This is a genomic window from Streptomyces sp. NPDC029526, from assembly GCF_040637405.1.
Taxonomy (GTDB): Bacteria; Actinomycetota; Actinomycetes; order Streptomycetales; family Streptomycetaceae; genus Streptomyces.
This window is the reverse complement of record NZ_JBEZWE010000001.1, coordinates 977,889-1,093,231: the sequence shown is the minus strand read 5'-3', so window position 1 is coordinate 1,093,231 and position 115,343 is coordinate 977,889. Positions and strand designations below refer to the sequence as shown.

General features: G+C 74.4%; 90 protein-coding genes, 1 tRNA gene and 2 pseudogenes (1 of these 93 only partly in view). 43 read left to right on the top strand and 50 right to left on the bottom strand.

From position 1 onward, the window contains the following. Positions 1-402 precede the first annotated feature (402 nt). Positions 403-1,692 (top strand): citrate synthase, encoded by a 1,290-nt coding sequence (locus AB0F01_RS04915; RefSeq protein WP_362089951.1) that lies wholly within the window; start codon positions 403-405, stop codon positions 1,690-1,692. 1,018 nt (positions 1,693-2,710) lie between these two features. Here AB0F01_RS04915 and AB0F01_RS04910 read toward each other — a convergent pair. After that, positions 2,711-2,950: a heavy-metal-associated domain-containing protein gene (locus AB0F01_RS04910; RefSeq protein WP_362089949.1), complete on the bottom strand. Its 240-nt coding sequence runs from the start codon at positions 2,948-2,950 to the stop codon at positions 2,711-2,713. Between the two features lie 81 nt (positions 2,951-3,031). After that, on the bottom strand, positions 3,032-3,595 hold the full coding sequence (locus AB0F01_RS04905; RefSeq protein WP_362090239.1) for a TetR family transcriptional regulator: 564 nt from the start codon (positions 3,593-3,595) through the stop codon (positions 3,032-3,034). 454 nt (positions 3,596-4,049) lie between these two features. Here AB0F01_RS04905 and AB0F01_RS04900 point away from each other — a divergent pair, with 454 nt between their 5' ends. Both AB0F01_RS04900 and AB0F01_RS04895 read left to right on the top strand, forming a co-directional pair. Further along, positions 4,050-6,605 carry an MMPL family transporter gene (locus tag AB0F01_RS04900; RefSeq protein ID WP_362089947.1) on the top strand — a complete coding sequence of 852 codons (2,556 nt, stop codon included), beginning with the start codon at positions 4,050-4,052 and terminating at the stop codon, positions 6,603-6,605. Between the two features lie 100 nt (positions 6,606-6,705). Next, positions 6,706-7,752, top strand: coding sequence for a zinc-dependent alcohol dehydrogenase family protein (locus AB0F01_RS04895; protein WP_362089945.1), 1,047 nt, complete (start codon positions 6,706-6,708; stop codon positions 7,750-7,752). On the opposite strand, the gene AB0F01_RS04890 is transcribed toward AB0F01_RS04895, so the two are convergent. Together AB0F01_RS04890 and AB0F01_RS04885 are read right to left on the bottom strand one after the other, a co-directional pair. Then, a complete protein-coding gene (locus AB0F01_RS04890) occupies positions 7,730-8,296 on the bottom strand; it encodes a GNAT family protein (protein ID WP_362089944.1) in 567 nt (188 codons plus the stop codon). The genes AB0F01_RS04895 and AB0F01_RS04890 overlap by 23 nt on opposite strands. Before the next feature lie 100 nt (positions 8,297-8,396). After that, complete coding sequence (locus AB0F01_RS04885; protein ID WP_362089942.1) at positions 8,397-8,594, bottom strand: MerR family transcriptional regulator; 198 nt, start codon at positions 8,592-8,594, stop codon at positions 8,397-8,399. A 1,165-nt stretch (positions 8,595-9,759) separates the two neighbouring features. Between AB0F01_RS04885 and mmsA the strand changes: the two genes are divergently transcribed. From mmsA to AB0F01_RS04855, 6 genes are all read left to right on the top strand, one after another. Continuing rightward, a complete protein-coding gene (mmsA, locus tag AB0F01_RS04880) occupies positions 9,760-11,262 on the top strand; it encodes a CoA-acylating methylmalonate-semialdehyde dehydrogenase (RefSeq protein ID WP_362089940.1) in 1,503 nt (500 codons plus the stop codon). Positions 11,263-11,745: 483 nt separating this feature from the next. Further along, positions 11,746-12,558 carry a hypothetical protein gene (locus AB0F01_RS04875; protein ID WP_362089938.1) on the top strand — a complete coding sequence of 271 codons (813 nt, stop codon included), beginning with the start codon at positions 11,746-11,748 and terminating at the stop codon, positions 12,556-12,558. A 322-nt stretch (positions 12,559-12,880) separates the two neighbouring features. Then, positions 12,881-15,547: a CocE/NonD family hydrolase gene (locus tag AB0F01_RS04870; protein WP_362089936.1), complete on the top strand. Its 2,667-nt coding sequence runs from the start codon at positions 12,881-12,883 to the stop codon at positions 15,545-15,547. Continuing rightward, positions 15,544-16,443 carry an ABC transporter permease gene (locus AB0F01_RS04865; protein ID WP_362089934.1) on the top strand — a complete coding sequence of 300 codons (900 nt, stop codon included), beginning with the start codon at positions 15,544-15,546 and terminating at the stop codon, positions 16,441-16,443. The genes AB0F01_RS04870 and AB0F01_RS04865 overlap by 4 nt, the downstream gene beginning before the upstream one ends. Positions 16,444-16,623: 180 nt before the next feature. Continuing rightward, complete coding sequence (locus tag AB0F01_RS04860; protein WP_362089932.1) at positions 16,624-18,219, top strand: von Willebrand factor type A domain-containing protein; 1,596 nt, start codon at positions 16,624-16,626, stop codon at positions 18,217-18,219. 398 nt (positions 18,220-18,617) lie between these two features. Then, positions 18,618-20,534: an AMP-dependent synthetase/ligase gene (locus AB0F01_RS04855; RefSeq protein WP_362089930.1), complete on the top strand. Its 1,917-nt coding sequence runs from the start codon at positions 18,618-18,620 to the stop codon at positions 20,532-20,534. Positions 20,535-20,664: 130 nt separating this feature from the next. On the opposite strand, the gene AB0F01_RS04850 is transcribed toward AB0F01_RS04855, so the two are convergent. Further along, on the bottom strand, positions 20,665-21,057 hold the full coding sequence (locus tag AB0F01_RS04850; RefSeq protein WP_362089928.1) for a rodlin: 393 nt from the start codon (positions 21,055-21,057) through the stop codon (positions 20,665-20,667). 286 nt (positions 21,058-21,343) lie between these two features. On the opposite strand from AB0F01_RS04850, the gene AB0F01_RS04845 reads away from it, so the two are divergent. From AB0F01_RS04845 to AB0F01_RS04835, 3 genes are all read left to right on the top strand, one after another. Continuing rightward, complete coding sequence (locus AB0F01_RS04845) at positions 21,344-21,724, top strand: rodlin (protein ID WP_362089926.1); 381 nt, start codon at positions 21,344-21,346, stop codon at positions 21,722-21,724. Between the two features lie 288 nt (positions 21,725-22,012). Next, positions 22,013-22,240, top strand: a complete 228-nt coding sequence (gene chpD / locus AB0F01_RS04840; RefSeq protein ID WP_362090237.1) for a chaplin ChpD — start codon at positions 22,013-22,015, stop codon at positions 22,238-22,240. Between the two features lie 115 nt (positions 22,241-22,355). After that, positions 22,356-23,273: a chaplin gene (locus tag AB0F01_RS04835; protein WP_362089925.1), complete on the top strand. Its 918-nt coding sequence runs from the start codon at positions 22,356-22,358 to the stop codon at positions 23,271-23,273. Between the two features lie 316 nt (positions 23,274-23,589). Here the strand turns inward: AB0F01_RS04835 and dmpG are convergent, their stop codons facing one another. The 7 genes from dmpG to AB0F01_RS04800 all read right to left on the bottom strand — a co-directional run bounded on the left by dmpG (position 23,590) and on the right by AB0F01_RS04800 (position 31,817). After that, complete coding sequence (gene dmpG, locus AB0F01_RS04830) at positions 23,590-24,624, bottom strand: 4-hydroxy-2-oxovalerate aldolase (protein WP_362089923.1); 1,035 nt, start codon at positions 24,622-24,624, stop codon at positions 23,590-23,592. After that, entirely contained in the window at positions 24,621-25,568 is a 948-nt protein-coding gene (locus AB0F01_RS04825; RefSeq protein WP_362089922.1) for an acetaldehyde dehydrogenase (acetylating), read from the bottom strand. The genes dmpG and AB0F01_RS04825 overlap by 4 nt, the downstream gene beginning before the upstream one ends. Further along, entirely contained in the window at positions 25,565-26,386 is an 822-nt protein-coding gene (gene mhpD / locus AB0F01_RS04820) for a 2-keto-4-pentenoate hydratase (protein WP_362089921.1), read from the bottom strand. Before mhpD ends, AB0F01_RS04825 begins: the two co-directional genes overlap by 4 nt. Positions 26,387-26,621: 235 nt before the next feature. Continuing rightward, complete coding sequence (locus AB0F01_RS04815) at positions 26,622-27,794, bottom strand: hydroxylase (RefSeq protein WP_362089919.1); 1,173 nt, start codon at positions 27,792-27,794, stop codon at positions 26,622-26,624. A 19-nt stretch (positions 27,795-27,813) separates the two neighbouring features. Then, on the bottom strand, positions 27,814-28,653 hold the full coding sequence (locus AB0F01_RS04810) for an alpha/beta hydrolase (protein ID WP_362089917.1): 840 nt from the start codon (positions 28,651-28,653) through the stop codon (positions 27,814-27,816). A 67-nt stretch (positions 28,654-28,720) separates the two neighbouring features. Then, positions 28,721-30,148: an MmgE/PrpD family protein gene (locus AB0F01_RS04805; protein WP_362089915.1), complete on the bottom strand. Its 1,428-nt coding sequence runs from the start codon at positions 30,146-30,148 to the stop codon at positions 28,721-28,723. Positions 30,149-31,046: 898 nt separating this feature from the next. After that, positions 31,047-31,817 (bottom strand): helix-turn-helix domain-containing protein, encoded by a 771-nt coding sequence (locus AB0F01_RS04800; RefSeq protein ID WP_362089913.1) that lies wholly within the window; start codon positions 31,815-31,817, stop codon positions 31,047-31,049. Positions 31,818-32,068: 251 nt separating this feature from the next. Here AB0F01_RS04800 and AB0F01_RS04795 point away from each other — a divergent pair, with 251 nt between their 5' ends. The 11 genes from AB0F01_RS04795 to AB0F01_RS04745 all read left to right on the top strand — a co-directional run bounded on the left by AB0F01_RS04795 (position 32,069) and on the right by AB0F01_RS04745 (position 43,559). After that, entirely contained in the window at positions 32,069-33,046 is a 978-nt protein-coding gene (locus AB0F01_RS04795; protein WP_362089911.1) for an ABC transporter substrate-binding protein, read from the top strand. Next, complete coding sequence (locus AB0F01_RS04790) at positions 33,043-33,843, top strand: ABC transporter permease (protein ID WP_362089909.1); 801 nt, start codon at positions 33,043-33,045, stop codon at positions 33,841-33,843. Before AB0F01_RS04795 ends, AB0F01_RS04790 begins: the two co-directional genes overlap by 4 nt. Continuing rightward, the gene (locus AB0F01_RS04785) at positions 33,840-34,628 is read left to right on the top strand and encodes an ABC transporter permease (RefSeq protein WP_362089907.1); all 789 of its coding nucleotides are present in this window, start codon (positions 33,840-33,842) and stop codon (positions 34,626-34,628) included. Before AB0F01_RS04790 ends, AB0F01_RS04785 begins: the two co-directional genes overlap by 4 nt. Next, the gene (locus AB0F01_RS04780) at positions 34,625-35,428 is read left to right on the top strand and encodes an ABC transporter ATP-binding protein (RefSeq protein ID WP_362089906.1); all 804 of its coding nucleotides are present in this window, start codon (positions 34,625-34,627) and stop codon (positions 35,426-35,428) included. The genes AB0F01_RS04785 and AB0F01_RS04780 overlap by 4 nt, the downstream gene beginning before the upstream one ends. Continuing rightward, on the top strand, positions 35,421-36,620 hold the full coding sequence (locus AB0F01_RS04775; protein ID WP_362089904.1) for a flavin reductase family protein: 1,200 nt from the start codon (positions 35,421-35,423) through the stop codon (positions 36,618-36,620). Before AB0F01_RS04780 ends, AB0F01_RS04775 begins: the two co-directional genes overlap by 8 nt. Before the next feature lie 53 nt (positions 36,621-36,673). Next, complete coding sequence (locus tag AB0F01_RS04770) at positions 36,674-37,552, top strand: VOC family protein (RefSeq protein WP_362089902.1); 879 nt, start codon at positions 36,674-36,676, stop codon at positions 37,550-37,552. Between the two features lie 52 nt (positions 37,553-37,604). Continuing rightward, positions 37,605-38,771 (top strand): hydroxylase, encoded by a 1,167-nt coding sequence (locus AB0F01_RS04765; protein WP_362089900.1) that lies wholly within the window; start codon positions 37,605-37,607, stop codon positions 38,769-38,771. Continuing rightward, positions 38,771-39,637 carry an alpha/beta hydrolase gene (locus tag AB0F01_RS04760; protein ID WP_362089898.1) on the top strand — a complete coding sequence of 289 codons (867 nt, stop codon included), beginning with the start codon at positions 38,771-38,773 and terminating at the stop codon, positions 39,635-39,637. Before AB0F01_RS04765 ends, AB0F01_RS04760 begins: the two co-directional genes overlap by 1 nt. Before the next feature lie 63 nt (positions 39,638-39,700). Then, positions 39,701-40,561 (top strand): alpha/beta hydrolase, encoded by an 861-nt coding sequence (locus AB0F01_RS04755; protein WP_362089896.1) that lies wholly within the window; start codon positions 39,701-39,703, stop codon positions 40,559-40,561. A gap of 106 nt (positions 40,562-40,667) precedes the next feature. Continuing rightward, positions 40,668-42,131, top strand: a complete 1,464-nt coding sequence (locus AB0F01_RS04750; protein ID WP_362089894.1) for a 4-hydroxyphenylacetate 3-hydroxylase N-terminal domain-containing protein — start codon at positions 40,668-40,670, stop codon at positions 42,129-42,131. Between the two features lie 192 nt (positions 42,132-42,323). Beyond that, the gene (locus AB0F01_RS04745; protein ID WP_362089892.1) at positions 42,324-43,559 is read left to right on the top strand and encodes a glycosyl hydrolase; all 1,236 of its coding nucleotides are present in this window, start codon (positions 42,324-42,326) and stop codon (positions 43,557-43,559) included. A gap of 73 nt (positions 43,560-43,632) precedes the next feature. On the opposite strand, the gene AB0F01_RS04740 is transcribed toward AB0F01_RS04745, so the two are convergent. The 8 genes from AB0F01_RS04740 to AB0F01_RS04705 are packed head-to-tail and all read right to left on the bottom strand — an operon-like array spanning position 43,633 to position 53,362. Next, the gene (locus AB0F01_RS04740) at positions 43,633-44,730 is read right to left on the bottom strand and encodes a GNAT family N-acetyltransferase (protein ID WP_362089891.1); all 1,098 of its coding nucleotides are present in this window, start codon (positions 44,728-44,730) and stop codon (positions 43,633-43,635) included. Continuing rightward, on the bottom strand, positions 44,727-45,392 hold the full coding sequence (locus tag AB0F01_RS04735; RefSeq protein WP_362089889.1) for a lipopolysaccharide biosynthesis protein: 666 nt from the start codon (positions 45,390-45,392) through the stop codon (positions 44,727-44,729). The genes AB0F01_RS04740 and AB0F01_RS04735 overlap by 4 nt, the downstream gene beginning before the upstream one ends. Further along, positions 45,389-46,603 carry a glycosyltransferase gene (locus AB0F01_RS04730; protein WP_362089887.1) on the bottom strand — a complete coding sequence of 405 codons (1,215 nt, stop codon included), beginning with the start codon at positions 46,601-46,603 and terminating at the stop codon, positions 45,389-45,391. The genes AB0F01_RS04735 and AB0F01_RS04730 overlap by 4 nt, the downstream gene beginning before the upstream one ends. Then, positions 46,600-47,370 carry a polysaccharide deacetylase family protein gene (locus AB0F01_RS04725; RefSeq protein WP_362089885.1) on the bottom strand — a complete coding sequence of 257 codons (771 nt, stop codon included), beginning with the start codon at positions 47,368-47,370 and terminating at the stop codon, positions 46,600-46,602. Before AB0F01_RS04725 ends, AB0F01_RS04730 begins: the two co-directional genes overlap by 4 nt. 4 nt (positions 47,371-47,374) lie before the next feature. Next, complete coding sequence (locus AB0F01_RS04720) at positions 47,375-49,240, bottom strand: lipid II flippase MurJ (protein WP_362089883.1); 1,866 nt, start codon at positions 49,238-49,240, stop codon at positions 47,375-47,377. Beyond that, complete coding sequence (locus AB0F01_RS04715; RefSeq protein WP_362089881.1) at positions 49,237-50,595, bottom strand: O-antigen ligase family protein; 1,359 nt, start codon at positions 50,593-50,595, stop codon at positions 49,237-49,239. Before AB0F01_RS04715 ends, AB0F01_RS04720 begins: the two co-directional genes overlap by 4 nt. Positions 50,596-50,600: 5 nt before the next feature. Next, complete coding sequence (locus AB0F01_RS04710) at positions 50,601-52,049, bottom strand: exopolysaccharide biosynthesis polyprenyl glycosylphosphotransferase (RefSeq protein ID WP_362089879.1); 1,449 nt, start codon at positions 52,047-52,049, stop codon at positions 50,601-50,603. After that, on the bottom strand, positions 52,046-53,362 hold the full coding sequence (locus AB0F01_RS04705) for a glycosyltransferase (RefSeq protein ID WP_362089877.1): 1,317 nt from the start codon (positions 53,360-53,362) through the stop codon (positions 52,046-52,048). The genes AB0F01_RS04710 and AB0F01_RS04705 overlap by 4 nt, the downstream gene beginning before the upstream one ends. A gap of 1,000 nt (positions 53,363-54,362) precedes the next feature. On the opposite strand from AB0F01_RS04705, the gene chpG reads away from it, so the two are divergent. From chpG to AB0F01_RS04675, 6 genes are all read left to right on the top strand, one after another. After that, positions 54,363-54,602: a chaplin ChpG gene (gene chpG / locus AB0F01_RS04700; protein ID WP_362089875.1), complete on the top strand. Its 240-nt coding sequence runs from the start codon at positions 54,363-54,365 to the stop codon at positions 54,600-54,602. Between the two features lie 249 nt (positions 54,603-54,851). After that, the gene (locus tag AB0F01_RS04695; RefSeq protein WP_362089873.1) at positions 54,852-55,766 is read left to right on the top strand and encodes a hypothetical protein; all 915 of its coding nucleotides are present in this window, start codon (positions 54,852-54,854) and stop codon (positions 55,764-55,766) included. A gap of 263 nt (positions 55,767-56,029) precedes the next feature. Further along, positions 56,030-56,314, top strand: a complete 285-nt coding sequence (locus AB0F01_RS04690; RefSeq protein ID WP_362089871.1) for a hypothetical protein — start codon at positions 56,030-56,032, stop codon at positions 56,312-56,314. 191 nt (positions 56,315-56,505) lie between these two features. Beyond that, positions 56,506-57,024, top strand: coding sequence for a hypothetical protein (locus tag AB0F01_RS04685; RefSeq protein ID WP_362089870.1), 519 nt, complete (start codon positions 56,506-56,508; stop codon positions 57,022-57,024). 442 nt (positions 57,025-57,466) lie between these two features. Next, positions 57,467-58,012: a tyrosinase family oxidase copper chaperone gene (locus AB0F01_RS04680; protein WP_362089868.1), complete on the top strand. Its 546-nt coding sequence runs from the start codon at positions 57,467-57,469 to the stop codon at positions 58,010-58,012. Then, a complete protein-coding gene (locus tag AB0F01_RS04675) occupies positions 57,996-58,862 on the top strand; it encodes a tyrosinase family protein (RefSeq protein WP_362089866.1) in 867 nt (288 codons plus the stop codon). The genes AB0F01_RS04680 and AB0F01_RS04675 overlap by 17 nt, the downstream gene beginning before the upstream one ends. A gap of 159 nt (positions 58,863-59,021) precedes the next feature. On the opposite strand, the gene AB0F01_RS04670 is transcribed toward AB0F01_RS04675, so the two are convergent. Continuing rightward, positions 59,022-59,327 carry a chaplin gene (locus tag AB0F01_RS04670; RefSeq protein WP_362089864.1) on the bottom strand — a complete coding sequence of 102 codons (306 nt, stop codon included), beginning with the start codon at positions 59,325-59,327 and terminating at the stop codon, positions 59,022-59,024. Between the two features lie 381 nt (positions 59,328-59,708). Here AB0F01_RS04670 and AB0F01_RS04665 point away from each other — a divergent pair, with 381 nt between their 5' ends. After that, complete coding sequence (locus tag AB0F01_RS04665; protein ID WP_362089863.1) at positions 59,709-60,458, top strand: ferritin-like domain-containing protein; 750 nt, start codon at positions 59,709-59,711, stop codon at positions 60,456-60,458. A 229-nt stretch (positions 60,459-60,687) separates the two neighbouring features. Here the strand turns inward: AB0F01_RS04665 and AB0F01_RS04660 are convergent. Next, positions 60,688-60,760 (bottom strand) — tRNA-Arg (locus AB0F01_RS04660). Between the two features lie 323 nt (positions 60,761-61,083). Here AB0F01_RS04660 and AB0F01_RS04655 point away from each other — a divergent pair. From AB0F01_RS04655 to AB0F01_RS04640, 4 genes are all read left to right on the top strand, one after another. Next, positions 61,084-62,709: a dynamin family protein gene (locus tag AB0F01_RS04655; protein WP_362089862.1), complete on the top strand. Its 1,626-nt coding sequence runs from the start codon at positions 61,084-61,086 to the stop codon at positions 62,707-62,709. 3 nt (positions 62,710-62,712) lie between these two features. Beyond that, on the top strand, positions 62,713-65,112 hold the full coding sequence (locus tag AB0F01_RS04650; protein WP_362089860.1) for a GTPase: 2,400 nt from the start codon (positions 62,713-62,715) through the stop codon (positions 65,110-65,112). A 210-nt stretch (positions 65,113-65,322) separates the two neighbouring features. Further along, a complete protein-coding gene (locus tag AB0F01_RS04645; RefSeq protein WP_362089858.1) occupies positions 65,323-65,973 on the top strand; it encodes a single-stranded DNA-binding protein in 651 nt (216 codons plus the stop codon). A 420-nt stretch (positions 65,974-66,393) separates the two neighbouring features. Beyond that, a complete protein-coding gene (locus AB0F01_RS04640) occupies positions 66,394-67,809 on the top strand; it encodes a Cys-Gln thioester bond-forming surface protein (RefSeq protein ID WP_362089856.1) in 1,416 nt (471 codons plus the stop codon). A gap of 72 nt (positions 67,810-67,881) precedes the next feature. Here the strand turns inward: AB0F01_RS04640 and AB0F01_RS04635 are convergent, their stop codons facing one another. The 3 genes from AB0F01_RS04635 to AB0F01_RS04625 form a co-directional block, all read right to left on the bottom strand. Beyond that, positions 67,882-68,172, bottom strand: a complete 291-nt coding sequence (locus AB0F01_RS04635) for a hypothetical protein (RefSeq protein WP_362089855.1) — start codon at positions 68,170-68,172, stop codon at positions 67,882-67,884. Between the two features lie 120 nt (positions 68,173-68,292). Continuing rightward, entirely contained in the window at positions 68,293-68,511 is a 219-nt protein-coding gene (locus tag AB0F01_RS04630; RefSeq protein WP_362089853.1) for a hypothetical protein, read from the bottom strand. Positions 68,512-68,568: 57 nt separating this feature from the next. Further along, a complete protein-coding gene (locus AB0F01_RS04625; protein WP_362089852.1) occupies positions 68,569-69,084 on the bottom strand; it encodes a hypothetical protein in 516 nt (171 codons plus the stop codon). 326 nt (positions 69,085-69,410) lie between these two features. Between AB0F01_RS04625 and ettA the strand changes: the two genes are divergently transcribed. The 4 genes and pseudogenes from ettA to AB0F01_RS04605 form a co-directional block, all read left to right on the top strand. Next, positions 69,411-71,075 carry an energy-dependent translational throttle protein EttA gene (gene ettA / locus AB0F01_RS04620; protein ID WP_362089850.1) on the top strand — a complete coding sequence of 555 codons (1,665 nt, stop codon included), beginning with the start codon at positions 69,411-69,413 and terminating at the stop codon, positions 71,073-71,075. Positions 71,076-71,081: 6 nt separating this feature from the next. After that, the gene (locus tag AB0F01_RS04615; protein ID WP_164350470.1) at positions 71,082-71,495 is read left to right on the top strand and encodes a thioesterase family protein; all 414 of its coding nucleotides are present in this window, start codon (positions 71,082-71,084) and stop codon (positions 71,493-71,495) included. Continuing rightward, on the top strand, positions 71,492-72,166 hold the full coding sequence (locus AB0F01_RS04610; RefSeq protein WP_362089848.1) for a hypothetical protein: 675 nt from the start codon (positions 71,492-71,494) through the stop codon (positions 72,164-72,166). Before AB0F01_RS04615 ends, AB0F01_RS04610 begins: the two co-directional genes overlap by 4 nt. Before the next feature lie 411 nt (positions 72,167-72,577). After that, positions 72,578-72,718, top strand: a pseudogene (locus AB0F01_RS04605) (antibiotic biosynthesis monooxygenase); the annotation flags it as partial. 155 nt (positions 72,719-72,873) lie between these two features. On the opposite strand, the gene AB0F01_RS04600 reads toward AB0F01_RS04605, so the two are convergent. The 4 genes from AB0F01_RS04600 to AB0F01_RS04585 form a co-directional block, all read right to left on the bottom strand. After that, complete coding sequence (locus AB0F01_RS04600; RefSeq protein WP_362089847.1) at positions 72,874-73,836, bottom strand: ABC transporter ATP-binding protein; 963 nt, start codon at positions 73,834-73,836, stop codon at positions 72,874-72,876. Positions 73,837-74,026: 190 nt separating this feature from the next. Further along, positions 74,027-76,960 carry an ABC transporter permease gene (locus AB0F01_RS04595; protein ID WP_362089845.1) on the bottom strand — a complete coding sequence of 978 codons (2,934 nt, stop codon included), beginning with the start codon at positions 76,958-76,960 and terminating at the stop codon, positions 74,027-74,029. 1 nt (position 76,961) lies between these two features. Continuing rightward, on the bottom strand, positions 76,962-80,321 hold the full coding sequence (locus AB0F01_RS04590; RefSeq protein WP_362089844.1) for an ABC transporter permease: 3,360 nt from the start codon (positions 80,319-80,321) through the stop codon (positions 76,962-76,964). A 566-nt stretch (positions 80,322-80,887) separates the two neighbouring features. Further along, the gene (locus tag AB0F01_RS04585) at positions 80,888-81,301 is read right to left on the bottom strand and encodes a globin (RefSeq protein WP_362089842.1); all 414 of its coding nucleotides are present in this window, start codon (positions 81,299-81,301) and stop codon (positions 80,888-80,890) included. Positions 81,302-81,431: 130 nt separating this feature from the next. Between AB0F01_RS04585 and AB0F01_RS04580 the strand changes: the two genes are divergently transcribed. Beyond that, positions 81,432-82,454, top strand: a complete 1,023-nt coding sequence (locus AB0F01_RS04580; RefSeq protein ID WP_362089840.1) for a methyltransferase domain-containing protein — start codon at positions 81,432-81,434, stop codon at positions 82,452-82,454. Between the two features lie 211 nt (positions 82,455-82,665). On the opposite strand, the gene AB0F01_RS04575 is transcribed toward AB0F01_RS04580, so the two are convergent. The 12 genes and pseudogenes from AB0F01_RS04575 to AB0F01_RS04520 form a co-directional block, all read right to left on the bottom strand. After that, positions 82,666-84,003: an FHA domain-containing protein gene (locus AB0F01_RS04575; protein ID WP_362089838.1), complete on the bottom strand. Its 1,338-nt coding sequence runs from the start codon at positions 84,001-84,003 to the stop codon at positions 82,666-82,668. Positions 84,004-84,084: 81 nt separating this feature from the next. Beyond that, the gene (locus AB0F01_RS04570) at positions 84,085-85,452 is read right to left on the bottom strand and encodes a VWA domain-containing protein (protein ID WP_362089837.1); all 1,368 of its coding nucleotides are present in this window, start codon (positions 85,450-85,452) and stop codon (positions 84,085-84,087) included. Positions 85,453-85,674: 222 nt separating this feature from the next. Beyond that, a complete protein-coding gene (locus AB0F01_RS04565) occupies positions 85,675-87,006 on the bottom strand; it encodes a PP2C family protein-serine/threonine phosphatase (RefSeq protein ID WP_362090235.1) in 1,332 nt (443 codons plus the stop codon). 510 nt (positions 87,007-87,516) lie between these two features. After that, positions 87,517-87,579, bottom strand: a pseudogene (locus AB0F01_RS04560) (hypothetical protein); the annotation flags it as partial. Between the two features lie 12 nt (positions 87,580-87,591). Next, positions 87,592-90,288, bottom strand: coding sequence for a tetratricopeptide repeat protein (locus AB0F01_RS04555; protein ID WP_362090233.1), 2,697 nt, complete (start codon positions 90,286-90,288; stop codon positions 87,592-87,594). Positions 90,289-90,343: 55 nt separating this feature from the next. Then, positions 90,344-91,705: a hypothetical protein gene (locus AB0F01_RS04550; protein ID WP_362089835.1), complete on the bottom strand. Its 1,362-nt coding sequence runs from the start codon at positions 91,703-91,705 to the stop codon at positions 90,344-90,346. A gap of 476 nt (positions 91,706-92,181) precedes the next feature. Continuing rightward, positions 92,182-93,243, bottom strand: a complete 1,062-nt coding sequence (locus AB0F01_RS04545) for a glutamate ABC transporter substrate-binding protein (RefSeq protein ID WP_362089833.1) — start codon at positions 93,241-93,243, stop codon at positions 92,182-92,184. A gap of 11 nt (positions 93,244-93,254) precedes the next feature. Then, positions 93,255-94,736 carry a hypothetical protein gene (locus AB0F01_RS04540; RefSeq protein WP_362089831.1) on the bottom strand — a complete coding sequence of 494 codons (1,482 nt, stop codon included), beginning with the start codon at positions 94,734-94,736 and terminating at the stop codon, positions 93,255-93,257. 381 nt (positions 94,737-95,117) lie between these two features. Then, on the bottom strand, positions 95,118-96,176 hold the full coding sequence (locus AB0F01_RS04535; RefSeq protein WP_362089830.1) for a BadF/BadG/BcrA/BcrD ATPase family protein: 1,059 nt from the start codon (positions 96,174-96,176) through the stop codon (positions 95,118-95,120). Then, positions 96,167-97,432 carry a 6-phospho-beta-glucosidase gene (locus AB0F01_RS04530; RefSeq protein WP_362089828.1) on the bottom strand — a complete coding sequence of 422 codons (1,266 nt, stop codon included), beginning with the start codon at positions 97,430-97,432 and terminating at the stop codon, positions 96,167-96,169. The genes AB0F01_RS04535 and AB0F01_RS04530 overlap by 10 nt, the downstream gene beginning before the upstream one ends. A 249-nt stretch (positions 97,433-97,681) precedes the next feature. Then, entirely contained in the window at positions 97,682-98,896 is a 1,215-nt protein-coding gene (locus AB0F01_RS04525; RefSeq protein ID WP_362089826.1) for an ROK family transcriptional regulator, read from the bottom strand. Between the two features lie 297 nt (positions 98,897-99,193). Continuing rightward, positions 99,194-100,285 carry a mechanosensitive ion channel family protein gene (locus tag AB0F01_RS04520; RefSeq protein ID WP_362090231.1) on the bottom strand — a complete coding sequence of 364 codons (1,092 nt, stop codon included), beginning with the start codon at positions 100,283-100,285 and terminating at the stop codon, positions 99,194-99,196. 304 nt (positions 100,286-100,589) lie between these two features. On the opposite strand from AB0F01_RS04520, the gene AB0F01_RS04515 reads away from it, so the two are divergent. Then, positions 100,590-101,126, top strand: a complete 537-nt coding sequence (locus AB0F01_RS04515) for an HNH endonuclease (protein WP_362089824.1) — start codon at positions 100,590-100,592, stop codon at positions 101,124-101,126. Positions 101,127-101,782: 656 nt separating this feature from the next. Here the strand turns inward: AB0F01_RS04515 and AB0F01_RS04510 are convergent. From AB0F01_RS04510 to AB0F01_RS04495, 4 genes are all read right to left on the bottom strand, one after another. Further along, positions 101,783-103,108 (bottom strand): ABC transporter permease, encoded by a 1,326-nt coding sequence (locus tag AB0F01_RS04510; RefSeq protein ID WP_362090229.1) that lies wholly within the window; start codon positions 103,106-103,108, stop codon positions 101,783-101,785. A 116-nt stretch (positions 103,109-103,224) separates the two neighbouring features. After that, entirely contained in the window at positions 103,225-103,968 is a 744-nt protein-coding gene (locus AB0F01_RS04505; protein ID WP_362089822.1) for an ABC transporter ATP-binding protein, read from the bottom strand. Next, positions 103,965-104,498, bottom strand: a complete 534-nt coding sequence (locus AB0F01_RS04500; RefSeq protein WP_362089820.1) for a PadR family transcriptional regulator — start codon at positions 104,496-104,498, stop codon at positions 103,965-103,967. Before AB0F01_RS04500 ends, AB0F01_RS04505 begins: the two co-directional genes overlap by 4 nt. A 508-nt stretch (positions 104,499-105,006) precedes the next feature. Further along, positions 105,007-108,057: a beta-N-acetylglucosaminidase domain-containing protein gene (locus AB0F01_RS04495; RefSeq protein ID WP_362089818.1), complete on the bottom strand. Its 3,051-nt coding sequence runs from the start codon at positions 108,055-108,057 to the stop codon at positions 105,007-105,009. A 488-nt stretch (positions 108,058-108,545) separates the two neighbouring features. Here AB0F01_RS04495 and AB0F01_RS04490 point away from each other — a divergent pair, with 488 nt between their 5' ends. The 3 genes from AB0F01_RS04490 (at position 108,546) to AB0F01_RS04480 (ending at position 111,499) form a co-directional block, all read left to right on the top strand. Further along, positions 108,546-108,911, top strand: a complete 366-nt coding sequence (locus AB0F01_RS04490) for a hypothetical protein (RefSeq protein WP_362089817.1) — start codon at positions 108,546-108,548, stop codon at positions 108,909-108,911. After that, the gene (malQ, locus tag AB0F01_RS04485) at positions 108,912-111,110 is read left to right on the top strand and encodes a 4-alpha-glucanotransferase (RefSeq protein ID WP_362089815.1); all 2,199 of its coding nucleotides are present in this window, start codon (positions 108,912-108,914) and stop codon (positions 111,108-111,110) included. 107 nt (positions 111,111-111,217) lie between these two features. Beyond that, positions 111,218-111,499: a hypothetical protein gene (locus AB0F01_RS04480; protein WP_362089814.1), complete on the top strand. Its 282-nt coding sequence runs from the start codon at positions 111,218-111,220 to the stop codon at positions 111,497-111,499. 614 nt (positions 111,500-112,113) lie between these two features. On the opposite strand, the gene AB0F01_RS04475 is transcribed toward AB0F01_RS04480, so the two are convergent. The 5 genes from AB0F01_RS04475 to AB0F01_RS04455 all read right to left on the bottom strand — a co-directional run. After that, entirely contained in the window at positions 112,114-112,701 is a 588-nt protein-coding gene (locus AB0F01_RS04475; RefSeq protein ID WP_362089813.1) for a class IV adenylate cyclase, read from the bottom strand. A gap of 11 nt (positions 112,702-112,712) precedes the next feature. Then, positions 112,713-113,375, bottom strand: coding sequence for a class I SAM-dependent methyltransferase (locus AB0F01_RS04470; protein ID WP_362089811.1), 663 nt, complete (start codon positions 113,373-113,375; stop codon positions 112,713-112,715). Next, positions 113,293-113,934, bottom strand: a complete 642-nt coding sequence (locus tag AB0F01_RS04465; RefSeq protein WP_362089809.1) for an AAA family ATPase — start codon at positions 113,932-113,934, stop codon at positions 113,293-113,295. Before AB0F01_RS04465 ends, AB0F01_RS04470 begins: the two co-directional genes overlap by 83 nt. Then, complete coding sequence (locus tag AB0F01_RS04460) at positions 113,927-114,829, bottom strand: radical SAM protein (protein WP_362089807.1); 903 nt, start codon at positions 114,827-114,829, stop codon at positions 113,927-113,929. The genes AB0F01_RS04465 and AB0F01_RS04460 overlap by 8 nt, the downstream gene beginning before the upstream one ends. 63 nt (positions 114,830-114,892) lie before the next feature. Further along, positions 114,893-115,343, bottom strand: the 3' portion of a protein-coding gene (locus AB0F01_RS04455; RefSeq protein ID WP_362089805.1) for a haloacid dehalogenase-like hydrolase. It continues 284 nt past the right edge of the window; only the last 451 of its 735 coding nucleotides appear in the window; the start codon falls outside the window, past its right edge; it ends in the stop codon at positions 114,893-114,895.

The window sequence follows — 115,343 nt, the reverse complement described above, 5'->3', positions numbered from 1 at the left end:
ACCGGGGCCGAGGGGACCGAGGAGACCGACGAGGCGGAGGGGGATCGCCGAGGCGGAGGGGGCCGAGGGGGTCGAGAAGAAAGGGGCCGGAGTGACCCGCCGGCGGTCCATCGGCGGCCTGCCGACGGCCCGCCGTTGAGGTGGCCGCCCGGGTCCTCGTGGACGGCGGCAAAAGCCGCGGAAACGGGCTCTGCGAGAAAAATGATCGATCAAATGAGTCGTGAAGGTCACAGAGCACTTCCGGATGGGGTACTCAGGGGGCAGGATGGGCAAGTTGGCGGCACTGAGTGCCGTCAATAGGCCCGATGGTCGACCCCGAGTGCACTCTCCTGGGCCAAGTGGGGGATGGTAGAGACAGTCAGGGCACCTCGAAGATGAGGCACAACGTCGGTGAGGGAAGACGTGAGCGACAACTCTGTAGTACTGCGGTACGACGGCAGCGAGTACACCTACCCGGTGATCGACAGCACGGTCGGTGACAAGGGCTTCGACATCGGGAAGCTCCGCGCCCAGTCGGGTCTGGTGACACTGGACAGCGGCTACGGCAACACCGCCGCCTACAAATCCGGGATCACCTACCTGGACGGCGAGGCCGGCATCCTCCGGTACCGCGGCTACCCCATCGAGCAGCTGGCGGAGCGCTCCACCTTCCTGGAGGTCGCCTACCTGCTGATCAATGGTGAGCTGCCGACCGCCGACCAGCTCGGAACGTTCCAGCACAACATCACGCAGCACACCCTGCTGCACGAGGACGTCAAGAACTTCTACAAGGGCTTCCCGCGCGACGCCCACCCGATGGCCATGCTGTCGTCGGTGGTCTCCGCGCTGTCCACGTTCTACCAAGACAGCCACAACCCCTTCGACGAGGAACAGCGCAACCTCTCCACCATCCGGTTGCTCGCCAAGCTGCCGACGATCGCCGCGTACGCGTACAAGAAGTCGGTCGGTCACCCGTTCGTCTTCCCGCGCAACGACCTCAACTACGTCGAGAACTTCCTGCGCATGACCTTCTCGGTCCCCGCCCAGGAGTACGAGCTCGACCCGGTCGTGGTGGCCGCTTTGGACAAGCTGCTCATCCTGCACGCGGACCACGAGCAGAACTGCTCGACCTCCACCGTGCGCCTGGTGGGCTCCTCGCAGGCGAACATGTTCGCCTCGATCTCCGCCGGCATCTCCGCCCTCTGGGGTCCGCTGCACGGCGGTGCCAACCAGTCGGTGCTGGAGATGCTGGAGGGCATCCGCGACTCCGGCGGTGACGTCGACTCCTTCATCCGCAAGGTGAAGAACAAGGAGGACGGCGTCCGGCTGATGGGCTTCGGCCACCGGGTCTACAAGAACTTCGACCCGCGCGCCAAGATCATCAAGGCCGCCGCGCACGACGTGCTGTCCGCTCTCGGCAAGTCCGACGAGCTGCTGGACATCGCGCTCAAGCTGGAGGAGCACGCGCTCTCCGACGACTACTTCGTCTCGCGCAGCCTCTACCCGAACGTCGACTTCTACACCGGTCTGATCTACCGGGCCATGGGCTTCCCGACCGAGATGTTCACGGTGCTGTTCGCCCTCGGCCGCCTGCCGGGCTGGATCGCCCAGTGGCACGAGATGATCAAGGAGCCGGGTTCCCGCATCGGCCGTCCGCGCCAGATCTACACCGGCGTGGTCGAGCGGGACTTCGTGCCGGTCGAGGAGCGCTGACCGGCCGCAGCGAGCCTCACCGCACAGCCGTACAGCCGGACCGCCCTACGAGCCGCGCCCCCGCACCGCTCGTACCGCACCGTCCGCGCCGGGCCCCGTCCACGTCGTTCGTGGACGGGGCCCGGTCGTTTCCGCACGGCTCCTGATGGTCCGGACGGCATCGATCGTTTCCGCGTGGTGGTGGCGGCGGCCGTGGCGGTGGCGGTCGCGTGACCGGACACGCCGACGGTCGCGTGCCTGGCGGCCCAGCGGCCCCGGCGTCTGCACTCTCGCGGTGAGGTCGTCTGTCCTCTCGCGGTGAGGCGGCGAGGAGGCCTGGGGTCGCCGGGGCGAGGAGGGCGCACGGGGCTTCGGGAAGGGGCGGGGACAAGTTCGAAAAGGGGTGGGGACACGTCCGAAGGAGCGGAGGCGAGTCCGCCGCATCAGGAACAAGGCCGCATGGCCGCGGACATGGGAGAAGGCGCCCTGGCGCCAGTCCCCCCACGGGCCGACGAACCAGGGCGCCTTCCCATGTCCCGGTACGGATTCCCCCCACGGGATCCGGCCGGGCGCCTGTGAGGACAGCGCCTGAATCGCTGTGCGAGTGCGGCGAGCGGACCCGCCGCACTCGTGCGGTGTGCGGTCTGCCGGGACAACGCACGGTCGGGAGGGCCGCTCAAAGCTCCCCGTGTACGTGCCCCGGCAACGCTCTCCAAGCTCTCCACTACGTGTGAGCAGGGAGGTATCCCTACTACTGGAGACGTCCCCCAAGACATCCCCAGATGTCAGGACGCGCCCCCCAAGACGCTCCCTGACATCGCCAACTTAGACCTTCGAACCCCTTCGATGGTTACGTTCACATCACTGTGATCTGCGTCTCTTGCTTATGTCCGTTAGGTACGCAAGAGACCGTTTGGTGCTGGCGCGACTCGCGCGTAAGGATGATGCGCGAGCCTTGTGTAGAGCTTATGTGAAAGGTCGTACCGGACTCCAGGGGTACTGCCGAGTATCCCCGCTTGAGATCTCAATGGAATCCGTTTCAGGCGGAATCGATCAGCTCGAAACCCGCCTCGTCGACCGCCGCGCGCACCGCTTCCTCGTCGAGCGGGGCGGCGGAGGTGACCGTGACCTCACCGCTGGAGGCGGTCGCCCGCACCGATCCGACGCCCTCGATCTTGGAGATCTCGCCGGAGACGGCGCCCTCGCAGTGACCGCAGCTCATGCCGCTCACCTTGTAGGTGGTGGTGACGGAACCCTGGGTGTCGGCCTGCGTGCTCATGTCGTTGCTCCTCGGGGTGTGTGGGGTCGTCGTGGGCTCGGGGAGCCCCGCGTCTCCTCCACTCTATACCCCCCAGGGGTACTAAACGCCGACCAGCGGGGCGAGGTAGCGGTACAGGACGTTCTTCAGTTCCCGGACATAGGCGTCGCGCTCGGCACCCTCGTGGGCGAGCACCAGCTCCAGGCCGGACTTGTAGATGCCCACGGTCATCTGCGCGGTGCGCCTCACCTCGTCCGCGGGCATGTCCGGGAGGTACGGCACGAGCATCGACTCGACCCGGGTGACCAGTGTGGCGTGCAGGGCGTCGTGCTCCTCGGCGATGCGGCCGGGGGCGTCCGGGCCGTGCATCAGGGCGAAGAAGGCCGGGTGGCGGCAGTTGAAGTCGGTGAAGCGGTCCACGGCCGCGGCGACCACCTGCTCCAGCGGGGTGGCCGGATCGACCGGGGTCAGGGCCTCGCCGTAGGTCTGCCGCATCTCGTGCATCAGACGGCTGCCCAGCTCGATCGCGATCGCTTCCTTGTTCGGGAAGAACTGGTACAGCGTCCCGGGGGAGACGCCCGCCTCGCGGGCGATGGAGTTGGCGCTGGCGGCGGTGTAGCCGTGCGTGCTGAAGACGGAGGCGGCCGCTTCCAGCAGCTGGGCGATGCGCCGCTCGCCGCGGGCCTGCCGGCGGCGGGGCCGCTCCGCCCCCGCAGCCCCGGGCTCACCTGCGCCCTTGCCCGCGGCGCCCTTGCCTGCGGTGCCCGTGCCCGCGGCGTCCTGGCCCGCGGCGCCCTTCCCTGAGGTGTCCGCAGTGCCAGCAGTGCCCGCAGTGCCCGTGCGGGTGGTGCTCGCGCCCGCAGGGCCCGTGCGGTCGGGCGTGAACTCCCTGTCGGGCTTTCCGGTCTGGTCCGGCACGCGTCATCCCCAGCTTTCGGCACGCGATTGACAAACGCGAGTGGTCGCTCGCATTCTTGTGAAACGCGAGCGATCTCTCGTGTTTGCCAGTCTATGGCAACGGCACAACCATGCCGCCTGCCCGTTTGCACCGCGTGGACCGCCAGGGCCCGAGGCGCGCGGGGGCGCGGGGCACGGTTCACGGTGAAGGGGACACCGCAGCATGACCGAAGTCAACGATCCACCGCGCGTCGGAGGCTGGACCCGCTTCGTCACGGCCCGCCCGAGACTGGCCCTGCTGGCGGGGCTCGTCCTCACCGTGCTCGCGGTGCTGGCCGGCAGCGGGGTCGCCGACCGCATGGGCAGCGGTGGCTGGGAGGACCCGGACGCCGAGTCCACCTACGCCACCCGTGCCCTGGAGGACGCCTTCCCCGCCTCGCAGCCCAACCTCCTGCTGCTCGTCGACGCCGGGGACGCCTCGGTCGACGACCCCGCCGTCGTCGCCGAGGCCACCCGGCTCACCGAGCGCCTGGCCGCCGAGTCCGGCATCACCGGCGTCGGTTCCTACTGGCAGACCCGCTCGCCCGCCCTGCGCGCCGAGGACGGACACGAGGCGTTGATCGCCGCCCGCATCACGGGCGACGAGACCACCGCGAACGAGACGCTGGAGCGCATAGCGCCGGTCTTCCGGGGCGAGCACGGCGCCGTGCAGGTCGGCATCGGCGGCCCGGTCGCCGTGCGGCACGAGATGCAGACGATCATCCAGGAGGACCTGCTCCGGGCCGAGCTCATCGCGCTGCCGGTCACGCTCCTGCTGCTGGTGATGGTCTTCGGCAGCGCCGTCGCCGCCCTCCTCCCGCTGGGCATCGGCATCGTCGCCATCCTCGGCACCAACGCGGTCCTGCGCGGCCTCACCGAGATTACCGACGTGTCCGTCTTCGCGATGAACCTCACCACCGCGCTCGGCCTCGGCCTGGCGATCGACTACGCCCTGTTCATCGTCCGCCGCTTCCGCGAGGAACTGTCCGCGGGCGCCGACCCGCGCACGGCCGTGGGCACCACCCTGCGCACCGCCGGACGCACGGTGCTCTTCTCCGCTCTCACGGTCGCGGTGTCGCTGGCTGCCATGCTGCTCTTCCCGCAGTACTTCCTGCGGTCCTTCGCCTATGCCGGGATCGCGGTGGTGCTGCTGGCCGCGGCGGCGGCCCTGATCCTCCTGCCGGCCGCCCTGGTCCTCCTCGGCCACCGTGTCGACGCGCTCGACCTGCGCCGCCTCTTCCGCCGCCGGCGCCGAGCCCCGGAACAGTCGGACGCCACGGAGCGGACGGGCGAGACGGAGCAGCCGGACGCCACGGAGCGGACGGGCGCCACGAAGCAGCCCGTCGCCACGGAGCAGACGGGCCGTGCGCGGCCGGTCCGCCCGGCGAAGCTCGGCCGTGCGGCGGGCGCGGGCCGGGAGGAGGGGGCGGCGTGGGGCCGCGCGGCGACCGTGGTGATGCGCCGCGCCCCGTTCTTCGCCCTGGGCACCACGGCCGTGCTGGTCCTGCTCGGACTGCCCTTCCTCGGCGTGAAGTTCGGCACCGCCGACGACCGTCAACTGCCCGCCGACGCCGAGTCCCACGTCGTGCAGCAGCACATCCGCGACGGTTTCCCGGGCAGCCCCGGCGGCGGGCTGGAGGTCCTCGCCGAGGGCCCCGCCACCGAGGCCGAGTACGCCGCCTACAAGAAGCGTGTGGCCGCGCTGCCCGAGGTGGTCCGCGTCGACGGGCCGCTGGTCGAGGGCGACGCCGCCTACTTCACGGTGCTCCCGAAGGGCGAGGCCGTCGACGATCCGGCACAGGCCCTGGTGGGCGATCTGCGGGCCCTGGACGCCCCCTTCGACACCAAGGTCACCGGCGCGGCGGCGGTCCTGGTCGACTCCAAGGACGCCATCGCGGAACAACTGCCCGCGGCGGCCGTCTTCATCGTCGTCGTGACGCTCTTCCTGGTGTTCCTGCTCACCGGCAGCGTGCTCATACCCGTCCAGGCGGTGGTGCTCAACGCGCTCAGTCTGACCGCCATGTTCGGCGCCGTGGTCTGGGTCTTCCAGGACGGCCATCTCTCCGGCCTGCTCGCCTTCACCACCCCGGGCAACATCGAGACGACGCTGCCCGTTCTGATGTTCTGCGTCGCCTTCGGGCTCTCCATGGACTACGGGGTCTTCCTGCTCTCCCGCATCAAGGAGGAGTACGACCGGACCGGCGACCACGAGGGCGCCGTCCGCCACGGCCTGCAGCGCACGGGCGGGCTGATCACCGCGGCGGCGGTCATCCTCGCCGTGGTCATGGTCGCGATCGGCACCTCGCGCGTCACCAACACCAAGATGCTGGGCCTGGGCATCGCCCTGGCGGTGCTGATGGACGCGATGATCGTCCGCAGCCTTCTCGTCCCGTCGGTCATGCGTCTCACCGGCCGCGCCACCTGGTGGGCGCCGGGACCGTTGCGCCGGTTCCACACCCGGTTCGGCCTGAGCGAGGGCGAGTCCGCACCGCCGCCCACGCCCGGCGGAGCCGCCCCCGCTGCCGACGCACCTGCCGGAGCCGCCACCGACGGGGCTGCCCCTCCCGGCGCCGGCGCCGCGTCCGCACCGGGCGGCGCGGGACCCGCCCCCACAGCCCCGGAACCGCCCGACGGCAGCGGCGCGGAGGGCCGGACCGGCACCGAGGACGGCGGCGGCGCCGAGCACGGCACCGGTGCCGCGACCGGGGCCGGGCGCGGCACGGTGAAGGCGCGCGGATAGCGTTCCGCCGACAACGCGGTGTTCGCCGGAGAGGCGGGGCACCGGGCGCGCCCGCCGCGACCCGGACCCGCCGCCGGCGCGGACGGGAAGGCGGGCGGCCATGCGGGCGGTGGTGTTCGAGCGGTACGGGGGACCGGCCGAGGTGCGACAGGTGCCCGACCCGGAGCCGGCCGCACAGGGGGTCGTGGTGCGCGTCGAGGCGACCGGGCTGTGCCGAAGCGACTGGCACGCCTGGCAGGGCCACGATCCGGACGTCACCCTGCCGCACGTCCCGGGCCACGAGCTCGCGGGCGTCGTCGAGGCGGTCGGCGACCGGGTCACCCGGTGGCGGCCGGGGGACCGCGTCACGGTGCCGTTCGTCTGCGCCTGCGGCACGTGCGGGGCCTGCGCGGCGGGCGACCAGCAGGTGTGCGAGCGGCAGACCCAGCCCGGCTTCACCCACTGGGGCTCCTTCGCGCAGTACGTGGCCCTGGACCACGCCGACGTCAACCTGGTCGCCGTCCCCGAGGACCTGTCCTTCGCGACGGCCGCCTCCCTCGGCTGCCGGTTCGCCACCGCCTACCGCGCGGTCGTGCAGCAGGGCCGGCTCGCGGCGGGGGAGTGGGTGGCCGTGCACGGCTGCGGAGGGGTGGGGCTGTCGGCCGTGATGATCGCGGCGGCCTCCGGTGCGCGGGTCGTCGCCGTCGACGTGGCACCGGGCGCCCTGGAACTGGCCCGGCGGTTCGGCGCCGCGGAATGCCTCGACGCCTCGTCCGTCGACGACCCGGCGGAAGCGGTCCGCGACCTCACCGGCGGGGGCGCCCACCTCTCGCTGGACGCCCTCGGCTCGCCCGCCACCTGCGCCGCCTCGGTGAACGGCCTGCGCCGACGCGGCCGGCACGTGCAGGTCGGCCTGCTGCCCTCGGCCACCGGCACCACCCCGGTGCCCATGGCCCGTGCCGTCGCCCTCGAACTGGAACTCCTCGGCAGCCACGGCATGGCCGCCCACGCCTACCCGCCGATGCTGGACCTGGTCCGCACCGGGCGGCTGCGTCCCGACCTGCTGGTCACCCGGACCATCGGCCTGGACGCCGCACCGGCCGCCCTGGCGGCCATGGACACGGCACCGGGCGCGGGCGTCACGGTCATCGCACCGTGGGCGGCCTGAGCGCCGCCCATTCCCGGTCGAGCAGCGCCATGAGCACGTCGTCCACCCACACGCCGTCCCGCCACCGCGCCTCCCGCCGCACTCCCTCCACCACGAAGCCGGCCTTCTCATAGGCGCGCAGCGCACGCGGGTTGTCGCCGTGGGCCTCCAGCTCGATCCGGTGCAGCCCCAGGTGCTCGAAGCCGTACCCGACGATCAGCCGCGTGGCCTCGGTGCCGAGTCCCCGGCCCCGGCCGCGCGGCCCGATCAGCGTGCGGAAGACGCAGCTGCGGGCATGCGGGTCATGGGCGTTCAGGACGACCTCGCCGACGAGTTCACCGGTGGCGCGGTCGGTGACGGCCAGATCCAGCCGGTCGTCCTGCGCGGACCGGGAGGCGTACCAGGAGCGCACCCGTTCCCGGGACAGCTCGGTGGACGCGTCGAAGGTGAAGCGGACCACCTCGGGGTCCTGGAGGATCTCCCACATGCCGTCGGCGTCGTCGGCGGTGAAGGGACGCAGCACGGTGTGTTCCCCGGTCAGCGTGGGTGTGACGGCGAAGCTCATGGCAGCACTGTGCCCCACCACCAGGGTGGGGCACAGCGGATTTCACGGGCGCCGGGAGCCCGGTCGGGTCAGCTCAGGTCACCCGTGGTCGCCGGTGGGTTCACCTGCGGCCACCCCGGTTGCCGGGGCGGGACGCCACCCATGAACGGACGGTGTCCGCGTACCAGTAGGGCTTGCCCGCCTCGACGTGGTCCGGCGGGGGCAGCAGGCCGTGCTTGCGGTAGGAGCGCACGGTGTCCGGCTGCACCTTGATGTGGGCCGCGATGTCCTTGTACGACCACAGCCGTCGGTCGGTCATGAGTTGCACCTCCCCGCGCGCACCGCGGCGGCGGCCGAGGGGCGGCCGTCAGGGGGAGCCGGGTGCTGCGCTGGCGATCACCAAGCGTTGTGCCCGGCCAACGACGCGGACCGGGGCCGGGACGGGGGCTGTGCTGCGGATGTGACGGAAGACCCGCGTAGGCGTGACAGGCGTGACACAACCGGGGCGTTTGTGACGAGCGTGACGCAATGGCGTACGCCGGTCGCCACGGCGGGGCGCATTGACACGGGCCGGACGGCCGCGTGTCCCCGGACGGCCGCGTGTCCCGATGTCCCGTGCTCCTGGACGTCCCGTGCTCCTGGGTGTCCCGTGCTCCGGGCATCGCGCGCCCCTGGACGTCCCGTGCTTCGGACGCCACGTACCCCCGGTGCCGCTCCTGCGCCCCCGGGTGTGGCACCCCATGACCCCCGCCCGTGCGGCCGGCCGACTCGAAATCGTCAGGATGTCCGGACAAAACATTGACAGGGTGTTGCGCCACGGATAGAAAGCCCGGAGAGCCGCGAGGGCCGGGACGGTGCCCGCCCGGAGGGCCTCGCGGCCGGGGTGCGGTGCAGCACCCGCATCCCGGGCACCGATCGCCTCCGGCGCGAACGGCCCCTTCGCTTTGGCAGGAGTGAAGAGGCGTGCGAAGACTCCCCGCCCGCCAGGGCCGCGCGCCGGAGGTCCCCGGCTGCCGCCCTCGGCCACGCCCACGCCCCGGCCCACGCCCGGGGCATCCCCACCCCCGCGCGCCGCCGTCCCGCGCCCCGCACACCCCGTGCAGCCCCAACCCGCGCGCCCGCCGTCCAGCGGGCCCGCCGTCCCACCCCCGGGCGCCCCCGCGCCACAGTCCCGCGCTCCAGCCGTCCAGCGCCCCCCACACGCCCCCCGTATGCCTCCCTCCCGCGCGGTCCCGCACGGTCCCGGCAGGGTCCCCGCACCGGTCGGTGCGCGCCGTCGGGCGTGTCGCCGCAGATGTGTCTACAAGGGGACCGCAACGGCCGACACTGTGTCGGGAGCGCCGCCCGTCCGCACCTGTTGGGATGGAACCGTGCCCGGGACCGCGGCGCTGCCGGAGATCCGGCCTCACCGGTCAGGGGCACGCGAGCCGTACACCCGGCACGTCCCACCCGACGCCGCCCCCTTGCGTAAGGAGTTCTCGGTCATGACGAAGATCGTCAACCACTGGATCGGCGGGAAGACCGCCGAAGGCGCCTCGGGTACGCACGGGCCGGTGACGAATCCGGCGACCGGCGCGGTCACCACGAAGGTCGCCTTCGCCTCGGTCGAGGAGGTCGACGCGGCGGTCGCCGCCGCCAAGGACGCCTACCGGTCATGGAGCCGGTCGTCCCTGGCCACCCGCACCTCCATCCTGTTCCGGTTCCGCGCGCTGGTCGACGCCCACCGCGACGAGATCGCCGAGCTGATCACCGCCGAGCACGGCAAGGTGCACTCCGACGCCCTCGGCGAGGTGGCCCGCGGCCTGGAGATCGTCGACCTGGCCTGCGGCATCAACGTCCAGCTCAAGGGCGAGCTGTCCGCCGAGGTCGCCAGCCGCGTCGACGTCGCCTCCATCCGCCAGCCGCTCGGCGTGGTGGCCGGCATCACCCCGTTCAACTTCCCGGCCATGGTGCCGATGTGGATGTTCCCGCTGGCCATCGCCTGCGGCAACACCTTCGTCCTCAAGCCGTCGGAGAAGGACCCGTCGGCCGCGGTCCGGCTCGCCGAGCTGATGACCGAGGCCGGGCTCCCCGACGGCGTCTTCAACGTCGTCCACGGCGACAAGCTGGCCGTCGACCGCCTCCTCACGCACCCCGACGTCAAGGCCGTGTCGTTCGTCGGCTCCACGCCGATCGCCCGCTACATCCACACCACCGCCTCGGCGAACGGCAAGCGCGTCCAGGCCCTCGGCGGCGCCAAGAACCACATGCTGGTGCTCCCCGATGCCGACCTCGACGCGGCGGCCGACGCGGTCGTCTCGGCGGCCTACGGCTCCGCGGGCGAGCGGTGCATGGCGATCTCTGCGGTCGTCGCCGTCGGCGCGATCGGCGACACCCTGGTCGAGAAGATCCGCGAGCGCGCCGAGAAGATCAAGATCGGCCCCGGCGACGACCCCACGTCCGAGATGGGCCCGCTCATCACCAAGGCCCACCGCGACAAGGTCGCCTCGTACGTGGAGAACGCCGCGGCCGAGGGTGCCGAGGTCGTCCTGGACGGCACCGGGCACACCGTCGACGGGTACGAGGACGGCCACTGGATCGGCATCTCGCTCCTCGACAAGGTGCCGACCTCCGCCAAGGCGTACCAGGACGAGATCTTCGGCCCGGTCCTGTGCGTCCTGCGCACCGAGACCTACGAGGAGGCCGTCGACCTCATCAACGCCTCCCCGTACGGCAACGGCACCGCGATCTTCACCCGGGACGGCGGCGCCGCCCGCCGCTTCCAGCTGGAGGTGGAGGCGGGCATGGTCGGCGTCAACGTCCCGATCCCGGTGCCCGTCGGCTACCACAGCTTCGGCGGCTGGAAGGACTCCCTCTTCGGCGACCACCACATCTACGGCAACGACGGCACGCACTTCTACACCCGGGGCAAGGTCGTCACCACCCGCTGGCCCGACCCGGCCGACGCGCCGACGGGAGTCGACCTCGGCTTCCCGCGCAACCACTGACCATCCGTCGCCCGGCCGGAGTCCCGCACCTCCCGTCGCAGTCCTGGTCCTCCCGCACCTGACGCGGGACAACTGGACCCCGGCCCGACTCCGGACCCACCCGCACCCCGATACGCCCGCCGGCAACTCACCGGCACCCGATCCGCCGGACCGGCCCCACCGGCCCCCGGCCCACCCACACCTACCCCACCCACACCCGCCCCACCGACGCGCCCCGGGGGCCGGGGCCGTGCTCACCGGCACGGCCCCGGCCCCCGAGGCGTCTCCCGGAGCGATCCGCGGAGCACTCCGGCGGCGACCCTCCGTCCATCCGATGTGTTGATCGGAGCAATTGGGCGAAACGCAAGCATGTCGCCGCATCTTCACCCTTCCTTCACCTGGACGCTGTGGCGGGCGCGCGTTCGACCGGACGTCGGCGCGTGACCGATCCGTCGGCCGGGCGGTCGCCCGGCCCTCGACCCCAGGCAAGGAGTGAGTGTGAACATGCGCTTTGGCATGAGACGCGGCAGGACGGCGGTGGCCGCGGCGGTGGCCGCGGTCGCCGCGGCGACCCTGCTGGGGGCGGCCTCCGCCTCCGCGGACGGCGACCCGAACGGGAACCAGAACGGCAACGGGAACAACGGGAACGCCACCCGCGCGGACCACTGGGGCGTGATCACCCGCAACACGATCGGTTCTCCCGTCGCCGCGCTCCGGGACGGCCCGTTCGGCTCGTTCGGCGTGACGGGCCCGTCCGCCCGTCCGCCCTACGGCCAGGGCAGCCTGGGCATCGAGGTGGCCGACAACTCCACCACGCTGAGTCCGCCCAGCGAGAAGGTGGACTTCGGCAACGAGGTCGACTTCTTCGGCGACCGGGTTCGCGACCTGAACAAGCTCGGCTTCCACGTCTTCCAGACCGGTGAGAACGTCACCTACGGCGGTCCGGAGAACATGCCGAACATCAGGTTCGAGATCGACCCGAACCTGAGCGCCCACCCGATGGACAACTACTCCACGATGGTGTGGGTGCCGGACGCGTCCCCGGTAACGAACCGCTGGAGCCCGTTCCTCGACGCCACGACCACCGGCTACTGGTACCTGACGGGCAACGAGACCGTCTGCAACCAGGCCGAGCAGTGCACCTTCGACGAACTGAAGGCGTCGCTCGACGACGGCGGCGACGAGGCCACCATCCTCACGGCCGCGGTCGGCAAGGGACGTGACCACATGTGGATCGGCGCCGTCGACGGTCTGCGCATCAACAACCGCGTCTACGACTTCGAGGCCGACGGCGTCAGGGCGCGTCGCGTGGGCTGACGCACACGGCTCGCTTCCGAACGCAGGAGCCCCGGCCCGGCCACCACCACCGGCCCGGGGCTCCGGGCTTCCGCCGGCCCCCTCGCACCACCCGCCGCCGACCCCCGGTCCCTCTGAGTCCAACGCCCCGCCGGCCCCCTCGCCCTACCCCGCTCCCCGACTCCCCCTACCCCAGGAGCCCCGCCGAGGGCCCTCTCCCCTCCCCACCCCCCGCCATACCGCGTCCGGTGTACTCCCGCGGGCCGGTGTACGCCCTGGGGTGGGGGCCGGTATCCCCCTGGGGGCAACCGGCGGGCCCGGTGGTCTCCCTTAGGGTTCCAGGATGGACTTCCGAACGTTCCGTCAGCGGGCCCGTGCACGAGGCGGCGGGAGCCGCCGGCGGTGGGGCGCCGCCGCGGCCGCCGTCGTCGTGCTCGCCGGGGCCGGGACGTGGACCGCCGTCGCCTCCGAGGAGGGTGCCGCCCCCGTCGAGCGCGTGGACCGGGCCCTGACCACGGACGACGGAGTGCGCATCGACACCTCCTACTTCACCTCCGGACCGGAGGGCCGCCGGCCCGCCGTCCTGCTCGGGCACGGCTTCGGCGGGAGCAAGAAGGACGTGCGGCAGGAGGCCGAGGACCTCGCCCGGGACGGGTACGCGGTCCTCACCTGGTCCGCCCGCGGCTTCGGGAAGTCCACCGGGAAGATCGGCCTGAACGATCCCGAGGGCGAGGTCGCCGACGTGTCCCGGCTGCTGGACTGGCTGGCCGAGCAGCCCGAGGTCCGGCTCGACGCGGACGGCGACCCGCGCGTCGGCATGGCCGGCCGGTCCTACGGCGGGGCCATCGCCCTGCTCGCCGCCGGTCACGACGACCGGGTCGACGCGATCGCCCCGTCCATCACCTACTTCGACCTCGCCGACGCACTGTTCCCGGGCGGCGTGTTCAAGAAGCTGTGGGCCGGCATGTTCATCACCTCCGGTGGCGGCTGCGACCGGTTCGAGCCCGAACTGTGCGCGATGTACGAGCGGGTCGCCGAGTCCGGGGTGCCCGACGCCGAGGCCCGTGACCTGCTGAAGGAACGCTCGCCGTCCGCGGTCGCCGACCGCATCGACGTGCCGGCGCTCCTCGTGCAGGGCCAGTCCGACTCGCTGTTCCCGCTCGGCCACGCCGACACCGCCGCGCGGGCGATCCGCGCCAACGGCGCCCCCGTGAGCGTCGACTGGATCGCGGGCGGCCACGACGGCGGCGCCCCGGAGACCGACCGCGTCCAGCGGCGCGTCCGCGCGTGGTTCGACCGTCACCTCAAGGGCGACGAGAACGCCGACACCGGCCCCGCCTTCCGCGTCAGCCGCACCGGCGGCGTCGACTCCACCGACGGGGAGGCCCGGTTGCGCGGCGCGAGCGCCGACCGGTACCCCGGGCTGAGCAGCGGACCGGAGATCGTCAGCCTCAACGCTTTCGAGCAGCGCTTCACCAACCCGGCGGGGGCCAACCCGCCCGCCGTGTCCGCCCTCCCGGGCCTCTCCGGTGCCGGGGGCGGCCTGTCCCAGCTGTCCTCGCTCGGCGTCGGCGTCTCGCTGGACTTCCCCGGCCAGCACGCCCGCTTCGAGTCGGAGCCGCTCCGTCGCGATCTGCGCATCACCGGCTCCCCGCAGGTCACCGTGCGCGTACGGTCCACCTCCGAGGACGCCGTGCTGTTCGGCAAGCTCTACGACGTCGGCCCCGACGGCCGACAGCAGGTGCTGCCCTCCCAGCTGGTCACCCCGCTGCGCGTCGAGGACGCCAAGGCCGGCCAGGACGTCACGATCACGCTGCCCGCCGTCGACCACGAGGTGCGCAAGGGCCACCGCCTCCGGCTGGTGGTCGCCTCGACCGACCTCGGCTACGCCTCCCCGGCCGCGCCCGCCACCTACACCGTCTCCGTGGACGGGTACCTGACGGTGCCCACCGCGCCCGCCGTGACCACCGCGGCGGCCCCGCTGCCCGCCTGGGTGTGGTGGCTGCCGATCGCCGGAGCCGTCGCCGCCCTGGTCCTGGTCCTCACCGGCCGCCGCCGCACCACCGCCCCGGCCCCCGACCCCGAACGGGCCGGCCTGCCGCTGGAGATCACCGGCCTGAGCAAGCGTTACGCCCGCTCCGCCGACCGGTACGCCGTGCGGGACCTCTCCTTCCGCGTCGAGCGGGGCCAGGTCCTGGGGCTCCTCGGCCCGAACGGCGCGGGCAAGACCACCACCCTGCGGATGCTGATGGGCCTGATCACGCCTGACGCCGGCGAGATCCGGGTCTTCGGCCACGCCGTGCGGCCCGGCGCGCCGGTGCTGTCCCGGGTCGGGGCCTTCGTCGAGGGCGCGGGCTTCCTGCCGCACCTGTCCGGCCGGGAGAACCTGGAACTGTACTGGCGGGCCACCGGCCGTCCGCCCGAGGACGCCCACCTCGACGAGGCCCTGCGCATCGCGGGCCTCGGCGACGCCCTCTCCCGCGCGGTGCGCACCTACTCCCAGGGCATGCGCCAGCGCCTCGCCATCGCGCAGGCCATGCTCGGCCTGCCCGACCTGCTCATCCTGGACGAGCCCACCAACGGCCTGGACCCGCCCCAGATCCGCGAGATGCGGGAGGTGATGATCCGTTACGCGGCCGACGGGCGCACGGTCATCGTCTCCAGCCACCTCCTCGCGGAGGTCGAGCAGTCCTGCACCCACCTCGTCGTCATGGACCGCGGACGGCTCGTCCAGGCGGGCCCCGTGCACGAGATCGTCGGCACCGGCGACACCCTGCTGGTCGGCACCGCGGCCCCGGTGGACGAGCCGCTCGCCGAGAAGGTGGCCGCGCTGCCCGGCGTCGCCTCGGCCGTGCGCGCCGAGGACGGGCTGCTGGTCCGGCTGGACGGGGACGGCACCGCCGCCCGCCTGGTCGCCGACCTCGTCCGGCTGGACGTGCCGGTGGAGTCGGTGGGCCCGCACCGCCGCCTGGAGGACGCCTTCCTCACCCTGATCGGAGGTTCCGCATGAGCACGCTCACCGAGCGGGACGGGCGCGACGGGGAGGCGGCCCCCGGAACCGCCACCGCCACCGCCGACGGCTACCGCGCCGGCCGCACCCTGCCGCTGCGCGTCGAACTGGTCCGCCAGGTCAAGCGCCGCCGCACGCTGGTCATGGGCGGGATCCTCGCCGCCCTGCCGTTCGTGCTGGTCGTCGCGTTCGCCATCGGCGGCGAACCGGAGGGCCGGGACGGCCGCGTGACCCTGATGGACACGGCCACGGCATCCGGCGCCAACTTCGTCGCCGTGAACCTGTTCGTGTCGGCCGGGTTCCTCCTCGTCATCCCCGTCGCCCTGTTCTGCGGGGACACGGTCGCCTCCGAGGCGGGATGGTCGTCGCTGCGCTACCTGCTCGCCGCGCCGGTGCCCCGGATGCGGCTGCTGTGGTCGAAGCTGGCCGTCGGTCTGGGGCTGAGCCTCGCCGCGATGGTGCTGCTGCCGGTGGTCGCGTTCGCCGTCGGCACCGCCGCCTACGGATGGGGGCCGCTGCAGATCCCCACCGGCGGCTCGCTCGACCCCGGCACGGCGGCCCAGCGGCTCGTGCTGGTCGTGGCGTACCTGTTCGTCTCCAACCTGGTGACCGCGGGGCTCGCGTTCTGGCTGTCGACCCGCACCGACGCACCCCTGGGCGCGGTCGGCGGCGCGGTCGGCCTGACCATCGTCGGCAACGTCCTCGACGCGGTGACCGCGCTCGGCGACTGGCGCGACTTCCTGCCCGCGCACTGGCAGTTCGCCTGGGCGGACGCGGTCCAGCCGACACCCGAGTGGTCCGGCATGATCCAGGGCTCGGCCGTCTCGGTCACGTACGCCCTGGTGCTGTTCGCGCTGGCCTTCCGGCACTTCACCAGGAAGGACGTGGTGTCCTAGGCCGTCCGGCCGCCCGCCGCCCGCCCTTCCCCGGTCAACGGAGGGTCACCTACCGGTCTCGGCGGGCGGCCTCCGTGCCCGCTTCGCAACGCACCCGCAACATCCCGTACCGCACGTTCCGGCCCGCCCGGCCGTCACAGTCGCAGAAGTCGACGTCAACCGGCGGAGGAGACACGGACGATGGAGCAGCACGGGGCACCCACGGACCGGAGGCACGGCAGGCGGAGGAGCCGGGGCGGGCGGAGGTGGGGCGGCGCGCTCCTCGCCCTCACGGCGGCGGGCGGCCTGCTGCTCGCCGGCTGCTCCGAGGGGGACGCCGGAGGGAAGGCGACGGACTCCTCCTACGACCGGGGCGGCGACCGCCGGGCCCCGCACCCCGCACCCGACGGCCCCCGGGACACCGACCGGCAGCGCGAGGGCGAGCAGGACTCCCGGGACGTCGCCCCCGAACCCGCCTCCGACCTCCTGTCCACCTTCGCCCTCGACGTCGACACCGCCTCCTACGGCTACGCCCGCCGCACCCTGGCCGACGGCCGGCTGCCCGACCCGTCGACGGTGCGTCCCGAGGAGTTCGTCAACAGCTTCCGGCAGGACTACGAACGCCCCGACGGCGACGGCTTCACGGTCACCGTCGACGGCGCCCGCACCCCGGAGAGGGACTGGTCCCTGGTCCGGGTCGGTCTGGCCACCCGTGCCGCCGAGGACTCCGGCGGACGCCCGCCCGCCTCCCTCACCTTCGTCGTCGACATCTCCGGCTCCATGGCCGAACCCGGCCGCCTGGACCTCGCCCGGAGTTCCCTGGCCACCATGACCGACCGGCTGCGCGACGACGACGCGGTGGCCCTCGTCACCTTCAGCGACGAGGCCGAGACGGTCCTGCCCATGACCCGCCTCGGCGGCAACCGCGGCCGGGTCCACGACGCCGTGGACAGCCTGCGGCCCGCGCAGTCCACCAACCTGGGCGCGGGCGTCGAGACCGGCTACGAGACCGCCGTCGAGGGCCTGCGGAAGGGCGCCACCAACCGGGTCGTGCTGGTCTCCGACGCGCTCGCCAACACCGGTGAGACGGACGCCGACACGATCCTGGAACGCGTCTCCGGCTCCCGCCGCGAACACGGCATCACGCTCTTCGGCGTCGGTGTGGGCAGCGACTACGGCGACGCCCTGATGGAACGCCTCGCCGACCGGGGGGACGGCCACACCGTGTACGTCTCCGACGAGGAGGAGGCCCGCGAGGTGTTCTGCGAGGACCTGCCCCGCAACATCGACCTGACCGCGCGGGACGCCAAGGCCCAGGTCGCCTTCGAGCCGGAGACGGTCGCCGAGTTCCGGCTCGTCGGCTACGACAACCGCCGGGTCGCCGACGAGGACTTCCGCGACGACCGGGTCGACGGCGGCGAGGTCGGCCCCGGCCACACCGTCACCGCCCTGTACGCGGTGCGCACCCGGCCCGGCGCCGAGGGGCACCTCGCCACCGCCACGGTCCGCTGGCTCGATCCCGACAGCCGGGCCCCGCACGAGGAGACCGGCGACCTGGAGACGGACGCCCTCGACGCCTCCGTGTGGCGCTCCGGCGACGGCCTCGCGGTCACCGCGACCGCGGCCTACTTCGCCGACGCCCTGCGCTCCCGCCACCACGACCGTGCCGGTGCCCTGCCGGGCGCGCCCGCCCTGGGCCGGCTCGCCGAACGCGCCGAGGACCTGGCCGCCCGGACCGAGGACGACGCCGTCCGCGACCTGGCCGAGGCGATCCGCACGGCGGACCGGCTGACCTGAGCGGCCCCGAGGTGACCTGACCCCACCGGGTCGGATCCGATCGACCTGACGGGACCTGGCCTGACGTGACCTGACCTGACCTGACCTGACCTGACGTGACCGGTCGGGTCACGTCCGGATCCCGCTGCGGGCCCGCCCGGCCCGGCGTACGGCCGCGGGTGCGGAACACGGCCCGCCGCGTCCGACGGTCGGGCGGGTCACCGGGGCCGCCCTACGCCACGCCACCCCCGTGCCTCCGCCGCCCCGGCCCGCCCGGCCCGCCGCCCGCCGTGCCCTGCGCGCGGGGCCGCCCATTGACTGACGACTACGCACCGGTAAGTTTACTCCCGAGTAAGTACGAGACTCGCAGAGCACGGCAGCACCAGCACGAGAGCCTCCAGCCGCGACCGGGAGCCGCCATGGGCGTACGCAGGGACCTGAGACGAGCCACACGACGCACCGGCCTCACGGTGCCCGCCGGCATCGAGACCACCGTGGGCGACGACGGCGTCGTCCGTGAGGTCCGCGCGGCCCCCCTGGCGCCGCGCCCGGCGGCCGGCAGCACCGCCGACATCCCGTACACCAACGCCGCCGAGGCACCCGACGACGTCGTGCTGCGCCGCCAACGCGCCGGCACCTGGCACCCCGTCACGGCGGCGGAGTTCGCCCGGGAGGTCACCGCCGTCGCCAAGGGCCTGATCGCGGACGGTGTGGAGCCCGGCGACCGGGTCGCGGTGATGTCCCGCACCCGCTACGAATGGGCGGTCCTGGACTTCGCCGTCTGGTCGGCGGGCGGCGTCACCGTCCCCGTGTACGCCACGTCCTCCGCCGACCAGGTGGAGTGGATCGTCCGCGACTCCGGGGCCCGCCACGTCGTCACCGAGACGGCGGAGAACACCGCCACGGTCACCGCCGCCACCGCGGACCACGCCGAACGGCCACGCGTCCGGGGCATCGACGCCGGAGCCCTGGACGACCTGACCGCCCTCGGCCGGGACGTCCCCGACGAGGAGGTCACCGGCCGCCGCACCGCCCTCACCCCGGACTCCGTCGCGACCCTGTGCTACACCTCCGGCACCACCGGCCGCCCCAAGGGCTGCGTCCTCACCCACGCCAACCTGCACGCCGAGGCCGCCAACACGGTCGAACTGCTGCACCCCGTCTTCAAGGAGGTCACCGACCAGACGGCCTCCACCCTGCTGTTCCTCCCGCTCGCCCACATCCTCGGCCGGACGATCCAGATCGCCTGCCTGTCGGCCCGCATCGAGGTCGGCCACTTCCCGAGCATCAAACCGGACGAACTGCGCCCGGCCCTCAAGGCGTTCCGCCCGACCTTCCTCGTCGGCGTGCCCTACCTCTTCGAGAAGATCCACGACACCGGCCGCGCCACCGCCGAGAAGATCGGCCGCGGCGCCTCCTTCGAACGCGCCCACCGCATCGCCGTCCGCTTCGGCGCGGCCCACCTCGACAAGGTCCTGGGCCGCGGCAAGGGCCCCGGCCCCGGCCTGCACGCGGCGCGGGCCCTCTACGACCTGCTGGTCTACCGGCGGGTCCGCAAGGAGCTCGGCGGCCGACTGCGGTACGCCATCAGCGGCGGCTCCCCGCTGGAACGCGACCTCAACCTCTTCTTCTACACCGCCGGCATCCTCATCTACGAGGGCTACGGCCTCACCGAGACGACCGCCGCCGCCACCGTCGTCCCGCCGCTCGGCCCGCGCCCCGGCACCGTCGGCCTCCCCGTGCCGGGCACCGCCGTGCGCATCGCCGACGACGGGGAGGTGCACATCAGGGGCGGCATCGTCTTCGGCTCCTACTGGAACGCTCCCGAGGCCACCCGGCAGGTGCTCGACGACGGCTGGTTCGCCACCGGCGACCTCGGCTCCCTCGACGAGGACGGCTACCTCACCATCACCGGGCGCAAGAAGGACATCCTCGTCACCAACGGCGGCAAGAACGTCTCGCCGGCCGTCCTGGAGGACCGGCTGCGCAGCCGCCCGCCCGTCGGCCAGTGCCTCGTCGTCGGCGACCAGCGGCCCTTCGTCGGCGCGCTGATCACCCTGGACCCGGAGACGGTCGCCCACTGGCTGTCCGTGCGGGGGCTGCCCGCCGACACCCCGATGTCCGAGGTGATCGACGACCCGCGGATGCGCGCCGACGTGCAGAAGGCCGTCGACTACGCCAACGAGGCGGTCTCCCGGGCCGAGTCGATCCGCGCCTTCAGGCTGGTGGAGGGCGAGTTCACCGAGGAGAACGGACTGCTGACCCCGTCCCTGAAGGTCAAGCGGCAGGCCGCGCAGCAGGCGTTCGCGGCGGACATCGACAAGCTGTACTCCTGAGCGGTCCCGGGCGCCGCCGCCGGGGCAGCGGCGGGGTCCGGCCGCCCGGACGCATGACGAGGGCGGGGCCACCGGTCGTACCGGTGACCCCGCCCTCGCGCGCGCCTTCTCCCGGCGCGTCGTGAACCGCTCAGCTCTCGCCGTTGGCCGACAGGATCGACACGTCCTCCAGCAGGTGCGACAGGGCACCGTCGCGCTTGGCCTGCGTGGAGTTCTCGGTGCACTGCTGGTTCGACTCGTCCGACAGCAGGCTCAGGCCCTGGATCGGCACGAGGTTCAGCACCGAGACCGGGATGTCGTCGACCGCGATGCAGGGCTTGTTGAAGGAGCCCTGGATCAGCGCCATCTGCGGGCTCATGTTGCCGTACGTGGCGGAGTTGCCGAAGTTCTGCATCGCTCCGTTGCCGTTGGCGACGCTCGGACCGGAGTCGTCCCCGATCGCCATCGCCTGCGGCGCCATGGCGACGCCGGTGCCCATGGCGGAAGCGGCGATCGCCGCAACGGCAATAGCCTTCTTGATCATTGGCCAAGTCCTTTCTGACGAAACCCCGTCCACCGAGGCGACCTGGTCAACTGCCGGTGCCCGCAAGGGTTTCTCCCCTTCACCCCGTCGGCGGACACCGGAGTGTGTTGTCGGCCCATATGAGAAATGGACCGGTGGGCGGCGGAGGCCCCTATTTCCCAGGCCCGGGGAAAGTCATGCGGGCCAACCGGGTGAACGCCCGCAACCAAAATCCGTGAGGCCGGTTGATGAGGCCGTAGGACTTGCGTCGCTACGACATGCGTCGCTACGAGGAAAGGAACGCGAAGTGCTCAAGAAGGCTATGGTCGCCGCGGCGGTCATCGGTATGTCGGTGGCGGCCGCTCCCACGGCGCTGGCCATCGGTGACGACTCCGGCCCCAACGTCGCCAACGGCAACGGCGCCTCCTCGGCGTTCGGCAACTCGTCGACCGAGGGCGACATGAGCCCGCAGCTCTCGCTGGTCGACGGCACGCTGAACAAGCCGTGCCTGGGTGTCGACGACGTGAACGTCGCCGTCCTCAACCTGGTTCCGATCCAGGACGTGCCGATCCTGTCGGACCAGCAGAACCAGCAGTGCGCCGACAACTCCACCCAGGCGAAGGGCGACGCCGCCCTCTCGCACATCCTGGAGGACCTGTCGGTCCTGTCGGCCAACGTCGAGGACTGAGTCGCACCGCACGCGGCCCGGGCGGCCCGCTCCCGTCGACGGAGGACGGGCCGCCCGGCCGCGCGCGTGCTCGTGCGGGGCCGGCCGGGCGGCGGACACCGCCCGCTCGGAGGTATGTCACCGACGTGGCGTGGAGCATCCGGGTGAATTACCGGGTCATGCCCGTTCCGTCGTTTCTTCGACCGTCAATTCCTCGTTTGCAGGCTGCAGGTCATGGTGCGAGCCGTCCAGCTGCGCTCGCTCGGTTTAGGCCGTCATACGGGCATGACCGCAGAGAAGGGAAACTTCATGAAGAAGAGCGCTGCTGTCGTCGCGGGCGCACTCATGGCTCTGGGCATGGCCGCCCCGGCCTTCGCCGACTCGGGCGCCCAGGGTGCCGCGATCGGTTCCCCCGGTGTCCTCTCCGGCAACGTGATCCAGGTCCCGGTCCACATCCCGGTCAACGTCTGCGGCAACACCGTCAACGTGCTCGGTGCGCTGAACCCGGCCTTCGGCAACGCGTGCGTGAACGACTGACGATGTCCCGCTCGGCCGTCACGGCCGCGCGTCACGGCCGGCCCGGCGAACAGTGATCGTTCCCGGGTCGGCCGTACCGCTTCTCCACCATTCTTCAAGCAGGAAGACAACGACAATGCGACAGACCCTGAGCAAGGGAATGGTCGCGGCGGCCGCCGCGACGGGCATTCTGTCCCTGTGCGGCGGCACCGCCCTCGCCGACTCGCAGGCGGAAGGCGCCGCGCACGGCTCGCCGGGCGTCGTGTCCGGCAACGACATCCAGGCCCCGGTGCACGTCCCGGTCAACATCTGCGGCAACACGGTCGACGTGGCCGCCGCGCTGAACCCGGCCTTCGGCAACGAGTGCGCCAACGTGTCGGAGCACCACCAGGACAGCGGCACGCCGGGTCACGGCACCCCCGGTGCCCCCGGCAGCCACCACGACTCCGGCCACCACGGACCCGGCGGCGACTCCGGCCACGGTCCGGGCGGCGACTCCGCACACGACTCCGGTCACCACGGGAACGGCGGCTCGGGTCACCACGGGCACGGCGGCGGTTCCGGTCACCACGGGAACGGGCACGGCCCCGGCGGCGACGAGGGGTACGGCCCCGGCGGCGGCAGCTCCGCCGACGGGTACACCGAGGGCTCGCCCGGCGTCGGCTCCGGCAACAACGCCCAGCTCCCGGTCGACGTGCCCGTCAACGCCTGCGGCAACTCGGTGAACGTGATCGGCCTGCTCAACCCGGTCTTCGGCAACTCCTGCGCCAACGAGGAGCCTCCCGGCTACGGCGAGACCCCGCCGCCCACCACCCCGCCGACGACGCCCCCGACCACGCCCCCCACCACTCCGCCGACGACGCCTCCCACGACGCCGCCGACCACGCCCCCCACCACTCCGCCGACGACGCCGCCCACCACGCCGCCGTCCACTCCGCCCAGCCTGCCGGAGACCGGCAGCGAGAACATGGCCGGCGCCGCGGCCGCGAGCCTCGCGCTCATCGCGGGCGGTGCCGTCCTCTACCGTCGGTCCCGCACGGCCTCCCGCCACTGATTCCGACGTCCCCCGCAGCCCCCGTTCCCGGGCACCCGCCGCCGCGCGTGCCCGGGAACGGGGGCCCGCGCGTGCCGGGGGCGTGCCGCCCGCTCGCCGTCGCGTCCCGCGCCCTGGGGTGACGCCCCGGCTCCGGCAGCGGTCCGGGACTTCGTCCGCCTCGGACGCCGGGCATCCCGACGCACGGGCGACCGGCGTGGGGCCCGCGGAGTCGCGGTGGCCGCGGACCGCGTGCCACGGGACCGGAGCACCGGCGGTGCGACCGGTGCCGCCGGTCCCGCCGGTGCCGACGGGGCCCGGCACCGGTCGCTCCCGGTCAGCCGGCGGAGCGGGACCCCGCGAGGTCGAGGGCGATGTCGGTGATCATGTCCTCCTGGCCGCCGACCATTCCCCGGCGTCCGACCTCGACGAGGATGGTGCGGGTGTCGAGGCCGTAGCGGTGGGCGGCGGCCTCGGCGTGACGCAGGAAACTGGAGTAGACGCCGGCGTAGCCGAGGGTGAGGGTCTCCCGGTCCACGCGGACCTCGCGGTCCTGGAGGGGGCGCACCAGGTCGTCGGCGGCGTCCATCAGCGGGAACAGGTCGCAGCCGTGGTCCCAGCCCATCAGGTCGGCGACGGCGACGAACGCCTCCAGCGGGCAGTTGCCCGCCCCGGCGCCCTGGCCGGCCAGGGAGGCGTCGACGCGGGTGACGCCGTTCTCGACGGCGACGACCGAATTGGCCACGCCCAGGCCGAGGTTGTGGTGGGCGTGGATGCCGATGCCGGTCGCGGGGTCGAGCACGTCGCGGTAGGCGCGGACCCGGTCGCGGACGCCGTCCATGGTGAGCCGGCCCCCGGAGTCGGTGACGTACACCGCGTGGGCGCCGTAGGACTCCATCAGCCGGGCCTGGCGGGCCAGTTCGGCGGGCTCGGTCATGTGGGACATCATCAGGAACCCGGCGACGTCCATGCCCAGCTCGCGGGCGGCGGCGATGTGCTGCGCGGAGATGTCGGCCTCGGTGCAGTGGGTGGCCACGCGCACCGAGCGGATGCCGAGGGAGTGGGCCTGCCGCAGGTCGTGCAGCGTGCCGATGCCGGGCAGCAGGAGGGTGGTGGGCACCGCCTGGCTCACGGCGTCGCAGACGGCCTCGATCCACTCCCAGTCGGTGTGGGCGCCGACGCCGTAGGTGATGCTGGAGCCGGACAGGCCGTCGCCGTGGGCGATCTCGACGGCGGCGACGCCCGAGGCGTCCAGGGCGGCGGCGATGGTGCGGGCCTGGTCGACGGTGTAGCGGTGGCGGACGGCGTGCATGCCGTCCCGCAGGGTGACGTCCTGCACGTACAAGGAGGGCTTCTTCGCGGGCTGGGTCATCGGGAGGCCACCTCCGGGGTGCGGTGTGCGGCCATGCGTTCGGCGGTACGCAGCGCGGCCGAGGTCATGATGTCGAGGTTCCCGGCGTAGGCGGGCAGGTAGTGGGCGGCGCCCTCCACCTCGAGGAAGACGGACACCTTCACGGCCCTGCCCGACCGGGAGCCGGCCGGCAGCAGGGAGCGCAGCGGGTCGTCGCCGGCGACGTGGTCGAACTGGACCTTCTGCTTGAGGCGGTAGCCGGGGACGTAGGTCTGGACGCGGGCCACCATCTCCTCCACGGAGGCGGCCACCGCGGCGTCGTCGCAGTCGCCGACCAGGCAGTGCACGGTGTCCCGCATGATCAGCGGGGGCTCGGCCGGGTTGAGGACGATGATGGCCTTGCCGCGGGTGGCGCCGCCGACCTTCTCGATGGCGGCCGAGGTGGTCTCGGTGAACTCGTCGATGTTGGCCCGGGTGCCGGGGCCGGCCGAGCGGGAGGAGATCGAGGCGACGATCTCCCCGTAGTGCACCGGTGTCACGGCGGCCACGGCGGCGACCACGGGGATGGTGGCCTGGCCGCCGCAGGTGACCATGTTGACGTTGGACGCGTCCAGGTGGGCGTCGCCGTTGACCGGCGGCACCACGTACGGACCCAGCGCGGCCGGGGTGAGGTCGACGACCGTGCGGCCCAGCGAGCGCAGCACCTCGTCGTGGCGGCGGTGCGCGCCGGCGGAGGTGGCGTCGAAGACGAGCGACACGTCCGCGAACTCGTCCATGGCCACCAGGCCGTCCACCCCCTCGTGGGTGGTGGCGACCTTCAGGCGGCGGGCACGGGCCAGACCGTCCGAGTCCGGGTCGATACCGACCATGGCGGCGATCTCCAACGACTCGGAGAGCCGCAGGATCTTGATCATCAGATCGGTGCCGATGTTGCCCGACCCGATGACGGCGACCTTCGTGGTCATGTTCCCGCTCCTTCCGCGGTGGCGGACGCGAACACGGCCTCGACCGTGCCGAGTCCTTCGATGTGCGCCGAGAACGCGTCGCCCTCGGCGGCGACGGCCATGGGACCGAGGGCGCCGGTCAGGACGACGTCGCCGGCGCGCAACGGGTCGCCCAGGCGGGCGAGGGTGGAGGCGAGCCAGAGCGCCGCGGTGAGCGGGCTGCCCAGGCAGTCGGCGCCGGTGCCCCGCGAGACCGTCTCGCCGTTCTGCGTCAGCGTCATCCGCACGCCGCGCAGGTCGACGCGGTCGAGCGGGACGGGGGTGCCGCCGAGCACGAACAGGCCGCAGGAGGCGTTGTCCGCGACGGTGTCGACGATGGTGATGTCCCAGCCGGCGATGCGGCTGTCGACGATCTCCAGCGCGGGCAGCGCGAACGCGGTGGCCCGCAGCAGGTCGGCGACGGTCGGGTCCCGGTGCGGCAGGTCCGCGCCCAGCACCAGGGCCACCTCGGCCTCGACCTTCGGCTGCAGCAGCCGCCCGGCCGCGATCGGCTCGCCCTCCGGGACCGCCATGTCGGCGAACAGCGCGCCGAAGTCGGGCCGGTCGACGCCGAGCTGACGCTGGACGGCGGGTGACGTCAGACCGATCTTGCGGCCCACCGGACGGCGGCCCTCGGCGACGGCGCGGTCGACGTACAGACGCTGCACGGCGTACGCGGCCTCCACGTCCGCCTCGGGCAGCAGCGAGCGGACCGGGGGGCAGGGCACGCCCGTGCGGGCGGCCTCGGCCAGGACGGCCGCCGCCTCGGTCACGGCACCGGCAAGCGTGGGGGCGCTCATGCGTGCCTCCTGTCCCGGTGGATGAGAGAGCGGTGCGGAGCGGGCATGCGAGCTACCTCCGAGAAGGGACGGACGGGGTGGTGAAGGGGGGCGCCGGACGGGCCGCGGGGGTCGCGGACGCGCACCGCGTGAGCCGTGACCGGGCCACGTGCGCCGCCGGCTGGGCGGACTCCCCGCGGCGGTGCCGCGGGCGGCTGCGTCACCCCGGCCGGCGGGGGCGGGTCCCGCGGGTCACTCAGAAGAGCACCGACGCGGGCAGCGGGTGCCCGAAGAGGTTCAGACCGTAGGCCTGGTAGATCGGGTCGGCGTTGTTGCTGGCGTGGTTCATCGCGGCGTGCAGGTCGCGCCAGCACCGCTGCAGGGCGGAGTCGCTGCGCAGCGCGGAGCCTCCGGCGTGCAGGAACAGCTCGTCGACGGCGTCCACCGCGCGGCGCGCGATGCGGACCTGGTTGCGGCGGACCCGCAGCCGCTCCTCGGCCGGGAAGCGCTCGTCTCGCTTCGCGCGCTCCCACATCTGCTCGATGTCCCCGAACAGCTGGACCTCGCCGGCCTCCAGGTCGGAGATCGCCCGGCCGAGTACGGCGAGCTGGTGCGGGTCGTTGGCGGTGCGCACACCGCGTGCCGTGACCCGGCCCCGCATCGAGGCGACGAACGCGGCCAGGGCGCCCTGGGCCATCGCGACCGTCGCGGTGGTGATGCCCGCGGTGAACATCGGGTGGAACGGCATCCGGTACAGCGGTGAGTCGCCCCGGCCGACCTGGTGGGCCAGGCCGCCGTCCTCCATCGGGGCCGGGTCGAAGACGCGGTGCGCGGGGATGAATTTGTCCTCGATGAGGATGTCCTTGCTGCCGGTGCCGCGCAGCCCCACCACGTCCCACGAGTCGTGGAGGATCTCGTAGTCCGCCCGCGGGAGGACGAAGTGGCGCAGTCCGCCCGGGACCGGCGTGCCGTCCTCGTCCACGATCAGGCCGCCGAGGACGATCCACCGGCAGTGGTCGGTGCCCGAGGAGAACGGCCAGCGGCCGGAGAACCGGAAGCCGCCGTCGACCGGGGTCGCCCGTCCGAGGGGGGCGTAGGGCGAGGCGATCCAGGTGTCCGGGTCCTCGGACCAGATCTCCTTCTGCACCCTGATGTCCATCTGCGCCACCTCGAACGCGTGGACGCCGACCACGCCGGCCACCCAGCCCGCGGAGGAGGACCGGACGCCGATGTCCCGCTGGAGGCGGAAGAAGTCGACCGGACCGGCCTCGTGGCCGCCGAACTCGGCCGGCTGCAGCATCCGCATGACACCGCTGGTGCGCAGTATCCCGGCCGCCTTGTCGGTGAGCCGTCCCAGCTCGTCGCTGGGCTCGGCCTCGGCTGCGATCTCCTCGGCGCGGGCCAGGATCCGCTCGTGTACCTCGTGCATGGCAGAAGCGCTCTCTTCCTCAGTTGTGGAGCAGGAAGTCGGTGACGGTGCGGTTGAACTCGTCGGCGTGCTCGAGCTGGGCCCAGTGGCCGCAGCCGGCCAGCAGCACCATCCGGGAGCGGGGCACCAGGGAGACCAGCTTCAGCGAGCTCTCGTAGTGCACGACCCGGTCGTCACGGCCGTGGAAGAACAGGGACGGGGCGGTGATGCCGGCGATCTCGGCGTGGGTGGCCATGTGCGGGCGGGGCCTGCCGATGCCGGCGGCGAAGTTGGCGAGGTGGTCGGGGCGCTCGACGGCGGCGCGGTGGCGCAGGCGGACCAGTTCCTCGGAGGCGTGCGCCGGGTCGAAGGTCATCACGTCGACCAGGTCGCGGAAGTTCTCCTCGGTGGGCTCGCGGTAGGTGCGCTGCAGCACCTTCACGCCCTCGCTGGGGCCGCCGCCGGGGACGAACAGGTGGGCGCCGCCGACGCCCGCGCCCATGGTGATCAGATGGCTGATCCGGTCCTTGTGGAGCGTGGCGAACATGATCGAGGTGGCGCCGCCCATCGAGTTGCCGATGAAGGCCGCCTTCTCGATGCCGAGCGCGTCGAGGAACTCCAGCGCGGTCCGCGCGTGGTCGCGGTCGTCGTAGCTCACCGGGTCGGACTTGCCCCAGCCGGGCATGTCGACGGCCAGGCAGCGGAAGTTCTCGCCGAGCGCGCGCAGGTTCGGCGCGAAGTTGCTCCAGCCGGTCGCGCCCGGGCCGGAGCCGTGCAGCAGCACGAGCGGATGGCCCTGCCCGTACTCGTGGTAGTGGACGCGCCCGCTGGGCAGGTCCACGAACCGGCTGGTCGCTTCCTCGGTGAAGGTGTCGGTCATGGTCGGAACTCTCCTGGTGTCGGGTCGGGCGCGATGAGGGCCGCGTCCGGTGGGGGGAGGGGCCGGGTCAGCCGCGAGGGGGCGGGCCGGTGAGAAGTGTCTGGAGGTCCTGGGGCTCGTCGGCGTCCGGGACGGCGTACAGGGCGTCGAACCAGGACCGGGAGGCCGGCCCCTGCCCCGCGCACTGCTGGAACTTCGCGGCCAGCTCGGCGGGTGAGAGCGGGCGGTGCGAGTCGCCGCGGGAGTGGTGGACCTCCCGGACCAGGATCCGGCCGTCGTCGGTGTGCAGCCGGACGACGGTGTGGCCGGGGCCGGCGGCCGGCGGACGTTCGGTCAGTTCCACACGGGCCATCAGTTCGGCCACGCCGGGACGGTGCAGCGCCTCGTCGGTGAAGTCGGCGAGCCGGACGTCCCCCGTGAGCAGGGCGACGGCGAGGGTGTACTCCAGGGAGAACTTGGCTTCCAGCCCGTTGCCGGGCGCGGTGTCCCGCAGCGGGCGGGTGCCGCCGTGCTCCAGGGTCACCTCCACCCGCACGATCCGGCCGGTGCCGGCCGCCGCTCCGTGGCAGAGGTCCTCACCCAGTTCCGCGCGCAGCGAGATGCCTGCGTCGATGGCGCGCTGGGTGGCGAAGCAGGACGGGTATGCCTTGATCGCGTAGTCGTCCACCCACGCCGTCGCCCAGTGCTCCAGGCGCTCGTGCAGGACGCGGGTGCGTTGCGGGTCGGGCTCGCCGAACAGGTCCAGGAAGCCGCCGCGCGCCTCGAGCTGGGCGGGGTGGGCGGTGAAGCCGCGCGCGGCGAGGCCGACGGCCATCACGGCGTCCCGGGAGGCGAGGCCGGCGTGCATCGGCTTGGTCATCGTGCCGAAGTTCGCCAGGCTGCCGGCCGCCTGGGAGGCGGCGATGCCCAGGGCGTGGGCGGTCGCCTCGCGGTCCAGGCCGAGCAGCCGGCCGGCGGCGGCCGTCGCGGCCAGCCGGCCGGTGGTCGACGTGTTGTGCCAGCCGCGGCCGTAGTGGACGGCGTGCGGCAGCGTCTCGCTGACCGCGCGGAAGACGGCGGAGCCGACGCTGTACGCGGTGACGAGCTCGCCGCCGGTCACCGGCCGGCGGGCGGCCAGCGCGAACAGGGTCGGCAGGAGGACGGCGGCGGGGTGCATCGCCATCGAGGGGGCGGCGTCGTCCCAGTCCAGGGCGTGGGCCGCGGTGCCGTTGACCAGGGCGGCGTCGGCGGGGCCGAACCGGTCCCCGGTGCCCCACACGGCGGCCGTGCCGGACGCGGGGAGGGCACCGGGCGGCGCCTGGTCCCCGACCCAGTCGCGCACCAGCAGGGCGGCCGGGGTGGCGAGCCCGGCGACCGCGACGCCGACGGTGTCGGCCACCAGACCGCGCAGAGCCGCCCGGGCCGCGGGCTCGGCACGGCGGTCCGGCCGGCAGACGAAGCCGACCAGCTGCGCGGTGGCGCCGGTCTGCTGCGACGTGGGGGAGGCGACGCTCACAGCTGTCCTCTCGACGGTGGATCCGCGGGCGCCTCGGCGACCCGCGGTGACCAGTGTCGGAGCCACGGGCGCCGCGTGGCCGCCGCCTCGCATCCAGCGGAATTGGCTTTCCCCGGGGGGTGCGGGGCGCCGCGTCCCCCCGGGTCACGCCGGCCGGGGCCCGGACACCTCGCGTGAGGGGCGGGCCGCGGGAGGGATGCCGAGGGCAGGACGGTGCCGCACACGGGGCCGGCCGCGGGTGGTGGGGTGCTTCGGGCGGGGGCGGTGGCGAGTGGGGAGGGTGCCTCGGTTGGGGGTGGTTGCGGGTGGTGGGGTGCTTCGGGCGGGGGCGGTGGCGAGCGGTGGGGGTGTCTCGGTCGGAGACGGTCGCGAGCGGAGAGGGTGCCCCGGTTGGGGGCGGTCGCGAGCAGCGGGACGCCCCCGGGCGGGCGGCGCGCCCCTCGGTGCGGCACGCTCCGGGGCGATGTGTGACGTCTCACCGCCGTCCGACGGCGGGCGCGGTACAGCAGCGGGGAGAGCGGGCGGCGGCTGGTGCGGTACGGCGCGGAGAGCGCGGCGGCGCTCCCGTCACGGGCCGGTGGGGAGAGCGGGGCGGCGCTCCCGTCACGGGTCGGCGGAGGTGTCCGAGGCGTCGAGCCGCTCCGCACGGTCCGGCCGGAAACCGCCGTACCGGTGGCAGCCGCCGGCCGGAGGGCGGAGCCCGGCCGACGGCGCCTGCCGGCGGGGAGGCACACGGGGTCCGTCGCCCACGGGCAGGAACCAGCCACCACCGGACCGTCACCCGCGGCACGCTCCGTGACCGGACGGCGCGGGCGCCGCCCGCGGGAGCCGGGGCGACGGACCGCGCCGACCGGACGGCGCGGGCGCCGCCCACGGGAGCGGGGGCGACGGACCGCGCTCAGGCGTGGGTGCGCATCGTCGGCGGGTCGTCGTCCGCCGCCGCGCGCAGGCCCGCGGAGATGTCGCGGGCCGTCGTACGGGCCAGGCGGCCCAGCGACACCGGCGGGTGCTGGCCCCGGCGTCCGCCGATCATCACGCAGGTGCCGACCGTCTGGTCCTCGGCGAAGACCGGGGCGGCGGCCCACACCAGCGGCGAGGTGTGCCCCGCGCCGATGGGGGAGTGGGCGAAGCCGAGCCGGCGGACCTGGGCGATCTGCTGCCGCCAGGCGAACTGTTCCTCGCTGCGCAGCGGGCGCGACGCCGGACGGCGGTCCGGGTCGTTCCCCCAGGCCAGGAGGACGAGTCCGGCGGGGTGCTCGTCCAGTGACGGCGTGCCGAGCTGTTCCCAGACCCGGACCGTGCCGCGGCCCGCGATCTTGTCCATGATGTGCAGCCGGTCACTCCGGCGGGTGGCGAGCGCGACCGGCAGACGGGTGCTGGCGTGCAGGTCGACCAGGGCGGGGCGGGCGCAGTCGCGCAGCAGCCGGATGTCCGGGACGCCGTGGCCGAGCTGCCACAGGCGGGGCCCGAGCCGGTACCGGCCGCGGCCGGTGCGCTCGATCGCGCCGTGTTCGGAGAGGGTGGCGAGCATCCGGTGCACGGTCGCGGGCGGCAGGTCGGTCGCCGCGCAGATGTCCGCGACGGACCGCTCGGGCACGCCCCCGGTGAAGCAGCCGAGGATGTCGAAGGCCCGCGCCAGCACTCCGCGCTTGCCGTTGATCTCGCTCATTCCGCCCCCGTCTCCTCACCCTGCGTTCCCTCGGGGAGAACAGTTTCAGCCATGTGAAAGATGTGTGACAGGGAACGTACGTGATGGCGTTGCGTTACGTCGAGGTTTCCTGATCGGGCGAGATGAAATTCCGATTGGTGAGCGATCGGGCCACCCGGGACCCTCTCTTTGTCACTGTCGGTCGTGCCCGTCACGGACGCATCCTCTGCACGAGCCGAGCTCTCGGGCATGACCGAAGGACTGGACCTCCCATGGCTTCCACTCGATTTCGCGCACTCGCCACGACCGCCGTCGCGGCGCTCGCCCTGTGTACCGCCTGTTCCTCCGACAGCTCCGGCTCGGCGGACGCGTCGTCCGCCGACAAGCCGCTGAAGCTGGCCGTCTTCGCCTCCCTCAACGGTGTGCCGGCGTTCGCCGCCGACGAGGAGGGCGTCTTCGACAAGCACGGCCTGGACGTCGAGATCGGCACGGCGAAGACGTCCACCGAGATGGTTCCGCAGCTGCTCGGCGGCAAGGTGAACCTGGCCCTGCTCGACACCGCGACCTCGCTCGTCGCCGCGGGGCAGGGCGTCGACCTGGTCTACGTGGCCGCGGCCACCGACGGGGGCATCCCGGAGGGCCAGGAGGACTTCAGCTTCGCCAACGTGTGGGTCAAGAAGAACTCCCCGATCAAGTCGCTGGCCGACCTGTCCGGCAAGACCGTCGGTGTGCCGCAGATCAAGAGCGCGCCCTGGGTCGACCTGCGCGGATCGGTCGACGAGGCCGGCGGCGACAGCTCCACCATCAAGTTCGTCGAGTCCCCGGACCCGCTGGCCGCCCTGAAGTCCGGCCAGGTCGACGCGACCACCACCCCCGAGCCGGTGGGCACCGTGGAGCGCGCCAAGGGCGAGCTGCACCCGCTCGGCCCGGTCAACTCCGGTGGCGGCGGATCGGCGTACGTCTGGGTCACCACCCGGGCCTTCGCCGACGCGAACAAGGACACCGTGAAGGCGTTCGCCGAGGCGGTGCGCGAGGGCAACAAGGCCGTCAACGACGACCGCGACCTGCTGGTGAAGACCGCCGCCGAGGTCCTCGGCGCGGACGCCGGGCTGCTGAAGAAGGCCGCCTTCCCGGTCTACGCGGAGAAGCCGCTGACCAAGGCCGACATCGAGTTCTCGGTCGAGTACATGAACAAGTACGACATGTTCGAGAAGGCCGCACCGGACGCAGAGAAGCTGATCCTCCCGTGACCCGTACCACCCTCCGGGCGGCGCCCCCCGGCGCCCGGCGCCTGGTGAACAGGCTCCTGGCGATCCTGGTCGCGCTCGTCGTCTGGCACCTGTTCGCCCGCGGGCCCGGATCCGCCAGCGGGTTTCCCACACCGCTGGAGAGCGCCGAGTCCGCCGCCGACCTGGCCGGCACCTCCGCCTACTGGTCGAACATCGCCACCTCGGTCGAGACCGCCCTGATGGGGCTGGGCCTGGCCCTGCTGATCGGCCTGCCCGTCGGCCTGCTGACCGGGGCGAACGAGCACGTCCGGCGCAGCACCCAGCTGATCCTGGACTTCGGCCGGACGGTGCCCGCGATCGCGCTGCTGCCGCTGTTCCTGCTGATGTTCGGCGCCACCCGCAGCCTCGGCCTGATCCTCATCGTGGTGTCCGCGGTCTGGCCGGTCATCATCCAGACCTCGTACGCCGTCGGCGAGATCTCGCCGCAGCTGCGCCGGGTCGGGCGGGCCTACCACCTCACCCGGTGGCACCGGCTGCGCTACCTGATCGCCCCGTCGATGCTGCCCTTCGTCTTCGTCGGGCTGCGGATCGCCGCGACGCTCTCGCTGCTGATGGCGATCAGCTCGGAGTTCCTCGGCGGCTCCGACGGGCTGGGGTACCTGCTGCTGCAGTCGATGCAGATCAACGACACCCACCGGGCGTTCGTCTACTCGTTCACCGCCGCGGCCCTCGGCCTGGTGCTCAACCTGATCTTCGTGCTGCTCCAGCGCCGCGTGCTGTGGTGGCACCCCTCGGTCCGCAAGGGAGGTGCGGCATGAGCAGGACGCTGCGCGTCGTCACCGCCGTCGCTCGGGAACTGTGGCTCCCCGTCCTCCTGATCGCCGCCTGGTGGTGGTTCAGTGCCGGCAGCACCTCGCTCTACTGGCCGCCGCTCGCCGACATCACCGACCGCTTCGTCGACCTGTGGTTCTTCGACCACCTCGTCGAGGACGCGCTGCCCAGCGTGATCCGGCTGGTCTCCGGGTTCGGCATCGGGTTCGCCGTCGCCGTGCTGCTCGGCCTGCTGCTCGGGTCCGTCCCGGCACTGGAGGACGCGACGCGGCCGCTGGTGGAGTTCATGCGGGCGCTGCCCAGTGTGGCGCTGCTGCCGATCATGATGCTGCTGCTCGGCACCGGCGACGACATGAAGGTGGTCACCATCGCCTTTGTCTCCACCTGGCCGATCCTGCTGAACACGGTCGAGGGCGTCCGCTCGGTCGATCCGGTGCTGCACCGGGTCGCCGCCGGCTACCGGCTCAGCACCTGGCACCGGATCCGCTACGTGATCGTCCCCGCCGCCATGCCCCAGGTCTTCGCCGGCGCCCGGGTGGCGCTGTCGATGTCGGTGGTGGCGATGGTGCTCACCGAGATGCTCGGCAGCCCGGGCGGACTGGGCTACTTCGTCCTCGATTCGCAGCGCACGTTCGACATCGTCGCGATGTGGACCGGCCTGCTCGTGCTCGGCCTGATCGGCTACGCCGCGAACAAGGCGTTCGGCCTGGTCGAGGCCTGGGTGCTGGCCTGGCACCGCGGCTACACCAAGCAGAAGGAGGACCAGCGATGAAGACGCAGACCACCCTGAGCAAGGGCGAGCCGGAGGGCGGTGCCTCCGATCCGGTCATGCGGATCAGCGGGCTGGGCCACAGCTACGGCGAGCGCCAGGTCCTGAAGGGACTGGACTTCGAGGTCGGCCGCGGCGAGATGATGTGCATCGTCGGCCCCTCGGGCGTCGGCAAGACCACGCTCCTGGAGTGCCTGACCGGACTGCGCCGCCCCAGCGAGGGCGAGGTGACCTTCGCCGGCCAGCGGATCGAGGCACCGCCGCGCGGGCTCGCCATCGTCTTCCAGGACTACAGCCGCTCGCTGATGCCCTGGCTCAGCGTCCTCGACAACGTGGTGCTGCCCCTGCGCTCGGCGGGTCTGGACAAGGCCGAGCGGGAGACGACGGCCCGGGAGGCACTGGCCGAGGTCGGTCTGTCCGACTTCACCGGCCACTACCCCTGGCAGCTGTCCGGCGGCATGCAGCAGCGGGTCGCGATCGCGCGGGCGCTGGCCTACCGGCCGTCCGTGGTGGTGATGGACGAGCCGTTCGCCTCGGTCGACGCCCAGACCCGGGCGGACCTGGAGGACCTGCTGCTGAGGGTGCGTGAGCACCTCGGCATCACGGTGCTGCTGGTCACCCACGACATCGACGAGGCCGTCTACCTCTCCGACCGGGTCCTCGCCCTCGGCGGCAAGCCCGCCGGCATCCGCTCCCTCCTCCCCGTCGACCTGCCCGCCCCGCGCGAGCAGGTCTCCACCAAGGCGCTGCCGCGGTTCGCCGAACTGCGCAGCCAGGTCTACAGGCTGATACGCGATGTCTGAACCCACCACCGGCGCGGCCCTGACCGCGATCGACCCGCGCACGTTCCGCGAGGCCCTCGGGCACCACCCCACCGGGGTCGCCCTGGTCACCGCGACCCTCGACAGCGGCGAGCACATCGGGATGGTGGTGGGCACCTTCAACTCCGTCTCGATCGACCCGCCCCTGGTGTCCTTCATGCCGGACCGCAGCTCGCGCACCTTCGCCCGGCTGCGGGAGGCGGACACGTTCTGCGTCAACGTGCTCGCCGCCGACCAGGCCGACCTCGTCACCAGCTGGCGCGGCCCGCAGTCGTTCGACGGCGTGGAGTGGCGGCCCTCGCCGTCGGGCGCGCCGATCCTCGGCGACTCGGTCGCCTGGATCGACTGCTCCTACCACGAACTGGTCGACGCCGGTGACCACTACATCGTGCTCGGCGAGGTCCACACGCTGGAGGTGCAGCGTCCGACCAGCCCGCTGCTCTTCTTCCAGGGCGGCTTCGGCGGCTTCGCGCCGTCGTCCTTCCTGGTGCCGGGCGAGCACGAGCTGATCAGGGCCGCCCGCCTCAGCGAGGCGGCGATGGAGCCGCTGGCCGCGCTGGCCGCCGAGGAGTCGGCCGACGTGTCGCTGCTCGCGTCGATCGGCGACCACGACGTGGTGATCGGCACCGAGCGGGGCTCGGCGACGCCCACCTACTTCGAGATCGGGCTGCGGCTCCCGCACCTGCCGCCGGTCGGCGCCGTCCACCTCGACCCCGGCGACGACGCGGGCCTGACCCGCTGGCTCGACCGGCTGCCGCGCAAGGACGAGGCGGCGCGCGAGCGCTGCCGTGAGCTGGCGGAGCGGGTCGCCGCCCAGGGCTACTCGCTCTGCCTGGTCGGACACGCACCGGACCGCGACACCTGGCAGGACGTCACCCGCTACATCCACGGCGAGCCGACCCCCCGCCGTCACCGCCAGGTGCTCAGCATGCACCTGGACCGCCTCGACTACTACGAGCCCGACCTCGATCCCGACGGCTCCTACGACGTCCGCTCCATCACCGTCGCCGTGCCCATGACCGGCACCCCGCGGCTGGCGGTCCGGATGTCCTTCCCGCCGGCCGGCGCCGACGGCAGGACCGTCGCCCGGTGGGGCGCGCAGGTACGCGACCGGGCCGCCGAGGTCGCCGACCTGATCCAGATCCGGTTCGGCCAGGACCGCGTGCTCGGCTGAGGCCCGGCCCGCACGCCCGAGATGCTCGACATGCTCGACAGCGAAGGAGAGACATGACCGCCCGCGTCACCGCCCTCGGTTACCTGCAGTTCACCGCCACCGACCTCGACCACTGGCAGGACTTCGGCCGGCGTGTGCTGGGACTCATGGCCGACCGCCGCAGCGACGACCGCCTGCTGTTCCGCATCGACGAGAAGACGTACCGGCTCGAGGTGCGCCCCGGTGAGCGCGGCGGCGTGAGCGCGGTGGGCTGGGAGACCAGGGGCCCCGCCGAACTCGCCGAGCTGGAGGAGCGCCTGACCGCCGCCGGGTACGAGGTGACCCGCCCGGGCCCGGAGGTCGCCAAGGAGCGCATGGTCTCCGACCTGATCCGCTTCCGCGACCCCGACGACGCCTACGACCACGAGATCTTCTGGGGGCTGGCCACCTCCTCGGTGCGGTTCGCCTCCCCGATCGGCGCCGAGTTCGTCGCCGGCACCGAGGGCGTCGGCCACGTCCTGCAGGTGGTGTCGGACCGCGAGCGCTACGAGTCGCTGTTCATGGACGTGCTGGGCTTCCGGCTCTCCGACCACATCGACCTCGCCCCGGACCTGGCCGCGACGTTCCTGCACTGCAACCCCCGCCACCACTCCTTCGCCTTCACCCCGCAGGTGCCGGGCCGCCCACTGGGCGTGGGCCACTTCATGCTCGAGGTGACCGACCTCGACGTGATCGGCCGGGCCCTGGAGCACATCGAGGACGAGCCGCACCGGCTGCTGAAGACGTTCGGCCGGCACAGCAACGACCGGATGATCAGCTTCTACCTGCTCACCCCGTCCGACGTGGGGCTGGAGTTCGGCACCGGCGGCATCAAGATCGACGACGCGACCTGGACCCCCACGCGGTACGACACCGCGCACTTCTGGGGTCACCACGCCGTCGACCACCACTGACACCGTCCCGCCTGCCACACCCCCCACCGCCACACCCGAGAGGAAGGGCGCCATGAACGCCGTGCTTGACCGCGTGCTGCAGCACGCCGAGCTGCTGGAGAGCGACGCACCCCTGTCCGAGGAACTCGGACGGGTCAGCGACGAGGCCGCCGCCGCGCTGCGCGGTTCCGGCGTGATCCGGATGCTGCAGCCCCGCGACTTCGGAGGCCACGAGTCCCACCCGTCCGACTTCATGCGCACCGTCTTCGAGATCGGCCGGCGCAACGGCGCAGCCGGCTGGGTCGCCGGCGTGGTGGGCGTGCACCCGCACGAACTCGCCCAGGGCGACCGGCGGATGCAGGAGGAGATCTGGGGCGAGGACCCCGACACCTGGGTCGCCTCGCCCTACGCGCCGATGGGGCGGGCCCGGCCGGTGGAGGGCGGCTACCGGTTCAGCGGGCGCTGGCCGTTCTCCTCGGGCACCGACCACTGCCGATGGGTGATGATCGGCGGTCTGATCACCGACCAGGAGGGCAACGTCACCGACCGGGAGACGATCCACTTCGTCCTGCCCCGCCCGGACTACGAGATCGTCCACGACTCCTGGGACGTGATGGGGCTGCGCGGCACCGGCAGCAAGGACATCGTCGTCAAGGACGTCTTCGTGCCGGAGCACCGGCTGATCCGCACCGACCCGGTGACCGACGGCAGCGCCGGGCTGGTCGCCGGCCGGGACGTGCCGCTGTACTCGATGCCGCGCAACGTGGTGTTCTCCGGCGCCATCACCACCGCCACCATCGCGCTGGCCCAGGGCACGCTGGACGCCTACCTGGCCTGGACCCGGGAGCGCGGCAGCCGCTTCGGCTCGGCCAGCCGCGACCCGTTCCAGCTGTCGGCCCTCGGACCGGCCGCCGCCGACATCGACGCCAGCCTCCGGCACGTCCTGCACGACGTGGACCGGGCGTTCGACATCGTCTCCTCGGGCCGGCTGCTGACGCTGTCCGAGCGGGCCGAGATCCGCCGCAACCAGGTCTCCGCCTCGCACCGGGCGGCGGCCGCCGCCGACGAGGTCTTCAAGGTCAGCGGCGGCTCCCAGCTGCACGCGCGCAACCCGATGCAGCGGATGTGGCGGGACTGCCAGAGCGCCCTGCACCACGTGCAGAACTACGCCGGCCCGCTGTACCAGGCGTACGGCATGGACTTCTTCGGCGGCGAGATGCCGGCGGCGGTGAAGGTCTGATGCCCACCGCGCCCCTGACCCCCGAGTCCACCTCCCGCTTCGTCACGGTCGGCGGCACCCGCCTGCACTACCACGAGGCCGGCACCGGACCGGAGGTGCTGCTCTGCATCCACGGCGGGGCCCCCGGCGCCTCCGGCTGGGGCAACTTCGGCGGCAACCTCGCCGGACTGTCCCGCAGCGCCCGGGTCCTGGTCGTCGACCTGCCCGGCTACGGCCGGTCCGACACGATCAACCTGTCCGGCGGCAAGTACCGGCCGTACGCCGACGTGTTCGCCGCGATGCTCACCGAACTGGGCATCGAGCGGGCGAGCGTGGTCGGCCTCGCCACCGGGGGCGCGGTCGCCCTCGCGATGGCGCTGCACCACGCCGAGCGCGTGGACCGGCTGGTGCTGGTCTCCAGCGCCGGCGGGGTCCCGCTGTTCAGCACGATGCCGTCCGAGGGACAGAAGGCGATCCGCTCCTACTACGCGGGCGAGGGCCCGACGCGGGAGAAGATGCGCGCCTACCTGCGGATGATGATGTTCGACCCGGCGCTGGTCACCGACGAACTCGTCGAGGAGCGCTACCGGGAGTCGGTCGCGGGCGGCGAGGAGCGCCGGGCCGCCGCCGAGTCCGCGGGCGGGCCGGCCGAGCCGCTGTGGCAGGAACTGGACCGGATCACGGTGCCCACGCTGATCGTGTGGGGCACCGAGAACCGGGTGCAGGGCTTCGACAACGCGCTCTTCCTGCTCAAGCGGATCCCGGACGCCCAGCTGCACCTGTTCAAGCGCACCGGGCTGTGGGTGCCGCACGAGCGCGCCCCGGAGTTCGACCGGCTGGTCCTCGGCTTCCTCGCCGACCGTCCCACGGGCGCGCGCGCCGCCTGAGGCCGCCCGACCGACCGCCCGGCCGTCCGGCCGCCCGACCGCCCGAGAGGCAAGGAGAGAAAAATGGCGTACACGAGCGTGTGGTCCGACCTGGCGCAGGTCGAGTTCCGGCAGGGATTCCTGCGGACCCCGTCGTACCGGACCCGCTACCTGCAGGCGGGCAGCCCCGACAAGCCGCTGCTGCTGATGCTGCACGGCATCACCGGTCACGCCGAGGCGTACGTGCGCAACCTGGCCGCGCACGCGGAGCACTTCAACTGCTACGCGATCGACTTCATCGGCCACGGCTACTCCACCAAGCCGGAGCACCCGCTGGAGATCCCGCACTACATCGACCAGGTCCACGAGGTCCTGGACGCACTCGGCCAGGACAGCGCGTACTTCAGCGGGGAGTCGCTCGGCGGCTGGGTGACCGCCCGGTTCGCACAGCTCCACCCGGAGCGCACCGAGCGGATCGTGCTGAACACCATGGGCGGCACGATGGCCAACCCGAAGGTGATGGAGCGGCTGCTGACGCTGTCCACGGAGGCCGCCGAGGACCCGTCGTGGGAGCGGGTCAAGGCGCGCCTGGAGTGGCTGATGGCCGACCCGTCGATGGTCACCGACGACCTGATCCGCACCCGGCAGGCGATCTTCGAGCAGCCGGACTGGAAGACGGCCTGCCGGATGAACATGGCGCTCCAGGACCTCGAGATCCGGCGGCGCAACATGCTCGGTGACGACGACCTGCGGGCCATCCGGGCGGAGGCGCTGGTCGTGTGGACCACCAAGGACCCGTCGGGTCCGGTCGACGAGGGGCGCCGCATCGCGGACCTGATCCCCCGCGGCCGCCTCGCGGTGATCGAGAACGCGGGCCACTGGCCCCAGTACGAGCAGACCGAGACCTTCAACCGGATCCAGCTGGACTTCCTGCTCGGCCGCTGACCCCGCTCCCCCCGCCCGGCCGTCCCCGCGGTGCACCGGAGCCGGGCCGCCCCTCACGCGTCCGCCGTGGACGCACCGACCAAGCCTCATCGCAAGGAGTGACGACATGGGAGTTCGTTCGGGTGCCGACTATCTGAAGGGCCTGCGGGACGGCCGCCGACTGTACGTCGACGGTGCCCGGGTCGACGACGTCACCGCCCACCCCGCCTTCCAGGGGGTGCTCGCGACGCTCGCCGGACTCTACGACGCCCAGTCCGACCCCGAGTTCGCCGACGTCCTGACGGTGCGGGACCCCGTGACGGGGGAGCGGCACAGCACCACCCTGCTCGAGGCGCGGGACCACGAGGACGTGCTGGCCCGGCAGCGCTGCGACCGGCTCAGGACCGAGCTCACCTACGGCATGATGGGCCGGCTCCCGGACTTCATGAACGCCTACCTGCTCGACGTGAAGAGCAGCCTGACCCACGTCGGCAAGCACGAGGAGGCGGCCCGGATGGACGCCTACCTCGACCGGCTGCGGCGGGAGGACCTCGCGGTCACCCACACCCTGGTGGACCCGCAGAGCGACCGCTCCACGCAGGACGCCCCGCCGGAGGCGGTGCGCATCGTGGAGCGCCGCGAGGACGGCATCGTGATCCGCGGCGCCCGCCTGCTGTCGACCCTCGCCCCGGTGGCCGACGAGGTGTTCGTCGGCCCGTACGTCCCGCGCCGGCCCGGTCAGGAGGACTACGCCCTGGTCTGCACGCTCCCGCTGGACACCCCCGGCCTGAAGATCCTCTGCCGGCAGGCGTACGACCGCGGGGACGGCCTGTTCGACACCCCGCTGAGCGGCCGGTTCGACGAGGGCGACGCGATCCTCGTCTTCGACGACGTGTTCGTCCCGCAGGACCGGGTGGTCGTCGCCGGTGACCTGGACGCCTACAACAACGTGGTGCGCAACGCGGTCGGCTACGGGCCGCTGCAGGGCGCGGCGCGCAGCACGGCCAAGCTGAAGTTCCTCACCGGGCTGGCCACCGTGGCCGCGCGGACCACGGGCCGGGCCGAGTCCCGCCGGCACCAGGAGGAGATCGGCGAGGTCGTCGGCCTGCTGAACGTCGCCGAGGGCCTGCTCGACGGGGCCGCGCTCGACCTGAGCCGGCGGATCGGCGAGCGCCGCGACCCCGCGTCGGTGCGGCGCGGGCACGGCCTGCCGGGGGAGGAGTCGCGGGTCGGCATCGCGGCGCTGACGTTCTTCTTCCCGTCCGCGATCGCCCGGGCGGTGGAGGTGCTGCGGATGATCGCGGGCAGTGGCGCCATCGTGATGACGGAGGGCGACCTGCGGCACGAGGACATCGCGCACCTCGTCGACACGTACGTCCACGGGCCGGGCGTGAGCGCCGAACGGCGCCTGCGGGTGATGCGGATGGTCTGGGACATGACGTGCAGCCCGTTCGCCGCCCGGCAGGCCCTCTACGAGCGCTACTACACCGGCGACCCGATCATCGGCAGGGTGCAGTTCTTCAACGCCCCGAAGACCCGCGAGGCGGAGGCCCTCGCCGAACGCCTGCTGGGAGCCGGGACCACGAACTGACCCGGCAGGGGGTTCCTTTCCTTCGGCCCGGTCACCGGTGCGGGCGAGGGGTGCACTCGAAAGCCGTATCGGCGGTGGCGTGATGGCCCTTCATGTGACTGGGTGTCAGTACGACAGGACGACGAGGAGACGTGGGGAAAGCGGCGCACACCCGGCGCGGCGGCACCGCGGCGACGAACCCGAGGAGCAGACATGGCCCCACCCCCGCGACGGTCCCGGCTGCGGCGGCTGGCGTGTGTCGCCGCGACGGTCACCGCGGCCGCCACCCTGGCCGCCGGACCCGGCTTCGCCGCCGGCGGGACGACGGACCCGTCCCCCGGCCCGGCGGCGCCCTCCCCCTCGGCACCGGCGTCGCCCGCCCCGCAGGAGCCCCCGGCGCCCGCACCGCCCGAGCCCGCCTTCGGCGCCTACCTCGACTACGGCCCCCGCGGGGTGACCCGCATGGCCGAGCTGAGCCAGTGGCTGGGCGGCGCCCGCCTGCGGGTGGGCCACACGTACCTGCCGGGTGACCGCTGGAGCAACATCGAGGGCCGCCCCGGCTTCCTCGACGTCTGGGCGAACTGGCGGCGCGGCGCCGACGACCGGATGCTCGTCCTCAACGTGCCCATGCTGGAACGCAACGAGGAGGGCCTGGGCGACGACGAGGTGCGCCGCCTGCTGAGGCAGGGCGCCGCCGGCCGCTACGACCACCACTTCCGCGCGCTCGCCGAGCGGCTGGTCGAGCTGAGGGTGCCGGACACGGTCCTGGTGCTCGGCTGGGAGATGAACGGCATCACCTACACCCACCGCTGCGGCCCCGACCCCCAGGCCTGGAAGGCGTACTGGAACCGGATCGTCACCACCATGCGCGCGGTGCCGGGCCAGGAGTTCCGCTTCGACTTCACCCCCAGCCGGGGGCGGGACGCCATCCCCTGGACCGAGTGCTATCCGGGCGACGACACGGTCGACATCATCGGCATGGACTCCTACGACCAGCCGCGCGGCATGCCCTTCGACGAACAGGTGACGGAGCCCTACGGCCTGCGGCACCACGTCGAGTTCGCGAAGGCCCGCGGAAAGCCCATCTCCTATCCCGAATGGGGACTCTTCCGCAACGGCGACAACGCCGAGTACATGAAGGGCATGCTCGCCTGGATGGACGAGCACAAGCCCCTCTACAACACGCTCACCGACTACTGCCCGCACGGCGTGTGGCAGTGCGGCCACAACCCCGAGTCCTCCGCCGTCTACCGCTCCGTGCTGTCCGGCCGCGGCTCCGGCCCCGCCCCGTCGGCCACCCCGCAGCCGGCGCCGTCCGTCCCGGCCGTCCCGCCGGCGGCCGCCGTACCGGCCGACTGCACGCCGCTCGACCTGGGGCAGTGGGTCGAGTACTGGATGGGCGGCCGGCTCTGCCTGCGCCTCGACTGGTGGTCGCGGGCCACCCGGTGACCCGGCCCGGGGCACCCGGGACACGGCCGGGCGGCCCCGACCGGCACGGGCGGCGGTGCGGCGGCGGCTCCGGTCAGGGCCCGCCGCCCGCGTCGGGTCCGCGCCGCCGCAGCTCCCGGCCGCGCCGCCGGGCCGCCGCGTCCCCGACCGCCGCCGCGAGCAGCGGTGCGGTGCGCCGCCGGGCGAGCAGCAGCCGGCCGTTGCGCACCGGTTCGGGCCGCCAGTGGTGCTTGTACGGCTCGTCCCCGCGCAGCAGGCTCAGCGTCGCGTGCGCACCGTCCTTGGTGTGCGTGGTGCACGCGTCCAGCAGCATCACCGCCACGTCCGCCCGCAGTTCCCGCAGCCGCGGATGCGCCCCGTACAGGTAACCGCCCGCGACCCGCGGCGACATCAGCGTCACGTCCACGGCGACCACCTCCCCGTCGAGCCGGAACTCGGTGACCACCGCGTCCCCGGCCCGCACCATCGGGCCGACGGCGCCCACCAGGTGCGCGCGGAACCGCGGCCGCAGGTGCTCGGGGGTGACGCGTCGGCCCGCCCACTGCAGCCGGTGCAGCTCCAGCAGCCGGGCCAGCGCCGCGTCCACCCCGTCGGGCGGGACCATGTGCCGCTGCACGCCCAGCCGGTCCAGCCTGCGCAGTTTGGCCCGCACCCGCTGCTGCGCCTTCGCCGACGGCAGCCGGGCGACCAGCTCACCCATCGGCACGGCGGGCAGCTCCAGGCACAGCGAGTCGTCCAGCCGCTGCCGGGGCCCCGGCCAGCGGGCGAGGAGCCGTTCGGCGGCGGCGCCCGGCCGCACCTCCCGCAGATCGACCAGCGCGGTGCGGGCGGCCCCCGCCAACGCGGCCGTGAGCGCGTCCACCGCCCCCTGCCCGCAGGTGTCGTCCAGCAGCACGTCGCCGTAGTCGGAGATCGCCCCGCCCAGTGTCACCAGCGCCGGCCACGGCCGCCGCACCCGCATCAGCGGGGCGGCGGCGACGAGTCGCCCGCCCTCGCGCACCAGCAGCAGCCGCAGGTCCCCCGGCCGGCCGTAGGTGTGCCACCAGGACGACAGCCAGGCGTGGCTCTGGAACGGGGTGGCCTGCCGGCACCGGCGGTACAGCCGGGTCCAGTCGTCGCCGAGCGAGGCGAAGGCGTCGTCGTCGGTGACCCGTTCGACGCGGTACGTCACAGCTGCCCGTGCACGTCGGCGGCGGGCGCCGGACCCGGCACCGACGGCGCGGGCGCCGGTTCCGGCACCGCACGCCGGGGGCGCGCGAGCAGGGCCAGGCCGCCCAGCAGGCCACCGGCGCTCGCCCCGACCGCCCCGGTCACCGTCCACGGCGCCGACGACGGCTCGGTGGGCTCGGTGGCCCGGGCGAACTGGCGCAGCTCCACGCGGGTGGCGTCCTCGGCGCCCGCCGCGTGCCGGGTCAGCGCGCGCGAGACGGCGTTGGCCATGTCGGCGGCCACGTCCGGCCGGGGCGAGGTCGCGGTGACCGACACCATCGGCGCGTCCGGCGAGGTCGCCGTGCGCACGCCGTCCCGCAGCGTGCTCACCGGCACGCCCGCCCACACCTGGGCGTCCCCGAGCACCGCGACCTGGCCCGCCACCCGGCCGTACGCCTGGGCGAAGCCGAGCGCGGTGCCCGGGTCGGAGTTCTCCTTCGGCACCGCCACCACGTAACTGGTGGCCGTGTACGTGGGGGTGGCGGCCAGCCCGTAGGCGGTGCCGAGCAGCGCTCCGGCGACGACACCGGCCGCGGGCAGCGACCAGGGCGGCAGGGCCCGCAGCCGGACCAGGGCGGCGGCCGGGCGGCGCCGCCGGGCGTGGTTCGCAGGGTTCTCGGTCATGTCGAACTGACTCCCTCGGGTGACGGGGACGACGGCGACGGCACCGGGGGTGCCGGTGAGGGCGACGGCGGCGGGGCCGCACCGGTCAGGGCGGCCGTGTAGACGTCCATGAGCAGGCCGGCGGTGCGGGTGACGGAGTAGTGCCGGACGGCCTCGGGCACCTCCCGGAACGGGGCGGCCGGCCCCCGGGGGCGCGCGAGGGCGCGCACCTCCGCCAGGGCGCGCGCGAACGCCTCCGGCCCGCCCTCGATCCGGCGGGCCCGGGGAGCCGCGGACGCGGGCAGGTCCTCCAGCGCCGGGCAGGAGGCGTACAGCACCGGCAGACCGGACGCCAGGGCCTCCACGACCGCCAGCCCGAACGCCTCCTGCGGGGACGGCGAGGCGAACACGTCCATCGCGGCGGTCAGCGAGGGCAGGCCGGGCCCCGGGGACCCGGCGGGCGGATCGGCCCGCTCGCCGGCGAACAGCACCCGGCCGGCCACCCCCGCCTCCCGCGCGGTCCGCCGCAGTACGCTCTCCTGCTCCCCGCCGCCCACCAGCAGCAGCCAGGTGTCGGCGGGCAGCAGGGCCAGGGCGCGGATCAGGACGTCGAAGCGCTTGCCCGGCACCAGCCGGCCGACGCCGCCGACGACGAACGCCCCGTCGGGCAGCCCGAGGCGGCGCCGGGTGCGCTCCCGTGCGGCCGGGTCGAAGCGGAAGCGGTCCGCGTCCACGCCGTTGGGGACGACCGCGATCCGCGACGCGGGCACCCCCCACTCCGCCAGCCGGGCGGCGACGGTGGCGGACACGGCGACGGTCGTCCGGCCCAGCCGCTCCCCGGCCAGGTACAGGGCGCGCACCCCCGGGGTGAGCGGGCGCCCCTCCATCTGCGTCGTGCCGAGGGAGTGCTCCGTGGCGACGACCGCGCGGACGCCCGCGAGCCGCGCGGCGATCCTGCCGTACAGGCAGGCCCGGTAGAGGTGGGTGTGCACCAGGTCGTAGCCGCCCGCGCGGATCAGCCGCGCCAGCCGGGGCAGCGCGCCCACGTCCCGGTTGCCGGCCATCCCGAGGTGGGTGACCCGCACCCCGTCGGCCTTCAGTCCGTCGGCGACCGCGCCCGGGTTGGTCAGGGTCACCACGTCGCAGTCGGCGGGCAGGTGCCGCAGCAGCAGCCGCAGTTGCTGCTCGGCGCCGCCCACGCCCAGACCGGTGATGACGTGCAGCGCCCTCACCGCGCGCCCTCCACCGGGCGGCGGCGCAGCCGGTGCAGCCGGTGTTTCAGGTACAGCCGCACGGAGGTGTCCCGCTGCCCGACGTGCACGCGGGGCAGGGCGTGCAGGCCGGTGAGCGGGCCGGGGTCGATGGCGCAGGCGTAGGCGTACCCGGCGTCGCGCACCGCGTCGACGGCGCGGCGGTCCAGGGTGCCGTACGGGTAGCAGAAGCCCTCGACCGGAGCACCCGTCAGCTTCGAGAGCAGTGCTCTGCTGTCGACGACCTCTGCGGTGAGCGTGGCGTCGTCGGCCCGGGTCAGATCGGTGTGCATCAGCCCGTGCGAGCCGATCTCCACGCCCGCGGCGGCGGCGCGGCGCACGCCGTCGGCGCTGAGCAGCGGCTTGCGCGGGCCGAGCGGGTCCCAGGCGTTGTCGCCGCCGAGCCGGCCCGGCAGCACGAACAGGGTCGCGGTGCACCCGTGGTCCGTGAGCACCGGCAGGGCACCGGTGAGGAAGTCGGCGTACCCGTCGTCGAAGGTGAGCCCGACCAGGTCGCGGCCCCCGCCCCGGGCGCGGGCGGCGAGCAGTTCGGCCATGGACACGCCCCGCAGCCCGCGCCGCCGCAGCCACCCCAGCTGGCGGTCCAGCCGTTCGGGCGTGACGGTGACGCGGTACGGGTCGTCGGCGCAGTCGCCGACGGAGTGGTACATCGCCACCCACGGCACGGGCCCGGCCGGGCGGGCGGCGGGTGCGGGGCGGTCTGCGGACACGGGTGCGGGTGCGGGCATGGCGTCACCTTCGCGTGAGGGTGCGGGAAAGGGGCCGGGCCGCCCGGCGCGCGGTGGCGCGGGCGGCGGAGCAGGCGGTGACACAGCCCTGGTCGCCCAGGGCCCGGCCACACAGCAGGAACACGGCGGCCACGGTGAGGATCCCGGCGAGCAGGGCGGGGACGCCGGAGCCGAACCGCTGGGCGACCGGCAGGCCGGCCGCCGTGGCGGCCGTCGCGGCGGCCACCGGCCGCAGCAGCCCGGCCACCACCCGGCGGGTGTGCACCGCGATGCCACGCGGCCCCGGACCACGCAGCAGCAGTACGGCGGTCACGGTGATCCCGGCGGCGTTGGCGGCGGCGATCCCCGCCACCCCCCACCGGCCCACCGCCCAGGCACCGGCCCCGGCGGTGACCGCCAGCCCCACGGCCATCGCGGCGAGCGGGTACCAGGTGGCGCGGCCGGCCGAGAAGTACGAGCGGATCAGCACGCCGACCAGCGTCTGGGCGAGCAGCCCGAGCGCGTACACCCGCAGCACACCGGCCGTGGCCGCCGTGTCGGCGGCCGTGAACGCGCCGCGCTGGAACAGGAGTCCGACGGTCTGCGGCGCGCAGGCGACGACGGTGGCCGTCCCCAGCAGGACGACGGAGGAGGCCAGCGCCAGGTCGCGCTCCACCCGCGCCCGCGCCCGCCGGGTGTCCCCGTCGGCCAGCGCGCGGGCCACCACCGGGAAGGTGACGGTGACCAGCATCAGCGACCAGGTCATCGGGACCTGGGCCACCTTCTGCGCGTAGTTGAGGTGGGAGATGGAACCGGCGGGCAGCGACGAGCCGAGGAAGCGCTCCACCAGCACCTGCGACTGGCGGCACAGCGCGAACAGCAGGACGGCGAGCAACAGCCCCAGGCCCATGGAAGGCCCAGGGCCACCGGCCACCGCGGTCGTCGCCCGCGCGGCGCCCTTCCGCAACTGGCGCAGCAGGTCGGGCAGTTGTACCGCCACCATCAGGCAGCCGCCCACGGCCACCCCGACGGCCGCCGACCGCACGCCCCAGCGTTCCCCCAGGGCGAGCATCACCGCGACGATGCCGGTGTTGTAGACGACGTAGACGGCCGCCGGGGCGAGATAGCGGTGGTGCGCGCGCAGGGCCGCGCTGCAGTACCCGGCGAGCCCGAAACTGAGCACGCAGGTCGCGGTGAGCCTGGTGCAGTCCACCGCGAGACCGGGGTCGGACAGGCCGGGCGCGAGCACCGCGACGACCAGCGGGGCGGCGGCCACGAGCAGCGCGCCGACCGCCACGAACGCCAGCGACAGCCGGGGCAGCGTGGTGGCCACCAGCGCGCGGACCGGGTCGCCCGAGGCCCCCCGCGCCTGCCGGGCGAGCGCCAGGCTGAACGCCGGGATCAGCGCGATGGCCAGCCCGTCCTCGATCAGCAGCGTCGCCCCGAACTCCGGGACGGTCCACGCCACCAGGAACGCGTCGGTCTCGCTCCCGGCCCCGAACAGCCGGGCCAGCGCCTGGTCCCGCACCAGCCCGAGCAACGCCCCGGCCACCGACAGCACGGCGGTGACCAGCGCGGCCCGGCCGAGGAACCCCCGGGGGAGGTGCCCGCCGGCGCCCCGCGGGCGGCGCACGGGGGGTGACGGTGCCGCGCCCGCCGAGCCCGCTGCCCCCGCCGAGCCCAACCCGCCGGCCGGGCCCGTCGGGCCCGCCGGGCCCGCCGATCCCGTCGGGCCCGCCACCCCTGCCGGTCCCGCCGTCTCCGCCCGGGCGCCGCCGGGGGACGCCCCGCGGGTGGTCGCGTGCCAGCGGGCGGTGCCCGAGGCCGAACGGGTGGTGCCCCAGGGCGAGGGCGGGGTGGCCGCCAGGGAGCGCGGCTCAGTAGCCGTCATCGCGCCCCCGCCCCCTCGGCCGTGCCGCGAGCGGCCGGGACGGGACCCGGTCCGGCCGGGCGTGGCCCGGCGCTCCCGGTCAGCGCCCACCAGGCCGCCAGGCCCAGGCACACCGCCGTCAGCACGGTGGACGGGCCCCCGATGTCCGCGTAGGAGAAGTCCGTCAGCAGCCGGACCAGCAGGCCGCAGGCGATCAGCCCGCAGTCCAGGCCCGGCCCGCCGCTCCGGCGGACCCGCCACACCTTCCGCACCGCGCAGCCCAGCAGGGCCAGCCAGCCGCCCGCGAGGGCGAGCAGCCCGAGCAGCCCCTGTTCGGCGAGCACCAGCAGGTACATGTTGTGCGGGGAGAGCAGGGGCTGCCGGCGGAACGCCGCGCCCGCGCCCTCCGTGTCGCTGCCCGAGGACAGCGCGAGTGACGCATGCGTGTCCCGGTGCTCCGGGAAGCCCTTCAACCCGACGCCCGTCAGCGGCTGTTCACGCCACATCCCGGTCGCCGCCGCCCACATCGTGTACCGGTCGGTGACCGACTGGTCCGGCGCGTCGGTGACCCTCGTGATGCTGTCGACGCGCTCCTGGAGCATCGACGAACCCACCCCGAAGCCGCCGACCAGGACGACCGCCGCCGCCACGGCCACCGCCCCCGCCGTCACCGCCCGCCGCAGCCCGGCGAGGGCCAGCTGCGCCGTGCACGCCACCGCCGTCGCGATCCACGCGCCCCGGCTGAACGACAGGGCCAGCGGGGGCAGCAGCACCAGTACGAACCCGGCGGCCACCAGCCGCTCCCGCAGCGGCGACCGGCCCAGCGCGAGACCGAGGGCGCACACCAGGCCCAGCGACACCACCGTCGCCATGCCCATCACGTCCTGCGCGCCGAACGTGCCGACCGCCCGCACCGGCTGCCCCTGGTAGGAGGCGCCGGTTCGGGTCACGTACTGGTGCACGCCGACCGCCCCCTGCCACAGGGCGAGCCCCACCATCGCCCAGGCGGGCAGCCGGAAGTCGCGCCGGTCGCGGATCAGCAGCAGCACGGCCGTCGGCACCAGCACGAACACCTGGAGGTAGCGGCCCAGCCCGGACAGCCCGGCCGCCGGTGACACCGCGGTGACCGCGGCCACCGCCAGGCCCAGCACCGGCAGCCCGAACACCACGGCCGCCGTGCGCGGCAGGGGCCGGCGCCGCTCCCGCAGCAGCCGGACCGCGCAGACGAGCACCACCAGCGCGGACACCGCGTCGGCCGGCCCCGGACCGTCCCCGCCGCCCGGGCCGAACGGCAGGGCGAGGACGACCACCACCGCCACCACGGGCAGCACCGGCGTCACGCCCCGCCCGCTGGGCACGGGCACCGGGTGGGTCATGGTGGTCAGCTCCCCGTCGGCCGGACGAGCGTGGCGGCGGTGCGCAGCAGGATGCAGACGTCCTGCCACAGCGACCAGTTGTCGATGTAGGCGTTGTCGAACCGGGCCCGGTCCTCGATCGAGGTGTCCCCGCGCAGCCCGTGCACCTGCGCGAGCCCGGTGATGCCGGTCCGCATCCGGTGCCGGGCCGCGTAACCGGGGTAGGTCTGGCTGAACTTGGCGACGAAATACGGCCGTTCGGGGCGGGGGCCGACCAGGCTCATGTCGCCGCGCAGCACGTTCCACAGCTGGAGCAGTTCGTCGAGGGAGGTGCGGCGCAGGAAGCGGCAGAACCACGGCATCCGGCGCTCGTCCGCCACGCTCCACCGGGTGGCCGCCTCGTGCGCGTCGACCGGCCGGTGGGTGCGGAACTTCAGCAGCGTGAACGGCCGCCCGTCCCGCCCGATCCGTTCCTGCCGGAACACCACCCCGGGGCCGCCGGTTGCGCGCAGCACCGCCGCGCACACCAGCAGCAGCGGGCTGACGAGCAGCAGCAGCACCGCCGACACCGTCACGTCCAGCATCCGCTTGCCCGCACCGCCGGGGTGGCCGGAGCCCGGGAACAGGAGGCGGCAGGAGAACCCGGCGAGCCGCTCCGGGGAGCCGGGCGAGGGACTGTCCACGTCGACCTCACGGACCGCGCACCCCGACTCGTCGAGCGCCCGCAGCAGCGGCCCCTGCCGCAGCCGGACCGAGGGGTGCACGACGACGACCTCCCGCACCCCGTTCTGGATGAGGGCGCGCTCGACCTCCTCGCCCGTGGTCAGCACCGGCAGCCCGTCGACGCCGTCCGGCTCCTCCGTGACGATCCCCACCGGCCGCACCCCGCACGCCGGATGGCGCAGCAGGGCCGCGGCCACCCGGCGCGCGAGCGGCGCCGGGCCCACGACGAGTGCGGCGCGCGGCCGGCGCAGCAGCCGGACCCGGCGCCGGCGGTGGACCAGCCCCCGGCCCGCGCAGCCCGCCGCGCACTGCACGGCGAACCCGAGCAGCAGGGCCCGCATGGTCAGCGCCTGCTGCGGGGCGTACGCGGCGACCAGCGCGCCCAGCGCCAGCCACACCACGGCGATCCGCCCGCAGACGGAGGGCAGTTCGTCCAGTACCCCGGCCACCGGGCGGGGCCGGTGCGGGACGAGCAGCAGCGAGGCGGTGACCAGCCCGGCCAGCAGCCCCGCCACGACCAGCGGTCCGCGCCGGTCGCCGGTCAGGACCAGCGCCCCCAGCAGCGCGGCCGAACCGTCCGCGGCCATCAGTGGCAGCGGCGACTCCGGCCGGACCGGTGGCCGCCGGGCGGGGAAGCGGAAGCCGGCGGCCGTGCCGCGCGGCGGCATCACCGAGACGGCGGGGTGCCCCCCGGCGTCCCGGGGCCGGCCGGCCGGGGTGGCGGGGGTGGGGACGGTGCTTTCCGCGGTCACGAGGGGATCGGCTCCCTGCACTCGGTGGGCGCGACGGACGTCACCGGCACCGTGCCGAGCAGGTCGCGGTACAGGGCCGCGACCGCCCGCGTGGTGTGCCGTACGTCGTGCGTGGACAGGACGTGCCGGCGCCCCCGCTCGCCCAGCGAGGCGCGCAGCGGCGGGTCGAGCAGCAGGGCGGTCACGGCGGCGGCCAGCGCGGCCGGGTCCCGCGGCGGCACCAGGCAGTGCGGCGCGAGGGACGGCGGCAGGCTCTCCCGGGCGCCGTCCACGTCGCTCAGCACGACCGGCCGCCCGCACGCCATCGCCTCCAGCGGCGCGAGCGCCATCCCCTCCCAGCGCGAGGGCAGGACGACCAGGTCGGCCGCCCGGTACCAGGGCACGGGGTCGGCGACGGCCCCCGCGAACGACACGGACTCCGGTGCCAGGACACGCAGCCGGTCGCGGTCCGGTCCGTCGCCGACCAGCACCAGCCGGGCACCGGGCACCCGCCGCAGCACCGTGTCCCAGGCCCGCACGAGGAGGTCCTGGCCCTTCTGCGGGCACAGCCGGCCCACGCACACCACCAACGGGGCCGCCGGGTCGGCCCCGGGCACGCCGGCCAGGACGCGGGGCTGAGAGGACGGGACGGGCGAGACGGACGAGGCGAGCGAGGCGGGCGAGACGGACCAGGCGGAGGGGGTTGAGAGGTCGGACGGGGTGGCATGGGCGGAAGCCGGGGGAGGGGTGGTGGCCGTGTCCGGGGCGGGGGGCACGGCTGCCTTCGGGTGGAAGCGGGCGGTGTCGACGCCGTTGGGGACGACGGTGGACGGGCCGCGGAGCCCGGCCCGCGCCCCGCGCCGCCGTTCGGCCTCGCTGACACAGACGGTGTGCGCCGTCCAGCGCGCCGCCCACCGTTCCCAGCGCACGGCCAGCGCTCCGGTGACCCCGCCGACCGCCTCGAACGACCAGGCGTGCGGCTGGAACACGGTCGGGATCCGGCCCCGGACCGCGAGCCGTCCGGCGAGCCCGGCCTTCGCGCTGTGCGCGTGCACCAGGTCCGGTGCCACGTCCGCCACCAGCCGGGCCAGCCGTCGCACCTCACCGGCCAGGGACGGCCCCGGCGAGCGGGTGGCGTCCCACGGGCGCACGTCGGAACCGAGCGCCGTCAGGGCGTCGGCCAGGGGGGTCCCGCCCGGGCAGGCGACCGCGACCCGCCACCCGGCGGCCAGCTGAGCCCGGGTCAGGTCCGTCACGACCCGGGCGACGCCGCCGTCCACGGGCTGTGTCAGGTGCAGGACCCGCGGCCGGGGGTCGGTCGGTGACTGGTGCATGCGCGGTTTCCTCGCTCACGGACGGTGCTCGGGACGGGCGGGAACGCGCCTCACTCGGGGGTGTCGGCGGCGGCACGGAGCGTGCCGTGCCCTGCCGCGTCCGGCTGGGCAACGAGCCGGACGGCCACCTGGTCACCCGTGACCCCCGGCAGCCGGGAGCGACCGAACCCGTTCGACTCGTGGCCGGGGTTGTCCGCATCCGACGGGACGGGCCCGGCGAGCGCCCCCTCCGGTCCGGTGAGAACCGCATCCCGACCGCCCGAACGGAGGTGGCCGCGGTCGGTCGTTCGAGGGACGGGACGGCGGCCGGCGGCTTCGGCGGCCGGGTGCGGGCGGGGCGGTCGACAGCGGAGGCGGAGCGCGCCGCCCGTCCCGGCGCGGTCGCGGCGGGGCAGCGGAACCGGGGGAATGCACACGACCGGCGTCACCCTTTCGGAGAGCGCCCCCCGGCCGTCCGGCCGACCGGCCGATGTCCCGAGCGGCGTCCGGCGGTGTGTCAGGGGGCCGTCATGAGTGCGTTGCGCCCGTGTCGGCAGGGCGTCGGGAGCGCCGCAACTGTAGCCCTTATGCGTGTGAACCATCCGATATCGGGCGGAGTGTGTCGTACGCCGGATGTGAGTGCGGATTCCGGATCGACGGCCGGGTGGCTGCGGGCGACCGAGCGGGCCCCGGGCCGATGGCCCGTCACCGACCCCAGCCAATCCCCGCCGATCCCCGCCGATCCACCGCCGGCCCCCGCCGCTCCCCGCCGGTCCACCACGTGCCGCATGGGCGGACGGCGACGGCCGGGGTGGACGGGCGGCGACGGCCGGGTGCGGGTCGGGCGTACATCGGAGCAACGGGCGGCGGGAGGGCGCTCGAAGGGGGCGTGCGTCCGGTGAGGGCGCCGCGCGGCGCGGGATCACTCCTTTGGCGGCACAACCCGAGCGGGTCCCGCGCGTTGACACAACGCCGGGTATCCGCCCGGATGTTTGTGTCAACTCCCAAGGAGCACCTCTCCATGTCGCGTATTGCGAAGGGCCTGGCCCTGACCTCCGTTGCCGCCGCCGCCGTCGCCGGCACTGCCGGTGTCGCCGCCGCTGACAGTGGCGCGCAGGCCGCCGCCGCCCACTCCCCGGGCGTGCTGTCGGGCAACGTCATCCAGGTGCCGGTCCACGTTCCGGTCAACCTCTGCGGCAACACCATCGACGTCATCGGTCTGCTGAACCCGGCGTTCGGCAACACGTGCGTGAACGACTGACGTCGTTCCGGCTCATCCGCACCGGCCGTCCGTCCGTGGTCTCCCCACGGGCGGGCGGCCGGTTCGTGCTGCCCCCGATGGGGGTGGGGCGGACGACGCGTCCGGACGGGTGAGGCGTGCGGCCCCACCAGCGGTGACGGGGTGCCGTCGAGCGGGTGGGAGAAGCGTGGAGTATTCGAACGGTTGCGGAGAGTGGTCGGTGCTCCCACGGTGGGCAGAAGACCCGACGCACCATCGAAAGGACCTCCCATGCGTCTGCCCGCCCGCCGTCTCGCGACCACCGCTCTCGGTGCCGCACTCGTCCTGGGTGTCACCGGACCGGCCGCCGTCGCTGCCCACGGCGACGCGCCCCGGGAACGCGCCCAGGTGTCCTCCCAGGCGCCCGTACCGGAGGCCGACGCGCTGCTCGGACAGGTCGGCAGTGTGGCCGGCCTCGGCGGCGTCCTCACGCCCGTCACCCAACTCCTCGACACCGTGCTGAAGTCGGACAACGGCCAGCTCCCCGACGCGCAGGCGGCCGAACTGAGCGCAGCGGTCGAGGAGGCCATCGCCCAGGCGGCGGCCGACGCCCCGGCCGCCCAGCCGTCCACGACGACCCCCTCCACGACGACGCCAGGCATCACGGCCCCCGGCACAACGACCCCCGGCACAACGACCCCGGGCACCACGACGCCGGACTCCACCACCCCGAGCCCCGCTGCACCGGGCACCACGACGCCCGGTGCGGCCACGCCCGGTGTGACCGTGCCGGAGGCGTCGACGCTGCCCGCCCCGGCGGTGCCCGCCGCCCCGGTGACACCGGCCGGCGCGACGGCCAGTGATGCCAAGGCCCCGGCCGCGGCCAGGGCGCAGGCGCCGGCCGACTTCACGGCCGAGGCACTCGCCGCCCTGCAGAAGGCCGTCGACGCCGTGGTCGCCGCCGCGACGGGCGACGACGCCGCCCAGGTCGCCCCCGCGGTCACCGAAGCGGTGAACGGCCTCGTCAACGTCATCGCCGCCACCCTCGTCGGCAGCGGTCTGCCCGCCCCCACCCTGGAGGGCCTGCAGGCGCAGCCCGCCACCCCGGAGACCTCCACCACGGCCCCCTCGGCCACCGCTCCGACCACGGCTCCTTCGGCTGCCGTGCCTGCCGCACCCGAGACGGTGGCGCAGCCGCCCGCCTGAACCGGCGGCTGCCGAACAGGCCCCGCCCGCCGAGCCGTTGCCCGTCCGTCCGTCGTCGCCCCGGTCACCGTGACCGGGGCGACGGCCTTGGTGCCACCACCCTGTGCTCTCCCCCGGAAGCCTCCTTCCGGCGGTGTTTTCGCCGTTCGGGGTTTCCCCCGCGGCCGGGTGTCGTTGGGCAGGGCGTCAGACTGCTTCCCTGGTGACGGCGCCCCGAGGATCGAAGGATCAGCGGCACCGCGGTCACCGCAGAAAGGACCGTGATGAAGTCCCTGAAGGCCGCCGCTGTCGTTGCCGGTTCCCTCGTCGTCGCCGGAGCGGCGGCGCCCGCGTTCGCCTACGACAGCACCTCCGACCTCACCCCCACCAGCCTCAACGGTGCCGTCAACACCCTGACCCAGGGCCCGATCGACGTGATGCCGCTCAAGCACCAGTCCGACGCGCTCAACACCGAGAACGAGGACTCCCCGCTGAGCACCGTGAACGACGCGACCGACGCCCTCAACTCCACCGGCGGCCTCCTCGGCGGCCTGCCGCTGCCGAGCTGAGCCGTCCCGCCGCCCCGTCCGGCCTCGCGGCGCGCCCCGGCGGGTTCACCCGGCGCACGTCGTGCCGACCGCACCGGTCGTACTGCTCGTACTACTGCGGCACCCGGGGGAATTGTGCGTCGCGGGGTTTCCCGGCTCGTTACTCGGTACGCATGCCGAGCCCCGAACCATGGAAAGGGACCGTGTCGGAGATGAAGTCGACCACCCGAGGAACCCTCGCTGCCGTGCTCACCACGATGGCGGCGGCGGCCGGCGCGCTCGCGGCGACCCCCGCCGCCGCGGTCGGCACGGTTCCCGTGCCCGTGCCGCTGGGCGGGGCCGAGCAGGCGCTGGGCGTCGAACTGCCCGAGGTCGGCGGGGCGATCCCGGTGCCCACGGCGGGCACGCCCGAGGGGCCGCGGTTCACCGAGGGCCGCATCATGCCGGAGGAGACGCTTCCGCAGCTTCCGCTCGACGGCGGCCTCCCCGGCCTGGACGTGCGGTCCCCGCTGCCGCACCTCCTCGGTGACGGCTCCGACCGGATCGGCGTCGACGCCCCCGCCGCCGACCTGCGCACCCTCACTCCCGGGCTGGCCGTAGACGCGCCGCTCACCCGGCCGGCAGCCGAGAGCCCCGGACTGCCGCAGGTGAAGCTGCCGGAGGCCGGCGTCCTGACCCCGACGGTGCGGACCGTGCCGGCGCTCGGCCTGGTGCTCGGGACCGAGCGGTAGCGCGGGCGGGGCGCACGGGTGCGGAGCCCAGGGGGCGCGGCACAGGGCGGCGGGGCGTACGGGTTCCGGCGGCGCACGGCTGCGCGGCGCGTGCGACGGACGGGTTCCCGACGACAGGCGGATCCCCCACGACTGACGATCACCCGCGCGCCCCGCCCCGCCCGGGGCGCGCGGATCAGCCGGTGGCACTCGCCTTCCGCGCGGTCCGCAGCCGGACGACCCCCGCGGCCGTCACGCCTGTCCCCACCGGCAGCAGCGCCCCGCCGGCAGCAGCGCCGCGCCGGTGCCGACGACGCCCGGCGCATGGGCGATCCAAGGCCACGACCCGTACCGAGGGCGCCACGTCCGGGTCCCCGCGACCCGTACGGCCCCGCGGCGGTGACCACGGGGGCCTCCGCGCGGTTACCGCTGTGGACGCACCCACTCGCGGGAGGAGCAGAACATGGTTGTCACGGGCAGCGGTCGTGGCCGGGTCAGCGGTGACACGCCGACGAGAATCGGGGAGCCCGGTGCCGGCGGGACCAGACGGCAAGTGGCGCGCGGGCTGCTGGGCGCCGGGCTCGCGGTGGTGCTCGCCCCGGCCGTCGCGGCGTGCGGCTCCGGAGCCACTGCCGACCGCGCCGGCCGCCACCACGGTGAGGACGGGCGGCCCGGCGGCCCCCCGCCCGGTGACGCCTCCGACCAGGTCGTCTTCGACGAGGTCTACCGGGGACGCCGGCTGCGCGGCATCCGGTCGACGACCGACCGCGCGGCCGACGGGGCCGGGGGAGAGGGGACCTGGCGGGTCACCGTGGACGACCGCCCCCTGCACCTGATGCGCCGCGCCGACGGCACCTGGCTCACCATGGTCGACCACTACGCCTCCTACCCCACCCCGCTGGCCGCGGCCCGCGCCGCCGTCGACGAACTGGGCCCCGGGCGACGGCTGCTCGACCCCGGCGCCGGGCACGCGTCCGGGGGAGGGAGCGACCGTGGCGTACACGCGTAAGAACGTCACCGCGCTGACCCGCACCGAGAAGCGGCGGTTCGTCGACGCGCTGCTCGCGGTCAAACGGCGCGGCGAGTACGACGAGTTCGTGCGGATGCACATCGACTACTACACGGCGGACGGCGAACGCGGCCTGCGCGCCGCGCACATGACGCCGTCCTTCCTGCCCTGGCACCGCCGCTTCCTGCTGGACCTGGAGAACGCGCTGCGCCGGGTCGACGACTCGGTGACCGTGCCCTACTGGGACTGGACCCGTGACCGCGGCCCCGACGGTCCGCCGTGGACCGACGACCTGCTCGGCGGCAACGGCCGCCGCTCGGACCGCATGGTGACGACGGGGCCGTTCGCGTTCGCGGGGGGCAACTGGACGCTGCGGGAGAACGTCACCGACGAGAACTACCTCACCCGGGACCTGGGCCGGGCCCGTGACCCGATCGACCTGCCCACCCGGAAGGATCTGGAAGCGGCCCTGAAGGACCCGGTCTACGACGCCCCGCCCTGGGACTCGACGGCCACGAAAGGCTTCCGCAACAAGCTGGAGGGCTGGGGGAGCGGGCGCGGCAGCGTCTCCTGGCGCAACCACAACCGCGTGCACCGCTGGGTCGGCGGCGCCATGGTCGGCGGAGCCTCCGTCAACGACCCCGTCTTCTGGCTGCACCACGCCTTCATCGACCTGCAGTGGTCCCGCTGGCAGGAGCGCCACCGCAGCCACCGCTACCTGCCGGCCGAGCCGCCGGGGCGGAAGGACCCGCAGTACCGCCGGATCGTGGCCCGCCACGAGCGGATGCCGCCGTGGAACGTGACCCCGGACTCCCTGGACGGCCACGACCGGATCTACCGGTACGTCTGACGGCCGCGTGAACCAGGCGGCCACGCGGATCGGACGCTCGCGTGAACCAGGCGGCCGTGCGGACAGGCGGCCGTGTGAACCAGGCGGCCGTATGGCCAAAAGGGCGGAGCCCCGGCGCTCGAGGTGCCGGGGCTCCGCTCGTGGTGTGCGGTGCGGGTGTCAGTTCCCGTAGCCGTAACCGCCGTCGTGGCTGCCGGGGCCGGGGTTGCCCTTGTGGTTGTCGCCGTCGACGTTGGCGCAGGTGTTGCCGAAGGCCGGGTTCAGCAGACCGACCACGTTGATGGTGTTCCCGCACAGGTTGATCGGCACGTGGACCGGAACCTGGATGGCGTTGCCCGACAGGACGCCGGGCGAGCCGACCGCCTTGCCCTGGGCGCCCGCGTCCGCCATGGCTCCACCGGCACCGGCCAGCACCACGGCACCCGTGCCGAGAGCGACACCGGCCACCTTCGCGATGCGCGACATCACGTTCTCCTTCTGACTCGTTGAGCGCGGCGGCACAGGACGCTGCCGCACGCCCCGTTCAACGCGGGGGGACCCGGTGGGTCACGGGGGTTCCGGCATGGATCACCCGTTTTGAACGGGTTGAGGCAGCCGTGCCCCGTCCGGTCGGTCCTGACGCGGGGCGAGTCTCCGCCGCGAGGTGGCGGTCGCCCCCACGGTCCGGCCCCGGCCCCGGCCCCCCGAGCGCAGGCGCACAGAACGGGACGGACCGGACCGACCCGACCCGCGCCGGGCAGGGGCGTCGGGAACGGTCCCGCGTCCCCCGGCGTCCCCATCTGTATGGGGGCTGTATTCGGGCTGTATTCGGGACCCGTCGGTCGGGTCCCCGGGGAGGGGGGTCTGGTGCCTGCGGCGGACAACGCCCGGTGGGTCATACGTTTCGAGGACGAACGCGCACGCCGGGACGCCCTGGGCGACCCCGACTGGAGCCGCGGGGCGACGCTGCATCCCGCCGTCCGGGCAGGCGTCCAGCGGTTCCAGGTGGGTGAGGACGGTGACGGCACCAACCTCATCGCCAAGGCGGACCGGGCGGGTGACCCCGACTACGCGCGGGCGGTGCGTCTCTTCGTCGCCGAGGAGCAGAACCACGCCCGCCTCCTGGCCCGGCTGCTGGCCGCCGCCGGCGCGCCGACGCTGAGCGGTCACTGGAGCGACGCGGTCTTCGTCCGGCTGCGGCGCCTGCTGGGCCTGCGCACCGAACTGCTCGTCCTGATGGTCGCGGAAGTCGTCGCCCTGCGGTACTACCGCGCCCTGCGCGACGGCACCACCGACCCCCTCACCACCGAGGTGGCGGCCCGCATCCTCGCTGACGAGGAACGCCATGTGCCCTTCCACTGCGACCGGCTGCGCACCTCCCTGGCCGGCCTGCCCCGGCCGCTGCGCCGCCCGGTGATGGCCCTGTGGCGTCTGCTGCTGCTGGCCGCCGCGGTCGTGGTCGCCGCGGGACACGGCCGGGCCCTGCGCCGGCTGGGCCCCGGCCGGCGCCGTTTCGTGGCCGACGTCCTGGCCTCGTCGGCCGACGTCGTCACCGCCGTGCTGACGCCCCGCCCTGCCCCGGACGCTGCCCGAGGGGCCGGCCGTACGCCGTGCTGAACGTCTCGACGAGGGCGGTCGGGCTCGCGCGGCCCTCCACCCGGTGGGCGACGACGACCATGCCGTGGGACTCCTCCGGCAGCACCCGCGCGGCGGCTGGTGCCGCACCGTCCCCTGGTGCCGCACCGTCCCCGGCGACGGCGGAGAGGCGAAGGCGCTGGCTCCGGAGCGAGGTGCGTCCGGACACGAAAAAGCCCCTCACGCGCTTCCGCGGGTGAGAGGCCGGCGGCGCCCCCGGCAGGACTCGAACCTGCGGCCAAGCGCTTAGAAGGCGCCTGCTCTATCCACTGAGCTACGGGGGCCGGTGTGGGTGGCCTGGCGCCGCGGTGCCCTGGTGGGGGGCGGTCCACGACGGTGCCGGGGACAAGGATAGGGCTCCCGCATCCTCGCCCCTGTCGCCTCGCCTCCGTGGCTCGATGTGGAGGTTGGGTGAAGCGGTCACGATAATCGCAGGCAGGTGCGAATCGTGCATCGCTTTTTGGTGCCGTGTGCATCGGGTGTTGTGCACTCGTTATGCCTCCAGCGCGACCGTGTCCCAGTCGTCCCTTGCGTCCGATCTGTTCGATCGGCGCGCAGGCATGCTCATATGCTTCAGAATTCCCCTGAAATTGGGCATTCTTCCCATGTGGTGACCTTGGACGTACGGCCTCAGCTGCTCGACGCACTCTCCGCCCTGCGCGAGCGTGTCGCCGCCGCACGCTTCCCGCTGCCCCTGACGGGCGCGCCACGCGCGCGTGCCAACCGCGACGAACTGCTCGCGCAGCTCGACGACTACCTGGTGCCCCGGCTGAGGGAGCCGCAGGCCCCGCTGCTCGCCGTCGTCGGCGGCTCCACCGGTGCCGGGAAGTCCACGCTGGTGAACTCGCTCGTGGGACGCCGGGTCAGCGAGGCCGGGGTGCTGCGGCCCACGACACGCACCCCGGTCCTCGTCTGCCATCCGGAGGATCAGCACTGGTTCAGCGGCATGCGGGTGCTGCCCGACCTCACACGGGTGTGGGTGCCCCAGCAGGAACCGACGGACGACCTGCTCCTCCCGGGCGAGAACCCCACCCGCGTGCTGCGCATCGAGACCGCGGAGAGCCTCCCGCCCGGCCTCGCCCTGCTGGACGCCCCCGACATCGACTCCCTCGTCACCGACAACCGGGTCCTCGCCGCCGAGCTGATCTGCGCGGCCGACATCTGGATCATGGTGACCACCGCCGCCCGCTACGCCGACGCCGTGCCCTGGCACATGCTGCGCACCGCCAAGGAGTACGACGTCACCCTCGTCACCGTGCTGGACCGCGTACCCCACCAGGTCGTGGCCGAGGTCTCCCGGCAGTACGGCGCCCTGCTCACCAAGGCCGGACTCGGCCACGTGCCCCGCTTCACGGTGCCCGAGCTGCCCGAGTCGGCCTGGGGCGGCGGCCTGCTCCCCGCCAGCGCGGTGGCGTCCCTGCGCACCTGGCTCGTCCACCAGACGCAGGACCCGGCCGCCCGGGGCCAGGTCCTGGCCCGCACCGCCTACGGGGTCCTGAACTCCCTCAACTCCAGGATGCCCGAGCTGGCCGGCGCCGCCGCCGCGCAGTACGCCGCCGCGCTCCGGCTCACCGCCGCCGTCGAGAGCGCGTACGACAGCGAGTACACACGGGTGCGCGGACGGCTCCAGGCCGGCGCCGTCCTCGCTGGGGACGCCCTCAAACGGTGGCGCGCCTTCCCCCTCGACTGCACGGCCGGCGAACTCCTCGACACCCTCGTGGAGAGCCTCGGCGCCCTGCTGCTCTGTGCGGTCACCGCGGCCGACGAACGGGTGGACGAGGCGTGGCGGCGCGAACCGGCGGCCGAGGCTCCCGAACTGGGCGCCCACCGCAACGGCCCCGGCGAGGACGAACCCACGGAGAGTGCCGAGCACCGCATCGGCCTCGCCGTCCGGCGCTGGCGGCGGGAGCTGGAGGAGTACGCGGAGGAGGAGGTGCGCGAGCTCGACCGCAACCTCGCCCCCGACCCCGAGACGGTCGCCGCCCTGGTGGCCACGGTGCTGCTGGGCGGCCGGCGCACCCGCACCGCGGGGGAGCGGCTCGCCGAGTGGATCGGCGCGCACGGTGCGCTGCGGCTCCGCGACAAGGGCGGGCGGCTGCTCCTGGAGCACATGGACCGGATCATGCACGCCGAGCGCGAGCGCCGCCTCGCCCCGCTCGACGGACTCGACGTGCACGCGGAACCCCAGGCCGAGCTGATCGCCGCGTTGTCCGTACTGCAGAAGGAGAGGTGACCGGTGACCGCCGTCACTGACCAGGACCACACCGAGCACCCCGAGCACCCTGAGCACCCCGAGCAGCCCGAGCAGCCCGAGCAACCTCAGGACCGCGGGCACTCCCGGCCCTCCGGACATTCCCTGGCCCCCGAGAACGCCGAGAGCCGCGAGGGGGCCGGGCGTCCCGAACAGGCTGAGCCTTCCCGGCCTGCGGAGCGTGCCGACGACGAGGGCCGGCCCCGGGCCGCCGGCCGGTCGGAGGACTCCGGCGGCTCCTACGGCTCCGACGGCTCCCGGGGGGCCGAGGACCTCGATGGTTCCGGTGGGTCCAATGGTTCCGGTGGTGCCGACGAGCCGGGGGGTGCCGCGGGCACCGGCGACGCCGACGGTTCCCGGCCCGTCGGACGGGCCGGACGGCTGGCCCGGTTCGGTCGGTTCGGCCGGTCCGCACCGGACGGGCGGCGTGACCGCCAGGACGGCCGCGGCAGCCGTGACGCGGGGCCACACGCCGACCGTGACGACGGCCGTGACGAGGGCCGTGAAGCAGGACGTGAGGACGGGGGCCATGACGACCGTGGCGCCCAGGGAGGCCGGGGCGGCGATGACGGCGGCGGGCGCAGGGGAGCGCGGAAGACCCCGGCCGCGCCGGCTGCCGAGGGCGACAACCCCACGCGTGCCGACGACGCCGGGGAGCGCAACTCCGCCCAGGGGCCGTGGGACGACGGGCTCATCGCGCGGCGGGTGAACGGGGCGACCCTCGTGGCCGGGCATGCGCCCGCACCGTCGGCGGAGACGCGGGCACCCGCGCCGCAGACCGTCACGCCCCTGACGTACGACCCGTCCCTGAGGTCACGGCTGGAGGCGCTGCGGGAACTGGTGGGGCTGTCCCGCACACGGCTCGACAGCGGAACCCTGGCCGAGGCGGGCCGGGTGCTGGAGGAGGCCACCGCCCGCCACCGTCTCTCGGGGCAGCACACCGTCGTCGCGATCGCCGGAGCGACCGGCAGCGGCAAGTCGCAACTGTTCAACGCCCTGGCCGGAGTGCCCATCTCGGAGACCGGCGTACGACGCCCGACCACGTCCGCGCCCATCGCGTGCAGCTGGAGCGACGGCGCGGCCGGGCTCATCGAACGCCTCGGCATCCCGCCCCGGCTGCGTCGCCGTCCGTCCCAGGCCATGGCCGACGGGAACGACCAGCTGCGCGGGCTGGTCCTGGTGGACCTTCCCGACCACGACTCCGCAGCCGTCCGGCACCGTGAACAGGTGGACCGCGTCCTGACGTTGGTCGACGCCGTCATCTGGGTCGTCGACCCCGAGAAGTACGCCGACGCCATGCTGCACGAGCGGTACCTGCGGCCGATGGCGGCCCACGCGGAGGTCATGTTCGTCGTCCTCAACCAGATCGACCGGCTGCCCGGCGACGCCGCCGAGCAGGTCCTGGACGATCTGCGACGACTGCTCGACGAGGACGGCGTCGCCCTGGGGGAGTACGACGAACCCGGCACGACGGTCCTGGCCCTTTCCGCACTCACCGGGGACGGTGTGGGCGAACTGCGTGAGGCACTGGGGCAGTTCGTGTCCGAACGCGGGGCGGCCGGCCGCCGGATCGGCGCCGACGTGGACATCGCGGCGGCCCGGCTGTGGCCCGTGTACGCCACGCGTCGGCGCTGCGGGCTGAGCGAGGAGGCGCGGGACGAGTTCTCCGCCCGGCTCGCGGACGCCGTGGGCGCCACCGCTGCGGGCGAGGCGGCCGAACGCGCGTGGCTGCGCAACGCCAACCGTGCGTGCGGCACGCCCTGGCTGCGGCTCTGGCGCTGGTACAACGACCGGGGCGAGCCGCCCACGGGACGCCATGCGCTGCGCACGCAGCAGCCCGACGAGGAGGCCACGGCCCGCCAGCGCGTGGAGCAGGCGGTCCGGACGGTGGCCGAGCGTGCCTCCGCCGGACTGCCGACGCCGTGGGCCCAAGCGGTGCGCGAGGCCGCGGTGCGGGGTGCCCAGGGGCTGCCGGAGGCGCTGGACGAACTGACGGCGCGTGCGGGCCTCCCCCCGGGGAAGCCGCCGCGGCCCGGGTGGTGGCCCGCGGCCGTCCTGGCGCAGGCGTCCATGACGATTCTGCAGTTTCTGGGCGGGCTGTGGCTGCTGGGCCAGATCATCGGGTTCATGTCACCCAACCTGGGCGTGCCGGTGCTGCTGATGCTGATCGGCATCATCGGCGGCCCGCTCATCGAGTGGAGCTGCCGCATGGCGGCCCGCGGCCCGGCCCGGCGCTACGGGCAGGACGCGGAGAGACGGCTGCGGGAGGCGGCGGCCGGGTGCGGCCGGGCGAGGGTGCTCGATCCGGTCGCGGCGGAACTGCTGCGGTACCTGGAGGTGCGGGAGCAGTACGTACGGGTGGTGGGGACGGCCTCGACTCGCTGAGGCCCCGATTCACTCGCACGGGTGGCCGGGTTTTCCACAGTTCCGGAGGTGTCCACAGCGTTCAGCGGGCTCTTCCCGTTCACGGCAGTCTGGCTCTCGCGGTGGCCGCGGCACGACGCGCGGCCGGCGCACCGGACAGAGCCGTACGGGAGGGGCCCGTACGCGTATCCGCCCGAGCCGCGAACGGCTCCGGGCCGGGGAGGAGACGCGATGAACGAGACGATGATCTGCGCGGTGGGCAACGTGGCGACGTCACCGGTGTACCGGGACCTGGCGTCGGGGCCGTCGGCGCGGTTCCGGCTCGCGGTGACCTCGCGGTACTGGGACCGCGAGAAGGGCATGTGGACGGACGGGCACACCAACTTCTTCACGGTGTGGGCCAGGCGCCAGCTCGCCGCCAATGCCGCCGCGTCCCTCTCGGTGGGTGACCCGGTGGTCGTCCAGGGCCGGTTGAAGGTGCGCACGGAGCAACGGGACGGACAGCAGAGCCGTGTCTCCGCCGATCTCGACGCCGTGACGATCGGGCACGACCTCGCGCGGGGGACCTCCGCGTTCCGGCGCTCGGGCCGCCCGGAACAGCCGGCGGCCACCACCACGGCCGACGAGCGCCCCGAGCCCACCTGGGAGACACCGCCGACGGACACAGCGGGACCGCCCGTGACGTCCGCCGGAGCACCCGTGTCGCCGTCAGGGCTCGGGGCGACTCCTCCGTCGACGGCCGTGGCCGGTCCGGACCCGGCTGTCGGCGCGGCGCCTGCGACCGCCCCCGCAGCACCTTCCGTACCCTCCGCACCTCCTTCCGCACCAGCGGCGTCAGCACCGCCCGGACCGATGCCGGCCGCCGTGATGGTGAGCAACTGACGGGCCGAAACGGCTCCGTGCCCCACCGTCGACTGTGTTCCGGGGGCCGACCGGCGAGCGACCCCCGCCCCCGCCACCCGGAAACCCGAAGACCCTGCTGCCGATCCTCCCGCCAGCCCGCCAGCCCGCCAGCCCGCCAGCCCGCCAGCCGTACGCTCAGCTGCCGGCATCGACCGAAGCGCCGCTTGTCGGAGGCTGCACACCGAAGGCTGCCGCAGGGATTTGTCGACAATCCCTCCCTTCGGGAGCCCTGGCGATAACGATTGCGGATCGGATCAGTCGTCCGAAGCGATCACCGGCAGGCGCGGTGCGCGGCCTCCTTAGGATGCCGGGCATGGCCACCGGGGCTCTCGGGGCCGGTGATTCTGCTGGTGGGACCGTGCCCCCCACGTCAACGGGTCCTGCTCGGAAGGGAATTCGGTGTTTGCTTCGTCTTCTGCGTGGTCCGTGCGCGGGCGTGGACGGGTGCGTCTCGCCGCCGGGACGCTGGTGTGCGGGCTCGCCGCCACGGGCGTGATGGCGGCCGGCGCGAGCTCGGCTGCCGCCGGTGAGGCGGCGCCGCAACAGGGCGGGGCGACGGCGACCATAGGCGGGTTGAAGACCTTCGGCGCGGCCGTCATACGCATGGAGGACGGCAGCGACCAGCAGGTGTCGGCGGGCCTGTTCGAGATGTCCGTCGACGGCGGGGGCATGCTCCAGACCTACTGCGTCGATGTCCACACCCCCACGCAGAAGGACGCCAAGTACCACGAGGCCGCCTGGAGCAGCACGTCCCTCGGCGTCAACGACGACGCGGGACGCATCCGTTGGATCCTGCAGAACTCCTACCCTCAGGTGAACGACCTGGCGGCACTGGCGAAGAAGGCGGGTGTGCGCGGCCCGCTCACCGAGGAGGACGCGGCGGCCGGAACGCAGGTCGCCATCTGGCGGTACGCCGACGACGTGACGGTGGAAGCCGTCGACCCGCAGGCCGAGCAACTCGCCGACTACCTGGAGAAGAACGCGCGGAAACTGAAGGAGCCCCGGGCCTCGCTGACCCTCGACCCGCCGGTCGTCTCCGGGCGCCCGGGGGAGCTGGTGGGCCCGGTGACGGTCCGCACGGACGCCCGCAGCGTCACGGTCGCGCCGCAGGCGAACGCCGCCCGGGACGAGGTGCGCCTCGTCGACAAGAACGGCGAGCCCGTCACCGACGCCGTCGACGGCAGCCAGATCTTCTTCGAGATTCCCGAGGACGCGACGGCCGGCACGGCGCGTCTCACCGCGCAGGCCTCCACCACCGTTCCGGTCGGCCGGGCCTTCTCCTCCGTGAGCCGCAGCCAGACCCAGATCCTGGCCGGTTCCAGCGAGTCGACGGTGTCCGCCACCGCGAGCGTCACGTGGGCGGAGGAGGGCGCCGTCCCGGCCGTGTCCGCGCGGGAGAACTGCGCCAAGGGCGGAGTGGACGTCACCGCGTCCAACCAGGGGGACGAACCCTTCACCTTCGAACTGGTGGGCCAGAAGCACACGGTCGCGCCGGGGACGTCCCGCACGGTGACCGTCGCGCTCAGCGAGGACGCTCCCTACGACTTCACCGTCCAGGGGCCCGACGGCTTCCAGCAGCGGTTCACCGGCATGCTCGATTGCCTGACCCGGTCCGCCGAGACCGGCACCGCCGCCCGCACCTACAGCGCCCCGAGCCCCACCCCGCTGGGCGGCGCCCCCGCCGACACCAACCTCGCCGCGACGGGCTCCTCCGACGCCACCCCGTGGATCGCCGGCACCGCCATCGGCCTGGTCGTCCTCGGCGGCGCCGGACTCCTCATCGCCCGCCGCCGGGAGAACCCCTCCGACGACTGACCGGGGAAGGTTCCGCCCCTCTCTCTGATCTCCGACGGTGCGGGCTCGCCACCGGCCGGGCGGGCCCGCCCCTCAGAACCCGGCCATGGATGCGTCGAGCACGCCGCCCAGCGCCCCGTAGGCGCTGCAGCGAAGCGTGTGCCGTGCCCTGCGGCGCCGTCCGAACGACACGGCGAACGACAGAACGAAGAGCCCACCGAGGACCACGGGCACGACGGGGCTGTAGACGAAGAAGGTGAAGCACGCGATGCCGGTCCAGACGAGGATCGGCAGAAGCGAGCAGCGCAGGACCGTCCAGAGCCCGATCCGGGCCCCTGCCGGGAGCGAGCCGCCGTGCCATGCCTCGATGTGGTTACTGGTCACACATGCCCCGGGTCGCATGCGGCCATCACACCACCGGTGGGGCGGCAAGCGTGCGGTCACCCCCAGGATTCAAGCGGTTCATGTGGTTCCAGCGGTTCCGGAGACACGCGAGCAGGACGGCTACTGAGGTGTCGTGTCCGTCGTCGCGCGGCTGCGCGCAGGGACGGACAGGCGAACGCCGAAGCTCAGGAGTCCGAGGGAGCCGAGGGCGAGCCCGTGCCGGATCCATCTCGTGCCGCCCTCCCAGTCCCGTGACGGACCGAGCGCCAGCCAGAAGGCGAGGGCGAAGGCGAGAAGGACGGCAGTGATGCCGGTGGCGCGGCGTAATGCGGGATTCATATGACCATGATCCCGAGGCCCCCATCCTTCCTCAAGGCGATTGCGGCGGGAGGGGCGTCATACGGCCAGGGCACCGAGCCAGGCGGTGAGGGCGCAGAAGTCGGCGTCGGTGAGGCCCCGGGACGGGTCGACGCGGTGGAGCAGGGCGGGCCCGGGATGCCCGGCCTCGACCCAGAGGCGGTCCGTCGGGCCGATCTCGTCGTCCACCCAGAGGAACGGCCCACGGGCGGCCCACTCCACGAGCGGCCGCGTCTTCCAGTGGAGCCCGCTCGGCCCGGCGGCGGCCCAGTCGTCCGGCCACGGTACGACGGGCAGCCGAGGCAGTCCGAGGCGCGGAGCGATGACGTCGTTGGCGTCCTCGCTCCACGTGGTGGCCCAGACGAGGTCGCAGCCCAGGGCACTGAGGCGCGGCCCGAGCGCGGGGTCCAGCCGCCCGAGCAGTGGATTGCCCCCGTCAGGGAGCGCCGGGATGCCGACAGCAGGGACGGACAGCCCTCCGGGCGGCGGCCCGAACGGGATGAGCGGGCCGTCGACGTCGAGGAAGAGGAGGGGACGGAGTGCCGCACCGGTCACGACGGCACGATAGCCCCGCTCACGACGGCACGATAGCCCCGCCTCTGCCCCCGGACCCGCCTCCCCGGCACCCGTACCTCCCCCCGGCCCTGCGGTCCCTCCCCGGCATCCGCCTGCTCCCGGCCCTCCGCCCTCGCCCAGCCCGTGCCCCCGACCGGCCGGAATCCGGCGGCCGACCACGCACGGTCACGGCCATCTCACCCTCGACATCGGTAAACCCGCAGGTCAGAGCGCCCGCGCCGAACGCGTTTCCTCCCAGGGGTGGCGGTGCGGCAAGATGGGGTGTATCTGCCCACTGCCTGTTTCAAGCTGCCGGACGGTTTCTCTTGGCTGAGTTCATTTACACCATGCGCAAGGCGCGTAAGGCGCACGGCGACAAGGTGATCCTCGACGACGTCACCCTGAGCTTCCTGCCGGGAGCGAAGATCGGAGTCGTCGGCCCGAACGGTGCCGGTAAGTCGACCGTTCTGAAGATCATGGCCGGGCTGGAGCAGCCGTCGAACGGTGACGCCTTCCTCACGCCCGGTTACACGGTCGGCATCCTCCTGCAGGAGCCGCCGCTGAACGAGGAGAAGACCGTCCTGGAGAACGTCCAGGAGGGTGTCGCCGAGGTCAAGGGCAAGCTCGACCGGTTCAACGAGATCGCCGAGCAGATGGCGACCGAGTACACCGACGAGCTCATGGACGAGATGGGCAAGCTGCAGGAGCAGCTCGACCACGCCAACGCCTGGGATCTCGACGCCCAGCTGGAGCAGGCCATGGACGCCCTGGGCTGCCCGCCCGGCGACTGGCCCGTGGCCAACCTCTCCGGTGGTGAGAAGCGCCGCGTCGCGCTCTGCAAGCTGCTGCTGGAGGCGCCCGACCTGCTGCTCCTCGACGAGCCCACCAACCACCTGGACGCCGAGTCCGTGAACTGGCTGGAGCAGCACCTCGCCAAGTACGAGGGCACCGTCGTCGCCGTCACCCACGACCGGTACTTCCTGGACAACGTGGCCGGCTGGATCTGCGAGGTCGACCGCGGCCGCCTGCACGGCTACGAGGGCAACTACTCGAAGTACCTGGAGACCAAGGCGGCCCGCCTCAAGGTCGAGGGCGCGAAGGACGCCAAGCGGCAGAAGCGCCTGAAGGACGAGCTGGAGTGGGTGCGGTCGAACGCCAAGGGGCGGCAGGCCAAGTCCAAGGCGCGTCTGGCGCGCTACGAGGAGATGGCCGCCGAGGCCGAGAAGATGCGGAAGCTGGACTTCGAGGAGATCCAGATCCCGCCGGGCCCGCGCCTGGGCAACGTCGTCGTCGAGGTGAACAACCTCAGCAAGGGCTTCGGCGACAAGCTGCTCATCGACGACCTCAGCTTCACGCTGCCCCGCAACGGCATCGTCGGTGTCATCGGCCCGAACGGCGCCGGCAAGACGACGCTGTTCAAGATGATCCAGGGTCTGGAGGAGCCCGACTCCGGGACCATCAAGGTCGGCGACACGGTCAAGATCTCCTACGTCGACCAGAACCGCGCCAACATCGACCCCAAGAAGACGCTGTGGGCCGTCGTCTCCGACGAGCTGGACTACATCAACGTCGGCCAGGTCGAGATGCCGTCGCGCGCCTACGTGTCGGCGTTCGGCTTCAAGGGCCCCGACCAGCAGAAGCCGGCCGGTGTCCTGTCCGGCGGTGAGCGCAACCGCCTGAACCTGGCGCTCACCCTCAAGCAGGGCGGCAACCTGCTGCTCCTCGACGAGCCGACCAACGACCTGGACGTCGAGACCCTCAGCAGCCTGGAGAACGCCCTGCTGGAGTTCCCCGGCTGCGCCGTGGTCATCTCCCACGACCGGTGGTTCCTGGACCGCGTCGCCACGCACATCCTCGCCTACGAGGGCGAGTCGAAGTGGTTCTGGTTCGAGGGCAACTTCGAGTCCTACGAGAAGAACAAGATCGAGCGGCTCGGCCCGGACGCCTCGCGTCCGCACCGCGCCACCTACAAGAAGCTGACCCGGGGCTGATCGGTCTTGCGGCACATCTACCGCTGCCCGCTGCGCTGGGCGGACATGGACGCGTACGGCCACGTCAACAACGTGGTGTTCCTCCGCTATCTGGAGGAGGCCCGTATCGACTTCCTGTTCCGCCCGGAGAAGGACTTCCAGCAGGGGTCCGTGGTGGCGCGCCACGAGATCGACTACAAGCGCCAGCTCGTCCACCGGCACACGCCGGTCGACATCGAGCTGTGGGTCACCGAGATAAGAGCGGCGTCCTTCACCCTCACCTACGAGGTGAAGGACGACGACCTCGTCTACGTCCGCGCGTCGACGGTCATCGTGCCGTTCGACTTCGCGGCGCAGCGCCCGCGCCGACTCACCGAGGAGGAGCGGGAGTTCCTGCGGGAGTACACGGACGACGCCGAGGAGGAGGCCGTCGCCGCATGACGGTCCTCCACCTCGCCGACGAGAGGGAGGCCGCGGACCTCGCGGCCTTCCTCTCCCGGCTGCTCCACTACGACCGTGCGGCGGCGGTGCGGCTCCAGGCGGCCGGCACCGCCCTCGCCGTCTTCGGACGGCCGCCGTCCTTCGAGGTGCTGGCGATCCGCGCGGTGCGGCTGGCCAAGCCGTACGAGAACGGGCTCGACGTCACGCTCGACGTGACCGTGTCCGCCGGTGAGCTGCTGGAGTCGCTGGACGAGACGGCCGCCACGGCGAACGTCCCGGCCGCCGTGACCGGCCCGCCCTGGGCCGGGGTGCTGCCGCCGCGCACGGGCTGGCGGGCCGCCGAACCGGGGCTGCCGGAACCGGACGCCCTGCGCGCGCTCGTCTCCGCCGGGGTCGCGGAATTCCGTACGCGGACGGGGGAGTTGGCGTCCGAGGCGCGCACCCGCGCCCAACTGGACACCATCGGACGGGAGATCTGGTCCCGCACGGTCGGCGACACCGGCCTGCCGGTCCGTGCCGTGCACGCCGCGCAGTCGCTGGGCTTCCTCCGCGGCGCCGAACCCGCCGCCCTCCTCGCCTCGGGGTCCTGGCTGCGTCTGCGGACCCCGTACGGCTCGATCGCCGTGCGGAGCGCGGGCCTCGGCGCGGGACTGGGACTCAGCGTGCGCTGAGCCGGTCCCGTCCACCAGGAGGTTTCGGGTTGCGCCGAGTCGGCCCGTCCGCCGGGAGGTCTCGGAGTGCGCCCAGTCGGCCCGTCCGCCGGGAGCCCGGACCGGTGCCGGCCTCCGTCCCGCGTCCCCGGCCGCGCCGGCGTCGACGGGGCCCGGCTTCGACCGACGAGCCCCGCCTCGAGTCGAGGAGCTTCGCCCGTCAACGGGGCGCGGCTTCGATCGACGAGCCCCGCCTCGATCGACGAGCCCAGCCTTGACAGACGAGCACGCCTCGATCGAGGAGCCTCGCCCCCTGGCGGATGTATCCCGCCCCGGCCGGTGACCACCACTACAGCCCCGGCCGATGAGTCCGGACCCGGCCGACGGTCGTAGTCGGTGACAGCCGGTTCGGACCGAAGCAGGGAGCAGCACATGGTGATCGTCGCGGGGCACATCGTCGTGGACCCCCAGCAGCGTGAGAGCTATGTGGCGGGTTGTGTGCCCGTCGTCGAACAGGCCCGCCGCGCGCCGGGCTGCCTCGACTTCGCCGTCACCGCGGACCCGGTGGACGCCGGGCGCGTCAACGTCTTCGAGCGGTGGGAGACGCAGGCTGCCGTCGAGGCGTTCCGGGGCGCCGGTCCCGGCGGCGAGCAGGGCGGGGCGATCCTCGCCGCCGCGGTGGCCGGTACGACGTCGCTCGGGTACGCCCGCTCAGCTGAGCGGTGGGCTCAGTCCCGTTCGCTGTCGTCCGGGCGGACGGCGATGTGGTCGGGTTCCAGTTCCAGGGCCACGCGGTCCCGCATGCCCAGGGCCTGTGTGTACTCGGCGGGGAGCTGGAGGCGGCCCGCGCGGTCGAGCATGGCGTACTCGCGGGCCACCAGGGTCTCGTGACCGGTGGCCTCGTCGACCTCGCTGCGGCGCAGCACCTCGGTGGAGGTGCGGCCGTCCCTGATGGCGACCGTCCGGCGAACCTCGCTCGCGACCGCCTGGTCGTGCGTGACGATGACGATGGTCGTGCCGAGACGTTCGTTCGCGGTGCGGAAGGCGGCGAAGATCTGTTCCGCGGTGTGGGAGTCGAGTTCGCCGGTGGGCTCGTCGGCGAGCAGGACCGACGGTTCGTTGGCCAGGGCCACCGCGATGGCGACGCGTTGCTGCTGTCCGCCGGACATCTCGTGCGGGCGGCGGTCGCGGCAGTCGGCGACCTCCAGCAACTCCAGGAGTTCCAGGGCGCGTTCGGCGCTCGCCCGACGTGCCGCCCGGCCCCGCCCGCCGCGCAGGCGCATGGGCAGCGCGACGTTCTGGGCGGCCGTCAGGTACGGCAGGAGGTTGCGTGAGGTCTGCTGCCAGACGAAGCCGACGACCTCGCGGCGGTAGGCGAGTCGGTCCCTCGCGGTCATCGTGAGCAGGTCCCGGCCGGCCACCCGGGCCGCGCCGGCGGTCGGGGTGTCCAGTCCGGCGAGGATGTTCATCAGCGTGGACTTGCCGCTGCCCGAGGCGCCCACCAGGGCCATCAACTCGCCCTCCCGGACGAGCAGGTCGAGGCCCTGGAGGGCCTGGACCTCCACACCGTCGGCGGTGAAGACCCGGACCAGCCGGTCGCAGGTGATCAGCGCGTCGTGCCCGAAGGCGGGGCGGTCGCGGTCGGCGGAGACGCGGCGGGCGAGGTCGGCGAGGGTGGGCTGGGTCGTCATCGGCGGTCTCCTGGAGGGGAGCCGGCCGGTCGCGGCCGGGGTGCGGTCCGTGGCGGGCGGGGTGCGGGACGGGGGTGGAGCGCAGGGCGGAGCGCAGGGCGGGCCCGCTGTGCGGGTGCGGTGCGCGGGGCGGACCGCGGCTCGGGTTGTGGCTGGGGCGGGCCGCCGGTGCGGTGCTGTCCGTCAGGGGTCATCCCGCGTCTCCTGCCCGGAGTTCCCGTACCGAGCTCCGGCGGCCCGTCCACCAAGCCTGGGCGACGGCGACCCCGACGGTCAGGGCGACCACCACCAGCGCCGGGACCAGCAGGGACACCGGGTCGGTGCGCAGGACGGCGCGGCCGGGGGAGGAGACGGTGTCGGGGACGGCCATCGTCGAGAGGTCGATGCCGGGGGAGAGCAGGACGACGGTGGCCCACGCCGTGAGGGTGCCGCCGACCGCCGCGAGCAGGGCCTGCGGGAGGGATTCCAGCACGAGCAGGCGGCGGCCCTGGGCGCGGGTGAGGCCCATGGTGCGCAGCCGGGCCAGGAGCGCGGCGCGTTCGGGGGCCGCACGCACCAGGGTGAGCAGCAGGGCGAGGACGGCGTACCCGGCTCCCGCGGTCACGGCGGCCGTGTAGACGCGCTCGGCGCCGGACTGGAGCGGGGAGTCGACGTGGCCGGCGCGTTCCTCGGCGCGGACCCGGACCGGTGTGCCGTCGCCCACGGTGCGGCGCAGCGCGTCCGGGTCGAAGGCGTCGCCGGTGACGAGCAGCGTGGTGGGCCGGGCGGCGCGGGCGCTGAGCCCGGCCCGGTCCACGACCAGGAACTGGTCCCCGACGACCGCCGGTGTCCGCTCCCGGACCTCGACGATCCGCAGGGTGACGATGCTCCGGTCCTCCATGCGCACCGGGAAGGGCCGGGTGCCGAACCGCTTGGCGACCTTGGGGGAGGCGACGGCGGGCAGCGGATCGGCCGCCGTCGCCGCGGAGGCGTCCGCCGACGGCGGGGACCCGGCGCCGGCGCGACCGTCGGCGCCCCCGGAGTCACCGCCGTTCGCGTTCCCGGCACCACCCCCTGAGGCGTCGCCGCCCCCGTCACCGTCCCCGGGGTCGCCGCTGCTCCCGGTCCCGGCCTCCGGGGAGGTGTTCGCTCCCGACGGCCCGCCGCCGCGCGTCTCCAGCACCCGGGCGTCGAACGCGCCGATGTCCGTCCGCCGGGTGTGCGCGCTGTAGGGGCCGGGGTCGACGGCGACCACCGGCACCACGTCCCACCCGTCCTGCGGACGGGCGTAGTGGGAGACGCCGGCGACGGTGACGTCCTCGACGCCCTCCGTGCGGCGCACCCGGTCGGCCAGGTCCGCCGGGAGGGTGTGCAGGGACTCCGCGCGGGCGTCGGCGCCGACGGTCAGCAGCGCCGTGCGGTCCCGGGCGTCCGCGACGCCGCTGAGGACGGACCCGCCGAACGCGGCGGTGGTCAGCGCCGTCAGCAGGGCGAGCAGCGGCAGGACGGCCGAGCCGGAGCCGCGGCCCGCGCGGGCCAGGGACAGCGGGCCGACCACGCCGCGCAGCCGCCGGGCCGGCCGGGCCAGGGCGCGCAGGGGCAGCGGGTAGAGGCGCACCAGGAGCAGCGCGGCGATCACGCCGACCAGCACCGGGGCGAGCGAGACGAGGTGGTCGCCGGCGGCACCGGACCCGTCCGTGGTGCCGCGCGTGCGCAGCGCCACCACGGCGCCCACGGCGAGGACGAGCAGGGTCAGCTCGGCGACGGTGCGCCGCCGGGACGGCCGGGCCGAGGTGAGGTCCTCCCGCCCGGTGTGGACGCGCACGGCGCGGTGGGCGGCGACGGCCCGAACGGGCAGGGCCAGGCAGCCGAGCAGTGCGACGGCACCGGCGGCGGCGACCGCGTACGGCAGCCGGGCATCGGGGACGGCGAGGCAGGCCGCGGCCAGGCCCAGGGCCGCCGCGGGCAGTGCCACCACCGCGGTCTCGGCCAGGAGCCGGCCGCCCAGGCCGGTCAGCGAGCCGCCGCGGGCCCGCAGCAGGGCCAGCTCGGCCCGCCGCCGGTCGGCGGCCAGCCCGCCCGCCATCATGAGGACCACGGTGGCGACGGTGCCGGTGCCGAACGCGGCGACCGCGACGAGCGGGCCGATGGCCGCGCGCAGCCGTTCGTGGCGGAGGAGCACCTCGTCCAGGTCCGTGCCCGCGGACACGACGGGTGAGGTCTTCTCGCGCACCCGCTGGAGCACCGGCCCGGACTCCGTGGACGCCACCGCGGCCTTCAGCCGGGGCACGTCGTGGGCGTGGAGGGCGTCGACGGACGGGACGAGGTTCCAGTAGCGGTACGGGTCCGTGGCGGTGCCCAGCAGGGCGGGGGCGGCGTCCGGCGGCAGCAGCAGCGCGGCCTTCCAGTACTCCCGCAGATCCGGGTCGCCGTTCAGAATTGTCAAGGCCGGGGTGCGGGCCAGGGGTTCGACGGACCAGTAGGCGCCCCGGGGGTCGCGGGGCGCGACGATGCCGGTGACCCGCACGTCGAGCGGGGCGCGCTGCTCCCCGGCGAAGCGCAGGACGGAGCCGACCTCGATGTTCAGGCGCCGGGCGGTCTCGGCGCTGACGGCGGCCTCCACCCGGGGAGCCCGGGCGGTGACGTACCCCGCGGCACGCGGCCACCGCCCGGCCTCCAGCCGGGCGTGCTCGGCGAGTCCGCTCTGGGCGATCAGGTCGAGCCGCGGGGGCAGCCCGTCGGGGCGGGGCAGCCACGGCTCCCGCATCTCCTGCGGCTCGGTGCTGCGCACCCCGGACGCCGACTGGCCCGGGTCGAGGGGCAGGGTGCGGTCGGCCGCGTCGAGGATGCGGGCCCGGTACTCCTCCAGCGCGGCCCCGCGCAGGCTCGCCTCCGCCTCCTGCCCGGACGCCTGCGGGTCCGGCGGGGCGGCGAACTGCAGGACGGTGCGTGCGGCGCCCGCCGACGTCACGGCCCGGCGCAGGCCGTCGTCGCCGTAGCGGTCGACCGCCCGGGGCAGCGCGGCGGCCAGGAACGCGGTCACCGCCACCAGCAGCGCCAGCGCCAGTGCGGTGCCGGGCGCGGCCCGCAGGCGGGTGCGCACCCAGGGCGCGGCCGTCCTCGGCCGCGGGGACCGGACGGTCACCTCACTCACCTCCCCGTTCCCGTAGCGACGTCACCGGGTCGGCGCGGCGCAGGGCCAGTAGGGCCGTCACCGCCAGCGGGACGGCCGCGACCGCCGCCAGCAGGACGAGCACCCGTCCGGCGGGCAGTTCCACCAGCACCTGCGGCACCGGCCGGGCCGCCTCCGAGGTCAGCATGACGAGCGGGATCACGGCGCGGGCGAGGACCGCGCCGAGCAGGACGCCCACCGCGAGCGCCAGACCCACCAGCACCCCGTGCTCGGCGATCACCACCCGGGCCAGCCGCCGCCGGGACGTGCCGAGGGCGCGCAGTACCGCGAACTCCGCCGTCCGCTCGCGCAGCGCGCCCGCCGCGCTCACCGCGAAACCCACCGCGGTCAGTGCCGCCGCTGCCAGGGCCGCCGCGCCGAAGGCCGCCTCGGGTCCGGCGCCGAACGGGTCGTCGCGCAACCGCTCGGCGATCTCGTCGCGCACCACCACCCGGGACGGTTCGACGTCGGGCCGGTCCCGCAGCGCGGCGGCCACCCGGTCGGTGGCGCCGGACGCGGTCCGCAGCCACCACTCGGTGGGCGGCACGCCCTCGCCGTGGCGGGCCTGCAGGACCCGGTTGACCGCCCGCAGGTCCAGCAGCAGCGCCCCGCCGTCGTCCGCGCCGCCGGTCGGCGTGGACGGCAGGTCCCGCACCGACCGGACGAGCCGCACCGGGAGGGTGGAGCCGCCGACGGTGACGTCCACCCGCTGCCCGGGCCGGGCGCCGGTGGAGTCGAGGTAGCGGTCGGTGGCGACGGCGGCGACCTCGGGCACGGCGGGCTGCGGGACCTGCATCCGCACGGTGAGCGGCGCGGGCGCCCCGGAGAGGTCCCGGGGGGCGTGGCCGGTGCCGTAGGCGAGGGTCAGCGGGCCGGTGGCGGTGACGCGCGGCCGGGTGGGGCCGGTGTCGGTCCCGGCGGACGGCGCCGGGGTGCCCGCCCGTGCGGTCGCGGTCCAGGTGGTGGGCAGCTCCGCCGGGTGGTCCCGGCCGCCGGTGTCGGTCGTCACCAGCCGGGAGACGGTGAACCGGTGCTCCTCGGACTTCCCGACGGGCCGGCTGAGGTCGAGCTGCAGCCCGGTGAGCGTCATCCCCCCGGGCGGGGCGACGGCCGCCGCGGCGAGGTCCAGCACCAGCGTGTGGGGGCGGCCGTCGGCGGTGAGAGGACCCAGCGGGAGCTTGTAGGGGGTGCCGTGGGAGTCCACGAGCGTGGCCAGCACGCCGACCGTCGGGGTGCCCGCCCCGCCGTCCGCGGCGTCCTCGTCCCCGTTCGCGGTGCCGACGCCCCGGATGCGGGCGGTCAGGGACAGCCGCGCGGTGTCCGCCGGTACGGTCACGCCCGCCGTCGGGCCCTTCGGTGCCAGGCCGTCCAGCAGGCGCGCGACGGGGCGGTCGGCGAGGTCCGGGCGCAGCAGCAGGGTGCCGGCGGCGGACGCGGTGTCCAGGGCCAGCACGGTCGCCGTCCGGTTGCCGGACAGCGGGACCGACCCGCGGTGGGCGGGCGCGGCGGTCTCGACGCCGGGCACGGCCGCGTACGCCTGGGTGTGGCCCGGCTCGCCCTCCCCGGCGCCCAGCACCCGCACCTCGGCGCCCGCGCGGAAGTCCGCCTGGTCGCTCTGCGAGCGTTCCCACGACGATCCCTGGCCGATCGCCAGCATGCCCAGCGCCACCGCCAGCACCAGCAGCAGGACCGGGCCCGCCCCGCGCATCGGGCGGCGGCTGAGCTGCCAGCCCGCCAACGCCCCCGGCAGCCCCCGTCCGCGGGCCGCCCGGCGCTCGGCGAGCCGCGCCACCGGCGGCAGCAGCCGCAGCGTCAGCACCGTGCCCGCCAGCAGGGCCAGGGCGGGCGCGGTGACCAGCAGGGGGTCGATGCGCAGGTCCCGGCCGACGGCCCCGGACGGCTGCCGGCTCAGCTGCCAGAACGCGACGGCGGCCACCGCCAGCAGCCCCAGGTCCGCGCCCGCCCGTACCGGGCCGGGCAGCGGCCGGGCCCGGCCGGCCGCGAACGACGAGGTGAGCGCCGGCACCGTCACGGCCAGCGCGCAGCCCAGGGCCACGCCCGCCGCGACCAGCCACACCGCGCCCCGGCCCGCCACCGTGCCGACCGAGGTGTCCAGGTGCAGACCGATCCGGGCCAGCGCGCCGCGCCCGGCCAGCAGCCCGGTGAGCGGCCCCGCCAGCAGGGGCGCCACGGCCGCGGCGGGCAGCGCCAGCAGCAGCGCCTCCAACCCGGCCAGGCGGGCCAGTTGGGCGCGGGACCCGCCGCGGGCGCGCAGCAGCCGGTTCTCGCCCGCGCGTTCGGCGCTGAGCAGCCGGGCCACCAGGAACAGGGTGCAGCAGGCGAGGAGGGCGAGCTGGAGCCCGACGACGAGCAGCGTGGTGCGGGACACCAGCAGGGACCGCTCGATCCGGTCCAGGACGGTGGGCAGTCCGCCGGTGACCTCGGCGGAGCCGCCCAGGGCCCGGTCCTCGCGCAGCGCGGCGGTGCCGTCCCGCACGGCGGTGCGCAGGGCGTCGATCCGGTCGGTGCCGACCGCCGAGAAGTCCGCCGACGCCAGCCACGCCGTCCCGCCGTCGCTGACCCGCTCCCCGGTGAGGACGGCGGGGTCGGTGAGCAGCGGCCCGTACGTCGTGAAGTCGACCTGGACGGTGCCGCGGCCCCGCAGGTCGTCGAGCTGCCAGTAGGCCGCGGTGGCGTCCACCGGCCGGTACACGCCGGTGATGCGCACGTCGACCGCCGGCCCGCCGAGGCGGTCGGTCAGGCGCAGCCGCGCGCCGGGCTCCAGACCGAGCCGGGCGGCGGCGGTCTCGGGCAGCGCGGCCTCGACCGTGTCGCCGACCGGCGCGGCGGGCATCCGACCGCCGGTGATGCGGACCCGGTCGCGGTCCAGGGCCGCGAAGTGCGTGAGGTCGGGCTGCGCGGTGTCCGGGGAGCCGCCGTCGGCCGGTGCGTCCGCCTCCCCGACCGTGGCCCCGCGCCCGTCGGTCCGGCCGGCGGTGTCGGGCAGCGCGTACGCGCCGGAGCGGGTGAGGGTGCCGAGGGTGACCGGCAGGCCGTCGAAGGCCGCGCGGGCCCGGTCGCGCACGGCGGCCTCGGCGGCGTCCCGCTCTCCCGCGGGCACCTCGGCCCGCACGACGAGCGCGGTGTCGGCGGCGTTGCGCGGGTCGCGCAGGGCGTGCCGCAGGGCGGCGTCGCCGATCGCCCCGGAGTAGGCGGTGAGGGTCGCCAGCACCGCGGTGGTCAGCAGGACGGTCAGCAGGGCCGCGGCGAGCAGCGGGCGACGGGCGCGTGCCCGGGCGAGAACGAACCGCGTGAGCCCCCCGGCACTTCCCACCCGTACCCCCCCGTGCCGCCCCAGGCCGTCCCGTGTCCGCTTGATCCCGGGGGCGATGGTGTCAGAGGTGACGGCTCCGAAGTAAGCGCTGTCGGACCGGCCTTGACCGGATCGTGATCGGAATCCGGTGTCCGGGGACCGGAATGCGCACGTCCGTGGCGGGAAACGTGCGGTCGGGGCGGCTCCACCCTCGCGAGTGGTCGGGCGCCGGTGTTCGGCGGTGAGCGGCCGGGGTCGGCGGGGACCGGTCGAGGGCGGAGGTGACCGGCCGGGGTCGACGGGGTCCGGTCGAGGGCGGAGGTGACCGGTCAGGGTCGGCTGTGACCAGTCAGGGGCGGCGGTGACCGGCCGGCCCCGGTCCTCGGCCGTCATCGGCATAGGCTCGCCGGGCGCCGGGCGCCGGGCGCCGGTCGCCGGTCGCCCGTTCCTGGTCGCCGGTCGTCGGTTGCGGTCGTGGGTCGCCCGCCCGGCGGCTCACCTCTCGCGTCGGCCCTTCCGGCCCTTCCGGCCGGCTTTTCCCGCTTTTCCGGTCCTTCCGGCCTTGCCGATCGGGGTGGCCGTGCCGGTCAGTCCGGCGAGTTGATCATGGAGGCCGCTGCGTAGGTCAGGTAGTCCCAGAGGGTGCGCTCGTGCTCCTCGGAGAGGCCGAGCTCGTCGACGGCGTCCCGCATGTGCTTCAGCCACGCGTCGTGCGCCGCCCGGTCGACCTTGAACGGGACGTGCCGCATCCGCAGCCGCGGGTGACCGCGGTTCTCGCTGTAGGTCCGGGGCCCGCCCCAGTACTGCATGAGGAACAGCCGCAGCCGGTCCTCGGCCGGGCCCAGGTCCTCCTCCGGGTACATGGGCCGCAGCAACGGGTCCTCGGCCACCCCCTGGTAGAAACGGTGGACCAGCCGGCGGAAGGTCTCCTCCCCGCCGACCTGCTCGTAGAACGTCTGCTCCTGAAGCGTGCCGCGCCGAATCTCTGTCACGCCGTCCATGCTCTCAGACGGCGCGGCATAGGGCTTCGGCCCTAGGACCAGCCCGGCCCGGCCTCTCCCCTCCCGTCACGGCCGGGGCGGGACGCGTCGCCGTCCGCCCTCCCGGGCCCGCTGCTCGTACCGTGGAGGGATGGGCGGGCACGCGGGGCGGCAGGACGCCGGCGGCCGGGCCGACGGGGACGATCCCGCCGCCGCGGCGCGGGCGGCGCTGGTGCGGGAGATCGACGCGAGCGGGGCCTTCGACGCCGACCCGGTGTGGCGGGAGGCGTTCTCGGCGGTGCCGCGCCACCTGTTCCTGCCGTACTACTACGTCGGCCTCGTCGGCGGTCACGAACGGCGCTGGGGCGAGAGCCCGGACCCCCGGGAGCGCGAGCGGTGGCTGCAGGGTGCCTACGAGGACATGCCGTTGGCGATCCGGTTGCGCGACGGGGAACTGCTCTCCTCCAGCAGCCAGCCCTCCCTGATGGCCCTGATGCTCACCGCGCTCGCCGTGCGGGAGGGGCAGCGGGTGCTGGAGATCGGCACCGGCAGCGGCTACAACGCCGCCCTCCTCGCCCACCGGCTCGGCGGCCAGGACGTGGACAGCCACGGCCTGGTCACGACGATCGACCTCGACCCGGAGATCACCGAGTCGGCCCGCCGCCACCTCGACGCCGCCGGCTACCGTCCGGCCGTCGTCACCGGCGACGGGGCGCGCGGAGTGCCCGCACGCGCTCCCTTCGACCGGATCATCGCCACCTGCGCGCTGCCCGGGGTGCCGCTCCCGTGGCTCGGCCAGTGCCGGCCGGGGGCCCGGATCCTCGCGCCGTACGCCACCGGGCTGATCCGCCTCACGGTGCGCGACGCGGGCCACGCCGAGGGCCGGTTCCTGCCCACGCCCGCCTACTTCGTGCCGCTGCGCGGAGTGAGCCGCGCCCGGCCGGTGCTGCCCGACACGAGCGGACTGCCACGGCGGGCCACCCGGCACGAACTGTTCCGGTTCCTGCTGGCGCTGACCGCCGGAGCCGTCGACCCCCGGGAGGCGTACGCGCTGTGGGAGCGCGAGGGCGGCCCGGGGCGGGAGCGCTACGGCCTCACCGTCGGCGGGGACGGCACCCGGGCGTGGCTGGACGACCCGGCGGGGCCGTACGTCTGGGCGCTGCCCCCCTGCTGAGAGCACCGACGCGGAGGCCGGTACGGGCCGACCCGTACCGCCCTCCGCGCCAGCGGACACGCTCCGGGTCAGTGGACACCCTCCGCGTCACCGGACACTCTCCGCGTCACCGGACGCGGACGGCCTCATCGGGCCCCAACCGCCTCATGCGCCACAGGAGTCCCACCGGCGGACCCATCGATCCCGGGCCCTGGCGGACCCGTCAGGCCCGTCAGGCCCGGCGGATCGTGATCGTCGTCCAGGCGCCCACGTGCACCCGGTCGCCGTCCTGGAGCGGGACGGGGACGAAGGGCTGGATGGGCTCCTCGCCGCCGTTGACCGTCGTGCCGTTGGTCGAGTTCTGGTCGACGACCGCCCAGCTGCCGTCCGGCTGCTGCACCAGCACCGCGTGCTGGTGCGAGACGCCCGGGTCCTCCGGAGGCGTCGACAGGTCGATGTCGGGGGTGTCGCCGGTGGAGTGCCGGCGGCGGCCGATGGTGATCTGGTTGCCGGTCAGCGTGCGCTGCTGCTCGGGCGAGTACGCGGGCAGGTTCAGCCCCGCGGCCTCGGGACCCGAGCGGTGCATCATCGCCATGAAGTACTCGCGGTCCGGGCCGATGGTCGCGATCCACGTCGTCGGACCCTGCGGCTGCTGCGGGTAGCCGGGGCCGGGCGGGGCCTGGGTCGCGCCGGGCTGCGGGTAGCCGTAACCGCCGCGCCCGCCGGGGCCGTTCGGACCGCCGGGACCACCGCCGCCGGGGCCGCCGGAGGGCGGGGAGATCACCCAGTCGTCGTCACCGCCGCCGAAGGACGGGCCGCCCTGCTGGGGCCGACCGGTGTCCTGCGGGTACGCGGGAGGTGCGGGGGGCCCGCCCTGGAAGCCCTGCGGCGCGCCGGGACCACCGTGACCGCCCTGGCCACCGTGACCGCCGGGGCCGCCATGACCGCCGGGGCCGCCATGACCGCCGGGTCCACCGTGACCGCCCTGGCCGTGACCGCCGTGGCCGCCCGGACCGGGGGGCGGCGGTGCCTGGCGCGCGGGGTCGCCGCCGAAGCCGTGCGGACCCGGCGGGATCGGCTCGGCGGGGCGGTTCACCTGGGAGGGACGCGAACCCTGGTAGTCGAAGGAGTCGGCACCGCCGTACGACGGCCCGGGCTGCTGCCCGAACGGACCGCCCTGGCCGTGTCCCTGACCCTGCCCGTGCCCGTGTCCCTGGCCGTGCCCCTGGGTCGGCGGGGGCGGTGCGGCCGGGGTGTAAGAGGTGGCCGTGTTGGTGAGGAAGTTCCACCGGCACTCCTCGCAGAAGGGAGCGGCGCCCTCCCGCGGGGTGCGGCACTGGGGGCACAGCTCCGGCCCGCCGCCGTACCCGCCGGGGCCACCCGGTCCGCCGGGGCCACCGGGTCCGCCCGGGCCGGGCCGGCCCGCGGGACCGGGGGGCGGGAAGCCGTAGCCGCCGCCGGGCGCGGGCGGCGGGGGAGGCGGTGGGGGTACGGCACCGGCCATGCGGTGACCGCACACCTCGCACCAGTCGTCGGAACCCGACTGGTGTCCGTTCGGGCAGGTCGGCATGTCGGCACTTCCCCCTCTCCCTGTCCGGCCGGGGCGGCCGGATTTCTCCGACCCCGAGGGGTCAGGCTCGTCTGGCTGTGGTCACTTCTTCACGCGGACGGTCTTGGTGGACCGGGTCTCGAGAGTCATCTCGTCGGCCTCCTCGACCTTCGTCTTCAGTCGCACAGTACCGGTCGCCGCGTCGACCACGTCCACCACCTTCGCAAGCAGTTTCGCAGTATCGGCGTTGCCCGAGGCACTCGCGAGCTGGACGGCGCGGCCCAGTTTGGCCGTCGCTCCGTCGTTGTCTCCCGCTTTGCGCAGATCCAGCCCCTGTTGGATGGCCTGTGCCAGTTCGGCCTGTCCCGTGTAGTGGGCGACCTGGGGGTTGATGGCCGTCGAGGCGGCCATGTCGTCCGTCCACACGGCGCGCACCAGACCCTGCGCGCCGAGGCGCTCGGCGGCGCCCGCGCCGTCGCCACCGGGGCCCGGGGGCCCGGGAATCACCAGGGACAGACGGGCCGCGAGCATCTCCCGGCCGAGGTCCGCGGGCGGGACCTCGACGCACAGGTGGTAGTCGCGGGACTCGTCGCCCCAGGACCCCAGCGGGTAGTCGCCCGCGCGCGGGCCCGCCTCGGTACGGCGGCCGGTGAGTTCCTCGACGCTCGGCGCGACCTGCTTGACGAATCTCACAGTCGCCCCGGCCGGGGTCCACAGCCGCAGCGCGACGTCGGCGACCTCCTTGCCCATCGCCGCCTCCATCATGCGCGTGAAGTCGTCGGCCAGACCGGCCGGATCGGCGACGATGTCGGCGCTGCCGAGCAGGGCGGAGGCGACCGCTGTGACTTCTTTCACTTCCCAGTCGGTGCCCACCCCGCGGGCGTCGCAGGTGAAACGGCCCGCGCACGCCTCCAGGGCGGCCCGCAGGTCCTCGGGCGACTCGTGCTCGTTGCGCCCGTCGGTGAGCAGGATGCCGTGCCGGATCGCCACGTCCGCCGACGCCAGCAGCCGGTCGGCCAGCCGCAGCCAGGTGCCGATGGCTGTGCCGCCCCCCGCGCTCAGCGCGCGCAGCGCCTGCTTGGCCTGCCCCCGGGTGGTGGCGTCGGCGACGGCGAGCCGCCCGGCGCCCGGGTAGACCTCCTTGGCCACGTGCGTGCCGCCGACCACCGCGAAGTGCACGCCGTCGCGCAGCGCGTCGATCGCGGCGGCCGTGGCGTCGCGCGCGTTGCGCATCTTCGTCGGCGGGTAGTCCATCGAGCCGGAGCAGTCGACCATCAGGACGACGGCCGCCGACGGCCCCTCACCGGGCGCGTAGAGGTGCGGGGCGGACACCGCGCTGCCGATGGTCCCGCCGCCGGTCGCGGTCACCGTGACGATGGCGTTGACCTCGGTGCCGCCCTCCGGCAGGTACTCGTTCTGGTACACGTCCAGCGAGAACTGCGGCACGTTCGATTTCGCGAAGTTGGCCATGCCTGCTGCTATCCCCCTCCGATGCCCCGATGCCCCGATGCCCCGATGCCCCGATGCCCCGATGCCCCGACGTCCCGATGCCCGGCGGCGCGGGACGGCGACGGCCCGACGGGCCGGTCCCCTCCGGCCCGTTGAGGCTTCCCCGCAGGACGCCGCCCGTACTCCTCAAGCCGCCGTGCCGGTCGCCGCCGCTCCGTCCCTTCCCTCTTCCCGTACTCGGCCTCAGGCCGATCCTGCCCCCTGCGGGACGGCCGGGAACGGCACGAGCGCCACTGTTACGTTGTCGTGGCCCCCGCCGTCGAGGGCGTGCCCGACCAGCACCTGGGCCGCGTGCAGCGGCCGGACGGCGGCGTCCGGGGGGACCACCCGTGCCATGTCCTCGGCCGACTCGGCGTAGTTCCACAGCCCGTCCGTGCAGACCACGACCACTCCGGGCCGGTCCGGTTTGAAGGACGCGGTGTGCGGCTCCACCTCGTAGGCGTCGGCGCCCAGCCAGCCGGTGATCGCGTGGGCCCGCTGGTCGGCGTACGCCTCGGCCTCGCCCATCAGGCCGGCGGCGACCATCTGCGCGGCCCAGGAGTCGTCCTCGGTGAGCCGGGCCGGGGGCGCGGAGCGGTCCACCGGCACCCAGTAGACGCGGCTGTCGCCGACCCAGCCGACGACCAGCAGACCGTCGGTGACGACCGCGCCGACGAGGGTGCAGGCGGGGGCGTTCTGGTGCGGGCCGCGTTCCTGGCCCGCCGCCGGTTCGTCGGCGAGCGCGTTGACCGCGTCGGCGGCGGCGAGGATCGCCTCGTGCATCGCCTGCTGCGGGTGCGTCCCGCGCGGCAGTGCGGCGAGCAGCAGGTCCCCGGCCGTCCGGGACGCGGCGAGGGACGCCTCGTCGGGACGGGTCGCCGAGGAGACGCCGTCGCAGACGACGGCGACGGACGCCGGGGAGCCGTCGGGCAGCGTCGTGGTGCCGACGGCGAAGGCGTCCTCGTTGCGGTGGTGGCGCAGGCCGCGGTCGCTGACCGCGGCGACCGGGCCGCATTCCTGTTCCATGTGGTCCCGTTCGCGCGGCTGGGCGTGGCCGCAGTTCTCGCAGTAGCCGTCGTCGTCCACCCGCCCCGCGCGGCAGGCCACGCAGACCGCGGCTCCGGCGGCCGGGGCGGGTTCGGTCGCCACCCGCGGGTCCGGGGCCTGCAGGGGGTAGTCGTCGGGCTGGGCGGGCCGGTGCGTGTCGAGTGGGTCGGGCCGGTGCGCGTCACCGCCATGTGCGGCGCCGCACGGTGCCTGCGCCATGCCGGACGGCTGCGGTTCCCGGGCGGTCGGGGCGCCGTGGGGCGCCCGGCCGTCCCGGGCGGTTCCGGTCCCGACGGGCGTGCGGCCGTCCTGGGCGGTTCCCGCCGCTCCGGGCGCTCCGGGCGCTCCGGTGGCGCCGGGCGTCCCTGCTGGTCCGGACGTCGCGGCTCCGGACACCGGTGCTCCGGACACCGGTGCTCCGGGCGTCCGCTCGTTGCCGGCCGCCGCGGCCGTCTCCCAGGACGCCTGCGCCCGCCGGTCGAAGCGCACCCCGGACGCCGCCGGGGCAGCCGCCTCCTGGGCGGGGGCGGGGGCGGGCGCCGGGACCTCCGGTCCGGCGTGGGCAGCACCGGCCGGGTGAGCCGGGTGTGCCGGGTGAGCCGGGTGGGCCGGGGGAGTCGCCGTCGGACCGGCCGACGGGGGCGCGACCGGCGGAGCGGGAGCCGGAACCGTGGGTGCCGGTGCCGGTGCCGGTGGGGCGGGTGGTGCCGTGGGCGGTCCGGGCGGCGGGGGCACGGGTGCCGCTCCGGACGTCCGCGCCCCGCCGGGCACCTGGACGCCGTTCGCGGCGGCCGTCGGCGGAACCGGCCCGGCCGTCGGCGGAACCCCGGGCCGGGCCGGGGGCGCCGTAGGGGCGGGGGGCGCCGTAGGGGCCGGCGGGTAGCCGTGCTGCGCCGTCGGCCGCCCGTCGGCGCCCGCGCCGTTCATGGCGATCGTCGGATGGTCGGCCGGGCGGGCGGGAACCGCGGACAGGTCGTGTCCGCACGCACCGCAGAAACGATCACCCGGCTCGACGGGCTCCTCGCAGCTCGGGCACGTCGGCGAAGCGGCCTGCTGGGGCATCTGCGACATGAACTACACCCACGTCCGGGGGCGGTAACGGTTGGCACGTTCCACCAGGTCGATCCTCTCCTCACCACTGCGCGCCAGCCGGGCCAGCGTGCGGTACGCACGCTCCAGACCGAAACGCAGGCCCCGCTCGTCCAGCCCGCTGCCGAGCAGTGTCCGTCCCCCGGCGGCGCCGGGGTCCGGTGCGCCGGTCCCGGTCGCGGCCGGCACCGGGGCCGGAGCGGAACCCCGGCCCCCGGAGAGTACCCAGTCCAGGGCACAACCGAGGACCTCGGCCGCCAACTGCTCCCGGCGCGCCGGATCCAGACCGTACGCCTCCAGGGCCTCGACCTGCCCGGCCGCGGCCGACAGGTCGTCCGGGAACGGTACGTCCCCCTCGGCCGCCGTCCGCCCCCGCAGCCGGGCGCGTACGGCCGCGACCCGGGCCGCGGTGTAGTGGATCGACGACTCCGGTACCGACTCCAACGCCCCCACCGCACCGCGCCGGTCACCGGACGCGAGCCGCACCCGGGCCAGACCGAACGCCGCGCTCACATGGCTCGGGTCGGTCGACCACACCAGGCGGTAGTACTCGGCGGCGTTGTCGAGCTGTCCCAGCACCTCCGCGCACAGCCCGAGGGCCAGCTTGGGCGCGATCTCGCCCGGGAAGGCGTCGTAGATCGCGTCGAAGGCGAGGGCCGCGCCCTCGTGGTCGCCGGTCGACAGGGCCGTCACGCCCCGGTACCAGACCACCCGCCAGTCGTCCGGGTCCCGTTCCTCCAGGGCGCCCAGGACCGCCAGCGCGGCCGGCGCGTCACCCGTCTCCAGCCGCGCCCGGACCTCCCGCAGCCGGGTCTCGGTGGACGGCGCGGGCGCGGCGCCGAGCGCGTGCAGCAGGTCACCGGGTGCGGAGGCCGACAGACCGGCCAGGAAACCGGCGTTGGGGTCGCCCGGGTCGACCAGCGGGACCGGCAGTGCCAGCCCGGCGGCGGCCGTGTCGAGGGGTCTGACGAGAGCGGGGGACAGAGGGGGCCGTGAGGCCGGGGCGCCGGGCCGGCCGCGCGGCCGGGGCACGCGCCGGGGCCGGGGCACGCGTCCGCCGAGCCGGGACACGTCCCCGTCGAGCGCCGGGAACAACTCGGTGTCCGTCACCCGCAGTTCGGGCCCGAACAGGGTGGACAGCGCCGGTCGGGCACGGCCCGTCTGCAACGACACCACCTCGCGCAGGACACCCGTCAGCTGCTCGCCCATCTCCTGGGCGGAGGCGAACCTGCGGTCCGGATCGGGGTCGGTGGCGCGCACCAGGAAGCGGTAGAACGACTCGTACCGCCGGAACACCTCGATGGTGTCGGGGTCGGGCAGCGAGTCGGTGAAGACGGTGGTGTAGCCCTGGAAGTCGAATGTGAGCACGGCGAGCGTCCGCGCGACCGTGTACAGGTCGGACGCCACCGAGGGGCCCACCTCGGCGACTTCGGGGGCCTGGTAGCCGATGGTGCCGTAGATGGCGGACTCGTCGTCGTCCATGCGGCGCACCGCGCCCATGTCGATCAGCTTCAGCTCGTCCTCGGTCTGGATCGCGTTGTCGACCTTGAAGTCGCAGTACAGCAGGTTGCGGCTGTGCAGGTGCCCGAGCGCCTCCAGCGCCTCGATGCCGTACGCACACGCCTGTTCCACCGGCAGCGGGTCCCGCCGGCCCTGCGGGGTGCGGCGGGCGTTGGCGATCTCCTTGAGCGACTTGCCGCCCACGTACTCCATGACGATGTAGCCGTCGAGGGAGCCGGTGCGCTGGTCCAGGTGTTCCACGAAGTTGTAGATCCGCACGATGTTGGCGTGCTCGATCTCCGCGAGGAACCGCCGTTCGGAGATCGCCGCCGCCATCGCGTCCTGGTCGCCGGTGTCCAGCAGGCCCTTGAGGACCACCCACCGGTCGGACACGGCCCGGTCGACGGCGAGGTAGATCCAGCCCAGGCCGCCGTGCGCCAGGCAGCCGACGACCTCGTACTGGCCGTGCACCACGTCCCCGGCCGACAGTTTCGGCACGAACGAGTACGGGTGGCCGCACTTGGTGCAGAACCCCTCCGTGCGGCCCGGCCGGTCGCCGCGCGCCCGGCCGACCGGGGCGCCGCAGTCCGCCCGCGAGCAGAACCGCTTGCGCTCGGGCACCTCGGCACGGTCCAGCACCATCGCCCGCGGGTCGGGACGCGGGATCGGCGGCACCTGCACCAGTCCCGCGCCCAGCCGGCTCCGGCCGGAGGACCCCGCTCCGGAGCCCGAACTGCGCACCGAGACCGAACGGGCCGAGGACCGCCCGGACAACGACCGCGACAACCGCCCCGACACCGAACGCCGGGACCTCGACGACTGCGAAGCGCGGGACGAGCGCGACGAGCGGGACGAGCGGGAGGAGTGCGAGGGACGCGAGGGGTGTGAGGGGTGCGAGGGACGGGACGACGGAGTGGCCGCGCCCGCGCTGCCGCCCGCACCGGCGCCGCTGCCCGCACCCGTGCCGCCGCCCGCACCGGCGCCGCTGCCGCCGCTGCCGGACGTGCCGTGCGGCTCCCGGCCGCCGACGGTGACGCCGGTCGGGGGCGAGGCGACCGAGCCGGTCGGCGACACCACCGGCGCCAGACCGCAGGTGTCGCAGTACAGTTCGCCGCCGCCGACGTCCTCGTACGCACCCCCGCAGTCGGGCCGCTGACAGCCGCCCGGCCCTCCGCCCGGCACCCCGGTGCCCTCCTCGTTCCGCGCCTCGTTCACGACGCCGCCTCCCCCTCGTCCCTCACGTGCCCGGCCCCGTCCGGCCGTCGGACACCCCGCGCCCGGGGCCCGCCTGGCCCGGCACCCGGGGAACCGCGGCGAACAGCTCGGCCGCGGCCTGCTGGTAGCGCAACACCGCCTGCTCGGCGGCGCGCAGGTCGCAGGGCGCGCTCCACAGCATCCGGCGCGCCTTCTCGTACCGTTCGACCAGCAGCGGATCCTCCGCCAGGCCGTGCCGGGCGACCTTCGCCCGGTACGCGTCCAGCCGCCCGCGCAGCTCGGCGCGGACCGCGAGCGGCGCGGTCACCGCGGTCAACGACTCGCGGGCGCGCAGCAGTTCGTCCTCGGCCTTCTGCTCCAGCGACTCCAGCAGTGGGGACAGGCGGTGCCACTGCGCGTGCCGGCGGTACTCCGCGGCCGTGGAGAGCTGCTCCTGGAGCGCGGTCGGCGGGCCGCTGACCACCGGCACCTCCGTCGCCGCGATCTTCGCCAGCACCTCGCCGCGCGCGGTGCGTGCCTCGGCCAGCGTGCGGTCGGCGCGCGACAGCACGTCCCGCAGCCGCACGATGCGCTTCTCGGCGTCCTGCCGCACCGTCAGGACCGCGTCGATCTCCCGCCGCACGTCCTCCAGGGCGCGCGCCTCGCGGTCGTAGACCGTGGTGTCCGGCCGCCCCCCGCCGGGGGCGGAACTGCCCTCCGCGGGCGTCCAGAACGCCAGCGGGTCCGACACCACCTGCTCGCGCAGCCGGGTCAGGGTGCGGGTGATCCGCTCCAGGTCGTCGCCGGCCGGGTGCTCACCGGGGCGCACGCCCACGGAGTGCGCCAGCTTGCGGGTGCGACCCAGTTCGGCGGCCAGCAGGTCGATCCGGGCGGGCAGCGCCGACCAGACGGCGTCAGCCGTGACCACGGTGTCCAGAGAGGACGCGTACAGCTCGTTCATCCGGTCCACCAGTGCGGCCAGCGAGTAGCGCACGCTCAGCACCCCGCTCCCGGCCCCGCCCCCGCCGGACGGCGTGGGGGCGCCCGCGACGGCCGCGGCCGACCCGGCGAGCGTCACGCACTCGCCGCGCAGCAGGTGGGTGAGGTCCACCAGGTCCTCGCGGCTGGACCAGCGGCGGCGGGCCCGGATGTCGCGGGCGGTGCGCAGGGCGTCCGTGTAGGCGTCGAAGTACGTCCACAGCAGCGTGATCGCCGCCTCGGTGGCCGCCCAGCGCTCCGCGGTCAGACCGGTGAGCCGGGCGCCCTCCAGGAGCCGTCTGCCCGCGTGGTCCTGCAGGGCGAGGAGCGAGGTCTCGATCGCCTCGTGCTCCGCGCCGAGCCGGGCCAGCGCACGGTCCACCTCGTCCCGGTCCAGCACCGGTCCGGGAGACTCCGAGTCGCCCATCGATCACCTTTCGCTGCGGGTCGGTCGTGGCGGGTGGCCGGCCGGCCGGTTCGGGCCGACCGAGTCCGGTCGTGCGCGCGGCCTCGTCATGAGGCCGTCTCCTCGTGGGCCCGTGTGGGCGGGCGTGGCGGTCCGTGTCGTCGTGGAGGTCCGTGTTCGGCGTGGCGGTTGGTGTTGGACGTGGTGGTTCGTCTCGTCGTGGGGGTCGGTCTCGTCGCTGTACCGGGTCCTTCGACGGGTCGGTCCGGGCGGCTGTCGGTTGTCGGCTGTCGGTCGTCGGTTGCCGGGCGGGCGTACGGGGGCGGTCGTGCTCGTGCGGTCGTGCTCGTGCGGTCGTGTTCGGGCGGTCGTCGTCGGGTCGTGAAGCGGGCCTTCTCGTCGGGCTCGTCGGGCTCGTCGGGCGGTGGCTCTCGTCGTGCGGTCGGTGCGGTGGTCCGGGCGGGCGGGTCCGTCGGGGCCGCTGCCGGTCCGGGGCCTCAGTCCGTGCGCAGGTACGCCGGTGCCGGGGGCTCCGACTTCGATGAATCCCCGCCCAGTGTCGCCGACAACCATGTGTCGTACGAGTCCTGCCATCCCCCCGTGGTGTCCTCGCGGAAGTCCACCAGGATCCGGTTGACCCGGCGCACCAGGTCGTTCGCGTCCTTCTTCATCGCCACGCCGTAATACTCGGTCGTGAAGGCGTCACCCTTGAGCTCGACCGTCGGGTCCTGGGCGGCCTGACTCGCCGCGAGGGCCGCGTCGGTGACCACCGCGTCGACCTCGCCGAGCTGCAACCGCACCAGGCAGTCGAGCTGGTTGGGGACCGTGGTGCCGATGTCCGCGGACCGCGGGAGCAGGCCCGCTTCCTGGTCCGCCGCCAGCTTCGCGTACGCCGTGGAACCCGTCGCCGTGCAGATCTTGCGGTCCGCGAGCGTGGAATACCCCTTCACGGGCGAGGACTTGGGGGCCAGAACCTGCTGCCCGGTCCGGAAGTACGGGGCGGAGAAGGCCACCTCGCGGATGCGGTCGCAGTTGATGGTCATCGTCCGCACCACCATGTCCACGCGGCCGTCCTTGATCGCCGGTATGCGCTGGTCGGTGGGGATCGCCTTGAACTGCACGGCGTCCGGGTCGCCGAGTATGTCCTCGGCTATCCGGTGCACCAGGTCGATGTCGAAGCCCTCCAGCCGGGCGCTGTCCGGGCCGTTGGCGTCCCGGTACCCCCAGCGGTAGCTGTTCTGGTCGATGCCGACGACGAGCTTGCGCTTCTCGCCCGGGCGGTTCTTGATCGCCTCGATGGCGGGGCCGTCGTCACCCGAGGGGGCCAGGGTCTGCTTCTCCGGGTCCGTGCAGTCCTCGGCCGCCACGGCCTGCTCGGCCCCGGCCACCCCGCCGCCGGCCGGGCCGGCCGGCGCCCCGGACCGGGCCGGCCGGTGCGCGACGGAACCGGTGCAGGTCAGCAGCAGTGCGAAGACCAGTGCGACGACGCAGGCCGTCGCCATCGCGCCGACTCCGCCCCAGCCCCTCAGCCCGGACCGCACCCGCTGTGCGGTACGCATCGCGCCCCCTCTCACCGGTACTCCGACAGCCTGCGTCCGATGCCCAGGACCGCACCGACGGCCCCGAGCACGGCGAGCACCGCCGCGCCCGCGGGCAGCCCCGTCAACGCGTCCCGGCCGTCACCGGCCGCCCGTGCGAACTCCGACTCCTCGTGCGCGAGCGCGGCGGCCAACTGCTCGTCGACGCCGTCGAAGCACTCGCCGGTCGCGCCCTCGGCACCGATGACCATGTCCAGGGCCTGCTGGTAGTTGCCGTTCTCGTCCTGCTCGCGGGCCGCCCCGTGCCGCTTCTTCCACTCCTGCATGTTGGCGAGGGCGGCCGTGACCGGCCGGGCGCCGGCGTCGTCGTCCGCGAGGCGCCGCGCGTGGGCGAGACCCTTGCCGAGGGCGTCCATCTCGCGCCCGAAGTCGTGGTCGTAGGCGTCGACGGTGTCGTCGCCCACCTTGCGGGTCTCGGCGCCGCGGGCCACCAGGGTGAGGTTCTCGTTGCCGCGGGCCTTCAGGGAGGCGATGCGGGCGTCGTGCAGCACTTCGAGCGAACGGACGCCGTGGTTACGGGAGTCGTGGAGGCCGGAGCGGGCCAGGGTGTGGCCGACGGCCAGCCACAGCAGGATCACCGAAGCGGTCGCGGTGGCCGCCACCAGGCCGTGGTTGAGCAGGCGGTTGGTGCGCCGATAGGTGCGGTGCTGGGCCCAGGCGAGCGCCGACAGCGCGACCACGCCGAGGGCGATCGCCGCCCACGGGTAGGGAGTGGCGTCCGCGTAGTCGGCCCGCAGCCGCTGGTTCTCCGTGCGGTACAGGTCCTCCGCGGCCGGGAGCATCTCCTTCTGCATCTTCTCGTTCGCGTACCGCAGGTAGGCACCGCCCACGGGGTAGCCCTGGCGGTTGTAGGTGCGGGCGCGCTCCACCAGACCCTTGTACTCGGGCAGCAGGCGGTTGAGTTCGGTGATGGTGGCGGCCGACGGGGAGTCGGGGTCGGAGTTGGCCGCCGCGTTGACCAGCTTGGCCGCGGCCGTGCGGATGTCCCGCTCGTAACGCTCGCGGGTGGCGGCGGTCTCCTGCCCGCCCGCCAGGAAGCCGCTGGAGGCGGCGGTGTTGGCGTCGGCGAGCGAGCGGTAGATGTCGGCGGCGTCCGAACTGAGCGGCTGACTGCGGTGCAGGACGTCGTCCGCGGCGGCGGCCCGCTCGGTCATCTGCCACGCCGAGACCGCGCCGAAGGCGAGGACCAGGGCGGCCAGCACGGCGCCGATGATGCGCAGCCGGCCCGGCTCGGTGGTGGCGGCCCTGCGCAGGCGCTCGGCGCCCTCGGCGAACGCGGAGCGCCGGACGGCCGGCGGCGGGGACGCCGGGCGGGGCCGGACACCGCCCGGGGGCGGAGGCTGACCGGGGACGGCGGGCAGGCCGGGCACGGGCGGGCCGGGCGGGTGCGGGGAGGGTGCGGCGGGCAGCGAAGTGCCCGGCGCTGCCGTGCCGCCGTCCGGCCTCGGTGTCACTGCTGACCTCCCCCTGGTCATCCGTCGCGGCAAGTATCGCTGCCGGGACCGTCATCCGCACCGGGTGTGACGCGATCTTGATGTGATTGCAGCGCCCTTGTCGGATTCTCCCCCGGTGACCGGCCCGGCCGCGGTCCCTTTTCCCCTCCCCGGAAACACGTCCGGGGACGCGCTGTGGTTCCCGCGACACGCCGCGCGGAGGCGGAAACCGTCGGCAGCGTCCGACATCGGCGCCCCGGTGCCCCTCCTCCCGTAACGGCCCCTCCCGTGACACACCTCTCCGTACGCTCCCCTCCATACGCGCCCACCCCCGTACGCGCCCACCCCTGTACGCCTCACCATGCCGCGCACGCGCCCCCCGCGCCACAAGCCCCGGTGCCCCTACGCCCCGTAGTGCGCCCGCAGGCGCCGCCGGGCCGAGGGCGGGGCGCCGAGCCGGTCCAGGGCCAGGAGGGCGGCGCCCAGGACCGGGGGCGCGGTGACGACCCGGGGGACCGCCTTCGGGGCGCGCTCGGCGAGCAGGGCGTGGATCCGGTCGTCGAGCCGGGGGTGCCGGGCGGCCAGCACGCCGCCCCCGAGGACGACGGGCGTCTCCTCGCCGAGGAGACCGAGCCGGTCCAGTGCCACGGTCGCCATTGCCACCACCTCGTCGGCCTGCCGGTCGACGAGGGCCCTCGCGACGGAGTCGCCGCCGGCCGCCGCGGTGAACAGCACGGGCGTCAACTCGTGCCGCCGTGACGGTGGCAGACGGTCCAGGTGCAGGGCCTCGATGAGCTCCGGCATGCCGGCCAGACCGAAGTGGGCGGGCAGGGCATCCGCCAGGACGGTGGGGGAGCCGCGGCCGTCGTGGGCCCGCGCCGCGTACCACAGCGCCTCCTCCGCGAGCCCCCAACCACCGCCCCAGTCACCGGAGATGCGACCCAGCGCCGGGAAGCGGGCGGTGCGGCCGTCGGGCAGCATGCCGACGCAGTTGATCCCCGCGCCGCACACCACGGCCACGCCCCGGGGTTCGGTGACCCCGGCGCGCAGGACCGCGAAGGTGTCGTTGCGGACCTCGACGGAGTCGCCCCACGCCCGTTCCCGCAGCGCGGCCGCCAACCGCTCCTCCTCCACCGGGAGATCGGCGTTGGCCAGGCAGGCCGAGACGTGGGACACCGCGCGCACGCCCGCCGCGGCGAGGGCCCGCCCGACCGTCCCGGCGAGCGCGTCCACGGCGGCGGTCACGCCCACGGCGGGCGGACGGAATCCCCCTCCCCGTGCCGTGGCCAGCACCTCCCCGCGGCCGGTCAGGACGGCCACGTCCGTCTTGCTGTTGCCGGCGTCGACGGCGAGGACGGGGGCCCGGACGCCGTCCCGCGCGTCGGCCCCGGCGTCCGTACCCGGGCGGCCGGCCCCGGCGTCGCCGTCCGTGCCGGTGTCGGCGCCCGCGTTCAGGCCCACGCGAGGTGCTCCCGGTTGTGGGCGATCAGATCGTCGGTGAGCCGCTCGGCGTAGGCGTACTGCCCGACCAGCGGGTGGGCGAGGAGCGTGCGGAAGACCCGCTCCCGGGACCCGTCGAGGGCGGCTTCCAGGGCGAGTTCCTCGTATGCGGTGACGCCGGCCATCAGACCCGCGAACAGCGGGTCCACGGACGGCACCGGCAGCGGCACCGGTCCCTTCGGGCCCACCGCCGCCTGCACCTCGATCACCGCGTCGTCGGGCAGGAAGGGGAGCGTGCCCTCGTTGAAGGTGTTGACGGCCTGGTAGGGGCTGCCCGCGCCGCCCAGCAGGGCTGCCGCCAGGTCCACCGCGGCCTCCGAGTAGTAGGCGCCGCCGCGCCGGGCCAGCAGTTCCGGTTTCTCGTCGAGGGCCGGGTCGGCGTAGAGGGCGAGCAGGCGGCGTTCCATGTCGGCGACCTCGGCCGCGCGGGAGGGCCCGGTGCGCTGCTCCCGCACCACCTCGTCGTGGGCGTAGTAGTAGCGCAGGTAGTAGGAGGGGACCACGCCCAGCCGGTGCAGCAGGGCGGCGGGCAGCCGCAGGTCCTCGGCGATCGCGTCGCCGTGCCCGGCCAGCAGACGGGGCAGCACGTCCTCGCCCTCCGGGCCGCCGAGGCGCACGCCGAACTCCCAGGTGAGGTGGTTCAGGCCCACGTGCTCCAGGTGGAGCCGGCCGGGTTCGGTGCCCAGGTGGGCGGCGAACTTCCGCTGCAGCCCGATGGCCACGTTGCAGAGCCCGACCGCCTTGTGGCCGGCGCGCAGCAGCGCGCGGGTGACGATGCCCACGGGGTTGGTGAAGTCGATGATCCAGGCGTCCGGGTTGGCCCGGCGCACCCGGTCGGCGATGTCCAGGACGACCGGCACGGTGCGCAGCGCCTTGGCGAGGCCGCCCGCCCCGGTGGTCTCCTGGCCCACGCAGCCGCACTCCAGGGGCCACGTCTCGTCCCGCATCCTGGCCGCCTGCCCGCCCACCCGCAGTTGCAGCAGCACGGCGTCGGCGCCGTCGACGGCCGCGTCCAGGTCGGCGGTGGTGGTGACGGTGCCGGGGTGCCCGTGGCGGGCGAGGATGCGGCGGGACAGGGCGCCGACCGGCTCCAGGCGGTCGGTGGCCGGGTCGACGAGGACCAGTTCGGTGACGGGGAGGATCTCCCTCAACCGGGCGAAGCCGTCGACGAGTTCGGGGGTGTAGGTCGAGCCTCCGCCGACCACGGTGAGTTTCACAGCGCGATGCCTCGCTTTCGGTGCCGGGCACACGGGGTGCCGTCGCGGGTACGGGGTCGTTCCGGGGCGGTGGCGGTCCCGGAGGAGCGGGGCGGGGAGTACGGCCGGTCGGTCCGGCTCCCTCCCGCGGGCGAGGGGACGCCGCCGACGAACGCCTTCCGCCGACGAACGCCTTCCAGGGACGAGGAGGTGAAGGGTGAGGAGGGCGGGGGCGAGGAGGTGAGGAGGGCGGGGCGAGCAGGGGGCGGGTCAGCGGGAGGTGTCGAAGACCTCGTCGCGGGTGGCGGCCAGGGCGCTCTCCAACGCGCCGCGCAGCACGGGCTGTTCCCGCACGTCGCCCACCACCAGGCGGGGTCGGGAGGCCGCCAGTTCCCCCAGTTCGGACTGGACGAGCGCGCGCAGCACCTCGCCGCCGGAGGTGAGGGAACTGCCGCTCAGCACGACGAGTTCGGGGTCGAGCACGGAGACCAGCGAGGCCAGGCCGGTGGCCAGCCGGGTGGCGTAGGCCCGCAGCAGGCGCTGGTGGCCCGGGTCGTCGGGGGCGCCGGCGGCGCGGGCCACCAGCGTGGCGGCCACCTCGGCGTACGGTCCCTCCGGTACGTCCTCCAGCCCGGCCTCGCGGGCCAGGGCGGGGACGGCCTGGGAGCCGGCGAGTTCCTGGAAGCCGCCGCTGTTGGCCCGGGTGACCTGACGGACCAGGGGCGTCCCCGGCACCGGCAGGAAGCCGACCTCGCCCGCACCGCCGGTCCACCCCCGGTGCAGACGCCCGCCGAGCACGAGGGCGGCCCCGAGCCCGGTCTCGTTCCACAGCAGGACGAAGTCCGTGTGCCCGCGCGCCGTGCCCAGCCGCTGTTCGGCCAGGGCGACGAGGTTGACGTCGTTCTCGTACTCGACGGGCATCGGCAGGGCGGCGGCCAGTTCGTCCAGCAGCGTGGGGGAGTGCCAGCCCGGCAGGTGGGAGGCGTAGCGCAGCCGGCCGGTCGTGGGGTCGAAGGCTCCCGGCGTGCCGATGACCAGCCGGTGGACGTCGGCCCGGGCCAGCCCCGCCGCCTTCACCGCGCCGTCCAGCGCGTCGGTGACCTGCCGTACGACGGGGGCCGGGGCGCGGCGCCCGGGGGCGGGCACGTCGTGCGCGCCGACGACACGGCCGGTCAGGTCGGCGACGGCGGCGCGGATCCGCTCGGGGGTGACGTCGAGCCCGGCGGCGTACGCCGCGGCCGGGTTCACCTCGTACAGCCGGGCGCCCGGCCCCGGGCGTCCCTCGGTGGTGCCGCCGGCCAGCACCAGTCCGGCCGCCTCCAGCCGCGCCAGCAACTGGGACGCCGTGGGCTTGGACAGCCCGGTCAGCTTGCCGATCCGGGCGCGGGACAGCGGCCCGTGTTCCAGCAGGAGGTCCAGGGCCGCACGGTCGTTCATGGCCCGCAGCACCCGCGGGGTGCCCGGCGTACCGGCGGTTCCTGCCATGGGTGCCACACCTGCCCTTCCTCGGCCGCCCAGCTTCGCAGCGATCGCCGCGGGGCGTCCGTCCGGGGCGGTCGGCCCGGTGGGCGGATGCCCGCGTTCACTGTTAGGAAACTTTCCTGTCGACGGAAACGTACGGGTCCGGTGCAGGGGCGTCAAGGGGGCGTGCGAAGGGCGCGCACCCCCCGCACGGGTAAGCGCGCACCCCCCCCGCACGGGTAAGGGCGGCACCCGGGAAACCCCGGGTGCCGCCCTGTCACCTGCGAGCGGGGGAGGGGCGCGCCGTGCGGCCCCCCGGCGTCACTTGGTGGTGCTCGGCGGAGTCAGCGGGGAGGCCGCGATCGACTGAGGGGAGACGGAGCTGGCGTACGCCGACGGGGGCGCGACGGCCGCGGCCGGATCGGGGCCCGGGGCCGCGTCGACCGGGGTGGTGGCACCGCCCACGATGCGGATGCCGGCCTCGTCGAAGGCCCGCTTGATGCGCCAGCGGACCTCGCGCTCCACGGTCACGGACTTGCCGGGCATCGTCTTCGCCGAGACCCGCACCACCATCGAGTCCAGCAGTACCGAGTCCAGGCCGAGCACCTCGATCGGGCTCCACAGGAGCTCGTTCCAGGGCTCCTCCTTGCTCATCTTCCCGGCGACGTCGCTCAGGACCTCCTTCACCTGGTCCAGGTCCTCGTCGGAGCGGACCGTGACGTCGACGTTGGCGGTCGCCCAGCCCTGGGAGAGGTTCCCTATCCGCTTGACCTCGCCGTTGCGCACGTACCAGATCTCGCCGTTGTCGCCGCGCAGCTTGGTCACCCGCAGGCCGACCTCGATCACCTCGCCGGAGGCCACGCCCGCGTCCACGGTGTCGCCGACGCCGTACTGGTCCTCCAGGATCATGAAGACGCCGGAGAGGAAGTCCGTCACCAGGTTGCGCGCGCCGAAACCGATCGCCACACCGGCGACACCGGCCGAGGCGAGCAGCGGCGCCAGGTTGATCTGGAAGGTGCCCAGGATCATCAGCGCGGCCGTCCCCAGGATCAGGAACGAGGCCACCGAGCGCAGCACCGAGCCGATCGCCTGCGACCGCTGGCGCCGCCGTTCGGCGTTGACCAGCAGGCCGCCCAGCGAGGTGCCGTTCACGGGCTGGTCGCCGGTGCGGGACATGCGGTCGATCAACTTGGTGATCGCCCGCCGCACGACCACTCTCAGCACCGTCGCGATCACCAGGATGAGCAGCACGCGAAGACCGATCGCGAGCCAGGTCGACCAGTTCTGCTCGACCCAGCTGGCGGCGTTCGTCGCCTGTTCCTGGGCGTCCCGGAGCGAGGGCACGGCCGGCGACGGACTCTCCGCGGGAGTCGGCGACGGGCCGTCGGCCTTGAGGACGGCGGGCACGGACACGGCAGGTACCTCCAGGTGCGCGATCTGCTGCCGGGCGGGGTCCGAGATCACGGAAAGGTCACCGGCGGGTGCAGAAGCACCACACTAACGGGGCATTGTGGGCGGATCCGGGGGTTGTGCGAAGGAGAGACCGTCCTCACCTGCGCTTGAACCGGTCACCATCCTGGGGATGCTCCGGGGTGTGGTCGAAAACACTCTCAGCCCGTTACCGGGACATGGTGGCGCATTCACCAGGCATGAGGGGAAACTGACTACGGATCGTCCCGGCGCGAGCCACGCGTCGCCGGCGTACAAGGAGGCATCCGTGCCGCATGTCCTGGTTCTCAACGCGTCGTACGAGCCACTCGGCGTCGTACCGCTCCGCCGCGCGCTCGTGCTCGTCCTCGACAACAAGGCCGTGTGCCTCGAGGAGTCCGGCGCCTACCTGCACAGCACCACCGTCACCGTCCCCGCCCCCAGCGTGGTCCGGCTCAAGCGTTTCGTCCGGGTCCCCTACCGAGGGCCCGTTCCCCTCACCCGCCGCGCCCTGTTCGCCCGCGACGGCGGCCGCTGCATGTACTGCGGCGGGGTCGCCACCAGCGTCGACCACGTCATCCCGCGCAGCCGCGGGGGTCAGCACGTCTGGGACAACGTGGTGGCGTCCTGCCGCCGCTGCAACCACGTGAAGGCCGACCGGCACCTGATCGAGCTGGGCTGGCGACTGCGCCACAAGCCGGCCCCGCCGACCGGCCTCGCCTGGCGCATCATCGGCACCGGCCACCGCGACCCGCGCTGGCTGCCGTACCTGCAGCCGTACGGCGCGGACGACGCGATGGCGCGCATCGACGGCATCTCGGCCTGACGGCCCGGCGAGGCGGTCCGGGGAGGCGGTCCGCCGACGCGGTCCGGGGATGCGGTCCGGAAAGGCGGCCCGGGTGCCCGGACGCGGGTGAGGTCGCGCGACGGCGAGGTGGTCGGTCCCTGCCACCACCGCCCGGTCCGGCGGTCGCTGTGGAGCGGTCGGCTGCCGTGCCGAGCGGCGCCGGGAAGCCGGTTCCCGACGGATCCGTCGGATCTGCCGGATCCGTCGGGCCGATGGACCCGACAGATCTGATGGACCTGATGGACCCGGCGGACCTGATGGACCTGACGGATCCGATGGACGCGAGGGACCCGGCCCGCCAGTACGGGCCCGCGAGGGAGACGGTTCCGGCGAGGCGACCGGCCCGGCGAGGGGACCGGTCTCGGGAAGGTGATCGGCCCCGGGGAGGCGACCGGTTCCCCGCCGAGCCGGTCGGTGGCCCGTCCCGCCGCCCCGCGGGACCGCCCGCCCCGTGTGACCGCCCGCCTCGATGTCCGACCGGGCCCGGCGCCGAGGCACCCCCGCGCCCCCGGGACGGGCCCCGGGCGGCCCGACCGGCACCCGACGCGGACACGGCAGGCGCCGGGGGCGGCCGCACCGGCCGCCCCCGGCCCGAGAGCACGGCCGGTGCCCCCGCGCCCCCTCTCACCCGTATCTCATCCGTACCGCAGCGCTCCGGGTTCGAGACTGCGGTGGTGCAGGGGGAGGGCGGTGGCCGCGGCCAGCAGGCACGCCGCGTAGATCCCGAGCGGCACCAGCAGGGCCGCCCACGGCACGGCGGACGCCGTCAGCACCGAGTAGCCCACGCCGATGACCAGGCCGCCGACCCCGGCCAGCAGGAGGGCGGGCGCGAGGGGCAGCGCGGTCTCCAGCAGCAGCGCCCGGTTCAGCACCGCCCGCGGCACACCGGCGGCGGCCTGCGCGGCCAGGGCCCTGCGGCGGCCGGAGAGCGACTCGGCCGTCCCCAGGGCGAGACCGCTCAGGGTGATCACCAGGGCCACCGCGATCGCCACCGCCGTCAGATCCAGGCCGGCCTGGTAGAACGCCATGTCCTGCGCATCACGGCTCTCCCGGTGCAGCAGCTCCAGCATCGACTGCCGCACCCCGACGAACCCGGTGCCGACGACCGTCACCAGCAGCACCGCGGCGTGGGTGCGCGCCGGCGCCCACGGGTCGTCGCTCAGCCGCTCGGCGGCGATCAGCGTGGCGGCCGACCGGGCCCGCCGGGCCAGCACCCGGCCCACGGCCGCGGCCGTCGCACCGGACAGCCACACCGCGCCCGCACCGACGGTCAACAGGGCGACGGCGACCTCCAGGGGCGGCTTCCAGGCCGACATCATGTCGCCCGGTGCGGGCCGCGACGTGACGGCCGCGAACAGCGCCACCGCCGCCGTCGCCAGCAGCGACAGCAGGAACAGCCGGGCCGGGCCCCGGCCCGAACGGGCGGTCACCCGGCGCACCTGGCCCAGGGGCGAGGCCACCACCCGGCGCAGCGCCAGCGCGCCGGCCGCCGCGCCCAGCACCGGCACGGCCACCGCGACCACGACGACCGCGACCCAGGCCCCGGCCGTCGGCCGATCCCAGGAGCGCAGCAGGACCACCACGGCGCACACGGTCGCCACCACGGAGCCCACCGCACAGGCCAGGCCCGTCTCCAGCGCGGCGATCCGCCGCACCTGCGCGGGCGTCGCCCCCGCCAGCCGGAGCCCGGCCAGCCGCCGGTCGCGGTGCACGGCCCCGATCCGCGCGCACTGCCCCAGGAACCCCAGCACCGGCACCAGCAGGAGCAGCAGGGCGACGACCACCCCGGAGCGGGTGCCCGGTTCGTCCAGCACCCCCGAGGCCACGGGGACGGCGTACCAGCCGTCGCCCAGGGCCGCCAGGACACCGGCGGCCAGGGCGCATCCGGTCGCCAGGGCGGCGCCGGCCGCGGTGAGCGCGATGCGCCACCCCTCCCGGCGGTCGGAGCCGCTGGTCAGCATCCAGGCCAGCCGCAGATCGGAACGGAGGGAGCCGGCGCCCGGGTGGTCACCCCGGGAGGAACGCAGGGAGCCGCCGCCCGCGCCTGCGCCCTCGGCGGAACGCGGGGAGCCGCCGCTCATGCCGTCACCCCCAGCGGGACCACGGTGCCGTCGCGCAGCTGCACCTCGCGGTCCGCGTACGCGGCCACCCGGGCGTCGTGCGTGACCAGCAGCACCGCCGTGCCCGCCTCGCGGGCGGTGCCGACCAGGGACGTCATCACCTGCTCGGCCGCGAGCGAGTCCAGGGCGCCGGTCGGCTCGTCGGCGAAGATCACCTGAGGGCCGGTCACCAGGGCCCGGGCCAGCGCGGCCCGCTGGGCCTGACCGCCACTCATCCCGCCCGGCCGCAGGTCACCCTGCCCGCGCACCCCGAAGCGTTCCAGCCACCCCCCGGCCGTCTCCCGCGCCTCGGCGCGGGTGGCGCCCCCGAGCATCAGCGGAAGGGCCACGTTGTCCAGCGCGGTCAGCTCCGGGATGAGCTGCCCGAACTGGAACACCACCCCGAACTGCGTGCGCCGCAGCTCGCTCAGCCGCTCCTCCGAGGCTTCCTCCAGCCGCTCCCCGGCATACGTCACCGAGCCCGCGTCCGGGCGGATGATGCCCGAAAGGCAGTGCAGCAGCGTCGACTTGCCGCTGCCGCTGGCGCCCGTCACCGCCACGATCTCACCGGCCCGCAGCTCGACGGAGGCGCCGCGCAGGGCCTCGGTGGCGCCGTACGTCCTGACCAGGCTGCGGGCCGCGAGGAGCGGTTCACCGCCGGGCGCGTGGCCGCCGTGACCGCCGCCGCCCGCGCCGGTCCTGTCGTCGTCCCCGTGAATCATGCTGCGTCGACCTCCGCGGTCAGGGTGGTGAGCCGGGCCGCCGTGGTGGACATCCAACGGAGGTCGGCGTCGAGGTGGTTGAGGGCGAAGTCCGCCGAGAGCACGGTCGAGAGGTCCGCGCCGGGAGCGGTCTTCACGGCAGTGAGCTCCCGCATCCGCTCCATGTGCGCGGCCCGTTGGGCGCGCAGGTAGGCGGCCGGATCGCCGCCGGACAGAATCGACACCACGACCTTGGCGAAGATCTCGTTCGTCACGAACGGCGCGGGCGGGGCGACCTGCCCGGCCCAGAGCGCCAGTTCACGTTCGCCGTGCTCCGTCGCCCGGTACATGGTCCGTTCCGGTCCGCCGTCCGACTCGGTGCCCTCGACCTCGGCCAGCCCGTCGCGGACCAGTCGTTGCAGGGTCGTGTAGACCTGCCCGTAGGCCAGTTGCCGGGCCTGCGGGAAACGTTCGTCGTGCCGTCGCTTCAGGTCGTACCCGTGGGTCGGTCCCGAGGCGAGCAGCCCCAACAGGATGTGACGGGTGCTCATGCGGACCAGTATGTACTACGTACATGTACTGAGTGAATAGTTCCGCGGGGAAAGGGGAGAACCGAGAACCGCACGGAAGCGCACGGCTGCGCGGAAGCGGACGGCTGCGCGGAAGCGCACGGCCGCACGGAAGCCCTCCGGGCAGAGTCGGGCCGGCGGACACGCCCGCCCCGGTCCGGCTCGGCCCGTCCCCGCCCTGTCCGCCCCCGCCCGGTCCGCCCCGGCTCGGTCCCGGTCCGGCTCGTTCCCCGTCCGGCTCGGTCCCGGCCCCGTCGCCCGCCTGCGCACGGAGCGGATGCCGCACGGCGCCACCGTGCGGGCGCGGCGCCCGCGGGCACCGGTTACGGCCCGGCGGAGCGCGCCGGCCCGCCCGGCGGAGCGGCCCGGGGCCGCGGGCCCGGGGTGCGTGGCCCGGGCCACGCGAGCCGACGTCCGCGCCCCGGCCCGCCGCGCGGGCGCGTCGGCCGGCGGACGCGTCGGCCCGAGGGCGCGGCGGCCCGAGGGTGCGTCAGCCGCCCCCGCCCGCCTGGCCCGCCTCCGCCGGTGCCCCGGACGTCTCGCCGCCCCGACGGTCCTCCCGGTCCTCCCCGCCCGGACGGGCACCGCCCTCGCGGTCCCCGCCCTCGCGGTCCCCGCGATCGGCACGGCTCGCGCGGTCCTCACCGTCCGCGCGGCCTCCCTGCTCCGCGACCGCGTACGCCTCCACCGACCACAGCGAATAGCCGTACGGCGTCGCCCGCTTGTCGCCCTGGACGCGGACGTGGCGCACGTCCCGCTCGTCCATCCGGACCGTCTCCCGGCCGCCGCGCCCGTCGCGCACCGTGGCCGCGTCGCGCCAGCGGCGGCCGTCCGGGGAGACCTGGATCCGGTACGCCGACGGGTACGCGTCCTGCCAGTGCAGCTCGACCCGGCCCAGCCGCACCGGCCGCTCCAGGTCGACCTGCCACCACGCGCCGTCCTCCGCCGGCGAGGACCACCGCGTCTTCGGGTCGCCGTCGTTCGCCGCCGAGGCCGGGAAGTCGGGCGTCTCGTCGGCCGAGGACCGCGCCCGGCCGGTACGCGCCAGGTCCGGGCCCGCCGTGGGCGGCACCCCCCGCACCGTCAGCGTGCGGCTCACCCCGCCGAAGCCGAGCCGGACCTCGTACGAGCGGGACGGCGTGCCGGACTTCACGGTCACCTCGACGGGCACCGCCACGGTCCCGCCGCGCGGCACCCGCAGCGGGCCCTCGGGAACCCGCACCTCGACGTCCTCGGGCGCCTCCACCGTCACCCTGCCGCGCACGTCGGCCGGGCGCAGGGACCCCAGGGTGGCGGTGAGCCGCTCGGTACGGCCGATGTCGGCGTCGGCCCGGTCACCGGGCAGTTCCAGGGACACGGCGGGCGCGTCCGCGTACCAGGGCACCAGGTGCCGCACGCGGTTCCCGTCCGCCCCGGTGACCCGCACGGCGTCGGCCCGCCGGTCCGCGCGCAGTTCCGTGGCGCCCGACCGGTCGAGCGGCCCGAGCCGCCGCCAGCCCTCGCCGGGGACGCGCAACTCCACGGCGCCCTCGGTACCGGGGTCGGCCAGCACCGTCACGGTGCTCACCGCGCGGGCCCGGGGCAGCCGCAGCACCCGGTCACCGGACGCCTCCCCGGGCCGGGCGGGCGGCTCCTGCCCGATCCCCGCCCACGTCCCGTACGCCTTCTGCGCCCGGCTCAGGAACGGGTCGAGGACCCCCTTGCCGACCGTCACCCGCGCCGCCTCCAGCCGGGCCCGCTCCCGGCCCAGTTCCCGGTACGCGGCCCAGGCGGCCCCCGCGTCCCCGGCGTCCTGCGCGCGCAGCATGTCCAGCGCCGCGGTGCCGGCGGCGCCGTAGCGGGCCAGCTTCTCCGTCCACGGCCCGGTCTCCGCCCCGAGCGGGGTGTCCGCCAGCCGCTCCGGCACCTCGCGCAGCACCGCGAAGGCGTCACGCAGCCGCTTCTCCGCCCGCGCCCCCCGCTCACCGCCCTCGGCGCGGGACGCCCAGAACTCCTTCAGCAGCGGCCGCAGATACGCCGACTCCTCGGCGCCGAGCACCGACGACGCGCCGTTGCGGGCGAGCGCCGCCACCGCCTCCTCGCGCTCCGGGTCGCCGCCCGCCAGGTCGGCCATCGCGGCCTTCCAGGACTCCTGCGGGCGGTAGGCGCGCGGGTTCCAGGCGAAGTCGGCGGCGGTGAACAGCGGGATGCGGGACGCCTGCGGCTGCTCCATCGCGTTGGCCAGCAGCGCGGCCGAACCGGCGGCGACGGCCGGCTCGCGGCCCTGGTAGGGGCCGAGGAAGATCCGGCCGGGGGCGTAGTCGTTGACCGGGTAGTTGTCCATGGTCACCAGCGGGTGCCCGAACACCTGCTTGGCCTCGGCCAGTTCGCCCCCGGTGATGGTGCGCGGGACCACCCCGACGCCGGTCCACGCCACCTCCACCCCCGACGCCAGCCGGTCGGCCAGCGCCCGACGGTAGGCGGTCGAGCCGTCCTCGTAGAACTCGGTCGGCATCAACGACAGCGCGGGCGCCTGCGGATGACGGTCCGCCAGGTGACGGGCCACCGCGTTCGCCACGTGCGCCTGCGCCCGCGCCGCCGCCTCGGGGCCGGAACCGAACCGGTCGGCGTCCTCCCCGCAGTGCCACTCGGTGTAGCTCACGTCCTGGAACTGGAGCTGGAACGCCCGGAAGCCCAGCGCCCACATCGCGTCCAGCTTGCGCGTCAGCGCCCGCAGGTCGGCGTCCGAGGCGAAGCACATCGCCTGCCCCGGAGCCACCGCCCAGGCCGGTGTGACGTGGTTGCGCGCGGCCCGCTCGGTCAGCTCCCGGAACTCCGCGCGCCGCTCCGCCGGGTACGGCTCCCGCCAGCGCGCCTGCCGGTAGGGGTCCTCGCCCGGCGCGTACAGGTAGCGGTTCAGCTTGGTGCGGCCCATGAAGTCGAGCTGGGCCAGCCGCTGCCCGTGCGTCCACGGGGTGCCGTAGAAGCCCTCCGTGACCCCGCGCACGGCGGTCGCCGGCCAGTCCCGCACGGTGACGGCGCGGAAGCGGCCGTCGGGGCGCAGCAGCGTGCGCAGTGTCTGCACGGCGTGGAACAGCCCGTCCGGTCCCGCCCCGGTGGCCGTCACCCGGCCGTCACCGACGGTCAGGGTGTAGCCGCCCGAAGGGAGGGAGCGCAGTGGATCGTCGGACTGTCGGTGCGCGCCCAGCCGCACCACGAGCGCCCCCTCGGGCACCGGTGCGCCGGGGGCCGTGAACCGGCTCGCGCCCGCCCGCCGCAGCAGCGCGCGCACCGCGTCGAGCGCCGCACCGTCCGTCCCCGCGCCGGCCACCACCGCCACCTCCTCGGTGACCGCCACCGGCGCCCCGTTCGCCCGCAGCTCCTGCGGACGCGGCCATACCGACGGCTCCGTGCCCCTGGCGTCCGGGTCCCGCTCGGCATCCGGCACCGACGTCGCCGCGGGATCCTGCGGGGCCGCCCCCGCCGGAAGCGCACCCCCCAGGGACCCGGCGACGACGGCGACCGCGAGAGCGAGCGCCGTCCTCCCACGCCGCAGCTGCACAGACTCCTCCTGTTGTGCTCGACGGACCCGGCCGACGGAACGGCCGGCCCCGGGACCCGCACACGGCCCGGCCCGGGAGCGTCCCGGCGGCCCCGAGAGCCGACCGCCACCCGCCGCGCCCGGCACCTCGGCCGCCCGGTCACACCCACCGCCGTCCCGCCGGCTCCGGCACCCCGACCGCACGGCGACCGTCCACGCGCCCACCACCGCACGCGTTGCCCGGCCACCGCGACCGTGACCAATTCGTTGTGAAGCAGCCCGAGCCCACCATTCCCGTGGTGAGGGTGTCAACGACAGGGGGCGATGTGCCGAGTTTGTCCGCCGCTCACGGTGGGGTACGGAAACAAAATGTGAGCAGGACCACGTTGTACGGATTGGTGCGTCTGCTTTCGCGGCCCCTGGGTAGGGGCTGCGGGACGACCACCCCGCGCCGGTGCCCTCCGGCAGGAAGAACGACCGCACGCCCAGGCCCGACCAGGAGGTTCTCCGTGGCCGCACCCGCCTATGTCCCCGCTCCCTCTCCCGCTCTGTCCAAACCCGGGGCGGACCGGCCCGCCGCATCCGCCGACCTCATGGATCCCTGGGATTCCTGGGACGACCCCTGGGACGAGGAACCCTGCGTCTTCAGCGCCGAGACCACCGGCACCGAACTCCCGCTGACCAGCGAGCCCCCGCTCCCCGACGCCGAACCCTTCACCAGCGAGCCCCCGCTCGCCGACGTCGGCCCCCTCTCCAACGAGACCGACGACAGCACCGACCCCTCCGGACTCGACGCCCCCGATCCGTCCGGACTCGACAGCACGGACCCCTCCGGACTCGACGCGTTCCCGGCCCAGTACCGCCCGGAGGCGTAGATGGGCGCGCCCGGACCGGCCGACCACCCGTCCGAGGAGCTCGCCCGGCTCGCCGCCCTGCACGGCGTCGCCACCTCCTACCGGCCCTCACCGGACCGCACCGTCACCGCCTCGGGGACCGCCGTGGTCCGCGCGCTGGCCGCCCTCGACGTCGACGCCCGCACCCCCGACGCCGTGCGGGCCGCGCTCACCGCCCGCGAGGAGGAACTGCGGACCCGGCTCCTGCCCCCGACCGTCGTCGGCCGCGGCACCGCCACCCCGCCCGCCCTCGCCGCCCTGCCCGACGGCACCCGCCTGCACATCATCACCGAACAGGGCGACACCCGCACCGACGCCGACCACCTCCCGCCCGGCGTGCACCACGTCATCGCCACCGCCCCCGACGGCCGCACCGCCCACGCCCACCTGATCGTCGCCCCGCCCCGGCTGCCCACACCCCCCGGGCGCACCCACGGCCTCATGGTCCAGGTCTACTCCCTCCTCTCCCGGCGGTCCTGGGGCATGGGCGACCTCGGAGACCTCCGCGAACTCGCCGGCTGGGCCGGCCGCACCCTCGGCACCGGCTTCCTCCAGGTCAACCCCCTCCACGCGGCCGTCCCGGGCACCCCCACCGACCCCTCCCCCTACCGGCCCTCCTCCCGCCGCTTCCCCGACCCCGTCCACCTGCACGTCGAGGACATCCCCGAGTACGCCCACCTCGACGACCAGGACCGGGACCGGCTCCGCACCCTCCTCGACCGCGCCGCACGCCTGCGCGACGCCGTCCTCCACCAGGACGCGCACATCGACCGCGACGCCGTCTGGGACACCAAGCGCGAAGCCCTCGAACTCGTCCGCCGCGTCCCCCTCGGCCCCGGCCGCCGCGCCGCCTACTGCGACTTCCTCGCCGCCCAGGGCCGCCCCCTGGAGGACCACGCCACCTGGTGCGCCCTCGCCGAACGGCACGGCCCCGACATGCAGCGCTGGCCCGCTGCCCTGCGCGACCCCCGCTCACCGGGGACCGACCGCGCCCGCCGCGACCTCATGGACCGCGTCGACTTCCACACCTGGCTCGCCTGGCTCACCGACGAACAGCTCACCACCGCCCAGCGCACCGCCCGCGAGGCCGGCATGCCCCTCGGCATCGTCCACGACCTCGCCGTCGGCGTGCACCCCGGCGGCGCCGACGCCTGGGCCCAGCAGGACCACTTCGCCACCGGCATGTCCGCCGGAGCGCCCCCCGACGCCTTCAACGCCCGCGGCCAGGACTGGGGCCTGCCCCCGTGGCGCCCCGACCGCCTCGCCGCCTCCGGCTACGCCCCCTTCCGCGACCTCCTGCGCGCCCTCTTCCGCTACGCAGGCGCCCTGCGCATCGACCACGTCATGGGCCTCTTCCGCCTCTGGTGGGTCCCTGAGGGCCACCCGCCCACCGAGGGCACCTACGTCCACTACGACGCGGACGCCATGCTCGCCGTCCTCGTCCTGGAGGCCTCCCGCGCCGGCGCGCCCGTCATCGGCGAGGACCTCGGCACCGTGGAGCCCGGCGTCCGCGAGGAACTCCGCAGCCGCGGCGTCCTCGGCACCTCCGTCCTCTGGTTCGAACGGGACTGGGAGGGCGACGGCCGCCCCCTCCCCCCGGACCAGTGGCGCGCCGACTGCCTCGCCACCGCCACCACCCACGACCTCCCGCCCACCGCCTCCCGCCTCACCGGCGACCACGTCGAACTCCGCGACCGCCTCGGCCTCCTCACCCGCCCCCTCGCCGTGGAACGCTCCGAGGCCGCCGCCGACGTCACCGAATGGCTCGACCTCCTCGCCCGCCTCGGCCTCCTCCAGGGCACGGCCGGCAGCGGCGACCCCTCCTCCGAGGAAGCCCGCGTCCAGGCCCTCCACCGCTACCTGGTCCGCACCCCGGCCCGCATGATCGGCGTCTGGCTCCCGGACGGCATCGGCGACCGCCGCCCCCAGAACCTCCCCGGCACCTGGGACCAGTACCCCAACTGGCGCCTCCCCATCGCCGACCCCACCGGCCGCCCGGTCACCCTGGAGGACCTCACGTCCTCCCCGCGCCTGCGGGCGCTGATCGACGCGGTGCGCACGGACATGGGCGCCGCCGCGGATGTCGGTGCCGGTGCCGGTGCCGGTGCGGATGCGGATGCCGGTGCGGATGCCGGTGCCGATGTCGCGTCCGGCACCGACACCGGCGGGGCCCGCCCATGACCCCGGCGCCCACCGCGTCCACCCCGTCCACCGCCCCCACCAGCACCGCAACCCCGTATGGCACCCCGGGCGCGCGGCCCCGGAACGCGTTCGCTACCTTTTGCACCGTGGACAAGACGAACGCCCTGCGCGCCGGCGCCCTGGCAGCCGGTACGACGCTGATGATGCTGCTCATGACGTCCCCCGCGCTCGCGCTCACCCGCGACGACGGTGACGACCCCGGCACGGGCCTGAGCGTCATCGAGACGCTGGGCCTCTACGTCGCCGCTCCGATCGTGCTCTTCCTCGTCATCGCCGGCCTGGTGATGGTCCTGGACAAGTCGCACAAGCAGAAGGACGTGACGAGCTCCAACATCGACACCGCGACGCAGACCGAAGCCAAGGCCTGACGGCCCGACCGGCCGACTGCCGCCCCGGGGCACCGCCTCGGGGGCGACCTGCGACTTCCGGGGCGCCGCTCCTGCCTGAGGGTGGGAGCGGCGCCTTTGTGTGTGCGCTCCCTTCCGTAGCCGATGCTGTGCCTACGTGCTGGAGCAGCGGACTTTCAATCCATTGGTTGTGGGTTCGAGTCCCACAGGGCCTACCGGTGGCGGGGGAGGCAAAGGGCCTCTGACTTGCGAAGAAGGGCCCCGGCCAGCTTCGGCTGGCCAGGGCCCTTGGAGGTTTCGGTGCGGTGGTCCCACGGCGGTGGCCTTGCTCGGGCGTCGGAGCGGGCCGGTTCGTCCTTGCTGAGGAGGGACTGCCGGCCCCGTTCCTGAAGCACGCGGATTCAGGCCCGCACGCGTGCGTGGGTGCCTGGGCGCCGGCGACACTCGCGGGGCCGATCCACAGGACGCGAGTCCACTGCTGCCCGCAGTAGAGCCAGCAGACCCCGTCGACCCATTCGTTGCCGTCGTCCGTGGCTGCTGGTGCGGGCAGCCCTCGGCGGGCGAACTCGGCGATCCCGGGGATCACCCTGTGCTGTAAGGCGACTTCCGTAAGCATGGCTTGTCCGCCTTCTTGATCAACGGCCCTGGGCCACCGAGCACGCGTCCCCCTGCTTCTCGGCGTCGGAGAACAGGAGGGTGGGCTCGGCGAGGATGTTGCGGCCGGTCTCGCTCTTGTAGATCTCGTCGACGCTGCCGAACCGGGCTTCGGAGTAGTCAAGGTCCAGAAGGGCGGCGGCCTGTCGGACCGACGCCTCGTCGGGCCCCTCGATCTCCAGGAACGTGGGGAGGTCGGGCCAGGTGTCGAAGTCGAAGGCGACTTCTCCCAGGCGCCACTCCTCGCGGTAGTTCTCCTGGAAGCGGACCTCGGTGAGGCCGACCCGGCGCAGAATGTCGGCCATGGCGTGCAGGTCGGTGACCTCGGTCTCGATCTCCTTGGTGCCGTCGATCGTGGTGGCGTCGGTGACCTGCTTGAGGGTGATCGTCGAGCGGTTGCCCTCGTTCCGCAGGCGGAGCCATGTCCCTCCGTCGAGGGCGTCGTTCTCGAAGATCTTGCGAGTGAGAAGGGTGCGGGGCAGCGCCTGGACGGCGCCGAGGGCGGTCAGCTTGGCCTGCAGGCCGGCGGCGTCGACGGCCAGGAACTTCGCCTCGTACTCGTGCTTCATGGGCCCTTCTCTCAGAAACGGTGGATGGGGGTGGACGAACGGGCCGCCAAGAGCAAGCCCATGCGGTGGGTGTGGTCGTGCAGCTGGCCGACGTGGGGCCGTTCGGTGAACTCGTTCGTGCGCAGGGTGAGCAGGACATCCCAGTCACCGAGGAAGTGATGGCGCAGGCGCTCAGGGGAGGTGTAGTGCTCCACCAGGTGGTGGCGTCTTTCGACGGGCATCATGAACTCCGCGCCGAACACACCGCCCGGACGGACCAGGCGCTGCATGCGGTCGACGAACTCGGCGAGCGGGCGGTGGTGGTTGGCACTGTAATGCCATGAGCAGCTCGTCCAGACCGCCTCGCACGGCACGTCCAGAGGTTCGCCCTCAAGGAAGTCCTCCTCCACCACCTGGACACGGGCATGAAGTTCTTCGAGCTTCAGTCGATCAATCAGGCCCATCGCGTGCGCCTCGCTGTCACCCGGGAGACGGACATCCCCTCCGTGCAGGGCGAGCGCGTCGCGTTCGATGGCGACGACGCGGTATCCGGCGGCGGCGAGAGGCAGGACGAACTTGCCGTCGCTCGCGCCGACGACCGTGACGGTGGCGTCAGGGGCGACGCGTTCCCGCAGGGTGGCGAGGAACTGAGGGAAGAAGGTGAGGGTGTGCTCCCACAGGCTCCGTGTCTGCATGGGAGTGCGCTCCTTGCGTATCGGTGGCGGTGATCACGCGGAGAACCTCTCCGGGGCTGAGCCCCGTGGTGTCGATGCGATGCATCGGGAACGTGGCGTAGGCGTCCATCACTTGGTCCGTGACGGTTTCGACCAGCGCGTCCCATCGCGATGTCGGCTTGTTCCGCGCGGCGAGGCGGCGCCGGCGTTCGTCGTCGGCGCAGACGAGGTGGTAGGCGACAGGCTTGGGCAGCCAGGCCGGCAGAGTGACGCCGAGGCGGGCGCCCAGAGCGCGGTGGCTGGCCAGGCACCGGGCGAAGTAGCTCTCCACGACGACCGGGACGCCGTCTTCGAGGTGGTGCTGGATCTCGTCGGCCGCGGTGAACAGTGCGGAGAGGTACAGGCACATCCGTGCATCGACGTTGGTCCGCTTGTCCACCTCGTGTCTGAGGGGCTGGTACAGGGCAGGCACGGTGGGGACGAGGACGGCTTCGCGGGCAGCAGCGAGCATCGGTGCGATGGTCGACTTGCCGGTGCCCCGTAAGCCTTCCAGGCTCTCGAATCGCGGGTGGTCAGGCACGGCCGTACACCACGTCCGGTACCGGGCGCGTGAGTTCGTCCGTGGCGGAGGGCCTGTGGACGATGCGGTTCTCAGTCTTCTCGTACCAGAACGCGTGGGAGTCCTTGCCCACGGCCTTGCAGGACATGGTCAGCGCACCGCGTGGGTCGGCCTCGATCCGGTCGATCTCGCGAGGCCCACCGGATGGTGCGCAGACCTCCGGGGCGCCGTGCCCGGAGAGGTCCTCGTCGACGATCACCTCAAGGGGCAGCTCGGCCGCCGCGAGCTCTTCGCGGAGCCGGCCGTAGGCGGCCGGGTCGGTGACCAGAAGCTCGGGGTGCTCCCGGGCGTTGCCGACCGGACGCAGGTGGTGGAGCTTCAGTTGCTGGACGCCGAACTGCGCCAGGACGCGGGCGAGGGGAAGTACCTCGCCGATGTTCCGTGAGGTCACGGTCATGGTCGCGCCTGTCGGAACCCCGAGGTCCCGCGCCAGACTGAGCGAGCTGAGGGCGCTCTGATAGCTGCCGTGCTTGCGGATGCCGTCGTTGGTCGAGCCGACACCCTCCAGGGAGACCCGGAGCAGGTCCAGGTGTGGAGCGATCTCGGTCAGACGGCGCTCGATCCGGTACCCGTTGGTGCAGATCTCGACGCGTTGGCCCAGTTCCTCCTTGGCGTGGCGAACGACCTGAGGGAGATCCCGGTGGACGAATGGCTCCCCGCCGAGCAGGGTGACGGCCTCCGTGCCGTACTCGTCTCGCATCAGGGTGAGCAGGCTTGCGGCTTCGTCGGCGGTGAAGGCATCCGCGTATTGAAGCCGCTTGCCGTGGAAGCAATGCAGGCACGTGAAGTTGCAGCGGTACAGCAACTGCAGGTAGAGCATTCGGATCTTCCTGATCCCGGTGACTTCCCCGATCACATGGGCTCCTTCGGCCGGCTGCCTGGTGGGAACCCGATGGTGGCCGCCTTCCCGGGGACCTCGTCACCGCGTTCGGGGACGATCCGAGGACGTCCTGGGACGTTTTCCGCGACCTGCGAACGACTCCAGGATGCTGAGAACCCGCTTCGTGTCCGACAGGTCGGGCAGGACCTCGGGGGCGCCGGCGGCGGCCAGTTCCTCAGGACTGTGGATGCCGGAGGCGACCGCGACGATCCCGGAACTCGTGGCCAGGGCGGCCTCCACATCGCGGGGAGTGTCCCCCACCAGGACGGCGGGCACGTCGGCCGGAACGCCACGAAGCCGCTGTACGCGCTCGCGGGCGACCGCGACAAGCTCAGGTCGGAGCTCGGCGTCCGCTCCGTAAGCGCCGACCGACAGGTCCAAGAGGGGGTCGAGGCCGAAGGCGGACAGCTTCACACGTGCGTTGGCGGCGATGTTGCCGGTCAAGACAGAGGAAACCCAACCGCTCTGCACGGAAGCGGCCTTCAGCGCC

Coding starts and splice junctions, on each gene's coding strand:
- AB0F01_RS04765 (WP_362089900.1), top strand. CDS start 37,605: ATGAACGCCGTGCTTGACCGCGTGCTGCAGCACGCCGAGCTGCTGGAG.
- AB0F01_RS04505 (WP_362089822.1), bottom strand. CDS start 103,968: ATGATTCACGGGGACGACGACAGGACCGGCGCGGGCGGCGGCGGTCAC.
- AB0F01_RS04895 (WP_362089945.1), top strand. CDS start 6,706: ATGCGGGCGGTGGTGTTCGAGCGGTACGGGGGACCGGCCGAGGTGCGA.
- chpG (WP_362089875.1), top strand. CDS start 54,363: ATGTCGCGTATTGCGAAGGGCCTGGCCCTGACCTCCGTTGCCGCCGCC.
- AB0F01_RS04705 (WP_362089877.1), bottom strand. CDS start 53,362: ATGCACCAGTCACCGACCGACCCCCGGCCGCGGGTCCTGCACCTGACA.
- AB0F01_RS04855 (WP_362089930.1), top strand. CDS start 18,618: ATGGGCGTACGCAGGGACCTGAGACGAGCCACACGACGCACCGGCCTC.
- AB0F01_RS04610 (WP_362089848.1), top strand. CDS start 71,492: ATGACGGTCCTCCACCTCGCCGACGAGAGGGAGGCCGCGGACCTCGCG.
- AB0F01_RS04525 (WP_362089826.1), bottom strand. CDS start 98,896: ATGGCAGGAACCGCCGGTACGCCGGGCACCCCGCGGGTGCTGCGGGCC.
- AB0F01_RS04570 (WP_362089837.1), bottom strand. CDS start 85,452: ATGGCCAACTTCGCGAAATCGAACGTGCCGCAGTTCTCGCTGGACGTG.
- AB0F01_RS04795 (WP_362089911.1), top strand. CDS start 32,069: ATGGCTTCCACTCGATTTCGCGCACTCGCCACGACCGCCGTCGCGGCG.
- AB0F01_RS04720 (WP_362089883.1), bottom strand. CDS start 49,240: ATGACGGCTACTGAGCCGCGCTCCCTGGCGGCCACCCCGCCCTCGCCC.
- AB0F01_RS04680 (WP_362089868.1), top strand. CDS start 57,467: ATGGTTGTCACGGGCAGCGGTCGTGGCCGGGTCAGCGGTGACACGCCG.
- AB0F01_RS04780 (WP_362089906.1), top strand. CDS start 34,625: ATGAAGACGCAGACCACCCTGAGCAAGGGCGAGCCGGAGGGCGGTGCC.
- AB0F01_RS04600 (WP_362089847.1), bottom strand. CDS start 73,836: ATGACGACCCAGCCCACCCTCGCCGACCTCGCCCGCCGCGTCTCCGCC.
- mmsA (WP_362089940.1), top strand. CDS start 9,760: ATGACGAAGATCGTCAACCACTGGATCGGCGGGAAGACCGCCGAAGGC.
- AB0F01_RS04725 (WP_362089885.1), bottom strand. CDS start 47,370: ATGCCCGCACCCGCACCCGTGTCCGCAGACCGCCCCGCACCCGCCGCC.
- AB0F01_RS04510 (WP_362090229.1), bottom strand. CDS start 103,108: ATGCTGACCAGCGGCTCCGACCGCCGGGAGGGGTGGCGCATCGCGCTC.
- AB0F01_RS04890 (WP_362089944.1), bottom strand. CDS start 8,296: ATGAGCTTCGCCGTCACACCCACGCTGACCGGGGAACACACCGTGCTG.
- AB0F01_RS04500 (WP_362089820.1), bottom strand. CDS start 104,498: ATGAGCACCCGTCACATCCTGTTGGGGCTGCTCGCCTCGGGACCGACC.
- AB0F01_RS04695 (WP_362089873.1), top strand. CDS start 54,852: ATGCGTCTGCCCGCCCGCCGTCTCGCGACCACCGCTCTCGGTGCCGCA.
- AB0F01_RS04580 (WP_362089840.1), top strand. CDS start 81,432: ATGGGCGGGCACGCGGGGCGGCAGGACGCCGGCGGCCGGGCCGACGGG.
- mhpD (WP_362089921.1), bottom strand. CDS start 26,386: ATGAGCGCCCCCACGCTTGCCGGTGCCGTGACCGAGGCGGCGGCCGTC.
- AB0F01_RS04900 (WP_362089947.1), top strand. CDS start 4,050: ATGACCGAAGTCAACGATCCACCGCGCGTCGGAGGCTGGACCCGCTTC.
- AB0F01_RS04755 (WP_362089896.1), top strand. CDS start 39,701: ATGGCGTACACGAGCGTGTGGTCCGACCTGGCGCAGGTCGAGTTCCGG.
- AB0F01_RS04865 (WP_362089934.1), top strand. CDS start 15,544: ATGAGCACGCTCACCGAGCGGGACGGGCGCGACGGGGAGGCGGCCCCC.
- AB0F01_RS04690 (WP_362089871.1), top strand. CDS start 56,030: ATGAAGTCCCTGAAGGCCGCCGCTGTCGTTGCCGGTTCCCTCGTCGTC.
- AB0F01_RS04875 (WP_362089938.1), top strand. CDS start 11,746: ATGCGCTTTGGCATGAGACGCGGCAGGACGGCGGTGGCCGCGGCGGTG.
- AB0F01_RS04810 (WP_362089917.1), bottom strand. CDS start 28,653: ATGACCGACACCTTCACCGAGGAAGCGACCAGCCGGTTCGTGGACCTG.
- AB0F01_RS04670 (WP_362089864.1), bottom strand. CDS start 59,327: ATGTCGCGCATCGCGAAGGTGGCCGGTGTCGCTCTCGGCACGGGTGCC.
- chpD (WP_362090237.1), top strand. CDS start 22,013: ATGAAGAAGAGCGCTGCTGTCGTCGCGGGCGCACTCATGGCTCTGGGC.
- AB0F01_RS04750 (WP_362089894.1), top strand. CDS start 40,668: ATGGGAGTTCGTTCGGGTGCCGACTATCTGAAGGGCCTGCGGGACGGC.
- AB0F01_RS04910 (WP_362089949.1), bottom strand. CDS start 2,950: ATGAGCACGCAGGCCGACACCCAGGGTTCCGTCACCACCACCTACAAG.
- AB0F01_RS04860 (WP_362089932.1), top strand. CDS start 16,624: ATGGAGCAGCACGGGGCACCCACGGACCGGAGGCACGGCAGGCGGAGG.
- AB0F01_RS04770 (WP_362089902.1), top strand. CDS start 36,674: ATGACCGCCCGCGTCACCGCCCTCGGTTACCTGCAGTTCACCGCCACC.
- AB0F01_RS04550 (WP_362089835.1), bottom strand. CDS start 91,705: ATGGGCGACTCGGAGTCTCCCGGACCGGTGCTGGACCGGGACGAGGTG.
- AB0F01_RS04715 (WP_362089881.1), bottom strand. CDS start 50,595: ATGACCCACCCGGTGCCCGTGCCCAGCGGGCGGGGCGTGACGCCGGTG.
- AB0F01_RS04885 (WP_362089942.1), bottom strand. CDS start 8,594: ATGACCGACCGACGGCTGTGGTCGTACAAGGACATCGCGGCCCACATC.
- AB0F01_RS04645 (WP_362089858.1), top strand. CDS start 65,323: ATGAACGAGACGATGATCTGCGCGGTGGGCAACGTGGCGACGTCACCG.
- AB0F01_RS04745 (WP_362089892.1), top strand. CDS start 42,324: ATGGCCCCACCCCCGCGACGGTCCCGGCTGCGGCGGCTGGCGTGTGTC.
- AB0F01_RS04800 (WP_362089913.1), bottom strand. CDS start 31,817: ATGAGCGAGATCAACGGCAAGCGCGGAGTGCTGGCGCGGGCCTTCGAC.
- AB0F01_RS04825 (WP_362089922.1), bottom strand. CDS start 25,568: ATGACCACGAAGGTCGCCGTCATCGGGTCGGGCAACATCGGCACCGAT.
- AB0F01_RS04735 (WP_362089889.1), bottom strand. CDS start 45,392: ATGACCGAGAACCCTGCGAACCACGCCCGGCGGCGCCGCCCGGCCGCC.
- AB0F01_RS04630 (WP_362089853.1), bottom strand. CDS start 68,511: ATGAATCCCGCATTACGCCGCGCCACCGGCATCACTGCCGTCCTTCTC.
- AB0F01_RS04685 (WP_362089870.1), top strand. CDS start 56,506: ATGAAGTCGACCACCCGAGGAACCCTCGCTGCCGTGCTCACCACGATG.
- dmpG (WP_362089923.1), bottom strand. CDS start 24,624: ATGACCCAGCCCGCGAAGAAGCCCTCCTTGTACGTGCAGGACGTCACC.
- AB0F01_RS04575 (WP_362089838.1), bottom strand. CDS start 84,003: ATGCCGACCTGCCCGAACGGACACCAGTCGGGTTCCGACGACTGGTGC.
- AB0F01_RS04585 (WP_362089842.1), bottom strand. CDS start 81,301: ATGGACGGCGTGACAGAGATTCGGCGCGGCACGCTTCAGGAGCAGACG.
- AB0F01_RS04785 (WP_362089907.1), top strand. CDS start 33,840: ATGAGCAGGACGCTGCGCGTCGTCACCGCCGTCGCTCGGGAACTGTGG.
- AB0F01_RS04475 (WP_362089813.1), bottom strand. CDS start 112,701: ATGAAGCACGAGTACGAGGCGAAGTTCCTGGCCGTCGACGCCGCCGGC.
- AB0F01_RS04545 (WP_362089833.1), bottom strand. CDS start 93,243: ATGCGTACCGCACAGCGGGTGCGGTCCGGGCTGAGGGGCTGGGGCGGA.
- AB0F01_RS04870 (WP_362089936.1), top strand. CDS start 12,881: ATGGACTTCCGAACGTTCCGTCAGCGGGCCCGTGCACGAGGCGGCGGG.
- AB0F01_RS04815 (WP_362089919.1), bottom strand. CDS start 27,794: ATGCACGAGGTACACGAGCGGATCCTGGCCCGCGCCGAGGAGATCGCA.
- AB0F01_RS04470 (WP_362089811.1), bottom strand. CDS start 113,375: ATGCAGACACGGAGCCTGTGGGAGCACACCCTCACCTTCTTCCCTCAG.
- AB0F01_RS04775 (WP_362089904.1), top strand. CDS start 35,421: ATGTCTGAACCCACCACCGGCGCGGCCCTGACCGCGATCGACCCGCGC.
- AB0F01_RS04835 (WP_362089925.1), top strand. CDS start 22,356: ATGCGACAGACCCTGAGCAAGGGAATGGTCGCGGCGGCCGCCGCGACG.
- malQ (WP_362089815.1), top strand. CDS start 108,912: ATGGGCGCGCCCGGACCGGCCGACCACCCGTCCGAGGAGCTCGCCCGG.
- AB0F01_RS04850 (WP_362089928.1), bottom strand. CDS start 21,057: ATGATCAAGAAGGCTATTGCCGTTGCGGCGATCGCCGCTTCCGCCATG.
- AB0F01_RS04760 (WP_362089898.1), top strand. CDS start 38,771: ATGCCCACCGCGCCCCTGACCCCCGAGTCCACCTCCCGCTTCGTCACG.